The 115,343-nt window shown below is 72.3% G+C and carries 85 protein-coding genes, 1 pseudogene and 1 riboswitch (2 of these 87 cut by a window edge); of the genes and pseudogenes, 48 read left to right on the top strand and 38 right to left on the bottom strand.

Annotated features, from left to right (window positions below; translation table 11 throughout):
• Both WME79_RS32795 and WME79_RS32790 read right to left on the bottom strand, forming a co-directional pair.
• On the bottom strand, window positions 1-134 hold the start of the coding sequence (locus WME79_RS32795; RefSeq protein ID WP_437522867.1) for a cytidine deaminase. It extends 331 nt beyond the left edge of the window; 134 of the gene's 465 nt are visible here — the first part of the coding sequence; its start codon is at window positions 132-134; its stop codon lies beyond the left edge, outside the window.
• Window positions 131-982: a purine-nucleoside phosphorylase gene (locus WME79_RS32790; protein ID WP_437522866.1), complete on the bottom strand. Its 852-nt coding sequence runs from the start codon at window positions 980-982 to the stop codon at window positions 131-133. The genes WME79_RS32795 and WME79_RS32790 overlap by 4 nt, the downstream gene beginning before the upstream one ends.
• Window positions 983-1,097: 115 nt before the next feature.
• On the opposite strand from WME79_RS32790, the gene WME79_RS32785 reads away from it, so the two are divergent.
• The 3 genes from WME79_RS32785 to WME79_RS32775 all read left to right on the top strand — a co-directional run bounded on the left by WME79_RS32785 (window position 1,098) and on the right by WME79_RS32775 (window position 4,027).
• Window positions 1,098-1,478, top strand: coding sequence for a hypothetical protein (locus WME79_RS32785; protein WP_437522864.1), 381 nt, complete (start codon window positions 1,098-1,100; stop codon window positions 1,476-1,478).
• A gap of 336 nt (window positions 1,479-1,814) precedes the next feature.
• Entirely contained in the window at window positions 1,815-2,756 is a 942-nt protein-coding gene (locus tag WME79_RS32780) for an RNA polymerase sigma factor (RefSeq protein WP_437522863.1), read from the top strand.
• The gene (locus tag WME79_RS32775) at window positions 2,753-4,027 is read left to right on the top strand and encodes a FecR domain-containing protein (protein ID WP_437522861.1); all 1,275 of its coding nucleotides are present in this window, start codon (window positions 2,753-2,755) and stop codon (window positions 4,025-4,027) included. The genes WME79_RS32780 and WME79_RS32775 overlap by 4 nt, the downstream gene beginning before the upstream one ends.
• A 168-nt stretch (window positions 4,028-4,195) precedes the next feature.
• Here WME79_RS32775 and WME79_RS32770 read toward each other — a convergent pair whose 3' ends face one another.
• Window positions 4,196-4,501, bottom strand: coding sequence for a PilZ domain-containing protein (locus tag WME79_RS32770; protein ID WP_437522859.1), 306 nt, complete (start codon window positions 4,499-4,501; stop codon window positions 4,196-4,198).
• 271 nt (window positions 4,502-4,772) lie between these two features.
• Here WME79_RS32770 and WME79_RS32765 point away from each other — a divergent pair, with 271 nt between their 5' ends.
• Entirely contained in the window at window positions 4,773-5,756 is a 984-nt protein-coding gene (locus WME79_RS32765; protein WP_437522858.1) for a hypothetical protein, read from the top strand.
• Between the two features lie 61 nt (window positions 5,757-5,817).
• On the opposite strand, the gene WME79_RS32760 is transcribed toward WME79_RS32765, so the two are convergent.
• The 3 genes from WME79_RS32760 to WME79_RS32750 all read right to left on the bottom strand — a co-directional run bounded on the left by WME79_RS32760 (window position 5,818) and on the right by WME79_RS32750 (window position 9,282).
• Window positions 5,818-6,381, bottom strand: coding sequence for a hemerythrin domain-containing protein (locus WME79_RS32760; protein WP_437522857.1), 564 nt, complete (start codon window positions 6,379-6,381; stop codon window positions 5,818-5,820).
• A gap of 188 nt (window positions 6,382-6,569) precedes the next feature.
• Window positions 6,570-8,813, bottom strand: coding sequence for a hypothetical protein (locus WME79_RS32755; RefSeq protein ID WP_437522855.1), 2,244 nt, complete (start codon window positions 8,811-8,813; stop codon window positions 6,570-6,572).
• Between the two features lie 64 nt (window positions 8,814-8,877).
• On the bottom strand, window positions 8,878-9,282 hold the full coding sequence (locus WME79_RS32750) for a PilZ domain-containing protein (RefSeq protein ID WP_437522853.1): 405 nt from the start codon (window positions 9,280-9,282) through the stop codon (window positions 8,878-8,880).
• A 49-nt stretch (window positions 9,283-9,331) separates the two neighbouring features.
• Between WME79_RS32750 and WME79_RS32745 the strand changes: the two genes are divergently transcribed.
• From WME79_RS32745 to WME79_RS32735, 3 genes are all read left to right on the top strand, one after another.
• Complete coding sequence (locus WME79_RS32745; RefSeq protein WP_437522851.1) at window positions 9,332-11,080, top strand: class I adenylate-forming enzyme family protein; 1,749 nt, start codon at window positions 9,332-9,334, stop codon at window positions 11,078-11,080.
• Between the two features lie 52 nt (window positions 11,081-11,132).
• Entirely contained in the window at window positions 11,133-12,233 is a 1,101-nt protein-coding gene (dnaJ, locus tag WME79_RS32740) for a molecular chaperone DnaJ (RefSeq protein ID WP_437522850.1), read from the top strand.
• Window positions 12,234-12,334: 101 nt separating this feature from the next.
• A complete protein-coding gene (locus tag WME79_RS32735; RefSeq protein WP_437522848.1) occupies window positions 12,335-13,180 on the top strand; it encodes a pyruvate, water dikinase regulatory protein in 846 nt (281 codons plus the stop codon).
• 21 nt (window positions 13,181-13,201) lie between these two features.
• Here the strand turns inward: WME79_RS32735 and larE are convergent, their stop codons facing one another.
• On the bottom strand, window positions 13,202-14,062 hold the full coding sequence (larE, locus tag WME79_RS32730; RefSeq protein WP_437293767.1) for an ATP-dependent sacrificial sulfur transferase LarE: 861 nt from the start codon (window positions 14,060-14,062) through the stop codon (window positions 13,202-13,204).
• 103 nt (window positions 14,063-14,165) lie between these two features.
• On the opposite strand from larE, the gene WME79_RS32725 reads away from it, so the two are divergent.
• A complete protein-coding gene (locus WME79_RS32725; protein ID WP_437522846.1) occupies window positions 14,166-14,990 on the top strand; it encodes an OmpA family protein in 825 nt (274 codons plus the stop codon).
• A 6-nt stretch (window positions 14,991-14,996) separates the two neighbouring features.
• On the opposite strand, the gene WME79_RS32720 is transcribed toward WME79_RS32725, so the two are convergent.
• Window positions 14,997-17,441 carry a fused MFS/spermidine synthase gene (locus tag WME79_RS32720; protein WP_437522844.1) on the bottom strand — a complete coding sequence of 815 codons (2,445 nt, stop codon included), beginning with the start codon at window positions 17,439-17,441 and terminating at the stop codon, window positions 14,997-14,999.
• Between the two features lie 103 nt (window positions 17,442-17,544).
• On the bottom strand, window positions 17,545-18,090 hold the full coding sequence (locus WME79_RS32715) for a hypothetical protein (RefSeq protein WP_437522843.1): 546 nt from the start codon (window positions 18,088-18,090) through the stop codon (window positions 17,545-17,547).
• Window positions 18,091-18,198: 108 nt separating this feature from the next.
• Between WME79_RS32715 and WME79_RS32710 the strand changes: the two genes are divergently transcribed.
• Window positions 18,199-19,452: a M14 family metallopeptidase gene (locus tag WME79_RS32710; RefSeq protein ID WP_437522841.1), complete on the top strand. Its 1,254-nt coding sequence runs from the start codon at window positions 18,199-18,201 to the stop codon at window positions 19,450-19,452.
• Window positions 19,453-19,472: 20 nt separating this feature from the next.
• Here WME79_RS32710 and WME79_RS32705 read toward each other — a convergent pair whose 3' ends face one another.
• The 3 genes from WME79_RS32705 to WME79_RS32695 all read right to left on the bottom strand — a co-directional run bounded on the left by WME79_RS32705 (window position 19,473) and on the right by WME79_RS32695 (window position 26,767).
• Window positions 19,473-20,672: an MFS transporter gene (locus WME79_RS32705; protein WP_437522839.1), complete on the bottom strand. Its 1,200-nt coding sequence runs from the start codon at window positions 20,670-20,672 to the stop codon at window positions 19,473-19,475.
• A 201-nt stretch (window positions 20,673-20,873) separates the two neighbouring features.
• On the bottom strand, window positions 20,874-21,464 hold the full coding sequence (locus WME79_RS32700; RefSeq protein ID WP_437522837.1) for an N-acetyltransferase family protein: 591 nt from the start codon (window positions 21,462-21,464) through the stop codon (window positions 20,874-20,876).
• 332 nt (window positions 21,465-21,796) lie between these two features.
• Complete coding sequence (locus WME79_RS32695; RefSeq protein WP_437522835.1) at window positions 21,797-26,767, bottom strand: zinc-dependent metalloprotease; 4,971 nt, start codon at window positions 26,765-26,767, stop codon at window positions 21,797-21,799.
• A 518-nt stretch (window positions 26,768-27,285) separates the two neighbouring features.
• On the opposite strand from WME79_RS32695, the gene WME79_RS32690 reads away from it, so the two are divergent.
• Window positions 27,286-29,367: a protein kinase domain-containing protein gene (locus WME79_RS32690; RefSeq protein WP_437522833.1), complete on the top strand. Its 2,082-nt coding sequence runs from the start codon at window positions 27,286-27,288 to the stop codon at window positions 29,365-29,367.
• A gap of 45 nt (window positions 29,368-29,412) precedes the next feature.
• Here WME79_RS32690 and WME79_RS32685 read toward each other — a convergent pair whose 3' ends face one another.
• A complete protein-coding gene (locus WME79_RS32685; protein WP_437522831.1) occupies window positions 29,413-30,522 on the bottom strand; it encodes a THUMP domain-containing class I SAM-dependent RNA methyltransferase in 1,110 nt (369 codons plus the stop codon).
• Between the two features lie 314 nt (window positions 30,523-30,836).
• Between WME79_RS32685 and WME79_RS32680 the strand changes: the two genes are divergently transcribed.
• From WME79_RS32680 to WME79_RS32630, 11 genes and pseudogenes are all read left to right on the top strand, one after another.
• Window positions 30,837-31,166, top strand: a complete 330-nt coding sequence (locus WME79_RS32680) for an SPW repeat domain-containing protein (protein ID WP_437522829.1) — start codon at window positions 30,837-30,839, stop codon at window positions 31,164-31,166.
• A gap of 219 nt (window positions 31,167-31,385) precedes the next feature.
• Entirely contained in the window at window positions 31,386-32,123 is a 738-nt protein-coding gene (locus tag WME79_RS32675; RefSeq protein ID WP_437522828.1) for a pyridoxine 5'-phosphate synthase, read from the top strand.
• A gap of 195 nt (window positions 32,124-32,318) precedes the next feature.
• Window positions 32,319-33,767: pseudogene (locus WME79_RS32670) on the top strand (hypothetical protein); the annotation flags it as partial.
• 259 nt (window positions 33,768-34,026) lie between these two features.
• Complete coding sequence (locus tag WME79_RS32665; RefSeq protein WP_437522827.1) at window positions 34,027-35,220, top strand: hypothetical protein; 1,194 nt, start codon at window positions 34,027-34,029, stop codon at window positions 35,218-35,220.
• On the top strand, window positions 35,213-35,896 hold the full coding sequence (locus tag WME79_RS32660) for a DNA-binding protein (protein WP_437522826.1): 684 nt from the start codon (window positions 35,213-35,215) through the stop codon (window positions 35,894-35,896). Before WME79_RS32665 ends, WME79_RS32660 begins: the two co-directional genes overlap by 8 nt.
• Before the next feature lie 624 nt (window positions 35,897-36,520).
• Window positions 36,521-37,864 carry a pectate lyase family protein gene (locus WME79_RS32655; protein ID WP_437522824.1) on the top strand — a complete coding sequence of 448 codons (1,344 nt, stop codon included), beginning with the start codon at window positions 36,521-36,523 and terminating at the stop codon, window positions 37,862-37,864.
• A 163-nt stretch (window positions 37,865-38,027) separates the two neighbouring features.
• Window positions 38,028-38,096: riboswitch (guanidine-III (ykkC-III) riboswitch) on the top strand.
• Window positions 38,097-38,117: 21 nt separating this feature from the next.
• Window positions 38,118-38,435 (top strand): quaternary ammonium compound efflux SMR transporter SugE, encoded by a 318-nt coding sequence (gene sugE, locus WME79_RS32650; protein WP_437522822.1) that lies wholly within the window; start codon window positions 38,118-38,120, stop codon window positions 38,433-38,435.
• 54 nt (window positions 38,436-38,489) lie between these two features.
• Entirely contained in the window at window positions 38,490-39,515 is a 1,026-nt protein-coding gene (locus tag WME79_RS32645; protein ID WP_437522821.1) for a dipeptidase, read from the top strand.
• A gap of 80 nt (window positions 39,516-39,595) precedes the next feature.
• A complete protein-coding gene (locus WME79_RS32640) occupies window positions 39,596-40,360 on the top strand; it encodes a class I SAM-dependent methyltransferase (protein WP_437522819.1) in 765 nt (254 codons plus the stop codon).
• Window positions 40,361-40,409: 49 nt separating this feature from the next.
• Window positions 40,410-41,660 carry an NAD(P)/FAD-dependent oxidoreductase gene (locus tag WME79_RS32635; protein WP_437522817.1) on the top strand — a complete coding sequence of 417 codons (1,251 nt, stop codon included), beginning with the start codon at window positions 40,410-40,412 and terminating at the stop codon, window positions 41,658-41,660.
• A gap of 90 nt (window positions 41,661-41,750) precedes the next feature.
• On the top strand, window positions 41,751-43,484 hold the full coding sequence (locus WME79_RS32630; RefSeq protein WP_437522815.1) for a serine/threonine protein kinase: 1,734 nt from the start codon (window positions 41,751-41,753) through the stop codon (window positions 43,482-43,484).
• Between the two features lie 30 nt (window positions 43,485-43,514).
• Here WME79_RS32630 and WME79_RS32625 read toward each other — a convergent pair whose 3' ends face one another.
• From WME79_RS32625 to WME79_RS32615, 3 genes are read right to left on the bottom strand one after another with little or no spacing between them, the layout of a single operon-like run.
• A complete protein-coding gene (locus tag WME79_RS32625; protein WP_437522813.1) occupies window positions 43,515-44,387 on the bottom strand; it encodes a hypothetical protein in 873 nt (290 codons plus the stop codon).
• The gene (locus WME79_RS32620) at window positions 44,384-45,268 is read right to left on the bottom strand and encodes a hypothetical protein (protein WP_437522812.1); all 885 of its coding nucleotides are present in this window, start codon (window positions 45,266-45,268) and stop codon (window positions 44,384-44,386) included. Before WME79_RS32620 ends, WME79_RS32625 begins: the two co-directional genes overlap by 4 nt.
• A gap of 8 nt (window positions 45,269-45,276) precedes the next feature.
• Window positions 45,277-47,472, bottom strand: a complete 2,196-nt coding sequence (locus tag WME79_RS32615; protein WP_437522810.1) for a TonB-dependent receptor — start codon at window positions 47,470-47,472, stop codon at window positions 45,277-45,279.
• A 318-nt stretch (window positions 47,473-47,790) separates the two neighbouring features.
• On the opposite strand from WME79_RS32615, the gene WME79_RS32610 reads away from it, so the two are divergent.
• The 3 genes from WME79_RS32610 to WME79_RS32600 are packed head-to-tail and all read left to right on the top strand — an operon-like array spanning window position 47,791 to window position 50,719.
• Window positions 47,791-48,774 carry an MbnP family copper-binding protein gene (locus tag WME79_RS32610; RefSeq protein ID WP_437522808.1) on the top strand — a complete coding sequence of 328 codons (984 nt, stop codon included), beginning with the start codon at window positions 47,791-47,793 and terminating at the stop codon, window positions 48,772-48,774.
• A gap of 5 nt (window positions 48,775-48,779) precedes the next feature.
• The gene (locus WME79_RS32605) at window positions 48,780-50,051 is read left to right on the top strand and encodes an MbnH family di-heme enzyme (RefSeq protein ID WP_437522806.1); all 1,272 of its coding nucleotides are present in this window, start codon (window positions 48,780-48,782) and stop codon (window positions 50,049-50,051) included.
• A complete protein-coding gene (locus tag WME79_RS32600) occupies window positions 50,048-50,719 on the top strand; it encodes a hypothetical protein (RefSeq protein WP_437522804.1) in 672 nt (223 codons plus the stop codon). Before WME79_RS32605 ends, WME79_RS32600 begins: the two co-directional genes overlap by 4 nt.
• A gap of 133 nt (window positions 50,720-50,852) precedes the next feature.
• Here WME79_RS32600 and WME79_RS32595 read toward each other — a convergent pair whose 3' ends face one another.
• Window positions 50,853-51,821, bottom strand: a complete 969-nt coding sequence (locus WME79_RS32595) for a hypothetical protein (RefSeq protein ID WP_437522802.1) — start codon at window positions 51,819-51,821, stop codon at window positions 50,853-50,855.
• A 312-nt stretch (window positions 51,822-52,133) separates the two neighbouring features.
• On the opposite strand from WME79_RS32595, the gene WME79_RS32590 reads away from it, so the two are divergent.
• The 5 genes from WME79_RS32590 to WME79_RS32570 are packed head-to-tail and all read left to right on the top strand — an operon-like array spanning window position 52,134 to window position 56,981.
• On the top strand, window positions 52,134-52,724 hold the full coding sequence (locus tag WME79_RS32590) for a hypothetical protein (protein ID WP_437522801.1): 591 nt from the start codon (window positions 52,134-52,136) through the stop codon (window positions 52,722-52,724).
• A gap of 54 nt (window positions 52,725-52,778) precedes the next feature.
• Window positions 52,779-54,554 (top strand): OmpA family protein, encoded by a 1,776-nt coding sequence (locus WME79_RS32585; RefSeq protein ID WP_437522799.1) that lies wholly within the window; start codon window positions 52,779-52,781, stop codon window positions 54,552-54,554.
• Window positions 54,555-54,557: 3 nt separating this feature from the next.
• Entirely contained in the window at window positions 54,558-55,079 is a 522-nt protein-coding gene (locus WME79_RS32580) for a Rab family GTPase (RefSeq protein ID WP_437522797.1), read from the top strand.
• Window positions 55,079-56,218, top strand: a complete 1,140-nt coding sequence (locus WME79_RS32575) for an ATP-binding protein (RefSeq protein ID WP_437522795.1) — start codon at window positions 55,079-55,081, stop codon at window positions 56,216-56,218. The genes WME79_RS32580 and WME79_RS32575 overlap by 1 nt, the downstream gene beginning before the upstream one ends.
• Window positions 56,219-56,222: 4 nt before the next feature.
• The gene (locus WME79_RS32570; RefSeq protein WP_437522793.1) at window positions 56,223-56,981 is read left to right on the top strand and encodes a response regulator; all 759 of its coding nucleotides are present in this window, start codon (window positions 56,223-56,225) and stop codon (window positions 56,979-56,981) included.
• 54 nt (window positions 56,982-57,035) lie between these two features.
• Here the strand turns inward: WME79_RS32570 and WME79_RS32565 are convergent, their stop codons facing one another.
• The 3 genes from WME79_RS32565 to WME79_RS32555 form a co-directional block, all read right to left on the bottom strand.
• Window positions 57,036-57,788 carry a high-affinity nickel-transport family protein gene (locus WME79_RS32565; RefSeq protein WP_437522792.1) on the bottom strand — a complete coding sequence of 251 codons (753 nt, stop codon included), beginning with the start codon at window positions 57,786-57,788 and terminating at the stop codon, window positions 57,036-57,038.
• A gap of 322 nt (window positions 57,789-58,110) precedes the next feature.
• On the bottom strand, window positions 58,111-58,353 hold the full coding sequence (locus tag WME79_RS32560) for a hypothetical protein (RefSeq protein ID WP_231864310.1): 243 nt from the start codon (window positions 58,351-58,353) through the stop codon (window positions 58,111-58,113).
• A 154-nt stretch (window positions 58,354-58,507) separates the two neighbouring features.
• Window positions 58,508-61,216, bottom strand: a complete 2,709-nt coding sequence (locus WME79_RS32555) for a vWA domain-containing protein (RefSeq protein ID WP_437522790.1) — start codon at window positions 61,214-61,216, stop codon at window positions 58,508-58,510.
• 227 nt (window positions 61,217-61,443) lie between these two features.
• Between WME79_RS32555 and WME79_RS32550 the strand changes: the two genes are divergently transcribed.
• On the top strand, window positions 61,444-63,834 hold the full coding sequence (locus WME79_RS32550) for a protein kinase domain-containing protein (protein WP_437522788.1): 2,391 nt from the start codon (window positions 61,444-61,446) through the stop codon (window positions 63,832-63,834).
• A gap of 42 nt (window positions 63,835-63,876) precedes the next feature.
• On the opposite strand, the gene WME79_RS32545 is transcribed toward WME79_RS32550, so the two are convergent.
• From WME79_RS32545 to WME79_RS32530, 4 genes are all read right to left on the bottom strand, one after another.
• Window positions 63,877-67,512, bottom strand: a complete 3,636-nt coding sequence (locus WME79_RS32545; protein WP_437522787.1) for a S8 family serine peptidase — start codon at window positions 67,510-67,512, stop codon at window positions 63,877-63,879.
• 165 nt (window positions 67,513-67,677) lie between these two features.
• Window positions 67,678-69,204: a hypothetical protein gene (locus WME79_RS32540; protein ID WP_437522785.1), complete on the bottom strand. Its 1,527-nt coding sequence runs from the start codon at window positions 69,202-69,204 to the stop codon at window positions 67,678-67,680.
• A gap of 32 nt (window positions 69,205-69,236) precedes the next feature.
• Window positions 69,237-71,888, bottom strand: coding sequence for a TonB-dependent receptor domain-containing protein (locus tag WME79_RS32535; protein WP_437522783.1), 2,652 nt, complete (start codon window positions 71,886-71,888; stop codon window positions 69,237-69,239).
• Between the two features lie 238 nt (window positions 71,889-72,126).
• A complete protein-coding gene (locus WME79_RS32530) occupies window positions 72,127-73,911 on the bottom strand; it encodes a serine/threonine protein kinase (RefSeq protein ID WP_437522781.1) in 1,785 nt (594 codons plus the stop codon).
• 951 nt (window positions 73,912-74,862) lie between these two features.
• Between WME79_RS32530 and WME79_RS32525 the strand changes: the two genes are divergently transcribed.
• The 3 genes from WME79_RS32525 to WME79_RS32515 are packed head-to-tail and all read left to right on the top strand — an operon-like array spanning window position 74,863 to window position 79,050.
• On the top strand, window positions 74,863-76,548 hold the full coding sequence (locus WME79_RS32525) for an FHA domain-containing serine/threonine-protein kinase (protein WP_012238434.1): 1,686 nt from the start codon (window positions 74,863-74,865) through the stop codon (window positions 76,546-76,548).
• 15 nt (window positions 76,549-76,563) lie between these two features.
• On the top strand, window positions 76,564-77,208 hold the full coding sequence (locus WME79_RS32520; RefSeq protein WP_437522778.1) for a hypothetical protein: 645 nt from the start codon (window positions 76,564-76,566) through the stop codon (window positions 77,206-77,208).
• A 12-nt stretch (window positions 77,209-77,220) separates the two neighbouring features.
• Complete coding sequence (locus tag WME79_RS32515; RefSeq protein WP_437522776.1) at window positions 77,221-79,050, top strand: hypothetical protein; 1,830 nt, start codon at window positions 77,221-77,223, stop codon at window positions 79,048-79,050.
• On the opposite strand, the gene WME79_RS32510 is transcribed toward WME79_RS32515, so the two are convergent.
• The gene (locus WME79_RS32510; protein ID WP_437522774.1) at window positions 79,007-80,038 is read right to left on the bottom strand and encodes an FG-GAP repeat domain-containing protein; all 1,032 of its coding nucleotides are present in this window, start codon (window positions 80,036-80,038) and stop codon (window positions 79,007-79,009) included. The two genes, WME79_RS32515 and WME79_RS32510, sit on opposite strands and share 44 nt — an antisense overlap.
• Before the next feature lie 61 nt (window positions 80,039-80,099).
• On the opposite strand from WME79_RS32510, the gene WME79_RS32505 reads away from it, so the two are divergent.
• From WME79_RS32505 to rbfA, 7 genes are all read left to right on the top strand, one after another.
• The gene (locus WME79_RS32505) at window positions 80,100-81,284 is read left to right on the top strand and encodes a phosphoglycerate dehydrogenase (protein WP_437522772.1); all 1,185 of its coding nucleotides are present in this window, start codon (window positions 80,100-80,102) and stop codon (window positions 81,282-81,284) included.
• A gap of 343 nt (window positions 81,285-81,627) precedes the next feature.
• A complete protein-coding gene (rimP, locus tag WME79_RS32500; RefSeq protein WP_437522771.1) occupies window positions 81,628-82,260 on the top strand; it encodes a ribosome maturation factor RimP in 633 nt (210 codons plus the stop codon).
• Window positions 82,261-82,290: 30 nt separating this feature from the next.
• Window positions 82,291-83,934, top strand: a complete 1,644-nt coding sequence (gene nusA / locus WME79_RS32495) for a transcription termination factor NusA (RefSeq protein ID WP_437323811.1) — start codon at window positions 82,291-82,293, stop codon at window positions 83,932-83,934.
• Window positions 83,935-83,975: 41 nt separating this feature from the next.
• Window positions 83,976-85,130: a YlxR family protein gene (locus tag WME79_RS32490; RefSeq protein ID WP_437522769.1), complete on the top strand. Its 1,155-nt coding sequence runs from the start codon at window positions 83,976-83,978 to the stop codon at window positions 85,128-85,130.
• Between the two features lie 15 nt (window positions 85,131-85,145).
• Window positions 85,146-88,265, top strand: coding sequence for a translation initiation factor IF-2 (infB, locus tag WME79_RS32485; RefSeq protein WP_437522767.1), 3,120 nt, complete (start codon window positions 85,146-85,148; stop codon window positions 88,263-88,265).
• A gap of 10 nt (window positions 88,266-88,275) precedes the next feature.
• Window positions 88,276-88,671 carry a DUF503 domain-containing protein gene (locus tag WME79_RS32480; RefSeq protein ID WP_437522765.1) on the top strand — a complete coding sequence of 132 codons (396 nt, stop codon included), beginning with the start codon at window positions 88,276-88,278 and terminating at the stop codon, window positions 88,669-88,671.
• Window positions 88,668-89,033 (top strand): 30S ribosome-binding factor RbfA, encoded by a 366-nt coding sequence (gene rbfA, locus WME79_RS32475; RefSeq protein ID WP_437522763.1) that lies wholly within the window; start codon window positions 88,668-88,670, stop codon window positions 89,031-89,033. Before WME79_RS32480 ends, rbfA begins: the two co-directional genes overlap by 4 nt.
• A 39-nt stretch (window positions 89,034-89,072) precedes the next feature.
• Here the strand turns inward: rbfA and aat are convergent, their stop codons facing one another.
• The 4 genes from aat to WME79_RS32455 all read right to left on the bottom strand — a co-directional run bounded on the left by aat (window position 89,073) and on the right by WME79_RS32455 (window position 94,722).
• A complete protein-coding gene (gene aat, locus WME79_RS32470) occupies window positions 89,073-89,795 on the bottom strand; it encodes a leucyl/phenylalanyl-tRNA--protein transferase (RefSeq protein WP_437522761.1) in 723 nt (240 codons plus the stop codon).
• A gap of 60 nt (window positions 89,796-89,855) precedes the next feature.
• Window positions 89,856-90,857 carry a glycosyltransferase gene (locus tag WME79_RS32465; RefSeq protein ID WP_437522759.1) on the bottom strand — a complete coding sequence of 334 codons (1,002 nt, stop codon included), beginning with the start codon at window positions 90,855-90,857 and terminating at the stop codon, window positions 89,856-89,858.
• A 59-nt stretch (window positions 90,858-90,916) separates the two neighbouring features.
• Window positions 90,917-91,678, bottom strand: coding sequence for a hypothetical protein (locus WME79_RS32460; RefSeq protein ID WP_437522757.1), 762 nt, complete (start codon window positions 91,676-91,678; stop codon window positions 90,917-90,919).
• Between the two features lie 86 nt (window positions 91,679-91,764).
• Window positions 91,765-94,722: a carboxypeptidase regulatory-like domain-containing protein gene (locus WME79_RS32455; protein WP_437522755.1), complete on the bottom strand. Its 2,958-nt coding sequence runs from the start codon at window positions 94,720-94,722 to the stop codon at window positions 91,765-91,767.
• Between the two features lie 341 nt (window positions 94,723-95,063).
• On the opposite strand from WME79_RS32455, the gene WME79_RS32450 reads away from it, so the two are divergent.
• Window positions 95,064-96,491, top strand: coding sequence for a sigma-54-dependent transcriptional regulator (locus tag WME79_RS32450; RefSeq protein ID WP_437522754.1), 1,428 nt, complete (start codon window positions 95,064-95,066; stop codon window positions 96,489-96,491).
• Window positions 96,488-97,495 (top strand): ABC transporter ATP-binding protein, encoded by a 1,008-nt coding sequence (locus WME79_RS32445; RefSeq protein WP_437522752.1) that lies wholly within the window; start codon window positions 96,488-96,490, stop codon window positions 97,493-97,495. Before WME79_RS32450 ends, WME79_RS32445 begins: the two co-directional genes overlap by 4 nt.
• A 208-nt stretch (window positions 97,496-97,703) precedes the next feature.
• Here the strand turns inward: WME79_RS32445 and glmM are convergent, their stop codons facing one another.
• The 6 genes from glmM to WME79_RS32415 all read right to left on the bottom strand — a co-directional run bounded on the left by glmM (window position 97,704) and on the right by WME79_RS32415 (window position 104,148).
• Entirely contained in the window at window positions 97,704-99,146 is a 1,443-nt protein-coding gene (gene glmM / locus WME79_RS32440) for a phosphoglucosamine mutase (RefSeq protein ID WP_437522748.1), read from the bottom strand.
• A gap of 227 nt (window positions 99,147-99,373) precedes the next feature.
• Window positions 99,374-100,492 (bottom strand): SDR family NAD(P)-dependent oxidoreductase, encoded by a 1,119-nt coding sequence (locus WME79_RS32435; protein ID WP_437522746.1) that lies wholly within the window; start codon window positions 100,490-100,492, stop codon window positions 99,374-99,376.
• Between the two features lie 19 nt (window positions 100,493-100,511).
• Entirely contained in the window at window positions 100,512-101,834 is a 1,323-nt protein-coding gene (locus WME79_RS32430; RefSeq protein WP_437522744.1) for a bifunctional folylpolyglutamate synthase/dihydrofolate synthase, read from the bottom strand.
• Window positions 101,831-102,688: an acetyl-CoA carboxylase, carboxyltransferase subunit beta gene (gene accD, locus WME79_RS32425; protein WP_437522742.1), complete on the bottom strand. Its 858-nt coding sequence runs from the start codon at window positions 102,686-102,688 to the stop codon at window positions 101,831-101,833. Before accD ends, WME79_RS32430 begins: the two co-directional genes overlap by 4 nt.
• A gap of 10 nt (window positions 102,689-102,698) precedes the next feature.
• Window positions 102,699-103,364, bottom strand: a complete 666-nt coding sequence (locus WME79_RS32420; protein ID WP_437522741.1) for a CoA transferase subunit B — start codon at window positions 103,362-103,364, stop codon at window positions 102,699-102,701.
• A 25-nt stretch (window positions 103,365-103,389) separates the two neighbouring features.
• On the bottom strand, window positions 103,390-104,148 hold the full coding sequence (locus WME79_RS32415; protein ID WP_437522739.1) for a CoA transferase subunit A: 759 nt from the start codon (window positions 104,146-104,148) through the stop codon (window positions 103,390-103,392).
• A 339-nt stretch (window positions 104,149-104,487) separates the two neighbouring features.
• Between WME79_RS32415 and WME79_RS32410 the strand changes: the two genes are divergently transcribed.
• Both WME79_RS32410 and WME79_RS32405 read left to right on the top strand, forming a co-directional pair.
• Window positions 104,488-105,813 (top strand): penicillin-insensitive murein endopeptidase, encoded by a 1,326-nt coding sequence (locus WME79_RS32410; RefSeq protein ID WP_437522737.1) that lies wholly within the window; start codon window positions 104,488-104,490, stop codon window positions 105,811-105,813.
• Between the two features lie 150 nt (window positions 105,814-105,963).
• Window positions 105,964-106,590 (top strand): hypothetical protein, encoded by a 627-nt coding sequence (locus tag WME79_RS32405; protein ID WP_437522735.1) that lies wholly within the window; start codon window positions 105,964-105,966, stop codon window positions 106,588-106,590.
• Between the two features lie 16 nt (window positions 106,591-106,606).
• Here the strand turns inward: WME79_RS32405 and WME79_RS32400 are convergent, their stop codons facing one another.
• Window positions 106,607-107,758, bottom strand: coding sequence for a hypothetical protein (locus tag WME79_RS32400; protein WP_437522734.1), 1,152 nt, complete (start codon window positions 107,756-107,758; stop codon window positions 106,607-106,609).
• Between the two features lie 42 nt (window positions 107,759-107,800).
• Between WME79_RS32400 and WME79_RS32395 the strand changes: the two genes are divergently transcribed.
• Together WME79_RS32395 and WME79_RS32390 are read left to right on the top strand one after the other, a co-directional pair.
• The gene (locus WME79_RS32395) at window positions 107,801-110,650 is read left to right on the top strand and encodes an ATP-binding protein (protein WP_437522733.1); all 2,850 of its coding nucleotides are present in this window, start codon (window positions 107,801-107,803) and stop codon (window positions 110,648-110,650) included.
• A 65-nt stretch (window positions 110,651-110,715) separates the two neighbouring features.
• Entirely contained in the window at window positions 110,716-111,204 is a 489-nt protein-coding gene (locus WME79_RS32390; RefSeq protein WP_437522732.1) for an acyl-CoA thioesterase, read from the top strand.
• A gap of 16 nt (window positions 111,205-111,220) precedes the next feature.
• Here the strand turns inward: WME79_RS32390 and WME79_RS32385 are convergent, their stop codons facing one another.
• Window positions 111,221-111,958 (bottom strand): M15 family metallopeptidase, encoded by a 738-nt coding sequence (locus WME79_RS32385; RefSeq protein WP_437522730.1) that lies wholly within the window; start codon window positions 111,956-111,958, stop codon window positions 111,221-111,223.
• Window positions 111,959-112,169: 211 nt separating this feature from the next.
• The gene (locus WME79_RS32380; RefSeq protein WP_437522728.1) at window positions 112,170-112,565 is read right to left on the bottom strand and encodes a VOC family protein; all 396 of its coding nucleotides are present in this window, start codon (window positions 112,563-112,565) and stop codon (window positions 112,170-112,172) included.
• Between the two features lie 848 nt (window positions 112,566-113,413).
• On the opposite strand from WME79_RS32380, the gene WME79_RS32375 reads away from it, so the two are divergent.
• On the top strand, window positions 113,414-114,151 hold the full coding sequence (locus WME79_RS32375; protein ID WP_437522727.1) for a DUF2378 family protein: 738 nt from the start codon (window positions 113,414-113,416) through the stop codon (window positions 114,149-114,151).
• An 826-nt stretch (window positions 114,152-114,977) separates the two neighbouring features.
• Window positions 114,978-115,343, top strand: the 5' portion of a protein-coding gene (locus WME79_RS32370; RefSeq protein WP_437522725.1) for a gamma-glutamylcyclotransferase family protein. It continues 78 nt past the right edge of the window; only the first 366 of its 444 coding nucleotides appear in the window; it begins with the start codon at window positions 114,978-114,980; its stop codon lies beyond the right edge, outside the window.

Below are 115,343 nucleotides of genomic sequence, written 5' to 3'. Positions count from 1 at the left end.
CGGTAGCTGGAGTACGGCGCGTGCGCCCGCGTCCGGACGGCGAGGGCGGCCTGGTCGAGCGCGTCCCAGTCGATCGCCTGCGCCGCTTCAGCGGAGGCGGGCGCGTCGCCGGCGTCGTGCGGCGGGCGGCTCACGACGTCGAGCTCCCGGCCGCGACCTCGGCGCCGACGCGGCGGACCCACGCCGAGAGCAGCGCCGTGAACCGGGCGCGCGCCTCCCGGGCGGTCTCCTCGACCTCCTTGTGGTCGAGCTCGCGCTTGGTCAGCCCCGCGGCGAGGTTCGTGACGCACGAGATGGCCGCGGCCGGCACGCCCATGTGCCGGAGCGCGATGATCTCCGGGACCGTGCTCATCCCGACCGCATCGGCCCCGAGCGTGCGCAGCATCCGGATCTCGGCGGGCGTCTCGTACGTCGGCCCGAGCAGCGCGGCGTAGATCCCCTCGCGCAGGGCGACGCCCGCGTCGCTCGCCGCCGTCTTCGCGAGCTCGATCAGCCTGGGATCGTGCGCGTAGGTCATGTCAGGGAAGCGCTTGCCGAGCGCCTCGTCGTTCGGCCCGACCAGCGGGTTCGCTCCCATCAGGTTCAGGTGATCGGTGAGCAGCATGAGGTCGCCGGCGGCGAACCCCGGGTTGATGCCGCCGGCCGCGTTGGTCAGGAGCACGGCGCGACAGCCGAGCCGGGCGAGCACCCGCACGCCGAACACCACCTTCGCCAGCGGGTGCCCCTCGTAGAGGTGCGCGCGCCCCTGCAGGCAGGCGACCTGCACGTCCCCGACGCGGCCGGCGCAGAGGAAGCCGGCGTGCCCGGCGACGGCCGGCCGGGGCATGCCGGGGATGTCCGCGTAGGGCACCTTCACGAGCTCGGCGAGCTCGTCGCCCCAGCCGCCGAGCCCTGATCCCAGCACCACACCGACGCGCGGAGGAGCTGGAATTCGTTCACGAATAACGCGCGCGGCTTCGTCGAGCTCAGGCAGGAGGGTCACCGTGACAAGCTACCCCAGGGCGGCGCAAAGGGTAAACGTCGCAGCGTAAACGTCGCAGATGCACGGCGGCGCCGCGCGTGATAGGGTCGCCGCCCTTTCGGGGCAAGTGACGACGATGGGCACCAAGATCGAAGATTTCTTGAAGGAAAAGAAGATCGACCCCCGCCGCATCATCGCGGCGTCGGTGAAGATCGAGCGGCTGCAGCCGGAGGATCGGGCGATCCGCCTGACCAAGCGGCTGGCGCGTGGCAGCGAGGACGCTGCCAAGAAGAAGGAGGCGGCCAGCGCCAAGAAGCCGCGCAGCGGTCGTCCCGTGACCGACCGCACGCTGAGCGCCGCGCTGGAGGGCAAGCCGATCAGCGGCCCCGCGAAGACGCGCGTGCTTCGCGCGGTCAACCGGCTCCTCGAGCAGAAGAAGCAGGAGAAGGTCGAGCTGTCGGCGCTCTTCGACCTGCCCAAGAAGGGCAGCGCGGCGGGGGCCGAGGCCGCGGGCTGAAGCCGACGGGGACGACCCGGACGGCGCCGCGATCTCGTTGACTCACCCAGCTGGAGCGCTCGTTGGCCTGAGGCCGGCGCGGGCTCCAGCTGGGTTCTTTTTTGTCAGGGGCTGAAGGCGCTCGCTAGACGCGATCGCGGCGGCGGGAGCCCAGATCGAGCAGGTCAGCGGCGACGAGGGCCACGGTCAGCGATACGGCGATGAAGATCATGCGCCGGAAGGTCGCGCCGATGTGGCTCAAGGAACAACTTTTCTGCGTTCGGCATAAACGCCGCCCGGGGGAGCGGCCGTACGGCGCCATGAATGATCCGGCGCTTCGGCGCATCAGACCCCTCCGTGCATACCGTGGCGGTCGAGACGGGGGCGCTGTGGGCGCACCTCTCGCGGTCGTTCTTCCCCCCTGACACGGCTGCGCCGGACGGCCGTTGCGACGACCTGCCCGGGCGCGCTGCCGGAGACGCTCGCGCGCCGCTCGACGTCGCGTTCGCGGGCGGTGACCGCTCTCGTCGTCCAGCGCTCGTCGTCTCTCCGTCGAGCTCCATGAGCGCCGAGGGGGCGGGTAGGCTTCCGCAGGTGACCGAGCCCGACGACGTGGGCGAGTGGATCCGCCGCTTCCAGAGCGGCGACCCGACGGCGTTCGCGGAGATCTTCCGCCGCTACCGCCGCGACGTCGCGCGGCTCGTCTTCAGGATGCTCGGGCCGACCGCCGACGTCGAGGACGTCATCCAGGAGGTGTTCATCCAGGTGCACCGGAGCCTGGGCGACTTCCGGGGGCAATCGAAGTTCACGACGTGGCTCCACCGGGTGACGGTCAATGCCGTGCTGATGGCGCGGCGCGCTGCGCGCTGCCGGCCGGTGTTCGTGGGCGAGCTCGGCGTCGATATCGAGGTGGACCGCGGCATGCTCCCGGACGAGGACGCAGCTCGCGCTCGCAGGATCGACGCCTTTCGGCGGGTGCTGGAGCGCCTCCCCGAGAAGAAGCGGGTCGTCTACGTCCTGCACGAGCTCGAGGGGATCCCGCCGACCGAGATCGCGGAGATCGTCGGCGCGCCGGTCCTGACGGTGCGGACGCGCCTGTTCTATGCGCGCCGCGAGATCGAGGCGATGATGCGCGCCGAGCCCGCGCTCGCCCAGCTCGCCGCCGAGCTGGCCGAGGGCGGCGCGGACAAGGCGGATGGCGCCGGTCCGGCACCGGCGCACACGCGCGTTTCCGTGGGGGGCGCCGCCGTGGGATATCCCGCGGCGGATCCATCGGCTGTCGACGCGGAGGACGCATGAGCGGCGCAAAGCACTACGACCGGGCACGCGAGCACATGGAGCGGTTGCTCCGCGCCGAGCAGCCGCCCGAGCCGCGCTGGGAGACCATCGAGCGCGAGCTGTTCGCGCGGATCGAGCGGGCCGCTCCGGTCCACCGCGCCGCGCCGCCGCAGCGCTCGCCGCTCGGGCGCGCGCTCGGGTTCGCGGCGGCGGCGGCGGCAATCGCCTTTGCGGTCCTCGCGGCGGGGCGCTCTGCCCCGCCCGTCACGGCGACGTCGACGCCGCCGCGCGCTCGCGATCTCACCGAGGTCCCCGCGGCGGCCAGCGGCGACCGGGCGTCCGGCGATCTGGATTTCCGCGCACTCCGGCCTGGCGACTCCATCGAGACCGAAGGCCACGCGGTCTCTTTCGTCGACGTCGGCTCGGTGCGCTGGACGCTCCTGCCGGACAGCCGCGCCGTCGTGCGCGCCGTGGGCGCGGCAGGGGTCGGCCACGTGATCTCGCTCGAGCGGGGCTCGGTGCGCGCCGACGTCGTCACGCGCGCGCCCGAGGAAGGGCTCGTCGAGGCGTTCGCCGTCGAGGTGGACGGCACCCGCGTCGCGGTGCACGGCACGCTCTTCACCGTGACCCGGCTGGAGGGCCGCGTGGAGGTCGACGTGGAGCACGGCACCGTCGCGGTCGGCCCTGCGGCGTACCGCGGCGCGACCACCGCGCACCTCCTCGTCGGCCCGTCGCGCGGCACCTTCTCGCTCGATGGCGGCCGCGAGGCGCGCCTCCTCGATCGCCCCGCGCCGCAGGACGGCGCCGCCGCGGTCGCGTCGCCGGAGCCGGCGCCTGCACCCGCTCCGTCCCAGCCGGCCGTCGGCGCGCGTCCATCGGGCGGAGGCGCGCTGGCCCCGGCGGTCGTGGCTCGCGCGGAAGAGCCCGCTGCCCCGGCGGTCGCCGAGCCGACTGCGCTGCTTTCGCCGCTGGCGACCGAGCCGCCGCCTGCCGTCGCGCCGCCGGTCCCGGAGGCGCAGGAGGCGTCTGGCCCGCCAGTGCTCACGCCGGCCTCCGTGCAGTCGGCGCTGTCGAGCTGCTTCGCGCGGGAGAGCGCGGGCGGCAGGTCCTCGGTCCGCCGATCGATCATCTCGACGCTGCACGTCTCCGTGCGCCCCGACGGCAGCGTCGCCGCCCTGCGCTTCAACCCGCCGCTCCGGCCGGCGCTGCAGGCGTGCGCCGAGGGCCTCTACCGAGGGCGCTTCTCGGGAGGCTCGCAGAAGCTCGCCATCCCGCTCACCATCGACGACTGAGCCCCGCCCCTTCTGGAGCGGCGGTCACCCGCACAGGAGATAGAGCGGCGGTCTCACCCGCACAGGAGACGGGTCCAGATCGGCGTTTTCGGCGCGCAGGCGCACTCGAGTGCGCCGAGCACCGAAAACGTCGAGATGGGCCCGTATCCGAAGCGGGTGACCGCCGCTCTAGAGCGAGCCGAGGAGCTGCGTGAGCGCGTAGGTCTCTCTCGCGCCCATCATGCCGAACTGCACCCCCATCCCGTCAGGGGTGGTCCATCGCACAACCGACGGGATCACGGCGACCTGCTTCAGTCCTTGCAAGGACAGCAGCACCTCGACGGTCGCGCCGAAGGGAGCCGGCGAGCTCGTCTCGATGAACATCCCGCCGAGGCTGAGATCGCGGCATATCGCGTCGATGCGCGGGCCGTCACCGATCCGGAACGCGATCGAGAGCTCGATTTGCTTGCGCGGATGCTTCCGGTGATCTCGCACGTTCCTCGCTGGCTAGCTGCGCGGCGCTGAGGCGCGCCGCGTGGGGTATTCTGGAGCGCAGAGGAGACGATCAATGTCGCGAGCCGAGAGCGTCGCTGTCAAGCGTCGGGAGCCGCGCTCGACTTCTTCTTCGAGTCGCTCGAGTCGCTCGAGTCGCTCGAGTCAATCCAGCAGCAGCACCCCCGCGGTCCCGGTCGGGTCGTCCAAGAGGGCCGACGCGGGGGCGCGCCGCGGCTGGAAGCGGCACCTCGAGGGCTGGGAGCCGGGGCTCGTGGCCGTGTTCATCGCGGGCTCCGCGGCGATCCTCGCTGTGCCGCGGTCGGTCGAGCCGGCCGAGCTGCCGCTGCCGCTCGCCGACGTGCGAGCCCTCGCGCGCGTGCGAGACGCGGACATCACACGCGCTCGCGAGGCCGAGGAGCTCGGGCTCGACGCCGAGGTGCGCGAGCTCGGCTCCGCCGTCCGCGCGTTCGGGCTCGTGGACGCCGACGCGGATCACACCGAGGCAGAGCTCCTCGCCGCGCGCGCGCGCGTGATCGACGCCATGGGCCGCGCGCTCGCCCAGGGGGACGAGGCGGTGCTCCGGCTGCGCGCCTACCAGCTGAGAGCGTTCGTACGCGAGGTGCGCCGCTTCGAGGCGACCGGCGAGGAGTCCGACGAGCTCCGCGAGCTCGGCGGCGACTTCCTCGGGCTGCTCCGCCGAAACGCCTGGCTGGGGCAGGGAGAGGCGGCGCAGCGTGGCGGCGGGGAGGGGACTCACCGCGTCGCCATGGACGGCGTCGTGCTCGGGGTGCTCTTCAAGAAGCGCTGGAGCGCCATCGTCGGCGTCCAGCGAGAGCCGTTCGCCCCGGCGCTCGACGAGGAGCGCGCGCTGTTCAAGTTCTTGCTCGCGCACCCGATCGTCGCTGCGCGGAGCGCGCAGACCCTTCCGGCTCCTCCCGACGAGGAGACGGCGGCGCGCCTTGCGCAGGCGGGCGGATCGGGGCCGCGCTCGCCCGCGGCCGCGCTCCGCGCAGCGGAGGCGCGGCGCGCCGAGGAGCAGTATCGCCTGAAGAAGATCGACGAGCTCGCCGCGCTCGACCCCGCCTATCCCAGGCACCTCGCCCGCGGCGTCACCCTCTATCGGCTGGGGAGCTTCATGCAATCGGCGGAGGCGTTCCGCAGCCACCTGGACCAGCACCCCGACGGGGCGTACACGCTTCGAGCGCAGAACTACCTGCGCGCCGCGCTCGAGCGCGCGCGCGAGGAGCAATTCTAGGAGCGGTCTCCAGTCGACCGCGCCGAGCAGTCACGGCCGCGGCGCATCCCCCGGGGCGGTACTACGGGCCCCTGCGCATCCCGCCGGGGCGGTATGGGCGCCCGCTGATGCCCTTGGCCGGGTTGCCCTGCCCGCCGCGCCCTCGGCGCGTCTCCATCTCGTTCCAGATCCCCTGCTTGGCAGAGGCCTGCAGGAACCGCCGGGCGGCCGGAAATACCTCCTGCTCCTCGCACTCCACGTGGCGCTGGTGCGCAGCGCGCAGGTCCTCGATGAGCTGGGGGATCGTCTCCACGGCCTCGGGGCCGCCGTCTCTGTCGATCGCGGCGCGCAGCGCATCGATCGCGCGCTGTTGCGCCTTGTGCTCCTGCCGGAGGCGCTCGAGGGTCGGCGCGATCGCCTCGAGCACCGCGAGCCGCGGGTACAGCGAGCGCTCCTCGTCCTCGCGATGCCGGCTCATCGACCGCTCGAAGTAGGCCGCCACGCTGGAGAGACCCTCGAGCGCGGCGGCGCGCCCGCGGGGATCGCTGAGCGCCCGCGCGGCGCGCGCGAGATCGTTCAGGTTCTCTTCCAGGCTCCGGTGAGCGGCGGCGAGCTTCTCGAGCGGATCGATCCGGTCATCGGACATTCATCGATGATTGAACGACAAGGCGCACGCGTGGAAGCCCTTTATTCCTTCCACGCGCTGTTAGCGCGCAGCGTCGCGCGCTCCACGCCGCGCGCTGGTCATCCGACCAACTCGCCACCTGACCAGCGGAGACCCTATCGCACATCGGGCGCCGGTCATCCCGCGTGGGGTCGCTGGCGCGTCCTGTTCTACGGAAGGCCCGCGTTGCGGGGCAGATCGAGATGCAGCGCGGGCGCCAGCATCTCGCGCGCGAGGTGCACCTCGAGCAGGTCGATCACGGGGCTCTTCGACACCGCGCGGAGCCGCTCGTCCGCGCCGGCGTCACCCGCCGCCTTCCTGGCCATTGCCGTGTAAAATTGCGCCTCCACCCGCTGCGCTGCGCTCCGGGCGAGCCTGCCGAGATCGGCGTCGCTGAGCCCACCGTTCGCCCAGGCTGCGAGCTTGCCCGTCCAGGACGCGCGGCTCGTCGCGCTGTCCAGCGCGCGGCCCGCGGTGCCGTCGGTCGCGACGCCGAGGGCGCGCTCCAGCAGCAGGACCCAGAGCCCGCCGTAGATGAGATCGTCCTCGTCCACGTTCGCCTCGAGGCCGCGCTTCAGCGCCCGCCGCGCGGCGGGGAGATCGCGCTCCACGAGCGCGCGCCCCACGGCGTCGAGCATCGTGGCGCCGAGCTGCGGCGGCTCGGCCGCCACCAGGGCGAAGGCCCGATCGTACGCCCGGGTCGCGCCCTTCTCGTCGCCATAGCCGTCGAGGATGCGCCCGAGCAGCCGCTCCGTCCGCGCCTTGGCGCCGGGATCCCGGGCGCGCTGCCGGGTGTCGAGCGCCGCGGTGAGCGCCGCGTCGAGCGACTCCTTCGCCCGGTCCTGCGTGCCAGCGTCGCGGTGGAGCTCGAAGGCGAGCAGGTGCGCCTGGATGATCTCGAGCGGCGCGGTGCGCGCGTCCGGCGCTCCCAGCGCCCGCCGCACGTCCTCGAGCGCGGCCTGGGGCTCGCCGGACTGCCGCTCGGCCATCGCGAGCACCGTGAGCCCGTTGACCGTCGGCTCGGCCGCCGTCGCCGCGCGGAGCAGCGGCAGCGCGGCCACGAGGTTGCCGGCGCGCAGCTCGAGCGACGCCATGAGAGAACGGACGCGGGCGCCCGACGGATCGAGCGCGCCGCCGCCGCGCGCCGCCCGATCGGCGAGCACGAGCAGCGGCCCCGCCGCGTTGTAGGTGCGCCGGGCCGCATCGAAATCGTCGTTCGACGCCTCCTCCGAGAGCGCGCTCAGCACGAGCCCGAGCGCGGCCCCGAGCGCGCCGGGGCTCGGCCGGTCGCCGAGCGCGCCGGCGATCACGAGCGGCGTCGCCTCGGACATGCCGAGGCGGATCATCACCTGGGAGAGGAGCGTGGCGCTGTCGTAGTTCAGCGGGTCGCGCCGGTAGGCCTCGAGGGCCGCGCCCCAGATCGCCCCGTCGAGAAGATCCTGCCGCATCCCGGTCTCGGCGTCGCGCTCCTGCGCCTCGTGCTGCGCGAAGGCGGCGGCGAGCGCCTGCCACGAGACCGCGTCGTCGTCGGTGGCGGCGGCCTTGAGCCGCTGGTACAGGCCGGGCGGGATCACCCGGCGCACGCTCGTGCGGTCGATCTGGTCGATCGCGCCCTTCGCGTCCCCGAAGCGGAGGAACAGCGCCGCCAGGCTCGCGCCGCCCGACTCCAGCGCGCGCGCCGCCTCGACCGCCTCCTCGCGCTCCGGCCTCGCGCCGCCTTGCCGGTACTCGATGTTGAACTCGATCGCCCGATCGATCCACGCCACGGTGGCGGCGGCTGCGCGCTGGATCGACTCCGCGCGGCCGTCGACGAGGGCGCGCGAGACGGCCGCGCGCTGATCCGCGCCGAGCTGCTCGAGCGGCCCGCCGGTGCGCGTCTCCTTCATCCATTGCTCGAGCGCGGCGAGGTGCTCGTCGCTCTCGGCGCGGGCCCGGCTCCCGCTCGGCAGCGCGGCGGAGCGGAGCTCCATGAGGGCCCGCACCCGCCCCTCGTCGCCGCGCGGGCTCAGCCGCTCGATCGCGCCGGCGACGGCGCGCTCGCCCACGGCGTCGATCATCTCGGCGCGCCCCTCGCCGGGACGGACGAGGGAGAGCGCGCCCAGGACGCTGTCGACGGCCCGGTCGGGCTGCCCTGCGTTGAAGCGCCCCGCGGCGTGCGCGAGCTGCCTGCGGACCACGCCGATGAGCAGGCCCGTGCGCTGCGGGCTCTGCTTGCCGTCGCGCACGATCGTGAACAGGCTGGCGGAGAAATCGGCGTCGCGGACCTCGACGGCAGCGACGCGGCCCTCGGCGCCTGGCGGCCCCTTCGCCCCCGGCGAGCCAGAGGCCCCGCAGGCGACGGCAGAGAGCGCGAGGGTGAGCGCGGCGAGACCCCGCGCGAGACGGCGCCGAGGGAACAGGGGCGGCAGCGACATTGCGAGCCAGTGTACACGGGGGGAGCGTGAGCGCATCCCCTCGGGGGCCGCTCCGTCTCCGGCGCTACCGCGAGCCGTCGCCGAGCTTGCGGCCGAGCAGCTTGGAGGCGAGCGTCTCGCCGAGCTCGCTCATCATCAGCTGCTCGACCACCGCCTCGGTGGCAGAGCGCTCCGCCTCGCTCGTGTACTGGAACTCGATCCCCATCCCCGCCGGAGCCGACTCCGTCGCCTCGGCGGTCGTGACGATCCACTTCACCCGCCCGCGAAGGCGGAGCGGCTCGGCCAGGTTCCGGATCGAGAGGGCGAACACAAACTCGGTGCCGATCGCGAGCGGGCGATCCGTCCGGATGAACGTCCCGCCTTTCGAGATGTTGCGCGTGTAGTCGGCGAAGAACGTGTTGAGCCGTTTGTACTCTACGCTCAGCTCGATCGCGGCGCGCTGGGCTGAGCGGCGGTCAGCTTCCGTCACGGGACCCACCCTACCACGGCGCATGCGGGCCAGAGTAAAGTCGCCGGTCATGGGACTCGGTGGGGTCAGGGCCGCGCTGGCGAGCGGGCGAAGCACGATCGACGCGACGCTCGCGGCCGGGCGGGCGGTGACGCAGGCAGGGCTCCTCGCCGCGCTGCGTTGGCCGGGGCTCAAGGTGCTCGCGCGCGAGCTCGCGAGAGGCAAGGCGAACCCGTCGCTCTTGTTCCGGTTCCACGCCGAGAACAGCCCGCACCGGATCGCGGTGATCGAGCCGCGAAGCCTCGCGAGCCTGGCGTGCCGCGCGGCGGAGCGAGGCGCGGGGCCCCCGGCCGAGGATCGGGTCTACTCCTTCTTCGCGCTGAACGAGGCCATCGATCGGCTGGGCTACGCGCTCGACCGGCGCGGCATCGCCCCGGGCGTCACCGTGCTGCTCGCGCTCAAGAACCGCCCCGAGTTCCTGATGTGCCAGGTCGCGCTGGCCCGCGTCGGCGCGTCCGTGGTGACGGCCTCGTGGCGATCGACCCCCGCGGAGCTCGCCTACCTCGCCGGCCACTCCGGGGCGCGCCTGCTCCTGTTCGACGCCGACATCGCCGGCGTGATCCGCGAGGCCGCGCCGCTGCTCGAGGGGATCCCGCCCGAGGAGATGATCGCGATCGGCGAGCGCGCCCCGGGCTTCTCGCACCTCGACGACCTCCTCGCCGAGCGCGCCGCCGAGCGGGGCGCCTCGCCGGATCGGAGCGAGCGCGCCGCGGTGGTGATGTACACGTCCGGCACCACCGGCAAGCCGAAGGGCGCGGTGCGCGGCTTCGGCGGCGGCATCGTCCTGCCGGCGCTCGGGGCCATCGGCGCGACCCCGATGCGCGCGGGCGACGTGCACCTCGCCGTGTGCCCGCTCTACCACCTCACGGCGCTCGGCTTCGTCAACCTGTCGCTCATCGCCGGCGCCACGATCGTGATCCTCCCGGAGTTCCAGCCCGAGCTCTTCCTCGAGGCGATCCAGCGGTACCGCGTGACCACCACGGCGGTCGTCCCGACGATGCTCCACCGCGTCCTCGAGCTCGGCGAGGCGCGGCTCCGCGCCTACGACACGTCGTCGCTCACCGCGATCTTCGTGGGCGGCGCGCCGCTCGCGCCGGCGCTCGCGGCGGAGGTGATGGCGGCGTTCGGCGACCGGCTCTTCAACTTCTACGGCGCGACCGAGACGGGCATCGTGACGATCGCGGGCCCCGAGGATCTGCGCGCCTCGCCGGGCACCATCGGGCGCCCCGTCGCTGGCATCGAGCTCCTCCTCGCGCGCGAGGACGGGACGCCGTGCCAGGACGGCGAGGTGGGCGAGCTTTACGTGAGGAGCTCCTTGCTGGTCTCCGGCTACCACAGGGATCCCGGCGCCACGCGCGAGTCGACGCGTGACGGCTACTTCTCGGTCGGCGACCTCGCCCGCCGCGACGCGCGCGGCTGCTACCACCTCGAGGGCCGCAAGCGGGAGCTCATCATCTCGGGGGGCGTGAACGTGTATCCCGCCGAGGTGGAGTCGGTCCTCCACGACCACCCGGCGGTCGCCGAGGCCGCGGTGGTGGGCGTCCCGGATCGCGCCTTCGGGGAGCGCGTGCGTGCGGTCGTCGCCCTGCGCCCCGGCGCGGTTGCGAGCGAGGGCGATATCCGGGCGCACTGCCGCGCGCGGCTCGCGGGCCCGAAGGTCCCGCGCGAGGTCGTCTTCGTCGACGCGCTGCCGCGCAACCCGACGGGCAAGGTGATGAAGCGCGAACTCGCCGGGCCTGAAGGGAAATCAGCGGATTAGGTGGCCCGGTAGCCGCTGTCCCGGGAGGGCGATCGATGCTATTTCGCACGTCGTGCGGGATCCGTACGAAGTATTGGGCGTCGAGCGTTCCTCGACGCAGGATGAAATCAAAAGCGCCTTCCGGCGGCTCGCCGGCCAGCACCATCCCGACAAGAACCCGGGGGATCAGGGCGCGCACGTCCGCTTCAAGGAGCTGAACGCGGCCTACCAGATCCTGAGCGATCCGCAGAAGCGCGCGGCGTTCGATCGGTTCGGCCCCGCCGCCGTCGGCGCCTCCGCTGGCTCGGGGGTCCCGGGCGTGCCCTTCGACATGCAGGACCTCAACCTGGACGCCATCTTCGGCGATCTCCTCGGCGCCCTGGGCATCCGGGTCGGCGACCGCGGGACGCTGCAGAAGGAGGTGCGGATCACCTTCGAGGAGGCGGCGTTCGGCTGCACGAAGGAGATCACCTACGATCGCGTCGAGCCGTGCGGCGACTGCGCCGGCTCGGGCTCCGCGCCGGGCGCGTCGACCGAGCGCTGCTCGGCGTGCTCGGGCCGCGGCCGCGTCCGGATGCAGCAGGGGATGTTCCCCATCGCGATCGAGCGCCCCTGCGGGCGGTGCCGCGGCACGGGGCGGATCGTGACCGACCCGTGCAGGACGTGCCGCGGCGCCGGCCTCGCAGCGAAGCAGAAGACCATCGAGGTGACGATCCCTCCGGGCGTGGAGAACGGCGCGACCCGCCTCGTGGAGCGCGGCGGCAACGCCGTCCGCTCCGACCGGGGGCCGGGAGATCTGGAGCTCACCATCCGCGTCTCGCCGCACGAGCTCTTTCGCCGCGTCGGCGACGACGTGGTGTGCTCCGTGCCGATCTCGTTCGCGCGCGCGGCGCTCGGCGGCGAGCTGGAGATCCCGACGCTGGACGGGAAGGGCCGGCTCCGGATCCCCCCGGGCACGCAGCCCGGCGCGGTGCTCCGGATCAAGGGCAAGGGCATACCGCGCCGCGTCGTGGGCGGGCGCGGCGATCAGCTCGTCGAGGTGAGCGTCGAGGTGCCGACGCAGCTCACCGCGGCGCAGCGGGAGCTCATCACGCAGCTGGCGAAGGAGCTCGGAGAGAACGTGCAGCCTCAGCAGGCCACCTTCATGGAGAAGCTGAAGGGGCTGTTTGGTTGACCTGGCGCGCGGCCGCGCGCGATCCTCCGCGTTCTTCTGAACGCCGAGGCACGAGCTCTGCCTCGAGCGCCTGAGCCGACATGGCGACGGAGGCATCGGACATGGACAAGGCGAAGTTCATCGACGTCCTGAGCGACTCCACCGGAGAGACGGCGGAGAAGGCGGTGCGCGCCGCGCTCCTCCAGTACCCGGACGCGGGGGTGCAGATCCGCCTCCACACCCGGGTGCGCACGCCGGAGGTCGCGCGGCCGGTGCTCGAGCGCGCGGCCCGGGAGGGCGCGCTCGTCGTGTTCACCGTGGTGAGCCCCGAGCTGCGCGAGTTCGTGCACGCGTCCACCGCCGAGCTGAACATCGAGGCGATCGATCTGATCGGCTCGCTCATCGTCCGGCTCGGCACCTTCCTCGACCGGGAGCCCATCAACTTGCCGAGCGCGATGCTCCCGCTGAGCGAGGAGTACTTCCGGCGCATCGAGGCGGTGGAGTTCGCGGTGAAGAGCGACGACGGCAAGGAGCCGCGGAACTTCAAGAGGGCCGACATCGTCCTCGTCGGCGTCTCGCGCACGTCGAAGACGCCGCTGTCGACGCTGCTCGCGCAGCGCGGCCTCAAGGTCGCGAACCTGCCCCTGGTGCTCGGCGTCCCGCCGCCGCTCGAGCTGATGGAGGCCCCCCAGGATCGGGTCGTCGGGCTGACCATCGGGATCGATCAGCTCTGCGAGATCCGGCAGGCGCGGCTGCGCCAGCTCGGGATGCCCTCCGAGACCAACTACGCGATGCGCGAGCACGTCCGGCAGGAGCTGGACTTCGCGAACCGTCTCTTCGCCGCGCACCCGGAGTGGCCGGTGGTCGACGTCACCAAGCGCGCCATCGAGGAGACGGCGGTGATCATCCTCGAGCACCTGAAGGAGCGCGACGAGCGCGCCAAGGTCGCGCGCTCGTCGCTCGTGTGAGGCCGCGCGGCTCCGGCGGGATCAGCTCACGATCTTGAGGGCGCGGCCGACGAGGACCTCGTTGTGGCTTCCGGTCCTGTACCCGCCGAGATCGAGCGTCACGTACCGGAAGCCGTGCCGCTTGCCGGCGGCCACGATCTCGGCGCGCACGGGCGGCTCGGCGGCGCGCGCGAGCTCGCCCGCGTCGAGCTCGATGCGCGCGAGGTCGTCGTGGTAGCGGACGCGGACCTGGCGGAACCCGAGGCCGCGAAGCGCCGCCTCGAAGCCGCCGATCTGCGCGAGCCGCTCGCGCGTGACGCTGGTCCCGTAAGGGATCCGGCTGGAGAGGCAGGCCGCGGCCGGCTTGTCCCAGATGGGCAGGCCGACGCGCGCCGCGCCGGCGCGCACGTCGGCCTTGCTGAAGCCGAGCTCGACGAGGGGGCTCAGCACACCCGCCTCCCGCGCCGCCTCCAGCCCGGGGCGGTAGTCGCCGAGGTCGTCGGTGTTGGTGCCGTTCACGATCGCCGCGAGCGCCCACTCGGACCGCTTTCGCGCGGCGATCCGGTAGAGCTCGCTCTTGCAGTGGAAGCAGCGATCCGGGTTGTTCGCGACGTAGCGCGGATCGTCGATCTCGGACGACTCGACAAGCCGGTGGTCGGCGCCGATCAGTCGGGCGATCGAGGTGGCCTCTTCCTTCTCGGCCGGCGCGAGGCTCGGCGAGACCGCGGTCATCCCGACGGCCCTCGGGCCGAGCTCCTGGTGCGCGACCGCGAGGACGAAGGCGCTGTCGACCCCGCCGGAGTAGCAGACGAGGACCGAGCCGAGCTCCCGGAGCCGGGCGCGCAGCCCGGCGAGCTTGGGATCGATGGGCGAGCCCTCGGGCGTGGACGACAGCGCGGACATGGCGACCCTCCCTTTACCACAAGCCGCGTTCCGCGCCGGCCGGCCCGGCGTCCGCCAGGTTACTTGCGGTCCGAGCGCCGGTTCTGACACCCTGCAGGGTGAGATGGACCCGAAGAGGAAGCAGGCCGCCCGCACCTCCCTGCCGTTCGCGCTCGCGGCGGCGCTCGCGGCCGCCGCGTTTGCTGGCCAGGGGTGCAGCGACAACCGGCTGCCGCCGCGGGAGCTGCCGCGCGCTGAGGAGCAGCGCGCGCTCCCGCGATGGTACCCGGAGAAGCCCTGGTCGGAGCAGGGCGGGGAGAGCCAGGTCTACATCGAGGGCAAGATCGTCTTCGACACGAACAAGGCGACCATCCGGCCGGGCAGCGAGAAGACGCTGGCGACGCTGCTCCAGTTCATCAAGGAGCACCCCGAGGTGACGCGGCTGCGGATCGAGGGGCACACGGACGCGCAGTCGAGCGAGGAGCACAACCAGTCGCTCAGCGCGCGGCGCGCCCTCGCGGTCGCCGACTGGCTGGTCGATCACGAGGTCGAGAGCGACCGGCTGATCGCCGTGGGTTTCGGCGAGTCGCGCCCGCTCGGGCCGAACGAGATCGCGGCAGGCCGCAGCGAGAACCGCCGGGTCGAGTTCCACGTGGCCGAGGTGAACGGACGCCCCTTCCTGGGGCAGGACCCGTACAGGGGCGGCCTGGCGCTGGAGGTGCTGAGCCTCGAGCAGCGCAAGCAGCGCGCGGAGCAGGCCGCGCAGCTCAAGGCGCCCCCGCCCCGCAAGGGCTTCGTGGCGACGGGCGACGAGATCAAGCCGGTGCCGGTCAAGCCGCGGGCCACGTCGGAAGCGCAGGAGGGCGAGCCCCCCGCGCCGAGCGCGCCGGCCAAGGAGAGCGCGCCGCCACGCGACGGCGGTGGCGCGTCGCCTGCGGGCGGGGGCTGAGCGAACTCAGGGCGCGAGGTGCCGCGCGCGCGGCGCCCGCGTCCGGTAACGCTCGAGGAGCGCGAGCGTCGCGTCGAGCGACGCGCCGTACGGGAGCACATTCCCCTTTGGCGTGGCGTACTCGAGGTAGAGGTTGTCGTCCGTGGACAGGATCGGGCCGCCGTCCTCGGCCGCGTCGGCGACGAGGCGGTCGAGATCGTCGTCCGAGGCCACGAGGGCGTCGAGGAGGTCCTCCAGCCGCGCGCCGGCGAGCGTCGCCTGGAGCGACGGGCGCGCGTCGAGCCCGGCGAGGCGCGCCCCCGAGGCGACGAGCGGCGCGCCGCTCGCGACGAGGATGCCCTGCGCGCCGCCCACGAACAGCGCGACGTGCGGGAACGCGCTGCGCATCGTCCGCACCACGACGGCGAGCTCGCGCCGCCGGATGTGGTGGAGCTGCACCCATTGCTGCAGGACGCCGCCCTCGGTGAGCCGGGACCGGGCGAGCTTGTAGAACTCGTGGCTGTAGAGGCTCGCGGCGCCCGCGAACCAGACGCTGGTGAGCTCGATGGCGATGAGATCGTAGCGGGCCGGGGCGGCGACCAGCAGCTCGTTCCTGCCGTCGTTGAGCGAGAGGCGGACGCGGGGATCGTCGAGCGCGCGGAGGCTCGGGCCGGCGAAGAAGCGCCGAGAAGCCTCGACGATCGCGGGCGAGATCTCGGCGACGTCGATGCGCTCGAAGGGGTAGGCCACGATGGTGCCGGTCGTCGTGCCGGTGCCCAGGCCGATGACGAGCGCGGCGCGCGTGTCGCGGAGGAACAGCGAGGGGAAGTGCGCGAACCGCCGCTGCGCCGTCATCTCGGGGCCGTCGTCGCCCTGGAACTTGCCGTTCGTGTACATGGTCGTGACGCCGGCGAGGTGCGCGACCGTGGTGACGCCGCCGTGCACGTCCTCGCGCACGAAGTCGATGCGCTCGGGGCGCGGCCCCATGGCGAAATAGACGTTCGCGCCGCTCGTGAGGCGGGCCATGTCCCAGCGGGGCGCGAGCACGGCGAGCGCCCCTGCCGCCGCGGCCAGCGCGAGGGCGCGGGGGAGCTCCGCGCCGGTGCGCGCGGCGGCGAGGACGGCCGTGAGGGCGAAGGCGAGCGCGATCGTCAGGAGCGCGCGCTCGGAGCCGAGCGCGGGCAGGATGAGGTAGCCGGTGATGATGGAGCCGGCGATCGTGCCCAGGGTGTTCGCGGAGGTCAGCCTGCCGACGCGCGCGGCGACGTCCGCGTGCGCGGCGGCGCGCGCGAGGAGCAGGGGGAAGGTGGTGCCCATGCACAGCGTGGGCAGCGCGAGGATCGCGAGGGCGGCGAGCGCGCGGCACGCCTCGCGGCCGGCCCACCCGTCGACGTGCTTGCCCGCGAAGGCGAAGAGCCGCGGGAGCTGGTCCCAGAGCGGGACGGTGGCGGCGAGCGAGAGCGCGGCGGCGGCGAGCCCCCGGGAGAGCGCTCCCTCGCCGTGGCGGCGCGCGAGGGCAGGCGAGCGCGCGGCGCCGGCCGCGAGGCAGACGAGAAAGACGGCGAGCATCAGCCCGAAGGCGTAGGCGCTGTTGCCGATGAGCAGCGCGAGCAGGTGCGTCTGGACCACCTCGGCGGCGAAGACCAGGAAGCCCGACGCGAACGCGAGCAGGAGCAGGAACGGCGGTTCGGCCCGGCCGGCGGCCGCGGAGAGCGGGGCGTCCGCGCTGCGGGCCTCGAGGGCGCGAGCGTCGGGGGCCTCGGTGGAGCGCGCCTCGGGGGCCTCGGTGGAGCGCGCCTCGGGGGTGGCGGCAGCAGGCGCCGGGCCGCGTAGCCCGGCGGAGATCGCGACGACGCCGAGGACGAGGTTGGCGATCGCCGCGGACCAGAGAGCGCCTCGGATGCCGAGGTGCGGGAGGACCACGTAGGCGCCGGAGAGCGCGCCGGCCGCGCCGCCCGCCGTGTTGATGGCGTAGAGCGAGGCGAGGCGGCGCGCGGCGTCGTGCTCGGCGGGGGGCACGCCTCCGTCCGTCGCGGCGCCGGCGCGGAGGATGCGCGAGAGCACCGGGAGCGTGGCGCCCATCGCGACCGTGGGGACGACGACCACGAGGGCGGTCAGCGCGGCGCGCGCCGCGGTGAGCAGCGCGAGCGAGTCGGGCGCGGCGCGGGCGACGGAGACGTAGGCCGACGTCAGCGCCTCGAACAGGAACGGCGAGACGGCGCAGATCGCGCCGACGATCGCCTCGAGCGCGCCGTAGACGACGAGCGGGCGGCGCGCGGACGCGGCGTGGCGGCCGCCGAGGTGCGCGCCGAGGGCGAGGCCGCCCATGAAGGCGGCGAGGACCGTGCTCACGGCGTACGCGGTGGCGCCGAAGACGTAGGCGAGCTGCTTGGAGAAGGCGACCTCGTAGAGGAGGCCGGTCGCGCCAGAGACGAAGAACAGGGCGGCCACGAGCGGGAAGCGGGAGCGCACGGGCGCGCACGCTAGTACAGGCGCCCGACGAGCAGGCACCCCAGAGCGCCGAACGAGATCTCTCTCGCCAGGCGGCCGAGGGCGGGCGCAACGCGCCGCCCCGTCACCAGCCGAGCCGCTGCAGCCGCTCCCGGGCCCCCTTCACCCCGAAGATCGTCTCTTCGCCGGGCGGCACCACGGGCGCGAGCAGCACCGCCGCGAGCACCGCGGTGACGACCAGGGGCGCCCGCGCGTCGTCGCCGGCGATCGCCGGCTCTTGCACCTGCCAGACCCGCCGCGCCCGCGCGAGCAGCGCGTCGAACCCGCGCCCGCCGATCGCCCGCACCCCCGCCGCGGCCGCCGCTCGCACGAGCGGCGCACGATCCAGCGGCACCGTCATGACGAGCACGCGGCTCGTCGTGCGCGGCGTAGAAGAAGAGGAGGTGCGCGCGATGTCCACCTCGACGGCGTCGGCCATCGGCGTGGTCCCCGACGGGTACGCCTTCTTCTGCACGAGCGTGAGCTCCGCACCGAAGAAGACGCGCGCCTGATGCGCCCAGCGGTGCTCGTCGATCCGCGCCTCGGGCTCTGGCGACAGCAGCGACCATCCCTGGCTCGGAGGCAGCAGCTCGATACGTCCTTCCGCCCACCCGCTGCCGTCGAATTCCATACGCGTGCCCGCTGCCACGGTAATCCCTGGTTTGACCTGGTCCGGATCGCACGAAGGCGCGGCCGGTGGTCTATAGTTGGTGCCATCTAGGGTAAAGGTGAGCCCTGCATGCCGAAGTCCGATCAGGTGTCGGAAGAGCAAGGCCGGGCTGCCCTGAGGGCGGCCCTCTTTGTGCACCGACGCGCGCCGCTCTCCCGTCTGCTCGCTCGCCGCGGGCTCGGTCCCTACCGCGGGTACGGCGAGCTCCTGGAGGCGATCGAGCGGCTCGCCGACCGCGGGGCGCAGGTCACGCTGATCGGGCGCTCGATCCGGGGCGAGCCGCTGCTCGCCGTTCACCTCGGCGCAGCCAGCCTGGCCGCTGCGCGCGGTGAGAGGCAAGCCGCGGGCCTCCTGGCGCCGAGCGCTCAGGGAGGACGGAGCGTTGCGAACGGCGTCTCGCTCCACGGCGTCCCGCTCGACGGCGTCCCGAGCCATGGCACGCCTGATGCCAATGCGGATGCTGATGACAGCCGCACGCCGGGCGGCGCGGACGACCCGGCGTCGAGCGACGCCGCCCTCGCTCGGTTGGCCGAGCGCGCCGAGCGCGCCAGCCTGCGCCTCTCGACGGGAGCCGGGTCGCGTGAGCGCGTGCGGACGACGGTGATCCTGTCCGGGATCCACCCCCTCGAGTGGATCGGCATCGAGGCCCACCTGGCGCTGCTCGAGCGTCTCGCGAACCAGGATCTTGGCGGCCGGTCGATCCTCGCCGTCCCGATCGTGAACCCGGACGGGCTCCTCCGCGTCGAGATGAACCTCCGCGCCGGGAGACACCGGTACGTGCGGGGCAATGCCCGGGGCGTCGACCTGAACCGGAACTTCGACGCGGGATGGTACGAGCGCGGCCTCATCCAGCGCTTCATCGGGCTCCTCTTCTCGCCCGGCAGCCGCCCCGCCAGCGAGCCGGAGGTGGAGGCCATCGCGCACGCGCTGTCCTCGCGCCGGATCGACCGTGCCCTGTCGCTGCACAGCGCCGGCGGCGCCGTGCTGTACCCGCCGGCGCACAGCCTCTGGCCGGTGGCCGACGCCGCCGAGCACCGCGCCTTCGCGATGCGCGTCGCGCGCGCCGCGGACCGCAGGCCGTACCGCGCCATGTCCTACGTCCGCTTCGCCTGGGGCGTCCGCAAGGCGGGCCTGGAGATCGACTGGCTCCACGATCGCCACGGGGCGCTCTCGCTCCTCGTGGAGTGCTCGCGCGGCAAGCTCGGCCTCCGGCCGTCGCGCCTCGTCGAGCCGTTCGCCTGGCACAACCCCCGGCGGCTCGACGACGCCACGCCGCCGCTCGTCGACGCCCTGCTCCCCTTCGTAAAGGGCGCGCGCGCTTAGAGTGGAACCAGGCGCGCCGCTCAGAGCTCGATCGGCTCGCTGACGGGCATCTTCTGTAGGCCGAGGAGGACGCCGAGGGCGGCGAAGCTTGCCGCCATCAGGCCGTACGCCGCGAGCGCCCGGTGCTCGATCAGCCAGCCGGCGCCGATGGGGCCGATGATCTGCGAGATGCTCGCCAGCGACTGGCTCACGCCGAGCGCCGCGCCCTGCTCGTCGCGGCCGACGCTCTTCGTGAGGAGCGTGGTGACGGCCGGCCGCACCACCGCCGCGCCGAACGCCGCGAGCCCCACGAGCGCGAGCAGCACGGGCAGGGTGTACGCGACGCCGAGCAGGCCGTAGCCGACCACCATCGTGGCGAAGCCGAGCAGCGCGAGCCGCTCCTCGCCGTACCGCTTCGCCAGCCGGCCGATCAGGCCGCCCTGGATGCTGCCGCCGATGAGCCCGGAGAAGGCGTAGAGGTAGCCCGTCTCCTTGACGCCGAACGCGAAGCGCCGCTCGAGGAAGAGCGCCAGGCCGCCGATGAGCGTCGAGAAGGAGAGGGAGAAGGCGAAGAACTCGAGCAGCCGGCGGCGCGGGAGCGGCCGGTCGAAGTACCGGCGGAAGGCGTCTCCGCGGCCGAGCGACGCCGGCCGGGCGGCCGCGGCGGTCGCCCCTTCCTGGACCGCCGGCGAGGGCGGCTTCGCGGGGAGCAGCGTGGCCGTGAGGAGGACCGACAGGAGCGACAGCGCCGCCGCGCCGTACGCAGGCGCGCCGTAGCCGAAGCGGCTCGCGAGCTCCCCCGTGATGGCCGGGCCGAGGAGGAACCCGGAGCCGAAGGCGATGCCGATCAGGCCGAACGCCTTGGTGCGCTCCTCGGGCCGGGTCACGTCGCTGATGTACGCCTGCGCGATCGTCAGGTTCCCGGCCGTGAGCCCGTCGATGATCCTCCCGAGGAAGAGCATCCAGAGCGAGCCCGCCGAGCCGATCACCAGGAACCCGATGAACGTGCCGGTCTGGCTCGCGAGCAGCGTCGGTTTGCGGCCGACCCGGTCCGAGATGCGGCCGAGGATCGGCCCGGAGACGAGCTGACAGACCGCGTAGCTCGCCGCGAGCACGCCGACCACGAGCGAGCTGGCGCCGAAGTGCTCGGCGTAGAAAGGGAGGAGGGGGAGGACGAGCGTGAGGCCGAGGACGTCGACGAAGACGGTCAGGAAGATCGGCAAGAGCGGCGAGCGGCGCATGGTGGCTTTCGGTGGCGATGGACTGCGGTGGCGGCCGCCGGCGATCCGGGCCGGCGATGGCCGGGCCTCCGGACGGGCGCCTGGACGGCGCTGTCCTCATGACGCATCTGCGCCGCGGCGGGTACCCTCCAGCGCGCGTCCAGCGCTCGTGCGGGGCTCGGGCCGGGCCGCGGGCGGGCCCGGGGCCGCCCGCGCCGTGGCTCAGCGCTCCGACGGGGCGACCGCGCGCGGGTCGGGAGAGCGGAGCGCGAGGGTCATCTGGATGTCATCCAGGATGGCGCCGTCGACCCGGAACGCGTCCTCCCGGGTGCCGATCGGGACGAACCCCATCCCCGCGTAGAGCCGCCTGGCGCGCTCGTTGTTGGCGAAGACGCCGAGGTCCAGGTACTCGAGGCCCGCCTCGTCGCGGGCCCAGGCGATCGCGGTCTCGAGCAGGCGCCGGCCGTGGCCCTGCCCGGTGTGGGGGCCGAGGATGCCCATCGCGACGACGGCGCGGTGTCCCTCGGACCAGACGCGGCCGCCGCGCAGCTCGATGTGCCCGATGATGCGCGCCCGCGGCTCGCTCGACCGGAGCAGCCAGGCCCGCCCCCAGAGCGGCTCGTCGAGCGCCTTGCCCCAGCGGTCGCGAGCGCCGTGCTCGACCTCGTCGGGGGCGAGCGACGTCGCGATGGCGAAATGGGGCACTCCGCGCCGGCCGGACTCGGCGACGTGCTCGATGAGGTAGGTCGCGAAGGCCCGAGCGTCCGAGCGGTGGGCCGGGGCGATGGCGTGGAGGGCGGGGGAAGGGATCATGCCGCGGCGCTCGCAGCGCCACGGCGAGCGTAGTGCTGCCCTGGCGCCTGCGCGACCTCCAACGGCAGCAGGGGGCCGGCCAGGCGATCTCGGGCCGGAGGGGCGCGGACGGCCGGACCCCGCGCAGGGCGTCCCCAACGTGAACGTTTACGTGGTCGTGGTCGTCAACGGTAGGTCGTGAACGACCACGCAAACGCAAACGCAAACGTTCGGATGTAGGAGAACGCGGCGCGAAGCTTGGTGAACGCCTAGGAGGGGAGAGGGAGGGGGAGAGACGAAGAAGCGAGGAGCGCGGGACCCCGGCGCGGGGCCCCGGCGTAGGGAGGCGCGGATCAGTCGGGGAAGATGCCCAGCTGCTCCGGGTCGGCGAGGCCGAACTGGGCCATCATCTTGAGCAGGTAGTCAGGCACCGACTTGTAGCCCTTCAGCTCGTACGCGTAGTGGTTCTTGTAGATGGTGAGCTGGGTGCAGTTCTCGTTGATGTTCTGATCGCACGCCGGCACCTCCTTGAGCGGGCCGACCGCGGGCACGTCCTTGATCGCCTGATCCGGGATGATGATCGCGGCGCCATCCGGGTGGTACGTGATCATCGCGCGACCGTACTTGTTGAAGCCGGGGCCGTAGTCGGCGACGTACGCGGGATCCGCGGGGATGCTGTCTGCCGGGTTGCCCGGCTGCGCCTCGTGCCTCGCGTCGAGCTGGTAGCCCTTCGCGGTGAGGGCGTTGGCGTACTCGAGCACGCGGGCCGCGATGCCCTTCTGCACCCACTTGCCGCCGGAGTCCTCGCAGGCCGCCCTGTTCTTGCCGGCCCCGAAGAGGCACTCCATGCCGTACGTGCGGGCGTAGTAGACCTGCCCGGACGTCGGGTCCTGCCACTCGATGCGCTGCTCGAAGCCCGGGTCCGCGTCGCTGCCGAGCCGGTAGACGCGCATCATGTCGAGCCAGTTCGTCTTGCCGTTCGCGGGGATGTTCGCGAGCGTCCACGCGATCAGGAACTTCTGCACCTCCCAGCCGATCTGCGGATCGACCGCGATGGTCCGGTCCACGACGGCCGGGTCGAAGTCGCCGCCGATGTAGTTCGTGCAGAGGTTCTTCCCGTCGGTCGGGAAGCAGACCTTCGGCCCCTCGTTCGGCCACCAGCTGACCCAGCCCATCGGGCGCGCCGGGAACTCCTTCGCCAGCGGGTCGGGATCCTTGCTCTCCGTGTCGAGCACCGGGAAGCCGTCCTCGCCGGCCTCGAGGCGAGGCGCGAGGAGCGAACGGTCGCCGGTGAGGGCGTTGGCGAGCACGCGGCGGTAGCCCTCGGGCAGCACGTCGGCCATGCCGACCGCGCGGAAGCGGGCGTCGTAGAAGTCGCGGCGCGACTGGCTCACGAACCGGTCCTCCGACTCGGAGAGCAGGATGGCCGTGTGGATCTTGTCGTAGTAGCTGCCCGCGTTGAACGAGTAGTCGGTGTCGAAGTCGCCGTTGTCCTCCGAGTTCCTGTTCTCGAGCGGGTGACCGCCGAACCCGACGTCCTTCAGGTAGCCGGTCGAGCCGTTCGGGATCTGCACCAGCACCGGGCTGTTGGTCGTGCCGCCGAAGGAGCCGAAGTCCTCGCCAGCGCCGTAGTCGTCGCCGTCGAGGTTCGAGCGAAGGACCGGGTCGTTGAACAGCGGATCGCGCAGGTAGTGCGGCCCCTCCTCCGGGCGGGCGAGCTGCCTCGTGAAGTGATCGAACGCCACCGTCGCGGCCACGACGTTCTCCTGCAGGCTGCCCTCGACGAGGAGCGGCCACAGCGTGTCGAACGACAGGCCCTGGTTCGTCGCGAGATCCTGGTAGATCGTCCCGTAGAACCCGATGCCGCCGGCGATGCCGAGCATCTTCTCGTTGTAGCGGCTGTAGGACCGATCCGCCGCGGCGCGGACGCTGAACGTCGTGCGGTTGCGCCGGAAGTTGTCGAGGATGTGCCTGTTCTCCTGGGTGGTGATCAGGAACATCAGCTGCTCGTACGGGTCGGCGCCGTTGTCGTGACGGAAGACCGAGACGTTGCCGGTGTCGGCCCAGTTGTCGGTCGCGAACCCGTACGGCACGCGGACGCGGTTCTGGGCGTCGACCGCCGGACCGCCGCGGAAGGCGCCGATCGAGGTCTCGTTGTCCTGCGGCTTGCGCAGCTGCTTCCATCCGACGTAGTCGACCGGCTGCTGGCGGCAGCGCTTCGTCTCCTCGCCGACCGTGACGATGCCGCCGTCGAGGAGCGGGTGCCACTTGCCATCGAGCTGCTCGTTCCACGTCGCGGGCGGTGTCGCCTCCACGTCGTAGCAGTCGCGGATGACCTCGTACTGCGATTGCAGCTGGGAGTAGTGGAAGTCGCTGACGCTGGCGCTGCCCTTCGCGAACGTGCCGTACTTGATGCCGGCCAGCCCGCCGAAGTTGTCGGTCGCCGCGAGGAGCCCGCCGCCGACCCTGCCGCCGGCGAGGTAGTTGCGATCGCCGTTGTCGTAGACGCTCACGTTGTCGCCGTAGAAGAAGCGCGCGGCGGCGAAGTCGTAGACGCCCAGGCCCACCAGGTCCTGCGAGACGTCGCCCGGGTAGTCCATGACCGTGGAGTGCTGGAACATCCAGATCATGTTCTTCTGCTCTTCGTCCGTGATCTTGTCGAAGTAGCGGGGGCCGACGCACTCCTCCGGGCTCTCGTCCGCCTCACCGGTGCACGCCGCCTTGACCTTCCCGTTCTTCGTCCTGAGCTGCCAGTACTGGGGCCGGAAGAAGAGCGAGGCGTAGCTGCTCACGAAGTTGTGCCGGAGGCCGATGGAGTGCCCCATCTCGTGCGCGATGACGGCGTACTGGTAGCGGCGCTGGATGTACTTGAACATCTTCTCGTAGCGCCCCCGCTTCTCGTCGGCCGTCTCCTCGTCGCCGACGGGGAACTTCTCGCGGAGCGCCTCCGCGAGGCCCGTCATCGCCGTGGCCTCGGGGGCCTCGTGCAGGATGCAGGCGCCGCGCTCGGCGAGCGCGTTGTCGTGCATGCGGCGGAGCTGCGAGTGCATCTTCGGGTTGTTCAGCGCGAACGGCGACGCTGCGTCCGCGAGCGGGCCCTCGATGGGCAGGCCGGCGGGGATGCCCGCCCGCTTCAGCATCGCCGGGTTCAGGAGCTCCGACTCGGCGAGGCTGCCCCGGGCGGCCTTCATGCGGGCGCCCACGACCGCCTGCTGCGGGGAGGGGACGTCGCCCCGCACCGCGATGTCGGCGACCTTCGCCTTCATCGGCTCGATGAGCGCCTGGAGCTGGGGGGAGACGCCCTGCGCGACGAGGCCCGCGTACGCCTCGCCGTCGAGCTTCGTGGCGCTCGCGAGCCGCGACGTGACCTCCTGCTTCGTCATCGTGGGCCCCTGGCCGCCGCCGGACATGCGGCTCGCCTGCGCCCAATCGCGGATGTACTTGCCGTCGGTGATCTCGGAGGTCGGGATCTCGCCGTTGATGTAGCGGACGATGTCGACGAGCTGCTGCGCCGCGGAGTCGGTGACGTGGCTCCAGATGTTGATGCTGGCGGCCACCTTCTCGCCCGTGATCGGGTCGTCGGCGTCGACCATGATGCCCCAGGGCGACGGGGTCTGCGGCTTGTCGACGATGAGCACGCTGTTGTAGCGGAGGTCGCCGAGCCGCGGGGCGACGCGCTCCTCGAGGGGAACGCTCGTGTCGCCGCAGGCGGGGTGATCGCCCTCCACGATGGGGTTGTGGCAGAGCACGATCACCGAAGGCTGCGTGACGACGCTTCCGAGCGCGAGCGTCGCCTGGTCGCCGCCGCGCCGCTGAGAGAGCTGCTCCACGGCCTGCCTGGCCTGGTCGTCGCACGCCGGCGCGCCCCAGCCCTGCTCGCGGCGGCACGCGTTCAGCTCGCGCGAGAGCGCGACGGCCTCGTCGATGTCGTCCTGCTGGCCCTTCCACATCGGGAACTTCGCGTCGCAGTCCTGGCCGCCCGTCTTCCGGCACTCGACGAGGCGCGACGTCTGGATCGCGGTCTTCATCGCGAGGTCCCACTCCTCGGTGGCCCACTCGGTCGCCTCGAAGATGTCCTCCGACGTGTTGCCGCCGACGTACCAGGGGATGACGACGGCCTCGCGCGCCGTGTAAGGCAGCGTGCACTTCTGCTTGAACACGTCGCACTGCGAGCCCGCGCCGGCCGCCGCGCACACGTCCGCGGTGCCGTCCTTGTTCTCGTCGACGTTCGGATCGGCGTTCACGTCGCCGCCCGGGGCCGTCTCCCGGGTCGCGCAGGCGATCGCGCCCTCCATCGTCTCGGGGTTCGCGTAGAAGTGGCTGCGCTTCCAGAGGTTGTAGCGGGCCGCGAAGCGCCGCCAATGGTTGTCCAAGATCCCGTAGTTGCGCTCGTAGCCGTAGCGGTAATCGAAGTTGAAGATGCCGAACGCCTGGAACCTCACGCCGTCGAAGTCGACCGGCTCGTAGTCGTTGTCGACCACCTTCTTGAACGACTGCCGGATCGTGATCTCGACCGGGTTGCAGTTGCCGTACGGGTCGGTGCCGCCGGCGAAGTCGCCCGGGAGCATGCAGGCAGGGAACTTGTCGATGCCCCAGCCGAGGCTCGACAGGTCGAGCAGGGCGGGCGTGGCGAACGCCTTCGTCGTGACGTCGAAGTAGCCGTTCTTACCGTCGAACCGCGGGGCGTCGGCGGACGCCGGGTCGCTGACGTAATAGGCGAGCGGCTCGTACTCGACACCTCCGTAGAGGCCGATCTGCGACAGGGTGTCGAAGTTGTAGGCGTCGGTGGCGAGGTTGCGCGACCAGTCGACGCGGAAGTACTCCCGGTTGTACCAGGGCTTGTCGCTCGTGTTCTCGACGATGACGTTCGACTCTTCGCCGGTCGACGGGTTGTAGTCGCGGACGATGTCGAAATGCGACTCGATCGCGTAGCTCGCGACGATCTGGCCGTCGTTCGTGGTCTTCCTGGTGAGCCCGTTATAGTTGTTGCCCTTGCCGTCGGTCCCCTCGATGCGCTCGTAGGCGAGCCGAGCGTTGAGCTGGTGCTCCGTTACCTCCCACTTGATCCGGGAGACGGGCTGGGCATAGGTCGACGTGAAGAGGCCATCTTGGGCGGCGCCGTACCCGACGTCGATGACCGTACCCCGCATGTAGAACTCGGGGTCATCGACGATGTCTTTCAGGTCCCCTCCAACGAAGAAGGACTTGGCGAGCGCATCGCTCTGCACCCTTCTGATGGACGGCCGCTCCTCGGCGCAGCCCGCCCCCACGACGGTCAGCGCGACGGTGCCGAGGAGCACCGCACGCCTAAAAATTCGATTCATCAACGATCCTCCGGAAGCTGCCTGTCGAGATCGACGCACAAGCTGACCCTTCACGGCGCACAGGGCGCAGCGCGAGGCAGTCCCCTCCAGGCAAGAATGCTGCCAACGCTCGCCAACGTTCGATCGCGAGCTCTTTCGATAAGTTAAGCACCTGTCGCACATCCGCATCGGGGGTGGCGTTAAAGAGTTAACTGTTGCCGGGTGAGCCTGCGACCGGCGCCCGTCTCCGGGGTGACGGCGGTCGGGAGCGGTGCTCGGGACGGTCGATGGCGCGCGCGAGGGCGCGCGGCGGCCCCGGCAGGCGCCGCCGTGGGCCGACAAGTCGTCGGCTGTCGAGTTCTTTGGTATGGTCGCCGCGTGCACTCTCCCTCGCATCGGACGCGCGGGTCGCGCGGGAGCGCGGACAGCCATGGGCGCAGCGCTCTCCTGCGCGAGGGGCACGGCCGCCCTGGGGCGGGCATGCGGTGCGGCCGCCCGGAAGCGGGCGAGCGGGGCAGACGCCGGCAGGTGCCGGGCGCATGAGGCATGAGGCGCTCCTCGGCCGCAAGGTGGCCGGGCGGTTCACGATCACCCGCTTCCTCGGCGAGGGCGGCATGGCCAGCGTCTTCATCGCTGAGCGCGACGCCGAGCCCCGCCGGGTGGCGATCAAGATCATGAACCCGGAGTTCACCGCGGACCGCGCGTTCATCCGGCGCTTCCAGCGCGAGGCGAAGGCCGCGGCGCGGGTGAAGCACCCGAACTCCGTCAAGATCTTCGAGTACGGGGTCGAGGGCGCCCTCAGCTACATCGTGATGGAGCTGCTCTCGGGGGACGACCTCTACGTCCTCCTCGAGCGCCATGGCGCGATCGGTCAGGCGCGGGCGGTCCGCATCCTCTCGGAGGTGTGCGAGGCGCTCGCGGTCGCCCACGAGATGGGCGTCGTGCACCGCGATCTGAAGCCCGAGAACGTCATGGTGGTCCCCGACCCCATGCACCATCACGGCGAGCGGGTGAAGGTGCTCGATTTCGGGATCGCCAAGATCCTCGACACCGGCTCGTCCGGCGAAGTGCCCGAGCTCCTCGCCGACCCGCTGTCCGTCGTGACGCGCGCGGGTACGTTCGTCGGCACGCCGGCCTACATGGCTCCGGAGCAGTGCGGGCTGCTGCCGGTGGATCAGCGGGCCGACCTGTACACCTGCGGGGTCCTCCTGTTCCAGCTCATCACGGGGCGGCTGCCGTTCGAGGGCGAGACGCCGCTCCACACGGCGACGCTCCACATCCATGCGCCCGTGCCGGCGCCGAGCAGCTGCGCGCCGGGGATCCACCCGCGCCTCGAGGCGCTGATCGTGAAGGCGCTCGCCAAGCAGCCCGAGGACAGGTACCAGACGGCGCGTGAGCTCGGGTACACGCTGCACTGCCTGCTGGCCGAGCTACCCGACACGGCCGTGGGGCTCGGGCCGATCTCGCGCCGGCAGCCGAGCTCGCTGTTCTCACGGGACGCATCGCTGCAGCGAGGGCCGATGTCGCTCCCGCCGTTGACGTCGCTGCCGAGCTCGACGTCGGCGCCGATCTCCGGCGCGGCGCCGAGGGCGGAGCTCTCGATCGAATCGGCCCGGACGCTCGTCTCCGGGGGGACCGGCGCCGAGGTTGCGCTTCCGCCGCCGGTGCTGCTTCACCACGCGCCGCCCCCCTCGGAACTCCCGCAGACGCTCGATCCGCAGGCGGTTCCGCCGGGGGCGGGCGCCGAGCCGCAGCGCTGGGCCGGGGAGTCCGTGCCGGAGATCTCGCTGCAGCTTCCGTCCTGGTCCCACGGCGCCAGCGAGGCGCTGCTCTCGGGGAACGGTCTGGCCGAGCCGGGCGCATACGACGACGCGAGCGGGGACGACGACAGCACGCTCACCATGGTCCGTCGCGACGAGCTCCTCGCTCCGGCGAGGGTGCGAGTCCACACGGCGGCTTATGACGAGGGCGACGAGCTCGACATCACGCCTCCTGGCCGCGAGGTGAAGGCGACGCTCCGCTCTGCCGAGGACTTCGGGCTGGGCACACCCGAGAGGCGAGCCGAGGTCGGCCTGGTGCGCGTCGATTCCGTGCCGGTCCCGGCGACGCCGCAGAGCCCGCTTGACGGGGGCGCGGCGGGGGTGTGGGACAGGAGATCGCCGCGCGTCGCCAACACGCTCCGGCTGGTCTCGTCCCATCCCCCGGCCGAGAGCCAGATGCCCACGGTGACACCCGGCGAGCTCCAGGCGGCGAGCCCGCAGGGGTTCGGGGCGATGGGGTTCGGCGCGGCGAGCGCAGAGACCGCCGGAGACTCCGCTGCGGCGGTCGTACGGAGAGCGCCGGCCGCGGCCGACAGCGCTTCGCCGGCGACCCCGGCGGCGGTCCCGGCGTCGCTGCCGTTCGAGCTCGCCGCGACCATCGCAGAGCAGCGCACGGTGCTGGAGCGCCGCGCGACGATGCCCGATCACGTCGTCGCGCCCCAGGCGCCGCCTGCGCCTGCGCCTCCGCAGGCGCGGGAGCCGAGCTGGCTCGCCGGCAAGCGGGGGCTCATCATCGGCTTCGTCGCCGGGATGCTCCTCACGGCGCTGGCGATGTTCCTTGTGATGCGCCTGCTCTCCTGACACGCCCTCTCGCGCGGCGCGCCCTCTCCGACACCGCGCGCCGCTTCAGGGGATGTCGTACGTCAGCAGCCGGCACTCGATCGGGCCGTTGAACACGACGAGCGACCGCTCCGGCCGCCGGCGCATGGCGTGCTCGATGTCCTCGGTGCCGGCGAGGATCGCGACGCGGTGGCCCGCGAGCCGGGACAGCGCCGCCGCCATGTCGCGGTAGAGGGCCAGTGTGCCCGGGAGGCGCTCGCCGTACGGCGGGTTGGTCAGGACGTGGCCCGGCGGCGCGGTCGGGGCGAGCGCGGTGATGGACTGACAGCGGACCTCGATCTGCACGCCGGCCATCCGGGCGTTGCCGCGGGTGATCTCGGCGGCGCGAGGGTCGATGTCGGCGGCGACGATCGCGGGGCCCTCGGGGCGGATCCGCGCGCGGGCGGCGTCGCGGAGCTCGGTCGTGCGCCGCGCGGCGGACTGATCGTGGCAGGCCCACCGCTCGAAGCCGAAGCGCTGCGCGCGCAGGCCGGGGGCGATGTCCCGCGCCCAGAGCGCGGCCTCGAGGGCGATGGTGCCGGCGCCGCACATCGGGTCGACGAACGGGCGGGCGCGGTCCCAGCCGGAGAGGCGGAGCAGCGCGGCGGCGAGCGTCTCCTTGAGCGGCGCGCCGCCGATGTGCGTGCGGTAGCCGCGGCGGTGGAGCGCGGCGCCGCCGAGGTCGGCGTAGAGCGTCGCGCGGTCGCGGACGAGGTGGAGGAAGAGGGCGAGATCCGGGTCGTCGAGGTCGACCGACGGGCGCGCGCCGACGCGGCGCCGGATCTGGTCGACGATGGCGTCCTTGGTCCGCTGGGCGATGAACTGGGTGTGGGTCAGCGCGCTCGATCGGCAGGAGGCGCGGACGGCGAGCGTGTGGACCGGGCTCAGGTAAGGGGCCCAGTCGACGCGAGAGACGCCCTCGTAGAGCGCGTCTCCGCTGGGCGCGTCGAAGGCGGCGAGCTCGACGAGCACGCGCACGGCGGTGCGGAGCTCGATGCACGCGCGGAAGCCCTCGTCTGGCGCGCCGGAGAAGTGCACGCCGCCGCGGTCCGCGCGGACGCCGCGGAACCGGTGCTCGCGGAGCTCGTCGCGGAGGGCGGGCTCGGTTCCTTTGGCGGCGGTCGCGAAGAAGTCCATGGCGACGGGGCTTCTAGCCGAACCGCCGCGCGGCGGCCCTCACGAACGCGGCCTCTGGCCGCGCGTCCGCTCTCAGGGTGAGGTGCGTGGCACTGGATTCGCACGGCGTTCGCTGAGCTCTCGGGTGTGTGGACCGGGCGCAGGGACGCCGGCGCTCGGCAGGTGGGGTGAGCGGGCTCCGCGCTCGACAGGCCGAGGCCGCTCGGGGCAGGACGCCTGGCCCGAGGCCGCGGCGAGCGGGCAGAGCGAGGGCGTCGCGCGGCGGAGGCGCCGGCACGGCGATCCGTGAGGGAGGGAAGCCAATGGAGCATCGGATGGCGGCTTTGCGTGGCATCAACATCGCGCTCGGGATCTGGTTGTTGATCTCCGCGTTCCTCTGGCGCCACGGCCGGGACGAGTTCACCAACACCTGGGTGGTGGGCGCGCTGTGCGTCGCCTTCGCCCTGATCGCGCTCTGGGCGCCCAGGGCGCGTTACGCCACCGCGATCCTGGCGGTCTGGCTCTTCGTCAGCGCCTGGACGATACCGGCGCTGCTGACGGCGACGGTGTGGAACAACGCGCTCGTCGCCGTAGGCATCCTCGTCGTGTCGCTCCTTGCGACCGACGTCGCGGTGCGGGGCTCGCGGGCCGCGCGGCGCGTGTAGGCGCCGGAGGGCCGCGCCAGGCGGGGAGCACCGCCGCGGCCGGAGGCCCGGCCCCGGAGCGCCAACGGCGCTCCCCGAGTGCGCGCTGGCGGCGCGCTCCCGGCCGCGCTGGCCGCGCGCTTCCGGCTGCGCGCCAGCGCGTGGCGTGTTCGCCTCGCGGCGTCGATCGTGTATAGCGGCGTCGCGAGCGCCGCGCACGAGCCGGCGAGAGGATGTCCCATGAAGCTCAGCGTCAACGTGAACAAGATCGCGCTCCTGCGGAACTCGCGGGGACACGATGCCCCGAATGTCCTCTCCTTCGCCCGGAAGATCGTGGACTACGGAGCCCATGGCATCACCATCCATCCGCGGGCGGACCGGCGGCACATCACGCCGGACGACGCGCGGGCGGTGACTCGCCACATCACCACGGTGGAGACGAACTTCGAGGGCGATCTCCGTGAGGAGTTCCTGGACCTCACGCTCGAGCTCAGGCCGACGCAGTGCACGCTGGTCCCGGTCACGCCGGGCGAGCTCACCTCGCACCGCGGCTGGGACGTCTCGAAATGGCGCTTCGTCCTCCAGCCGGTGGTGAAGCGGCTCAAGGAGGAGGGGATCCGGACAAGCCTCTTCGTCGAGGCGGATCCGGCGGTGGTGCCGGTGGTCGCGGAGATCGGGGCCGATCGCATCGAGATCTACACGGGTCCTTACGCCCAGGCGTTCGATCGCGGCGATCACCGCGCGGAGCTCGACAAGATCGTCGCGACCGTGAGGGCCGCCGTGGCGGCCGGGGTCGGGATCAACGCGGGGCACGACCTCACCGTGGAGAACCTCGCGCCGCTCGTCCGCGAGGCGCCGCAGATTCAAGAGGTGTCGATCGGTCACCACCTCGTGGCGCATGCGCTCGAGGTCGGGATGAAGCAGTCCGTGCGCGACTACCTCGCGGCGGTCGAGGGGCGCCCCGCGCCGGCGCAGTAGCGGGGCGAGGCGCCTCGCCCATCGTCCGAAGCGCCGGCGGGCCCATCATCGGTCGTCGCCGGTGAGCGGCAGAGCGAGCGCGCCGCCGCCCATGCCCACCGGGCCTGATCGACCGGGCAGACTCGGCCCTTCGAGGCGATTGCCCGGAACCAGAAGAAACCAGAAGGAACCAGCGATCGCCGGCGGACGTCGTCCGCATGCCCCGGGCAGCGCGCGTTCATCACCGCGGCGCACCGCGGCCAGAACGTCCCGTTCGATCCGCAGCTCACCACGCCGGGCGTGGGACGCGCCGACGTCTGGGTGTTTGACGCCGGAGATCTTGGCGGCTCCCCTGGCGGCGACCCGCTCGCCATTCTCACGCTGTTCGCGGACACCCCTCGCGCGCTCGCCGTCAGCCCGGATGGCAGCCGCGTTTACGCGGCCGGCCTTCACTCGGGCAACCGCACCACCAGCAGCTTCGAGACCGTGGTCCCCGACGGCTTCGGCCCGGACGGCCTCCCTCCGCCGAGCATGAACTCCCGGGATCAGCCCGCGCCGGAGGTCGGCATCATCGTTCAGTTCAATGGAGTTCACTGGGTGGACGCGACAGGGCGCCCCTGGGATGACGCGGTGAGGCTGTCACTCCCCGACAAGGACGTCTTCGTCATCGACGCCATGGCGGCCACGCCCGCGCCGCTCCCAGGGCGCGCAGGGGTCTTCACGGGGGTCGGCACCGTCCTCTACAACATGGCGGTCAACCCGGTGAGCGGGGCCATCTATGTCTCCAACACCGACGCCAACAACCTCAACCGCTTCGAGGGCCCAGGCACCTTTGCAGGGCAGACCCTGCGAGGTCACTTTCACGAGAGCCGGATCACCGTCCTCGGCTCGAGGGGCGTGACCCCGCGGCCCCTCAACGCGCATATCGACTACGGGGTGCGCTGCGCGCCCCTCCCGAACCCCGGGCTCTATGGCACAGCGGGGCTGTCCGGCTTCGCGCTCGAGACGCAGCTCTTCAAGGTGCCGCACCTCCGCAATGCCTACCAGAAGGTGGGGAAGTTCGGCTTCCCCGCGGCCTTCGGGTTCGTCCATGGCGACGACGGCTTCACCGGGGATCAGGTCCGCGGCTTCGGCTTCATCCACGACGGGAGCGTGGATACCCTGTTTCGATTCCACCACGCGCTCGGGTTCTTGACGCAGTTTGCGCCCGGGGGCATCCCGGAGACGCCCGAGGGGGACGTGACCCGCCGCGACCTCGAGGCCTTCGTGCTGGCCTTCGACAGCAACCTGGCGCCGATCGTCGGCCAGCAGGTGACGCTGACCCGGAACAACGCCGCGGCGGTCCGCCCGCGCATCGATCTCTTGATGTCGCGCGCCGACGCCGGCGAGTGTGATCTCGTGGTGAAGGGACGCGTCGCCGATCGAGCGGTCGGTTATCTCTATGTCGGCGCGGGCCAGCTCGTGGCCGATCGTCGCGCGAGCCCGCTCGTGTCCGGCGCCGCGCTCCGGGCGCTCGTCGGGGGCGATACCGCCCGGCTGACGTTCACCTGCGCGCCGCCTGGCTCCGGGGAGCGCATCGCGCTCGATCGCGACGCCGATGGCTTCCTCGACGGCGACGAGCAGGACGCGTGCAGCGATCCCGCGGATCCTGCCAGCACGCCGTGATGGCAGCCGGCGGGGAGTGCGCTGGCGCTTTGAGCGGCCAGGAGTGCCGGAGTGTGTCAGCGCTGCGGCGAGACGCGCGACGGGAGCGCGCCGCTCCTCCCGGCGCACCGCGCGATTCACGCGAATTCTGACGTGCCGGGGCCCGGCCGGAGTGGCACTTGGCTTGCAATTCGTGTGACAGAAGCCGACATAAGGCACCATGTTCCGAGCTCCTCGCTCCGCTCATGAGGCGTCGGGGCATGGGCTGGAGGTGCACGTCATGCTGCTCGACCGATCCTTTCGACGAACATTGATCGCCCGTCTCCTGCTGAGCGCCGGCCCCTCGACGGCGGCCGCGTTGATGGCCGCCTTGCCGGGCTGCGGCGGGGAGCCCGAGGCCGCCGCCGATATCCGCTGCTTCGAGTGGTCCGAGGAGCTCGGGGCGTGCTTCGACCGCAGGCAGGCGGTGGAGGAGCTCAGGACCATCTACCCGAAATGCGAGGACTACATCGAGTCGGTGGACAGCGACGCGACCGAGCCAGACGGCGCGTGCTGCTACGAGGTGACCTCCAGACGCAATTCCCAGTACTGCGGCACGCCGGGCCGGCCCTTCACGCTGGAGGGGCACCGGCGCACGGCGGCGCCGCGGCCAGCCGAGGCAGGGTGGCTCGCGCGCGGGGAGGACACCGGCCCCGGCGGGCGACAGCCCTCGCTGGCGGATCTCACGAGCGAGGAGCGGGAGACGCTCGCGGAGAGCTGGCTCCGGAGCGCGCTCGAGGAGCACGCGTCGGTCGCCTCGTTCGCCCGCTTCGCGCTGGACCTCATGGCGCTCGGCGCGCCGTCGTCGCTCGTCGAGGCCGCGCACATCGCCGCGCTCGACGAGGTCGGTCACGCCCGCCTCGGCTTCTCGCTCGCGTCCGTTTACCGGGGCGAGCCCGTCGGCCCTGCAGCTCTCCCCATGCCGCACGGGGTCCCGGTCGCCGCGGATCTCGTGGCGCTGGCGCGCGCCGTCGCGGAGGAAGGCTGCGTCGGCGAGACCGTGGCCGCGCTGATGGCGGCAGAGCAGCGCGCCCGCGCCGAGGATCCAGCGGTGCGCGCGGCGCTCGAGGCCATCGCGGACGACGAGGCCCGGCACGCCGAGCTCGCGTGGCAGACGGTGGCGTGGGCGATCGGGGCCGGCGGCGAGCCGGTCCGCCGCGCGGTGGCCGACGTGTTCGAGGCCGCCGCGCTGTCCCTCCGGCGCCCGCCTCCGGTCGAGGGCGAGCCGCCCCGCGGCCGCGCCGCGGCGCTCGCGGCGCACGGCCACCTCGGCGGGGCCGAGCTGCGCGGGCTGCCCCGCGCCGCGCTCGCCCAGGTGGTGTTGCCGTGTGCGCGCGCTCTCGGGCTCTGGAGGTCCGCGGACGCCGGAGCGCCCGTTGCGGGGCAACCTCTTGTTTCGCTGGGCGCAGCAGCGCTGGGGAACGGCGATGCGTAAGCGCCTTCCGACCCGCAATCTCGTCTCGATCGCCGTCACCACCTGCGCCCTCGCGACGACGGCCTGCGGCGCTCCGGACCAGGAGGAGGCCGTGGTCACCATCGCCGAAGCCCGCGCCCTGGCCGAGGGCTCCACGGCGACGGTCGAGGGGCTCGTGACCGTCGCGCCCGGCACGTTCAATTCGGCGACCGGCGACCAGGGCTTCGCCCTGCAGGACGCCACCGGGGGCATCTACGTGGGCCTGCCGGACGCGATCGATCTCGAGCTCGATGTCCGGGTGCGCGTCACGGGGAGGCTCGGGCAGACGGCCCAGCAGACGGTGCTCAACGCCGAGCGGGCCTCGGTCACGGTGCTCGGTGGCATCGGACCCGTCGAACCGACGTTCGTGACGACCGGCAGCGTCAACGCCGGAGAGCGCTTCGAGGGCCTGCTGGTACACGTGAAAGGCCGCGTGACCAGCGCCGTGGAGGACGACCAGCCCCATGGCTTCAAGGTGTATGTCGATGACAGCTCGAGCAATGCCCAGGTCTTCGTGCACATCGTGGGCGGCCAGCCTGTCATCGATACGGCGTCGCTCGCGGTCGACAAGACCGTCGATGTGACCGGCCTCGTCGTGCACTACGAGGCGGCCTACGCGGTCGCGCCGCGCCGGGCAGGAGACCTCGTGGCGCGCTGAGCGAGCGCCGTTCAATCGACCGAGACAGGTTTGGCGGGGAATTGAACAGGGAGGCGGGGAGACGGGGAGATTCGTGGGATTGAATTCCCCGTCTCCCCGTCTCCCCGTCTCCCCGTCTCCCTGTGAATTTCCCGAACAATTCGGGGGGATGCTTCACGTCGCGGGGGGCGCTCCGGCGCGTCATGAGCCCGCTCGGGCGCTTCCCGTGCAGGATAACCAACATCGTTTCATCTGGCGACATGGAATTCCCGGGGCGATTTTGATGTGCCCTGTCGCACAGATTGGCAATTGGCGATTGCCGTCGACGGATCGAGTCCTGTAGGGTCATCACAGTACGGCTTGCGGTTAAGAGCGCCGGTCAAGACCTCCTGCGCCAGGCAGCCGAGGGCGGGCCCATCGCGTCGCTGCTCCGCGTCGCCCTGCTTCATCAGGGCACATCGTCGCGCCTAGCGCCGCGCCCACCCTGGGCTTCCTTGCTCGATCCGGTCTTGTTCAGCGCCTGATACGTACGAAAGGGGAACGAGACACATGGCATACCTTCCCACTTGTTCTTCCATTGGCGCACAGCGGCTTCGCCGCTTCGGCTGCGCGATCGCCGCGGTTTCTGCGCTCACTGCGATATCGATGCCAGCCAGCGCGCTCCCGTCGTTTCCGGGGGCAGAGGGCTTTGGCGCCGTCGCGACCGGCGGGCGCGGCGGGCGCGTCATCAAGGTCACCAACCTGCGCACGAGCGGGTCGGGGAGCCTCCAGGCGGCCCTCGACGCGAGCGGGCCTCGTATCATCGTCTTCGACGTGAGCGGCGTGATCGAAGGGGATGTCGTCATCCGGAACGGCGACGTGACGATCGCGGGCCAGACGGCCCCGGGCGCGGGCATCACCATCCACGGCCGTTTGACCGCCAGGTACTCCACCGCGGTCAACAACATCGTTGCACGATTCTTGCGTGTCCGGCCCGTATACAACGGCTCGGCCGGAGAGCAGTTCGACGCGACGCAGATCTCGCGGAACTCGAAGGTGATGCTCGATCACATGTCGATCTCCTGGGGCGTCGACGAGACTGTGGACCTCTATGAGGCAGATGACGTCACCGTCCAGTGGTCCACGATCGAGTCGTCGTCGACCACGGGACATCCAGAGGGGATGCATAATTACGGTCTCATCAACGGCCCTGATGGCCACCGGATCACGCTTCACCACAACCTGTTCGCCCACCACAAGGCGCGTTGTCCCGCGGTCGCGAACGGCCCGGCCGACATCCGCAACAACGTGGCCTACAACGTGAGGCACGGGTTCGTGCACCACAACCCGGCGACCGGCAAGTTCAACATCGTGGGCAACACCTACATCAAGGGGCCGAGCGATCAGCTGATCCCGTTCTACTTCGACGGCAGCGCCGGCTCGGGGCTCAAGTACTTCCTTGGCGACAACTACGTCGATGATCCCGGGAAGTTCACGGGCACCGTCGAGAACCCCTGGAAGCAGCCGTACCTCCACCCGAGCTTCAGCAAGCTCAACAAGCCCGAGTCGTACCGCTCGGCGACGCAGTTCGATTTCACGCGGGATGTCGCGGGGTACATCCCGGTGACGACCCAACGCGCGCAGGACGCGTATCGGCTCGTCGTCGCGCAGGCGGGCTCGCTGCCGCGCGACGTGGTGACGAAGGGCGTCTTCAAGAACATGGAGCGCCGCGACGGCTCGTGGGGCGCCCGCTACGTGAGCAACCTGATGGATGGGCTCAGCCCGGGGACGGCCCCCGCAGACGCCGACCGCGACGGCATGGCGGACGCGTGGGAGCAGGCGCACGGCCTCAGCTCATCGAACGCGAACGATCACACCAAGGTGATGCCGTCCGGATACACCGCGATCGAGGAGTACATCAACGAGCTCGCCGCCGCGCTGATCAGCCAGGCGGGGGGCAGCTCCTCGCTGCTCCCGGACGAGGGGGAGATCGAGGAGCAGATCGAGTAGCGAGCTCCAGGAGAGCGCGATCGAGAGGCCGCGGCGTGGTCCCCGCCTACCGCGCCGCTCCGCCCAGCGGAGCGGCAGCGGCCGCGGCGGTGCGGCCTCGCGACGCGGTGCGGCGCCGGCCGGCCTGTCTGTTGCGCAGGCCGTCGCCCCTGCTAGGTTCCCCGCGGCGCTCCTTCAGACAGGGCGTCCCGGACGAGACGCGCCGTACCCGGTCAGGATAAGACGACGCAGCCACATCACGAGGAGAGTCGTCATGTCCTGGCTGGCGTTGCTCCTGGCAGGTCTACTCGAGGTCTGCTGGGCTATCGGTCTCAAGTACACACACGGCTTCACGCGCCCGTTGCCAACGGCGCTCACGATCGGCGCGATCATCACGAGCATCGCGCTCCTCGAGACTGCCTCGCGGACCTTGCCCATCGGCACAGCGTACGCCGTCTGGGTCGGCATCGGCGCGTTCGGGGCGGCGATCGCGGGCATCCTCCTGTTCGGCGAGCCCGCCACGGCGGCGAGGCTCGGTTTCCTCGTGCTGCTCGTTGTGTCCATCGCGGGCCTCAAGCTGGCGAGCCCCTGAGCCCTCGTCGCCCGGCGCGCGACCGGCCGCCTCGGGTCGACTAGCCTTCCTTCCATGCACGGAACACCCGAAGCCCGCGCCCTGCACGCGCAGTACCCCGCCATCGATCTCCACGCCGACAGCCTCATGTGGGCGCGCTGGGTCGGTTACGATCTGCAGGAGCGGCACGAGCCGCCGCTGCCGTTCGCGGCCCTCGGCGGGCACGTCGACGTCCCGCGGCTCCGCGAGGGCGGCGTCGGCGCGCAGTTCTTCGGGCTGGTCTCGCTGCCCATCGGGCAGCGGCGCGGGCTCGCCGCCGTCATCGAGGAGCAGATCGATCTCCTGGAGCAGGCCGTCCGCGCGCGGCCCGGCCGCCTCGTGAAGGCGCTCACGGCCGAGGACATCGAGGCGGCGAGGGCCGGCGGCGCCGTCGCGGCGCTGCTCGGCGTCGAGGGGGCGCACGCGCTCGAAGGCGACCTCGACACCCTCGCTCGCTTCGCGCGGCGCGGCGTGCGCTACCTCGGGCTCTGCCACTTCAGCGCCAACGAAGCGTGTTATCCCGCGTACGGCAGCGGCCGAAGGGATGGTCAAGGCCTCACCGCCTTCGGCCGCGACGTCGTGCGCCTCGCCGAGGACCTCGGCGTCATCGTCGATCTCGCGCACATCAACCGGGCAGGCTTCCTCGACGCATGCGCGCTCGCTCGCCGCCCACCCATGGTCAGCCACACGGGTATCGCTGGCGCGTTCGATCACTGGCGCAACATCGATGACGATCAGCTCCGCGCCCTCGCCGACCGCGGCGGGTGCGCCGGGATCATCTTTTGTCCGCTCTATCTCGGCGGAAACGGGCTCGCGCCCGTCGTCAAGCACCTCGTGCACATCATCAACGTTGCCGGCGAGGACACGCCAGCGCTCGGATCCGATTGGGACGGTTTCATCATTCCCACACGTGAGCTGCGTGATGCGGCCCATCTTCCGCTCTTGACGGATGCGCTGCTGCGAGCTGGCTTGAGCGAGCGAGTGATCGCCAAGGTGCTTCGAGAGAACGTGATGCGCATTTTGAGCGACAACCCGCTTCCAACGCGGCTGCCGGTTGCGTAGCCTCTCTCGACGGGCCGTCGGGGTGGGTGGTCCCTCCGGCGCTGCGCGAGATCCTCCTTAACGCGGAGCGGATGCAGGCCATGACTCTCCATCGCCTCGCTGCACAGGGCTACGCGACTGCAGCGGATGCTTATGAGAAGGGGCGCCCGGACTACCCGCGCGGCGCGATCGAGCTCCTGCGCGACACGCTCCGCATCGACGCGACGAGCACGGTGCTCGATCTCGGCGCCGGCACCGGCAAGCTCACGCGGCTGCTCGTGCCCACGGGCGCGCGGCTGCTCGCGCTCGAGCCGGTCGAGGGGATGCGCCGCAAGCTGGGTCAGATGGTCCCGTCCGCCATCCCGCTCGATGGGGTCGCCGAGGCGATCCCCTTGCCCGAGACATCGGTCGACGCCGCGGTCGCCGCGCAGTCGTTCCACTGGTTTCACGGCGATCTCGCGCTCGCCGAGATCCACCGCGTGCTCCGGCCGAGAGGGCGCCTCTCCCTGCTCTTCAACCTGCGCGACGAGCGCGTCGACTGGGTCGCCCGCATCTCCCACATCCTCGACCGCCACGGCCGGGATGCTCCGATACACAGGTTCGGCGCCTGGCGCCGGACGTTCTCTGACTCTCGCCTCTTCGCGCCGCTCGGAGAGCACGAGTTCACCCATACGCAGGAGCTCGATCTCGATGGGCTCCTCGAGCGCGTCGCGTCGATCAGCTACATCTCGGCGCTCCCCCTGCACGAGCGTTATGCGGTCCTGAACGAGATCCGCGAGCTGGCCGCGAACCACCCGGACCTCGAGGGGAAGAGCGTGTACCTCTTCCCCTACCGGACGCTGGTGCCCCTGTACGAGCGGCGGTGAGCGTCCTGCGAGCCCGCCGACGGGGGCGCCGTGCTAGAGCGGCCCCCGCATGGCGGCGCATGAAGTCGTGATCGTCGGAGGCGGGCCGGCGGGCGTGAGCACAGCGCTCTTCCTCGCCCACCATCGCCCGGCCCTCGCCGACAGGATCGTGGTGCTCGAAAAGGAGCGCTACCCGCGGGACAAGTCCTGCGCGGGCGGCCTCGGCGAGCGAGCGGACAGGGCGCTGTCGGCGATCGGGGTGACGATCGACGTGCCCTCGGTCGTTGTGCACGGCATCAGCGCGGCCTTCCAGGCCGGCGAGGTCGCGCTCCGCGAGGGGAACATCGGCCGCGTCGTCCGGCGCGTCGAGTTCGATCGCGCGCTCGCGCTCGCCGCGCGGGCGCGGGGCGTCCGGATCGTGGAGGGGGCGCGGGTGACCGGTGCCACGCTGAGCGAGCGCGGCGCCCGCGTCGAGAGCTCGGCCGGGGTCTTCGACGGCCGCGTCGTCGTCGGCGCGGACGGCGTCGGCAGCGTCGTCCGCCGCGCGATGGGGCTGCCGTTCGGCAGGCTGCGCGCGCAGGCCGTCGAGGTCGACACCGAGCCCGTCGCGGGGGACCGGGCGCGCGACCTCCTGCACTTCGAGATGCGGGACCGATCGTTCGCCGGCTATCTGTGGGACTTCCCCACGATCGTCGACGGACGCGAGCTCGTCTGCCGGGGGGCCTACGTGCTGCACGAGGGCGCGCTCGGCATGGCGCGCCCCGCGCCCGACGCCGAGCGCGTGCTCCGGAGCAGGCTCGAGGCGCTCGGCCTCGACCCGGACCGCTACCGGCGCAAGCGCTTCGCCGAGCGAGGCCTCGACCGGCGGGCCGTGATCGCGCGGCCCGCTGCGCTGCTCGTCGGCGAGGCCGCGGGCATCGATCCGATGCTGGGAGAGGGGATCGCCCAGGCGATCGCGTACGGGGCCCTCGCGGGCGAGTACCTCGCCGAGAAGCTCGAGGCCCAGGATCTCGGGTTCCACGACTGGGGCCGGCGCGTCGAGCGATCGCTGCTGGGCCTCGACCTGCGCTTCCGGCGCCGGGTGATGCGCGCCTTCTACGGCGCGCCGCGGGAGCGCGTCGAGCGTTACCTCCTCGGCGAGCCGTCGTTCCTGCGCTTCGGCGTCCGGCACTTCGCCGGCAGAGCCCAGCCGGCGGGCGACGCGCTCCGCGCCGCGGCGACGGGCGCGCTGGTCGCGGGCCGGATCGGGATCGAGCGCCTCGTCGCGTCGCTCCCGCCGCGCGCGCGCAGCGCAGGCAGCGCCGACGGCGCGCACGCGTAACGAGGCAGCGAGGCAGCGAGGCGCGCCGTGCGCGCTGCGCCCGTGAGCCCCGACACCCCCGCGACGGCCACCATGCTAGCATCGCCCGCCATGGTCGCGCCGTTCCAGCCGGCGGTCGGGATGCTCTTCGGAGAGTTCCGGATCGTTCGGCCCCTCAGCGCTGGGGGCATGGGGGCCGTGTACATCGCCGAGCAGGCGAGCACTGGCAAGCTGCGGGCCCTCAAGCTCATGCATCCGCAGCTCTGCGCGGACGCCCGGCTGCGCGAGCGCTTCGAGCAGGAGGCGCGCGTCGGCGCGCTGGTGGAGAGCGATCACGTCGTGCAGGTGATCGGCGCCGGCGTGGACACGGCCAGCGGCGCGCCCTGGCTCGCGATGGAGCTGCTCGAGGGGGAGGACCTCTCGCAGCGGATGAGGCGCAGCGGGCTGCTCTCGGCGCAGGACGTGCACGAGATCTTCCGGCAGCTCTGCCACGCGCTCGGCGCCGCCCACCGGGCGGGCGTGGTCCACCGGGACATGAAGCCGCAGAACGTGTTCCTCGCGAAGACGCAGAGCGCGACGGCGCGCTGGTCGGTCAAGGTCCTCGACTTCGGCATCGCGAAGATCGCCGCGGAGGCGAACACGATGGCGACCGCCTCGCTCGGCACGCCCCTCTGGATGGCGCCCGAGCAGTCCGACCCGCGCGGGCAGATCTCGCCGGCGACCGACGTGTGGGCGCTCGGGCTGATCGCGTTCGCCCTGCTCACCGGGCGCATGTACTGGCGCGCCGCGAACGACCCGATGGGCACCGCGATGCCGGTGCTGCTCCGCGAGATCCTCTTCGAGGCGATCGACCCGGCGTCGGTGCGCGCGACCGCGCTCGGGCGCGCCGGCTGTATCGTGCACCCGTTCGACGCCTGGTTCGCGCGCTGCGTCGCGCGGGAGCCGTCGCAGCGCTTCCAGACGGCGCAGGAGGCCTTCGACGCGCTCGGCCCGGCGCTCTTCGTCGACCCGCGCAGCGTGCGGGCCGCCGGCGCCGGGATCTCGGTGGTGCCGTTCAGCGCCGCGGCGGCGATCACCTCGGCGGGATCTGCGTCGCGCCTGTCGATGAGCGGACCGACCGAGATGGCCTCGGACCCTCAGCGCGCGCCGTCGTGGCCCGCCGGCGCGGGCGCATCGTCGTCGCCCGTCAGCGCGCGCGCGCCGTCGACGCCCGCGCCCGTCCTGGCGAGCAGCGGGCCGGTGGAGGCCCCTCGGAAGCCCGCGCGGAGGGGGCCGCTGCTCCTCGCGTGCGGCCTGGCCGGCGGCTTCGCGATGGCGGCGATCGCCTTTTACGCCGGCCGCGCGCAGAGCGACGTCCGGCTTGTGCAGCGCCTGCCGGTGCCGGCGCACCCGACGGTGGTCAGCCCAGGCCGCGGCGGCGAGGCGCGGTCGCCGGCGCTGGCGGGCGACGCGAACGGCGCGGGTGAGCGGCAGCCGCCGCCCGGCCCTCGAGACGCTCCGGTGCCGGCGCCCGCGCCGAGGTCCCCGCGCCCCACGCGCGAAGGTACCGCGCCGGCGGCGACGGCGATCGCGGCGAGGCCGTTCGATCGCGGCGCGGCCCACGCGGCGCTGCAAGCGAAGGGCGCCACCGCGCGGATCCACTGCAAGGGCAAGGCGGGGCCGAAGGCGGTGACGGCGCGGGTGTTCTTCAACCCCGCGGGCGCCGTGCAGCGCATCTCGATCGAGCCGCAGGTCGCGATGACCCCGGCCGGGAGCTGCGTGCAGATGCTGCTCGGCTCCGCGCGGGTGCCGGCGTTCGACGGGAGTGAGCTCCAGGACGTCATGACGACGGTCGGGATCGAGTGAGCGCCGCGGGCGAGCGCGCGGCCGGCCGCGTCACGGGTCGACGGAGACGCACTCGCCCTCGCCGCGGAAGTGCCCGATCGTGCGCGAGAGCGCGGCGACGAACGCCCCGAGATCATTAATGTTTCCGGCGCTACCCGTCCCGTAGGTGCCCTCCTCGATCGCGACGAGGCGCACCGCGGCGAGCTCCTCCAGGGTGACGGCCCCGTCGTCATCGGCGTCCGCGGCGGCGATGGGCGCGAACCGGCGCGCGGCGGTCGCGGCCTGGAGGTCGTCGTAGAAGAAGTGGTCGCCGTGGATGGTGAGCTCCACGTCGTCGGTGCCGCCGTTCGTGACGAGGACGCCCTCGGTCTCCTTGCCGGCCCTCTCGCCCTTGCAGTCGGCGTAGCGCGTCGCGAGCGAGAAGGTCCAGTCGAGGCGCTTCTCGACCTCGCCGCCGTCGCCGCTCTTCCGCGCGATCGCCTCGATATGCACGGACGCTCCCGCCGCGAGCATGAGCGCCTTGTCGTCCTCCGTGGCGCCATCGAGGGCGGTGTCCGCGTCCACCGGGCCGATCTCGTAGGAGACAGCCTCCCAGGGCTTCGCCTCGAGGTCGTCGAAGGTCACCACCGGCTTCGCGCCGGCCTTCGTGTGGTCGAACAGGGTCGAGCCCTGCATGCGCGCTCCGACGTTCCCCTCGCGATCGGCGACGGTGACGTTCCGGACGACGAACAGGAACTTCTCGTACTGGATGCTCCAGCCGTCCGCGAGATCGGCGGCCGGGATCTCCTGCTCGATGTAGTCCTCTCCCCACGTCGAGAACGCCACGCTCCCGGCCCCGAGCTCGCCTTCGCCGCAGCCGGCGAGCGCCGCCGTAGCGAGCACCGCCGCCGCCACCCACAGTCCTTTCGTGGTCCTCATCGTCATTCCTTCTCCTCCGGGGAGCCGGGCGCGAACGAGAGCGCGTAGGCCGTCCCCTTCTTGAGGCCCCGCGTGAAGCCGCGCTGGGCCTGGCTCTCGGGCTCGAGGTCGACCGGCGCGCCGTCCTCGCTCGCGGCGACGGCCTCGAAGTCGACCTGATCGAGCCAGACCGTCGGCTTCACGACGAGCGTGACGACGCCGGGCCCGTCGAGGAAGACCTCCTCGAAGACGCACCCCTCCACCGACGGCTCGCCGGTCGCGTCGTCGAGGACGTCGGCGACCAGCGCGCGCGCGCGGAACACCCGCGCGAGCTCCCCCTTCTCGGCGCGTCCCTCCACGGCGACGACGTGCCCGTCGAGCGCCGCGGCGAGCGGGCCCGAGGGCGGCGCGCCGAACGTGAAGCGCGCGGATCGCACGACGCCGCTCACGGCGTCCGCGTCCGCGAGCGCCGTCGTCCCCTGCAGCAGGTCGACCGAGGTCGGCTGCGTCATCTGGCCTCTCGCCTCGCCGGCCTGGTAGTGGCCCGGGTGCGCGTGCGCCTCGGGCACGGCCCACCGGGCGAGCCGCTCGAGCAGCGAGGGGGCGCCGCCCGGCGAAGGCCGCCGCGCCGTGAACGGGGCGCCCTCGAAGTAGTGGAGCGATCCGATCGCCAGGTGCGCCTTCGACAGCGTGATGGTCCAGCCGAGCGCGTTCGTGAACGGCGCGACCGACGCTGCGTCGGGCGCGATCTGCGTCGCCAGGGTCAGGCGCTTGCCGGAGGTCGCGTCGTCGCCTCCGGCGCCGCACCCGGCGGCGAGCGCGCCCGCCGCGAGGGCCGCGGCGAGGCGCCCCGCAGCGGCGAGGGCGGCGCGCCGGCGGGATCGGGTCTGTGCGGTGGTGGATGTCATCGAGGTCCTCAGCCGATGTAGAGGGAGAGCGAAGCGAGGAAGCTGCGTGGGGCGCCGACCGTCACGTGCCGCGCGGGGAGGAGGTCGGGCGCCGCGCCGCGGGTGAAGTTCGAGGGGTAGACGAACTCGCCGTCGAACCACGCCGCGTCGAGGAGGTTGTAGACGTCGATCCCGAGCTCGACGCGGTGGTAGCGGACGTGCGCCGTCACGTCGGTGACGAGCGCGTCGTGGCCGAGCTCTCCGAACGGCAGGGGGCGGCCGTGGAGCAGCGTCACGCCCGCGCCGGCGCGGGCCTCGAGGCGCCGGCCGAAGAGCGCGCCGAGGCGCGGCGTCACCGCGAGATCGGCGCGCGCGACGACCTGGGGCACGAAGGGGAGGAGATCGCCCGCCGCGTAGCGCCCCCCGGAGGCGGTGAAGGCGGCCCGGGTGTACGTCAGGCCGACGCTCGACACGAGCCACGGCGCCGGGTGCGCCACCGCGTCGAGGGCCACGCCGGTGCGGGCCGTGGCGGGCACGGGCTCGTTGCGGGCGGTCGCCTCGTCGAAGACGAGATCCTCGTTGAGGCGGGTGTGGAACAGCGCCGCCGACGCCCGCACGCGCTCGTCGGCGTAGCGGAGCCCGGCCTCGGCGGAGAGCACCCGCGTGAAGGGGGTCCGCTCGCCGTCGCCGAGGCTGCGCGCCTGGGGCGAGCGGAACCCCTGGCCCACGCTGGCGAGCGCGCGCAGCCCAGGGAGCAGCACCACATCGACAGTGCCCTTGCCGCCCACGTGGACGCCCTGCGCGCTGCGCGCCTGCGCGCCCTGGCCGATGTCGTCGACGACCTGGTAGGCGAGGCCGTCGGCGCGCAGCCCACCGCGCAGCGTGATCCGCCGCGCCGGCCGGATCGACGCGTCGAGGTAGCCGGCGATGTCGGTCGCGCGGACCTTCGCGTCGACGAGCGTGGCGGTCGGCCTGTCGTCGACGGCCGCGAGGCGCCGCTGCGACTGCTCGATCCAGTCGGTGCGCGCGACGACGCCCGCCTCGAACGTGTCGCGGTCGGAGAGCAGCGGGAAGGTGAGCCGGTACGACGCGGTGGCGCCCGCCGTGATCGCCTCGTTGAGCTGCTGGGTGGCGTCGCCGTTCGTGGGGTCCGTGAGGTACCCAGTGAAGTTCGAGCGCAGCCGGAGCGCGCGCAGCACGACGAACGGCGTGAGCGAGAGGCCCTCCCCGCGGGCGGCGCCGTCGCCCGAGCCGCGCAGATCGACGACGAGCTGCGCGCGCGACGAGTCGCCGCCCTGATCGGGATCGTACGAGGCGAAGCGGTCGACCTTGCCCGATTCGATGTCGCAGAGGCGCAGGACGCCGGCGGAGCCGCAGCGCGAGGCGAACGCCGACGCCATCACCCGCGCGGAGACGCCGGCGAGCGGCCGGTAGACGGCCTGCGCGATGAGTGACGCCCGGCCGGCGGCGCGGGCGGGCCCGAAGCCGTCGGTCCCGTACGCCTCGAAGGCCGCGAACGTGGCGTCGTCCGCGTTCTCGGGGTGGTAAGCGAGGAAGAGCCGGCGCGCCCCGAAGGAGCCCGCGGAGGCGGTGGCGGTGATCCCCGGCTCGCCGTACGCGAGATCGAAGCGCATCGTCCCGGCGACCGCGAAGTCGCCCTGGCGCGGGTCGTACGACCCCGGCTGCGCGCGGAGCTCGCCGATCACCTCCGGCATCACGAAATGGAGGTCGGTATAGCCCTGGCCGTGGACGTTCGAGACCTCGTTGACCGGCGCGCCCGCGACCCAGACCTCGAGGTCCTGTCCATGGACCGCGTCGAAGCCGCGGAAGAAGATCTGGTGCGCCTTGCACTCGCCGCTGTGCTGGGAGGTGAACACGCCCGGCACGAGCTGCAGCACGTCGCTCGCCGTCCGGTGGGGCGCTGCCCGGATCTCCGCCTGCCCGCGCACCGACTCCGAGGCGCTGCGCGGCGGCGCCGCGCCCTGCACCACGACCGTGATGGGCGCGGCGTCGGACGCGGGCGCCGCTCCGCCCGCTGCGCCGGAGACGGGCGCCGCTGCGCCGGCGCCGCCGGAGGCGTAGCCGCCCACCGACGTTGCCGCTTCGGCCGCGGGCGGAGGCGCGGCACCGTCGCTGGCGCGCGCAGGCGCGGCGGACGTGATGACAAGAAGCAGCGTGAACGCCGTGCTCAGGGAACGCACCACAGGTGGGCCGGTCAGTAGCACGATTTTCTCGGTTCGTGTTATCATGCGGACGCGTACGCTCGCTCGGCGGGCGCGCCAGCCGCTGGGTCGAATCGCAGGCGGTGAGCGCGGTCGTGCGGTCGTGCGGTCGTGCGGTCGTGCGGTCGTGCGGTCGTGCGGTTGTCGGTGGCGTCGCTGTCTGCTGGCCGCTGAAGGCTGCTCCGGGGCCTTCCGCGAGCCCTCTTTCGACGCTGGATCGACTCGCGCTCTCGGGCGGATCGCGATAGCGACAACATGTCGCATTCAGGCGAGGGGCGACGCGGCCTATCGTGGCGCGCATCGTTTCTCGGGAGGACGCTCATGGAATCCGGTCTTCGTGCATCACGGCTCTGGTTCCCGCTGGTCGGGGCGGTGCTCGCGCTCATGGCGTGCGGCGACGATGATGGGGTGAACCCTGTCGATGGCGCGTCGACCTCGACGGGCGTCGGCGGCGGCGGCGGGAGCGGCGGTGACGGCGGGGCTGGCGGTGGCGGGGGCGGGAGCGGCGGGGCTGACGGCGGCGGGGGGAGCGGCGCTGAGACGATCGCTGTCGAGCTGCAGTTCGAAGGCCGCGTCCGCGACGAGGTGTTCTCCTGCAGCGAGACGTACGCTGTCGGCAGCGCCGCGACGGACGTGGGGCTGAACGATTTCCGCCTCTACATCCACGACGTGCGCCTGCGCCGCGCGGACGGCGAGGAGGTGCCGCTCTCGCTCGATCAGGACGGGCTGTGGCAGTACCAGGACGTCGCGCTCCTCGATTTCGAGGACAGATCGGGCACCTGCGCCAATGGGACCGAGGAGACGAACGGCGTGGTGCGCGGGACGGTCCCGGTCGGGGACTACGACGGGCTGTCGTTCAAGCTGGGCGTGCCGTTCGAGCTCAACCACGGCGACGCGTCGGTCGCGCCGTCGCCGCTCAACTTGACGGGGCTGTTCTGGAGCTGGAACGACGGGTACAAGTTCCTGCGCCTCGACAGCGTCTCCACGGCAGATGACAAGCCGTTCCTCGTGCACATCGGGAGCACTGGCTGCGTCGCCAGCGCGGGCGGCGAGGTGACCGCGTGCGATCACCCCAACATCGCCGAGATCGTCTTCGAGGACATCGACCCGCTCGCAACGAAGGTGCTCGTCGACTATGCGGCGCTCGTCTCGGACAGCGACCTGTCGGCGAGCGCCGACGACATCCCCGGCTGTATGTCGGATCCGTCGGATTCCGAGTGTCTGCCGCTCTTCACCCATCTCGGCATCGACAGCACCGACGGCTCGCCGCACGCCGACCGGCAGTCGTTCTTCAGGATAGAATAGGCGCCATGGCGATGTTCGCTCCGATGACCGCTCTCCGCCGCTCGGCGATCTCCTCTGCCCTCGCCGCGCTCGCGGCCCTCTGCTGTGCCTGCGGCGACGGCGACGGGCTGCAAGGCGGCGGCGGGTCGACAGGGGAGGGCGGCGGCGGGTCGGCGGGAGAGGGCGCCGGCGGCCAGGGCGGCGGTGGCGCTGGGGGAGGCGACGCGGTCGCCTATGCGTGGGGGCTGCCGACGGGCTTTCCGGTGCCCAAGGTCCCCGAGGACAACCCGATGTCGTCGGCGAAGGTCGAGCTCGGCAGGCGGCTGTTCTACGACGTGCGCCTGTCCGGCAACGGCACGTACTCGTGCGGCTCGTGCCATCGCCAGGAGCTCGCGTTCACCGACGGCCTCGCGAACGCCGAGGGCTCGACCGGCCAGTTCCACTCGCGCAGCTCGATGAGCCTGGCCAACGTCGCTTACCTCACGACGTTGACCTGGGCGAATCCGCTCGTCGAAGCGCTCGAGGAGCAAGCGCTCCTGCCCATGTTCGGCGAGACGCCGGTCGAGCTCGGGCTCGCCGGCATGGAGGACGAGCTGCTGGAGCGGCTACAGGGCGAGCCGCTGTACCAGGATCTCTTTCCCGAGGCCTTCCCCGGCGACGACGAGCCCATCCGCCTCGCGAACATCACGAAGGCGATCGCGGCGTTCGAGCGGTCGCTGCTCTCCTACCGCGCGCCCTACGACCGTTACCGTTACGGCGGCGACCCCTCCGGGATGTCCGATGCGGCGCTGCGCGGGATGGATCTCTTCTTCTCCGAGAAGCTGGAGTGCTTCCATTGCCACGGTGGCTTCAACCTGTCGGACTCGGTGGAGCACGACGGCACCACCTTCACGGAGGTGATGTTCCACAACACGGGGCTCTACAACATCGACGGCAACGGCGCTTACCCGGAGGGCAACGGGGGAGTCTATGAGATCTCCCACAAAGAGCCGGACATGGGCCGGTTCCGCGCGCCCACGCTGCGGAACATTGCCGTCACGGCGCCGTACATGCATGACGGCAGCATCGAGACGCTCGAGGGGGTGCTCGACCATTACGCCGCGGGAGGGCGTACGATCGAGGCTGGCCTCCCCAACGCCGGTGTGGGCAGCGAGAACAAGTTCAAGAGCGAGCTCATCAGCGGGTTCGATCTCACAGAAGAGGAGAGAGCGGACGTGATCGCCTTCTTGCAAACCCTGACGGACGACGAGTTTCTGAAGGACCCGCGCTTCGCGGATCCCTGGGCGGAGGCGCCATGAGCCGAAGGCCCTTCCTGAGCCGGGCGCTCCTCGTGCCCGCGCTGGCGGTGCTGGCGTCCGCCGCGATGTACACCGGGGCGTGCGGTCACAGCGACGACCACACATCGAGCGGGACGTCGTCCGACCCGAGCCTGGCCGACGTCATCTTCGAGGGCGGCGCGACCGACGAGGCCCTGGAGGAGCTGCTCGCGGTGGACGCGAAGGACGAGCCCGCGCAGGGCACGGTGTTCGACGCACCCGAGGACGGCGCGATGGTCCCCGGCGAAGCTGCGCTGGAGCTGACCTTCCATGTCGCGGGCGCGGCCCAGCGGACGGCGCCCCGGGCGGCGCCGGAGCTGCGGCTCGCGACCGCTGCTGCCCCGGGGGCGTCGATCGTCGCGGAGCTCGGGGCGCTCCTTGGGCCGGCGCGCGCCGCCTGGGCTCACGGGACGCCCATCAACGGGCGCGCTTACTTCCTGGTCTTCACGACGGCGGAGCGCGAGCTGCTGCTCCGGGTGTTCACGACCAAGCTGAGCTACACGCCGGACGCGGCGGCCTGGGACAAGCTCCGCGCTGCCGGCGTGCCGATCACGGTGAGCGTGATCAGCGCGCTGTTCGAGAACAACCGCATCGTGCAAGGCGGCGGTCCCTTCACGGGCGAGCCGGTCACGTTCACCATCCTGCCCTGAAGCCGTCGCGCGGCGCGCGACGGTCGATCTCGACCGCTCCCTCCTGGCGGGGGAGCGGTTCTCGCCGCTGAGGCAGCCGCTGCTCCAGGCGAGCGCGCGCAGTCAGCACGGCGCTCGGCGCGGCGATGCCGGCTCAGGACGAGCGGGGAAAGATGAGCGTGTACGAGCCTGGCGCAGGGTTGAAGAGCACCGCCTTGTCCGGGTGCTTCTCCCTGTCGAAATGGGGATACCACGGCAGCGCCCGCCAGGACTCCGACTCCTTGATGAACTCGCGGACGATGAGATCGAGCTCCACGTACTTCCCGCCGGTGATCGCCGAGAGCTCCGGTCCGAAGCTCCAGCGCTCGCGCCCAGGGCGCGGGGCGACGTCGTTGTGCAGCGCCCCGCCGTAGGCGATCACCATCTTTCCCGCGGCGTCCTCGCGGCCGAGCAGCGCCTTCGCCTCGGCGGCCGTCAGGCGCGCGATCATCTCGAGCATGGCCGTCACCGCGTCCGGCCCCGCGCGCACGATGGCGTCGTACTCCTGGCAGGAGGGCGTGAGCTGGTGGGGCCGGATGCCGAGCCGCTTCGCCGCGTGGCCGAGCGCGAGGAACTCGCTCTGGTTCTGCGCCGCCTGGCCCTGCGTGACCGTCCGCTGCTCCGTCTCGACCCGCGCCACCTGCTCCTTCTTGCAGCGCGGGTCCACGGCCCAGAGCTCGACGATCAGATCGGAGGCTCGGCCGGCGAGCGCCGGCAGGAAGAGCTCCGTGAAGCGCTGGGTCGTCGAGGGGATGCCCTCCGAGCCTTGCTGTGCGTGCGCCTCGCCCACCGCGAGCACGCGCGGGCCGCTCTCCAGGATGTGGGCGAAGGCCTGGGCCGGCGTATCGAAGGCGAGGCAGCCCAGCGCGCCGCAGGGGGCCGGCGCAGGGGAGGCCGCGGCGGCAGGGGCGGCGGCCTGCGCGGCGGGCGGCGGGGCAGCCGGGGGCGCGCTGGAACCCGAGGCGGCGGCGCTCGCAGAAGGAGCGCCGCCGGCTGGCGCGCTCGCGGAGGGAGCGCCGCCGGCCGGAGCGCCGCAGGCCGCGAGGAAGGCCGCGGCCACCAGGGAGGTTCGCGGAGTTCGCATGGGAGCATCTTACCGGGCTCCGAGAGCTCCTGTTCAGCGCGGCGCCTCGGAGCAGCCGAGCGGCTCCCCGGCCGAGCCGCGGCCGCCCCGGCGCCCTCCCGAGGGCTACCCGCACCCAGGGTGCTGACCCATGTTGCGCAGCGCGTGACGTGGTGAGCGAGGGGCATCGTGTCCAGACGGAAGAGGAAACCTGGGGGGGCGAGCTCGGTGAGGCGTCGCGAGCGCGACGAAGCGATACGGGAGCGCGATGACGAGCGAGCTCGGCTCGCCGAGCGCGACACGCGCGGCACGCACGGAGAGGGGGCCTTGATCATGACCATGAGGACGAGCGGGCGGGCGGAGCACGAAGCCCCCGCAGGACACGCAGAGTCCGCGATCACCAACAGCCTGGAGCAGGTGCGCGACATCCTGTGCGGCGCCCAGTTCCGCGAGTTCGCTCGCCGGCTCTCGCACACCGACGCTCAGGTCGCCGCCCAGGCGGAGGAGCTGCGGAGCGAAGCGTGGCGGCGTCTGGACACGCTGGAGGCGCACATGCGCAGGGAGATCGAGGCGCTCAGCGCGTCGATCGAGGCCCAGCGCGCGGCCGCCGACGGCGCGCTCGGCAGCGTCGCGCGCGAGTCGCGGGAGGCGCTCGAGCTGATCGCGCAGCGGGTCCAGCGGCTGGAGGAGCTCGTGGCGCGCACGCAGCGCGAGCTCCGGCAGCAGATGCTCGATCAGTCCAAAGCGTTCGCCGACGAGACGCGGCGTACGCGGAGCGAGCTGAGCGCGATGCTCGAGCGCGAGCTGGCCGCCGTGTGGGCCGACGGCTCCGACGCGACCGCGCCGGACGCGCCGGTGCGCGAGGCGGCCGCGCAGTCGGAGCGGTACCAGAAGACGGAGCGCCGCTCGGACGAGGCGGCGTGAGGCGGCCGCGCCGCTCCGCCCAGCGGAGCGGGCGCGGCGGTCCGGAGAAGAACGATGCGAGAGCCGAGAGCGCGCCGCGGGGCGCCTCCGCCGAGAAAGACGCTCGAAGATCTCCGCCCCCTGCTCGTGGGCCCCGAGCAGCACAGGATCCAGCGGATCGAGGAGCGGCTGGACCAGTCCATGGTCGAGATGGTCGCGGGGGCGCTGCCCGAGGCGGTGATCGAGAGCCGCAAGAAGGGCGAGGCGCTCTCGTGGGCGCTGGAGCCGCTCCTCACCAGCGCGATCCAGGAGCGCGTGCGCCGGGACCCGGGTTCGTTCGCGGACGCGATCTCCCCCGCCATGGGGCCGGCCATCCGCAAGGCCGTGCGCTGCGCTCTCCGGGCGATGATCCAGCGCCTCAACGAGGCGGTCGCCCTCGGCATGTCCTGGCGGAGCATGCGCTGGCGCGTCGAGGCGCGCCGCACGGGGCGTCCCTTCGCGGAGGTGGTGCTGCTCCGCTCGATGGTCTACCGGACCGAGCAGCTCTTCCTGGTCCACCGCGGGACGGGGCTCGTCCTCGAGCACCTCAGCGCCGACGAGATCCCCTACAGGGATCCCGATCAGGTCACGGCGATGCTCACGGCCATCGACGCGTTCGCCCACGACGCGTTCCGGACCGACGCGCGGCTGGAGCGCTTCCGCGTCGGCGATCTGACAGGGTGGGTCGAGCACGGCCCGTCGGCGCTCCTCGTGTCCATCGTGCGCGGCGTGGCGCCGCCCGCGTACGGGCTCGTCCTGTCCGAGACGCTGGAGCACGTCCACCTCGCGTACGGCGGTGAGCTCGTCGGCTTCCGCGGCGATCGGACGCCGTTCTCGGGCGCCCGCGAGCTGCTCTCGCGCTGCCTCCAGCAGCAACGCCAGCCGGTCCCGCGCCGAGCTCGGGCCGTGCTCGCGGTGGCCGCCGTGCTGGCCGCGGTCGTCGCGACCGCGCTCGTCTTCTCGGTGCGCGCCTCGCGGGAGGCTCAGCGCCGCTTCGAGGCCTGGGGCGAGGCGCTGCAGCGCGAACCCGGCCTGCTGGTCACCGCGGCGGAGCGGCGCGCCGGCCAGGTCGTGTTCACGGGCCTTCGCGATCCGCTCGCCGCGGACCCGAGGGCCGTGCTCGAGCGCGGCGGCCCCGTGCGCCAGGAGGTCATCCTGCGCTTCGAGCCCTTCTATTCGCTCCATCCGCAGATCGTCGAGCGCCGGGTGGCGCGCGCGCTGGAGCCGCCGCCCGGGGTCACCCTGGCGCTGCGCGGCGGCGCCGTCGTGGCCAGCGGGGTCGCGCCCGAGCGCTGGATCGAGCGCGCGCGCTGGTCGGCGGCGGTGCTCCCGGGCGTCTCGGGGTTCGACGGCGAGGGCCTGACGGCGCAGGAGTCGATCGACCGCGCGCGCGCGGCGGCGCGATCGCTCGAGGCGATGGAGCTCTTCTTCCGCCGCGGCGCCGCGCGGCTCTCCGGCGAGCAGGCCGCGCGCCTCGACGAGGTCGCGGCCGCTGCCGACCGGCTGATCGCGCGCGCGCGCGACGCCGGCATGACCGCCGAGATCCGCGAGATCGGCTACGCGGATTCCGTTGGATCGGAGGCGTCGAATCGAGCGCTCAGCCAGGCCCGCGCGGAGCACGTCGCGGCCGAGCTCGTTGCGCGGGGGATCCCGGCCGATCGCCTGCGAGCGAGCGGCGGGGGACTGCGGCGTGAGATCCTGCCCCCGTCCTGCTCCGGGGGCGCGGCGGCCAACTGCGTTGCCAGCGCGGACGAGCGCCGCGCGCGCAGCGTGATCTTCCTTGTGGACCTGCACGCGGGGAGCAAGGACTGAGTCATGGCGGAGAAACGCAAGGTCTGCGTGCTGGGCGCGACGGGGGTCGGCAAGACAAGCCTCGTCGCCCGCTTTGTGCGCAGCATCTTCTCCGAGTCTTACCGGACGACCATCGGCGTGACGATCGAGACACGGCGCGTGAGGTGCGATGAAGGCGAGCTCGACCTCATCCTCTGGGACCTGAGCGGAGAGGACGAGTTCCAGGCCGTCCAGACATCGTACCTGCGCGGCTCCGCGGGCTGGCTCCTCGTCATCGACGGCACGCGGCGCCTCACGGCAGAGACCGGGCTCCGCCTCTACACCGCTGCGCGGACGATCGTCGGAGAGGTCCCGGCCGTCGTCGTCCTGAACAAGGCCGATCTCACCGCGGCGTGGGACATCGACGACGCCACCGAGGCCAGGCTGAGGAGGGCGGGCCTCTGGATCACGAGGACAAGCGCCAAGACCGGAGCCGGGGTCGAAGGCGCGTTCAACGCGCTGACGCGCGCCATGCTGGCGAGCGAAGCGCCTTTGTTGCGGGGTTGATGGACGTGGACACGTGGCTCCTCGCGGCGCTGGACAAGCTCGTCCTCGAGCGGTTGCACGACGGGACTTTCGTCATCCGCGGCGAGCCGCCGCCGTGGTTCCGCCGGCTCGGGTTCGCGCCGCCGTGGCGCGACGCGCCGCTCCCGATCGATCGCGCGCTGCCCTTTCTGGAGGTGTTCCTCCCCGAGGCGGAGCGGGCCTGGTCCGCGGAAGGAGCGCCGAGCGTGCAATCCGACTTCTGGACGCAGATGATCGGCGACGAGGCGCTTCACCTCGAGGCGACGGCGCTCCGCGTGGGCTCGTCGCGGCTGCTCGTGATCACCCGGAACGACGCGCTGTTCCAGGAGCGCCGCCGCGTCCTCCAGCGGGCGCGCGAGCTTCGCCTCGTGCACGAGGCGCTGTCGCGCGAGGTCGAGCGGAAGGATGTCCTCGTCCACTGCATCGTTCACGACCTCTCGGGCCCGCTGAACAGCCTCCTCGGCGCGCTGTCCCTGCTGGGAGAGCAGCCGCTCCCGGAGAAGAGCGGCGCGCTCGCCGCGGTCGCGTTGAAGGCCGCCCTGCGGCAGCGCGAGCTGATCCGGGAGATCCTCGACGTGTTCACCGCCGAGGGCATGGCGTCCGACGTCTCCAGCGGCGACCTCGCGGCGGTGGTCGACGTGTGCGGCACCGTCGCTCGGGTCGTCGAGGCGCTCCTGCCCATGGCGCGCAGCCGGGGGGTGCGCCTGGAGGCGCCGCCGGAGATCGGCTGCGCGCGGCCGTGCACCGTCGTCGGTGAGGAGCGCAGGCTCGCGCGCGTGGTCTCCAACCTCGTCGAGAACGCGCTCCGGTTCACGCCTCCGCGCAGGTCGGTGCGGGTCGCTGTGCACGATGAGCCCCGGTGGGCTCGCGTGACGGTGGAGGACGACGGGCCTGGCGTCTCCCCTGCCATCGCGCCGCGCCTGTTCCAGAAGTTCGCGCACGGCCACGACGCTGGCGCGGGCAGCGGCCTCGGGCTCTATGGCGCCCGGATCGCCGTGGAGCGGTGGGGCGGGGCGATCGGGTACGAGGCGCGGCCGGAAGGAGGGGCGAGGTTCTGGCTCCGGTTGCGGCGAGTCGGCGCGGCGGGCGAGGCGGGTGGCAGCGGGGCGCAAGGGGGGTGATGCCATGGCCAAGCTCTTGCTGGTCGACGATGATTCGGGGACGCTCGCGTGGATGGCCGAGGCGCTGCAAGGCGCGGCGTACGACGTCCGGACCGTGCGCGGCGGGAGCGAGGCGCTGGAGCTCCTCCGGACGTGGACGCCGGACCTCATCCTGGCCGACTTCCTGATGCCCGAGATGGATGGCTTCGCCTTCAACCGGCTGGTGCAGTCGCGCGAGCGGGTGCCCGTGATGCTCGTCTCCGTCGTGAACAAGCCGGCAGAGGCGATCCTGCGAGGGATCGCCGGCTACGTGCGCAAGCCCGTCACCGCGGCGGAGCTCCGCGCCGCTGTCGAGCGCGTGCTCGGCGCTGTCGAGGGGGTAGCCATCCTCGTCGTGGACGACGACGCGGACATCCGAGAGTGCTACCGGCTGATCCTCGAGCCGCGCTTCAGCGTGCTCGAGGCCGAGAACGGGCGCGACGCCCTCGATCTGCTCGCGCGCGAGCCCGTGGCGCTGGCCATCGTGGACGTCCACATGCCCGTCATGAACGGGGTGGAGTTCATCCGCGCGATGCGCGACGACGCGAGGTTCTGCACGATCCCGGTCGTGGTGCAGACGAGCGACCGGGCGGCCGCGCGCGCGCCCGTCTGGACTGATCTGCACGTGGCGCAGACGATCCTGAAGGACGAGTTCCTCGACTGGCTCATGACCCAGATCGACGCGCACCTCGCGCCGGCGTCGCCGCGCGAGGCCGAGCGCGCCTGGTCGACCGCGAGCCGGTGAGCGCCGAGCGTCGCTCCGTCCGCGAGCGCGCGAGCGCGGCCCGCCCGGGCGCCGTCAGCCAGGCGTCCACTGCGGGTTCGCAGTGAACAGCCCGGATCCGAAGCTGATATCGTAGGCCAGGAACAGGCCGAAGCCCACGCTGAGGAGGCTGGCGACGGTGCCGAAGGCGTAGTGTATCCCGCCGGTGCGAGCGCGCGCATACGCGAACGGCAGCGCGAGCACCCCGGTGATGAGCGTCATCCCGGCGATCGTGCCCACGCCGAACAGCGCGATGTAACCGATGCCCCACCGCGGGTCGCGCACCGTGGTGAGCACGAGGAGCGCCACAGCGGCCGAGCCCGCGAGGCCGTGGACCACGCCGATGAGCAGCGGCCGGAGGCTCGCATAGACGCGCGAACCGCCGAACACGCGGTCCGCCCAGCCGAGGTCGTGCCGGTGGCCGTCGTGGTGAGCAACCTGCTTTACCGGAGCAACGTCGGGCGCCGGCGGCTCGCCCCGCCGGACCGCCCGGTAGAGCCGCGCCAGGTGGTACACCCCGAGGCCGATCAGCATCAGGGCGACCGCGAGCTCCATGGCCAGGCCGACGTGCGGCGGCACCACGAACCCGAAGAGCAGGATGGCGCCGCCGATCAACATCAGCGTGAGCGTGTGGCCGACGCCCCACATCGCGCCGATCAGCAGCGCCGTCCCGAGGCTCCGCACCCGACTCACGACGGTCGCCACCGCGATCACATGGTCCGCGTCGGTCGCGTGGCGCATTCCGAGAGAGAAGCCGAGGAGCAGCAGCGGAAACGCCGAGGCGAACATGTCCCGTCTCGTAGCACGGACGGCGCGCGTCGTGTCACGCTGTGCGCGGCCGCCTGCTCCCGCCTCCCGGCCGGGTCGCTTCGGCCTGTCGCGGCGAGCCGTCGTCTGCGCGGGCTCGGCCACCAGCACGCTTCGGCGAGCTCGGAAGCCGGGCCCGCGACACCCGGTCGGCGCGGCCTCGAAGCGCGATCTCAACCATGACAGCGATCGCCCTTCGGTGCGCGCGCGGCTCGTGCTCTCCTTCCGTGTGGCTCGGGCACTCCTGACCGCCAGGAGAGGCCCTAAGGCCACGGGGCGACGAGCGCTGTTTCAGCCCAGCATGTCAGTTCGCGCGGTCTCGACTGAGCGCGTCGATGGCCTGCTGCATCCAGACCGCGTCTTCTTCAGCCTGCTTCAGGCCGTGCATCATCTGCTGGCGCAGCACACCCGTGGTCTGACGGATACCCCTTCGAAAGACGTCGGCTGCGCGCTCGTGGACGACCTTGAGCCATGGGGCAAGGTCGCGCTTGTCGAGCGGCCCTGGAGCGTCCAGGACGGTGATGCAGGCATCGATGGCCTCGCGCATGGAGCGGGACTCGAGCGCGTCGGCGAAAGCGGAGAACTGGAGCAGCGACTCTCGCAGCGCAGCGCGTCCGGTCGATGAGACTCTGTCTGTCATGGCCGCGCTCAGCCTACCACCTGGGGGACGCCTCCGCCCGTGCGCGCGCTGCGATTGCGCGTCAACGCAGGCGGGATCGCCCCGCCGTCTCCAGCAACATCGCGAGCACGAGCGGATCACCGAGGCCTTGCTCTGCGCCCATGTGCGCGCGGAGGCGCGACAGGCGCGCCTCGTCCTCCAGGAACAGCGGCTCGTTCAGCCGGGCCGCGGCCTCGTGCAGGATGCCCTCGCGCTCGGAGAGGAGCGCGGCGGCGCCGGCGCGATCGCCGCGCGCCACGCGGGCAGCGGCCTCCGCGAGCGACTCGCCCGCGGCGAAGCCCTGAAGCGTGCGCGTCATCGACGCATCGACGGACGCCGCGCTGGCGGCGTCGCTGTCCGCATAGCGCACCTCGATGGGGATCTCCTCGATCACGTTCTTCCTGGAGAGTCGATCTTTGTACTTGAGCTCGACGGTCGCGACGGTTCGCCTCCCCGCGCCGGGGCCGGCGCTCAGCTTGAGCAGCAGGGCGTGCCGATCATCGCGGGCGAACACAGGCATGAAGAAGCGCATGCCGCCCTCGGCGTCGTCGCGTCGATCGGCCGCGATCCGGTCCCGCGACAGGGCGGCGACGTCGGCCGCGATCTCCTGGGCGCGGACGCGGGAGGCCTCGGCGTCGTCCAGCCGGCGTGAACCGTAGACGCGGAGCAGATCGACGCCCGCCTTCAGGCGCACGCGCACCTCGACCGCTGTCGCGACTGGGTCGAGGCGCTTGTCGAGCTCGGTCGACAGCGCGGGCGCGATCTGCTCCGGGTGTCGCAGGTAGTAGTAGCCGCCGGCCCCGTCGCTCGCGATCGAGCTCATGAGCTGGCCGTCGAAGTCGTCGCCGAGCCCGAGCGCGCTCGTCTGGATGCCGCGCTGGAAGGCGTCGAGGGCGAGCCACGCCAGGCGTCCGCTGTGGGTGAGGCCGCTCGTCGCTCGGCCGTCGGAGACGAGCAGCACCACGCGCACGGCGTCCTCGGGGATGCCAGGCCGGCTCGCCTGCGCGTAGCCCAGCGAGAGCCCCGCGCCGATGTTGGTGCCGCCGCCCTCGCGGAGCCCCTCGATGGCGCGGCGGATCGCCGCGCGGCGCGGGCCGACCGGGCCGTCCTCGATCACGACCTCGGCGTCGCTGGAGAAGGCGGTGAGCGAGAAGTCGTCGGCCGGCGCCAGCCTATCGACGAGCGCCTGCGCGGCGTGGCGGGCGCTGTCGATCGGCGCGCCGGCCATCGAGCCGCTCGTGTCGAGGACGAGGTGCACCGAGAGGTGCGGCCGCGCGGGCGCCGCCGCCGCCGCGGAGCGGAGCGCGAGGCGCAGGTGGAAGGCGCCGCCGCCCGGGCCGAGCGCGGCGCGCTCCAGGTCGGTGCGCAGGCCGAGCGCCTTGTCGGGAGCGAGCGGGACCTCCGGGGCGTAGCGGGCGGCGACGTCGCCGACGAGCTCGCGCTCCGCCGCGGGCACGACGCCGCGCGCGAGGGCGGCCTCGAACGCGGCGAGGTGACCGCCCCCGGGCCGGTACGTGGTGGCGAAGCGGCCGTTCGGATCGAGGGCGACCTCGGGCTCCGGAGCGTAGGCGGCCGCGCTCCGCGCCGAGACCGGCGGCGAGGAGGCGCCGGCGCGCCCGTGGCCGTTCCCGAACCCCTGGCCCGACCCGGCGCCCGCGCCGTGCCCGATCGTCCCGATGGATCCGAGCCCGAGCGCCGTGCTCTCGCTGGCGAGGCCCCCGTAGCCAGCGAGGGGGAGGCCCGCGCCGTCTGCGGACGGCGCGGCGCCGTCGAGCCCCCACGGCGCCGTGGGGGCGCCCGGATCGCCGCCGCCCCCGGCGTTAAGCAGCCCGATCATCCCGAACTCGGCCGCGTCGCGCAGCGCCTGCTGCCGCGCCACGTGGGGATCGGGGCTGTCGCTCGGGCCCTTGACCCCCCAGGCGTTCCCCGTCGCCAGCGCGCGTGACGCGGAAGGGTGGCCCATCGACCCTTCCTCGCCCTTGGCTCTCGTCCCTGCGCCGCCCTCCTTCGCGTCGGCGGCGGGTTCGCCCTCGCGCTCGATCGCCCCGCGCATCTCGCGCTCGTCGGCGGACGCGAGGTACTGCTGCACGAGCGCGATCCGATCCGCGCTCATGCCCGTGGACGGGTCGACGAGGGGCGGCGCCCAGCGAGCGAGGGCGCCGAGGAGCCCGAGGTGCAGGGCCGCCGAGACGGCGTGGAGGGCGAGGCTCTTCCGGCTCACGAACGAGCGGCCCACGCGCTCGCCCGCGGCGGCATCGGCGCGGATCTGGATCCGCACGCCCGCGATCTCGACGTCCACGCGGCCTTGCGCGGGGAGGGGGACGAGCGTGGCCCCGGGGATCGCCGCGCGCTCCGCGCCCGCGTGCAGCTCCCGCGCCGCGGCCGCGGACAGCGGCGCGCCGCCGGGGGTGAGCGTGAGCGTCCCCGTCGCGGCGCCCAGCAGGACGAAGCCGACGCGCCCGGCGCCGTCGACCTCGAGGAGCGGCGCGCGGCGCGCGCCGAGCACGCGCCCGGGGAGGAAGCAGTCACACGGGCGACCGTCGCTGCGCCCCTCGCCGACGTCGAACGCGCGCGGCGGCGTCAGGTGCTGGACGAAGAGCACGGTCGTGCCCCAGGAGATGACGATCTCCACGGAGCGCACCGGGGCGGGGGCCTCGCCGGTGCTCGCCGCGTCGGGCTGCCTCGCGGCGGTGAGGTTCGGATCGGTGGCGGCGCCGCCATCCCCGGCGTCCGTCGTGTTCGCGCTGGGCATAGATCTCCCCTGTGCGCCGCGCGGAGCGGCGCGCTCACGTCATCAGGAACCGCGCGGAAGACGCGCGGATCCGCGTCCTTCAGGCGGGCGCTCGGCCGCGCTGGCCGGCTGTCCGTCGTGCCTGCGGAATGACAGCGGCGGCGCGGGGAGGTTCCGGGGCTTGAACCTCACGCGCCGCAGCAGCGGCGGTGCTCCTCCCCTCTCCGGCGAGGTACTCTCGCCGTTCGATGACGCGCAATGTCCTGCTGCTGGAGCCTATCGCCACGGAGCGCGACTACATGGCCGAGGTGCTGCGTGCAGCCGGATGGTCCGTCTTCACGCCCCCCGCCGCGCGCCCCACGCCCGAGGAGTGCGCGGCCGCCGATGCCATCGTCGCGGATCTGGACCGCGCCGCGGTCGAGGGCTGGGTCCGCGCGGTCGATCGGACGCCGCCGCCTGCACGGTTGATCGTCACGTCGCGGTTCCGCGGCTTCCTCGAGCGGATCCGCGGATACGAGCAGATCGCGGCGGTCGTCCACAAGCCGGTCACCGCGGAGGCGCTCCTCGGGGCGCTGCTCCCGTCGCCGAGCGACGGTCCCACCCTGAGCCACCCGGCGGCGGGCCGCGCCGCCGACCCCCTGGACGACCCCGCGCGCGACGCCGAGCTCGAGCGGCGAGGCCTGCGCAGCACGACGCCCGACCCCGAGCTCGTCGTCGTTGCCGAGCTCGTCGCGCGGGGCGTGGGCACGTCGGCCAGCGTCGTGACGATCATCGACTCGTCGCGGCAGATCTTCATCGGCGCGACCGGCCTCCCCCGCGACCTGTCGATCGCCGGAGGGACGCTGCGCTCGTGGTCGTTCTGCCAGCACGTCGCGCGCGACAACGCCCCGCTCATCGTCGAGGACGCCCGCGCGCACCCCGTGCTGTCCGAGAACCCGCTCGTGGCCATGAACCTGGTCCGCGCGTACGCGGGGTTCCCCGTCGTCCTCGAGGGGGTCGGGGCTGTCGGGAGCGTGTGCGCGGTGTCCGGCGAGCCCCGGGAGTTCGACGCGGGGAGCATCGCGACCCTCCAGCTCGCGGCCAGGCTGGTGAGCGAGCAGCTCGCGCGGCGCTCCGGCCTCTCGCCCCACGTGACCGAGTCGAACGAGCGGCCCACGTCACAGCCTGCACCGGAGAGCGCCGGGGCACCCGCGCCGCTCGCCCGGGGCGAGGCGAACGAGCTGCCCGTGCGGCTCGCCCCTGGCGATCTCGTGGACGACAAGTACTGGATCACCGCGATCCTGGGCGAGGGGGGCCAGTCGCAGGTCTACCTGGCGCGCGAGAAGCTCCTCGGCCAGCTCGTCGCGCTCAAGGTGGTCACGGAGCCGGACGACAGCGCGCTGCTCCGCGAGGCCGAGGCGCTCGTGCGGCTGAGGCACCCGAGCATCGTCCAGCTGTACGGCTGGGGGCGGCTCGACGGCGCGCGCATGTACCTGATCCTCGAGTACGTCGAGGGAGAGACGATCCACCGCCACATCGTCGACCGCGCGCCGCAGGGCGGGTTCATGCCCCTCCACCAGGTCCTCTCCGTCGTCCGCCAGATCGCGGGCGCGCTCGCGAGCATGCACGCCGAGGGGTACGTGCACGCGGACGTCAAGCCGGGCAACATCCTGCTCGACACGCGGATCGAGCGGGCGGTGCTCATCGACTTCGGGCTCGGGGCGCGGCTGGGCAGCGAGCGGCCCCACCTCGTCGGCGGGACGCGCGGCTTCGCGGCGCCGGAGCAGCTGATCCCCGGGGCCGCCGACCCGCAGCCGGCGCTCGACACCTACGCCCTCGCGGCGGTCACCTACGCCATGCTGACGGGCAGGGCCCCGTTCGAGGCCGCGGGCACCTACGGCATCGTCGCCATGCAGCAGCGCGGGGACATCACGCCCCCCTCGCGCGCGCGCCCGGGGCTCTCCCCGAGCGTGGACGCCCTCTTTGCGCGGGCGCTCGAGCCGGAGCCGTCCAGGCGCATCGCTTCGCCGGTCGTGTTCGCCGACGCGCTCGCGGCCGCGCTCCTCTCGAGCCCAGGCGAGCCCACGCAGGCCTCGATCCCGGCGCCGCACGACGGCGCGCCGCTGAGCCGCGGCCTGGCCTTCCGGCTCTGCAGGGCCGAGGCGGCGCGGCGGCTCGGCGAAGGGGGCGAGGCGCGCGTGTGGAGCGGCCTCGATCCGGCGGACCGCGACGCCATCGTCGCGGCGACCGACGACGCCGCGCTCTACCCGGTGGCGCCCCTCGTGGCCTACCTGCGCGCGCTCGGCGGCGAGGCCCCCGGGAGCGTGGAGGCGGTCGGCGGCGCGCTCGCGAGCGCGGCGCTGCCCGAGATGCTGCGCAGGCTCCGGGTCGCGCGGACGCCGGAGGCGCTGCTGGAGGTGGCGGGGCCGCTGCTCCGCCGGTTCCACGCGTGGGGGCGCGTCCAGGTCGAGCGAACGTCGACCCACAGCGCCAAGGTCGATCTCTGGCTGCCCGACGGGCTCGCGCCGGTGATGTGCCGCTACGTGAGCGGCTTCCTGCGGGCGCTGCTGGCCACGTCAGGGTCCACAGCGCGCCTCCTCGAGCTGCGCTGCGGGGGCGGCAGCACGGGGGCATGCGTGCTGCAGGTCGGGTGGCGCTGAGCGGCGCTGAGCCGCGCGGCGGTGCGCGGCCCCTTCACGGGCCTACGCCCTCCGCCGCCTCCCCCACAGCGCCATCGCCCCGATCAGCGCCGCACCCAGCGCCGCGCCCGCGCCGCGAGCGCCGGACCCGCGCCGCGGCTCGGCGCCCGCGGCCTCGCACGCGCAGCCTCCGCCCAGCTGGAGGATCAGCGGGGCCTGCTGCGGGCCTTCGCACAGGTCCACCGTGAGCGGCCGCGGCGCCATCCGCGCGACCCCTTGCCTGAGCGGCGTGTCGAGGTTGCCCGTGTTCTGGTTGTCGTGATGGAGGCTCTCCCAGGCGATGAGCGCGCCTGTCGTCGCCTCGGTGTGCCAGGCGAAGAGCCAGCCGTCGCGCGTGCCCACCGCGATCTCGAGCGTGCCGTCGCCGTCGAGGTCGCCCACGGCGGGCGTGTTGGTGATCGACTGGCCGGTGAACTTGGGGAACCCGCGCGGCTCCCGGCCGCACCCGTCGAAGGCATGAAGGAAGTAGCCGCTCGATCCGCTCAGCACCTCGGGATAGTCGTCGCCGTTCAGATCGACGACCGCCTGGCTGCCCGAGATCGCGTAGTCCTCGAGCACGAACGGGGCGCGAGGCAGCATCGCGCCCGACCTGCCGCTCCAGACGGCGAGCAGGTGAGGCCCCGGCTGCGTCGCCCCCTGCGCGCCCGCGAGGGCGAGCGCGGCCGCCCTCGAGGCGCCCGCGGCGATGACGTCGGGGGTGCCGTCCTGATCGATGTCGCCGAGCGCAGGTTGCGACAGCAGCGGGATCATCGTCCGGGCGCCGGCGGCGGGCGACAGGGGGCCGAACGCCGGGTCGAGCCCGGCCGGCGAGCCGCCGCCCGCCCGCGGCAGCGCGCCCGCCGGCGTCGCCAGGAGCTCGCGCTGCTCGCCGGGCGAGGCCGGGAGGACGAGCGGCGGCGCGCCGTTGCCCTGGACGACGCCCGCCAGCGCGCCACCGAACCGCCCGACGACGCCCGAGGCCATGATTCCCTCCGCGGCGAGCGGGTCGAACGAGAGCGACGGCACCGTGATGGGCCACCCCGCGAGCACGGGCCCGGAGGGCGCGGTCGTGCCCCGCCCATCGATCACGTAGACCGCCCCGGCCTCGCCGTCCTCGCCGAGCCGCTCGCTCGACGCGACCAGCAGATCCGGCAGCGCGTCGCCGTTGAAGTCGGCCACGGCGGGCGTCGCGAGGAGGCGGCTCCGCGCCGGCTCCTCGGCGAGCGGACCCGCGTAGTGCACCTCGACGGGAAAGCCGCGCAGCGCGCTGCCATCCCTGTCGAACGCGTGGATCGTGCCGTCGAACGCCGCCTGGATCACGTCGAGGTGCCCGTCGCCGTCGAGATCCGCGAGGACCGGCGAGGCGAGGGCCCCGCGCGCGATCCGCGCGGCCGCCGACATGCACGGCGCGCTCGCCGGAGCGCCGGGATCGAGGGGGCAGGAGGGGATCTCGGGCAGGCGCTTCGGCCACCCGTCCCGGTCGTCTCCGTCCGCGCCGATGACGTAGATCGTGCCCGGCCAGGTGGAGATCGCGATCTCCTGCCTGCCGTCGCCGTCGAGGTCCGCGATGGCGGGCGCGCTCAGGATCGGCTCGCGACCGAGCCCTTCGTCCACCTTGCTGTACGCGGGTGCGCCGAGGTACGTGGGCGTGGCCGGGGACGCCGGCCGATCGAGCAGGCCGTCGGTGGGGTCGGTCATGAACGGGAACCCCGGCAGCGGCACCGGCCCCTTCGGCGTCATCTTCAGCACGTGCAGCGCGCCGCCGGCCGTCGGGTAGACGAGCTCGCGGACGCCGTCGCCGTCGATGTCGGCCATCTTCGGGCTGCCCTCGCCGCTGTCGCCGACGTGGACGGGGAAGCCCTGGACCAGCGTCGGATCGCTGTCGACGTGGATCGTGCGCCGCGCCTCGCTCTCCACCTTGCCGGTCGCGTAGTGGGCGACCGCGCGGACGCGCACCGTGATCGCGCGATCGTCCTCGCCGTGGGGGCTGTCGGGGTCGCGGAGGTGAGACGTGCCGATCGTGCGCACGTCGAGCGAGGCGATCGGGCCCTCGACGCCGATGACGACCGTCGGCGTGACGTTCGTCTCCTTGTGGATCACCTTGAAATCCGCCGCGAGCGGCTGCGCGCCTGCCGCCCACTCGACCCAGTAGTCGTAGGCCATCGCCCGCTTCGCCGAGATGGTGCCCTCGATCGGCACCGGGCCCTGGACCTGATCCTTGTAAACGACCTCGAACCAGCGCGGCGACGTGATGTCGACGGCGGGCGGCACGCGCCCCTCGCGGAGCGCCTCCACGGCGCGGTTCGCGTTGACGCGGCCGTGGCCGAACCGCTGATCGAACCCTTCCTGCGAGAAGCGGTACAGCGATCCGGGCTCCAGCGACTCCGGCACGGCGATGTCGTCGGCGGTCGCGATGAGCAGGCCCTGCACCTCCCCTGGGGACAGGGACACGCCGCGGTCGAGCGCGACGGAGTAGAGCAGCCCCGCGATGCCGGCGAGCTCGGCGGTCGCGTCGCTGGCGCAGCCGGGGCTCGACACGGCGAGCACGTTGTTGCCGCCGAAGCTCGAGCACGGGGACGCGTCGACGAACGTGGTCGACGTCGCGACGCTCTGGCCGTCGTAGCGGACGGCGCTCACGGGCAGCGCGTGGTTGCTCGTCGCGGGCACGCTGTGGTGGCGCGAGCCCTCGTTGCCCATCGACGCGACGACGAGCGTCCCCTGGGTGTGGGCGTAGTCGAGCGCCGCCTGGACGAAGCCGGTGTTGTCGACCGCGGTCACCGGGCACTGCACGACGTTGATCCGGCTGTCGGCCGCGTAGAGGAGCGCCTTCGCGAGGTCCTGCGCGTCGGCGACGTGGCTCTCGCCGACGCGCAGCGGGATGACCCGGCACTGCGGGCAGACGCCCGCGCCGCCCAGCTGGTTGTTCGTCTGCGCCGCCGAGGTCTTCGCGCCCTCGGTGCCGTGGCCGTTGCGGGCGTCGTCGAACGGATCGTTGTCGTTCTTGAAGAAGTCCCAGCCCGCGATGTCGTCGACGTAGCCGTTCTGATCGTCGTCGATCCCGTCCGAGAAGTGGAGGATGAGGTCGCCGGCGTCGAGCTGGCCGTTCCCGTTCCGATCGCCCTGCACCCGCCCCTCCGAAGCCGCGGGCGTGAGCTCCGGCGTGTCCCTGTAGTCCGCGATGGAGAGGACCCCATCGCCGTTGCAGTCGAAGCCCGCGAGCGCGCCGTTGCCGCCGCACGCCACGCCGTCCGCGCGCCGCGGCTTGTGGGCCGCGAGCTCGCCCTGGTTGAGCCACACCTTCTCCAGGAGATCCGCCTCTCCCCAGAGGATCCCGGAGTCGGCGACGGCGATCCGGACGCGCGTGTCCCCCTGGGTGAAGCGCCAGGCGAGATCGATCGCCATGCCGGCGGCGGACTCCTCCGGCCGGACGTACCCGCTCGGGGCCGGGATGAACGAGTAGAAGCCCCACTGTCCGCTCTGCGTGACCGACGTGCCGTAGTCGGGGTCGCTCGGCCAGTGCTCAGGCTCGGCCATGGCTGCTGCGCTGGCCCACTCGGGCGGCGGCCAGCCGCCCGACGCGTCGGATGGAACAAGCGCGCCCGCCGCGGCGCCGCCGAGCGCCCCCAGAAGAGCGAGCGAGGGAAAGCAAGTGCAGCGCATGCCGAGACCCTACCATCGGTTCGCGCGCGCGGAGGCAACCGCCGCCTCCAGCAGGAAACCGGCGCTTTCACCGCGCCCGCGCGCGGATCGCGGCGGCCTTCGCGCCGCGTGCGACCGGACGCCGCCGCGGCGTTGTGGCGTTGCGGCGTTGCGGCGTTGCGGCGTTCACTGCGCGCAGGCCGCCGGCGTCGGGTGCTCGGCGCAGTACGCGCTGTCGTCCGGCGGGCCGATGCGCAGCACGACGCTCTGCGACGCGAGGCGCGGCCGCGCGCCGCAGACGTCAGCGGTCTCGGCCTCCGACGGCGCGCACACGCCGGCCTCGTTGGGCACGGTCCAGGCCTGACCGGTGCCGTAGATGAGGCTGAGCGCGTAGCTCCCCTCGGGTAGGCAGCCGAACGCGACCTTGATCGTGCGCTCGAACTGCCGGCTCAGCGCCTCCTCGACCTGGGCCACGTCCCGCTCCGCGATGATGTCGTTGCCTTCCTTGTCGGTCTTGTGGCTGAGCACGAGCACGCCCCCCCGCTCCGGCTCGGTCGGGTGCATGCACAGCGCTGCGGGCCGGACGCCGATGAGCGCGCTGTCTCGCGGCTCGTTCAGCGGCTCCGGGCCGAGCGTGGCTGTGGTCACGAGATCGTCGTAGATCGTGAGCCCCTGGAGGAGCACCGCGGGCGCGGCCTGGCTGGTCAGCGGCTCTTTCTCGTCCTGCTTCGCGAACACCGAGATCGGGAAGAGCGCCGGGATCAGGGCCGAGTCGGGGACATGGTCGTCGCTGTCGATCGCCCCGTCGCCGTTCACGTCCTGCCGCGCGTAGGTGAGGGTCGGCGCGGGCTCGCCGCCCACCGGCAGCGAGAGCGGGGGCTTCGCCGCGCGCGCGACCTCGCTGTTCGGCACCCCCGCGGCGAGCCGCAGGCGCAGGAGCGACGCCTCGGTGCCGGGGGGATCGGCCGGGCTGAACGTCGCCAGCTGGAAGTCGGAGGCCATGACCACCTCGCTCGGGCTCTGCGTGACGCCGGACGCCGGCGCGAGCACCTCGGCGAGGTGGAAGAGCGGCCGCTCCAGCGGGAGCGGGAGGCCGAGGGTGACGGCGATGCCGCTGACCCGCGTGCCCGTCTCGGGGATGGGGGCGGCGATCGTGATCGCGCGGTACCGCGGGGCGGCGCCCTCGAGCACCTCGGTCGCGTTCTCGATCGCGCCGCCGGCCACGTCGCCCCGGGTCGGCAGGTTGGCGATGCTGAAGGTGGGGTCAAAATTGCCGTCGTAGTCGTAAAAGCCGCGGATCTGGTAGGTGCCAGCGACCAGCGGCGCCAGCCGCCAGGTGGCGCTCACGGTGACGGGCGGCTCGCCTGGCTCGGGGCAGTGGAGCGCGCCGTCCTTGGAGCGATCGAGCGCGGCGCCCAGGCCTCCGAAGAGCTCGTCGCCGGGGATCACATCGATGCTCGCGGCCGAGGTGCCGAGCCCCTCGGGCGGCGGCAGCAGGCGCGTGTCGAAGCCGAGCACGATCGCGGCGCCGACGACGTGGCCGTCCTTCGTGCAGGGCCGGGGTCCGGCGTACGTCACCGTGCCATCGAGCACCCCGGCGGGGCCGCTCTGGTCCGGCAGCGGGACGAAGACCTCCACGTCGTCGCAGCCCGGGAGGGCCGCGAGGAGTGCGCCGAGCAGGAGGAGACCGGTGCGGGGGCTGGGTCGGAGCATGGCGGTGGCTAGAGCGAGTGCGAGAGCGAGGACTAGAGCGAGTAGCTGAAGAATCCCATGAAGCGCCGGCCGATGCGGTTGCCGAACGGGTGCATCTGCAGCGCGTTGTCGCCGAGCCCGTCGAGCGCGTTGAACACGGTCGCGGAGATCTCGGCGCGGTCCAGGAAGCGGTAGCCGACGCGCGCGTTGAGCAGCGTGTATGCGGGCAGCTCGTACTGCTTCGTGGCGATGACCGTCCCCGTCGGGACCTGCTCGGTCCACACCTGCGAGGACTGGTAGTGAAGCGTGACCTCGCCGTCGACGCCGATCGGCGTGCGGACCTGGACCCCTGCGTTCACCTTGTGCCGGCTGGTGCGCGCGTCCTCGAGCGCGTCGCGCCCGTCCGGGCGCTGGTGCACCGAGCGGTTGAGCGCGTAGTTGGCGAAGATGTCGAGCCCCTCGGCGGGGTAGACGCGGCCGCCGAGCTCGCCGCCGAAGACGTGGTAGACGTCGCTCTGGTTCTCGAAGCCGCCGAAGCCCGAGGTGTATCTCCCCGTCTCCGGGTTCAGCCCCCCGGACCCGTGGGCGCGCTGCGAGAGGGTCGTGCGCTGTGGCTCGGCGAGCACGATGAGATCGCTCACGCGGTTGTAATACGCGGTGACCTCGAACTCGAAGTAATCGCTCTGCTGGTTCAGGTAGCTCGCCTCGGCGGTGATGATCTGCTCGGGGTCGATGGGGCGCTCGGTGCTGTCCGGCGTCCTCGAGGTCGAGAGCAGCTCGAGGCCGGGCAGCGCGAGCTGGATGGGCAGGTCGACGTAGGCCTCGAGCGACGTGGGAGAGCGGAACGCCGTCGAGCCGGAGACGCGGATCGCCTGGCGCTCGGTCGGCTTGAAGATGACAGAGCCGCGCGGCGACGGGATGAGCCGCTCCAGGTAGGGCACGTAGTCGAGCCTCCCGGACGCGACCACCGTGACGCGCTCGCCGAGCTTCATCGAGTCCTGGAGGAACACCGAGCCCTGGTGCTCGAGCGGCATATCGTCCTCGAGGTAGCTCCACGATGTCGCCTTGAGCCGGTAGCCGAGGCCGATGTGGAAGTCGTGCACGACGGGGCTGGGCGCGCGGAGCGTCTTCACGAACTCGAGCTCTGCGTTCACGACGTGCTGCTGCGGCCGCCCTGCGAACAGGGTGTGCCCGAGGTAGGCGGCGTTGAGCAGCGAGTACCCGTCGAGGTTCGAGTAGTACGTCCGCGCATTGACGTTCTCGCTGCGGTACGCGACAGCGACGTCCGCGTTGGCGACTTCCAGGTTGTAGTCGTTGAAGGGGCCGATGCCGTAGATGTCGAGCTCGCTCCGGGAGTAGCCGGCGCCCACCGTGAGCTCGCGCTGCGGCCCGAGCCGCTGCGAGGTCCGGAGGTCGATGCGGACGTTCTGTGCGCCGAGATCCTGGCTCTGGCCGCTCGTCTCGAGGTCGATGCGGTCGTCCGCGACCTCGCGCGACCACCGGGGGTAGCGGGTGTAACCCGCGGAGAGGCGGTACGCGAAATCGCCCTCGCGCGCGGAGGCCCACACCGAGGCGTAGCCCTGCCGGTGATCGCCGTAGCCCGCGCGGAAGCCGCTCTTCCCGACGCCGGGCTCGATCGTGATGATGTTGACGATGCCGGCGAACGCGTCGGCGCCGTAGAGCGCGGAGCCCGGGCCGCGCACCACCTCGATGCGCTCGATCTGATCCACGTCGATCGAGAGCGCCTCCCAGAAGGTCGAGCCGAGCACGTCGTTCTTGACCGTGCGCCCGTTCACGAGGACGAGGATCTTGTTGGCGAGGCGGCTGTTGAAGCCGCGCATCGACACGTTCTCGTCGCCACCCGTGATTTGCATGACGTCCATGCCGGCGATGCGCCGGAGCAGCTCGGGGATGCGTGTGATCCCGGAGAGCCGGATGTCCTGCCGGGTCACGATGGTCGTCGAGTTCGGGGAGTCGAGCGGGCTCTGGGCGCCGCGCGAGGCGGTGACGACCGTCTCCTGGTAGACGTCCTCGGTCCGGGCCGCGCCGACGATCCCCGCGGCGTCGCCGGATGCCGCCTTCGATCCCGGCCCTGGCGCCGGCGCTGGCGTCTTCGTCGTGGCCGTCGCGGGCGCGCCCTGCGCGGCGGGCTCCCCGGCGGGGGGCGGCGGGGCGGGCGCCTCGCCTGGGGCGGGCTGCTGCGGCGCCTGCTGCTGAGGCGCGGGCGCCGGCGGCTGCTTCGGCTCCGGGATCGCCGGGGCGCGCTGCGCGGCGAGGCGCTGCTCCAGCTGCTCCACGATCCGCGTCACCTGCTCACGGTCCGCGGGATCGCTCGCGATGTACTCGCGGTAGGCGGCGAGCGCCTGCTCGATGTGGCCGGCCTCGGCGTGTGCGCGCGCGATGTTGAAGATGACGTTCGGGTGGGGGAGGATCTCGTTGGCCTTCTGGAGCTGCCGGATGCCCTCGTCGAACTGCTTCTGGGCGATGAGATCCATGCCTGCCCGGAAGTGGAGGCGCGCCTCGGTGCGGGCATCGGCGAGCGCGCCGCGCGCGGCGGTCATCGCGCCGAAGGCGACGGCGCAGGCGAGGAGCTTCCGCTGGACCGCCGTCGCGCGGCGCGGCCGCGCTGGGTGGGCGTCGTGGGTCGGGTCGAGCGCCGGGACGTCGTCGCGGCGGCGGTGCGAGCAGGAATCGGAAGACGACATGAGTTCGCCCTGTCCTCAGCGGGGCCGGGGAGCGACGGCGATCCCGGCGAGAGCTCGGGAGCGCTGACGGCGCTGCTCCCCACATCACACCGAACAACTTCATCGACGGGTCGACGTGAGGAGCGTCCGGTGAGCTCCTCGCGCGAACGCGAAGCCACTGCGGCCATGGTAAGAGGTTGCAGCTGCGAAAGCGCCGCGACTCTACCAGAAGAGCGGCCGGGGCGCGTCCGCGCCCTCGTCAGTAGGGGTTGCTCTTGTACGGCTCGGGCTTCTGGATGTTCGCCCTGGGCTTGCTCGGGGTCGCCGGCGCCGGGATCGCGGCCGGGTCGAGCTTCGCGCGCACCCTCTCCTCGGCGCCGGAGACGCGCACGGTCGCGGGCTTGTAGCCCAGCTTCTCGAACACGAGCTCGTGCTCCAGCGCGAGCGCGGCCGCGGCCCCTCGCCAGACGATCTCGCACGGCGTCTCGGCGCAGAGCTCCTTGTTGCCTTCCCGGACGGCCGCGCCGGCCGGCGTGCTCTCGATCTGCAGCCCCCGCGCCGCGGGCGCCGGCGCTGCCGGGGCCGTCGCTGCGAGCGGAGGAGGGCTCACCGCGCCCTGCTCGCGTGCCGCCGCGCTCGTCTGGGCGACCGGCACGCGCGCCAGCAGGGCGGCGGTGACGCCGACACCGACCGCGAGGACCGCGGTGAGCGCCCAGGGGATGAGCTTTCGACCTGGGCCCGCGCCGGTCTGGGCGGAGGAGAGCCCCTCCGCGGGCGGCGCTGGGCGCGACCCCATCGCGTCGGTGATCGACGGAGGGACGAAGACAGGCGCCGCCGGCGGCTTGAGGGCGCTGTCCGTGGCGAGGGGGCCTGTATAGGTGGCGGTTGAGCTCGTGGGGGGCGACGAGTACGGCGTGGAGAGGCCCGGAAAATCGCTCGTCGTCGAGAGCGGAGCGGTCGATGGGTACGGCGTGGCCGACGGATACGAAGGCGCCGACGGGTACGAAGGCGCCGGGTACGAAGGCGCCGACGGATACGGAGTGGCCGACGGATACGAGGGCAACGACGCGCGGTAGCCCGTCGCGCCGGACAGCATGGGCGGGTTCTCGCCCGTGTCTCGCGTGGAGATGCCGCCTGCGGTGAACTTGAGCGCGTTGACGAGCTCGTTCATCGACGAGAAGCGATGCGCCGGGTCCTTCTCCAGGCAGCGATAGACGATCCCCTCCATCGTCTGCGAGATGGAGAGCTGCGGGTTGTGGGCCTGCATCGGCGGGATCTGATCGTGGACGTGCGACATGAGCGTCCCGACGCCCGCGCCCTTGTCGAAGGGCACCTGGCCCGACAGCATCTCGTACATCATCACGCCGAGCGCGTAGATATCGGTGCGCGCCGAGACCTCGCTGCCGGTGATCTGCTCGGGCGCCATGTACTTGGGCGAGCCCATGAACAGGCCTTGTTGGGTCAGGTCCTCGCCGCTCTGGGTGTCCTTGACGAGCCCGAAATCGAGCACCTTCACGTGGTCGTGCTCGTCCTCGTGATCGACGAGCAGCACGTTGCCCGGCTTGAGATCGCGGTGCACGACGCCGAGCCCGTGCGCCTCGCGGAGCGACCGGCAGATCTGGCGCGCGACGTGGGCCGCGCGCGCCTCGGAGAACGGCCCTTCCTCGCGGAGCACGCGGTGCAGGGTCTTCCCCTCGATGTACTCCATCGCGATGTAGTAGATATCGTCGTCGCTCTGGCCGTAGTCGAACACGGTGACCGTGTTCGGGTGCGTGAGCTTCGCCGCGGTCGACGCTTCGAGGAAGAAGCGCCTGTGGAACTCGGGATCGTGGTCGCCCTCGTACTTGGGGCTCAGCACCTTGAGCGCGCAGATGCGGCCGAGCGGCGCCTGCTCGGCCCTGTACACCTTCCCCATGCCGCCGCGGGCGATGACGCTGACGATCTTGAAGCGGCCGTTGATGACACGCCCCAGCAGCGGGTCTGTCGCGGCAGCCCTCGAGACCTTCGAGCTGCCGGTTACCTCTCGCTGTCGGCTATCAGGCATGTCGCGCCTCTCCTCGGGCAGCGGGAGGAGGTGAAGATTGGACACACAGCAGCCGCCTCGGGAGCAGTGTGACTGAGGCGACTCTGAGGTGTCAATCTGCAGTGCCACGATACAAGCAGGAAATGCGCGGAGCGTGGTGTGCTGCCGTCCGTACGGTCGGTGAGGCGTGGCGAGGTGCGCGAGGCGCAACGTTGGTGACCCCGGGGCGTCGCTGTGCGGTGAAGAACGTAGACGGATCGCGCTCAGGAGCGGGACGTTTGCACGGCCTGCGCATCGCCTCGGTCTGCGCGCATCGCGGGCGGATCGCTCCGTCGCAGAGCGCTGCGCGGCGCGCGGTTGGAAGGGTGTCGATCTGCGGCGCACCGCGACCACGAAAAAAGGAAGCCGCGTTCAGCGCGAGGCCGCCCATCCAGCGGCGGTTCACGTCGTCGGCGAAGCGAGAGAGAGCGACGTGCCTGCGATCGCGAGGCCCATGCGCGGAGCCAGGGAGCTGTCGGCGCGCACGCGACCGCCGTCGTCGCTGAAGGCGTCAGCCGGACGATTTCCGCCGCGCCCTCTGCATCGTCCCGGACGAACATCGGTCCGCTGGGCCGCCCCAGGCCATCGCGGAGAAGCCAATCTTCTCGCCCGTCCGGCACCCGTCCGGCAGATGAGGCGTGGCTTCAACGGCTCGCTGGCCCGGCGCACGTCACGAAAGCGCGCGCGCGGCGGTCGCGCCGGGCTGGCCGAGCCGCGTAAACAAATCAGCCGTCATCGTCAAGAGATCCCGGCGGCCGGGACGTTCGGAGGGGCGATCTCGGCCCAAATCAGCGGGGAAGCGGCCGCCGCCGCGATGCGTTTGGCCTCTCCCTCCGAACGACCGTTGCGCTCGACGTTCAGATGGACGACGCTGTGCGCCGCAGCCGGTGTCGGGCACGCTCCGGTTCGCGCTCCTTTTATCCACCGCGGGCCGTGACCAAGACACCCCCTCCTCCCATCACTGCCGGAACGGTCATCAATGACCGTTACGACATCCGTCAGAGCCTCGGTAAGGGCGGCATGGGCGAGGTCTTCCTAGCCTTCGATCGCTCGACGCAGCAGACCGTGGCCCTCAAGGTCGTCCGCGAAGAGTCGCGCATGCCGGGCGACGACGAGGCGCTTCGCCAGGAGCTCCTCCTCGCGCGCTCGGTGGGCCATCCGAACGTCTGTCGCGTGCACGACCTCGCGCCGAGCCCGTGGGGCCCCATCCTCGTGATGGAGCAGATCCCCGGGCAGACGCTCCACACGCACATCCGCAAGCGCAAGGCTCAGGGCGGCTACTCGGCGGACGAGTTCCGCAAGATCGCGAGCGAGGTCTGCAACGGGCTCGCGGCCATCCACGCGCAGGGCCTCGTGCACGGCGACCTGAAGCCCGGCAACGTGATGGTCTCCGAGGGCCGCGCGGTGATCCTCGACTTCGGCTTCGCCCAGGAGCGCGCGCGCGCCTCGGCGCGCCGTCCTGGCGCCCCGCCCGACGGCGGCACGCCGAACTACATGTCTCCCGAGCGGCTGCGCAACGGCGGAGCGAGCCCCGAGGACGACGTGTACGCCATGGCCTTGACCCTCTGGGAGATGTGGACCTGCCGCGTCCCGGAGCCCGGCTACAAGCCGCGGGTCAAGACGATGAAGCAGCAGATCATGTTCGACGTGCCGGCGGGCCTGTCGATCGACGAGGTGCGGCAGATCTTCCGCGGCCTCAACGAGGACCCGTCGATGCGGCCGCAGGCGCGGCACATGCGCTTCTTCAACCCGTCGCAGCTCACGACGAGCCCGATCCAGCTGCCGCGCGAGCGCCTCGATCCGGGCCCGCCGCCGGGCGGCGCGCTCAAGCTGAACTTCACCCCCGGGGCGCAGTCGCTGCTCGTGACGTACGCGACGAACGCGCCCGAGATCGTGGGCTCTCTGCTGCCGCTGCACGACACGAAGCTCGCGCTCGGCCGCCGCAGCGATCAGAGCCTGTGCGTGCCCGAGGCCACCGTCTCGGGGGCGCACGCGATCCTGAAGTGGCAGACGGGGTCGTGGTTCATCGAGGACCAGGGCAGCACGAACGGCAGCTACGCGGACTTCAACTACGAGCGCAAGTCGCAGGTCTCGCTGCTGCACGGCGGCGAGGTGCAGGTCGGCGAGTGCCGGATGAAGCTCGTGACGTTCGGCCCGGACTCGCCGCAGCACCGGCGCGCGAAGCAGTACCTCGCGAAGCGCGACGGCCTCACCGGCCTGCTCGTGCGCGAGCACCTGATGAAGGCGATCGACGAGGACGGCCTGTTCGCCGACTGGGCCGAGGTGCCGATGCAGGTCGCGCGGTACGAGCTGCGCGGGCCGAACCGCCAGGTCAGCGAGCGCCCGACCATCCTGGAGATGCTCGCCCTGCGGAAGGCGGCGCAGCGGGTGATCGATCTGACCGAGATGCTCCTGCTCAGCCTCACGCCGGCTGTCGCGGGCCGGACGGGGCCGCTCAAGTTCGTGGTCTCGATCGTGGGTCCGAGCATTGACGAGGCTCGTCACGTGGTCGAGCAGGTGGTCGCGCAGGTCCAGGGGATGCTCCCGGAGACGCTGGAGCTCGGCGCGACGCTGGTGAAGGGCGAGCCCGGGCGCCCTGCGCGGACGCTCATCGATTGACCCTGAGCGCGTCCGATGAACAGCCGGCCTCCGTTTCCCTCCACCTCCAGTCCGCCGTCTCAGCCCTCGCCGTACCGCTACCTCGGTCGCGGCGGCAGCGAGCGCCCCGTGCGGCTCCAGATCATCATCGCGCTCGTCGCGGGCCTCATCGTGGTGGCGGTGCCGCTCTACCTGTGGCGGCGCCCGAAGCCCGAGTCGATCCCCTCCGCGGACGCCGCGACGGCTGATGCCGGCACCTACGCCTGGGACGCGGGCGCGCTCGCCGACGCGGGCGCCGAGCTGTCGGAGGGCGTCACGCTCTCGCCGTTCACCACGATCAAGTGTGAGAACCCCGGCCCGGGCACCACCCCGCCCGAGCGCTGCGATCACGTCACCTTCTTTGAGGACGGCCTGTCGCGCGCGATCCGCGACAACGTCCAGTGCGCCCCTTCCGGCAAGGCGGGCGTCACGGTGAGCTTCGTCCTCGAGACGGACTTCCGGCGCAAGCGGACCAACCTCTACGTGGGCAAGTCGACGACGGTGAGCCGCGCGAAGACGAAGGAGCTGCTCCGCTGCGTGAAGCGGGCCATGCCGACGCCCGACTGGGGGACGATCCCGCACCAGTACGTGAAGTACAAGATCAACGTCATGGCGACGTACCCTGCCAACGAGTCCTTCTGAGGCGAGCGGCTCGTGCGTAGCGCATCGATCGTGCTGGTGCGCTTCGCTCTCCCGGCCCTCGGGGCGCTCCTCTCGATCGAGGCGCAGGCTCAGCAGGGGGTGACGGCAGCGCCCGCCGCGAAGCAGGGCGCGCCGGCTCGGCGCGAGGGCTATTCGAGCTACGAGAGCGCCACCATCGAGCGCGTCCTGTCGCGCCTCGGCGCGACCCTCGAGCCAGCCCCCGAGGGCAAGATCGTCGAGGGGATCGACGTCGTCCCGCTCGAGGTGATCGAGGACCGCGATCCTGCGCCGGCCTTCCTGAACTGGTTCCACGCCCTCTCGCGGCCGTACGTCATCCGGCGCGAGGTGCTGCTCGCGGTCGGGCGCCCTTACGAGCAGGCGCTCGCCGACGAGTCGGCGCGCAACCTGCGCGACCTGAGCCAGCTGTCGCTCGTCCTCGTCTTCGCCGTGCGAGGCGGCGCTCCGGATCGGGTGCGGGTCGCCGTCGTCACCAAGGACGTCTGGAGCCTGCGCCTCAACTCGGATTACCGCATCGCCGGCGGGCAGCTCGAGTACCTGTTCCTGCAGCCCAGCGAGCAGAACCTGCTCGGTGTCCACCATTCCGTGGCGGCGCAGCTCGCGCTCGACCCCGGCGCGCTCTCGCTCGGCGTCACCTACGCGATGCCGCGCATCGGGGGCAGCCACGTGCGGCTGCGGACCCAGGCGAACGCGATCATCGACCGGGAGACCGGCGACTTCGAGGGCACGAGCGGCGAGTTCGTCTACGGGCAGCCGCTCTACGCGACGCAGGCGGAGTGGGCCTGGGACGCCGAGATCACCTGGCGGGACGAGGTGACCCGCCGCTTCGTCGGCACGAAGCTCGCCACCTTCGACGCGGCGGTCACGCCGGGGGACGATCGGGTCCCGTACCGCTACCGGAGCGACCTCCTGGTGGGCAGCTACGCCGTCACGCGCAGCTTCGGCGACGGCGCGTCGAGGTCCTCGGCTGTGAAGCACGACTTCTCGGTGGGCATCGAGGCGAGCCGCAAGGTCTATCGCCTCGACGCGCCCGAGGGCATCGCCCCGGCCGCGATCGCCGAGTTCGAGGAGCGCGTGATGCCGGTGAGCGACACCCGCGTCGCGCCGACGTTCAAGTACGCGACGTACTCGACCCGCTTCTTGCGCGTCCTCGACTTCAACACGCTCGCGCTGCAGGAGGACTACCGGCTGGGGCACGAGCTCGCCATCCTGGTGTATCCGGTCACGACCGCGCTCAACTCCAGCCGGAACTTCCTCGGGATCTCCGCCGCGGCCGCGTACACCGTCGCGCTCGGCGACGGCCTCGCGCGCGCGGTGGTCGAGACCGTCACCGAGCTCGACGGCTCGCAGATCTTCGACGCCTCCATCGAGGCGCGCGCGCGGGTTCATACGCCGAGCTTCGGCGTGGGGCGGCTCGTGTTCGACGTGCGCCTGTTCGACCGATACAGGAACTACCTGAACAGGAAGTCGGTCCTCGGCGGCGACACCCGGCTCCGCGGGTACCCGACGGCGGCGTTCATCGGCGAGGACGTGCTCTCCGCGAACCTGGAGCTCCGCACGCGGCCCCTCGAGATCTGGTCGTGCCAGGTCGCTGGCGCAGCCTTCTTCGACGCCGGCGACGCCTTCGACGGCTTCGATGATCTGCGCCTCAAGCAGTCGGCTGGCTTCGGGGTACGGGCCCTCTTCCCGCAGCTCAACCGCGTCGTCATGCGCGCCGACTGGGGGGTGCCGCTGACGCGCGGCTACAAGGAGCCCGACGCGCTCCCTGGCGACATCCTCGTCACCTTCGAGCAGGCGTTTCCAATGCTCCCTGCGGACGAGTAGGGGCGCCGCCGGGGCCGGGCGGTCCTTCCCTGGTCGGGGCGCCGCTCGGGGCCGCCGCGATCGCGTCCGCCACGCGCGCGCGGTGTGCCGAGAACGCGCCCCGGAGCGCTGGCGTCACCGGCTCTCGGTCGAGCGCCGCGAGCGTCTCGGCGGCCGGCCTGCCCGCGAGCCGCGCGTGCCAGGCCCGCTCGAGCGCTCCGCGCAGGCGCGCGGCGTCGTCCTTCGGCGGCTCCTGCCGCTTGCCCTGGCTGGCCGTCTCCGCGCCGGGGCCTTCCGCGCGCGCTGCATGGAACGCCTGAGCGACGCTGCCGCGGTGCGTGTAGCGATCTCCCTCGAACCCCGCGACGTCGAGGAGATCCGGCGCGATGGAATCCCCCTCGTCCAGCGGCATCCGGCCGGCGAGCTCCAGGGTGCCGTCCTGATCGACGTCGAGCGCGAACCGCGGCGGCGCCGCGAGCTCGACGGCGTACCGGGTCGCGCCGAGCGGCTGCACGGCCCAGATCTCCAGCTCGCCGTCCTCGTTTCTGAGCACGACGTCCGGAGCGCCGTCTCGGTTGAGATCGGTCCCGGAGCGGAACATCCCGAGCTGCTCCGTCGTCTCCGGCTCGGAGCCGGGGAGGAGCGACGGTATCAGCTGGGTCGCCTGGCTGCGGTCCACGCGTCCGCTGTCGAGGGGCCCTGCGGCGATGACCACGCCGTGCGGCGTCGCCACGCGGACCGCCGAGGTGCGGCGCCCGAGCGCGTCGGTCCCGCTGTAACCGCGCACCACCACCTCGCCGCCGCGCCGTAGCGCGCCGCGGAGCTCGACCTCGAGCTTCAGCCCGAGCTCGGCGGCCTCCACGTCGATGGCGTGCAGCCGAGCGTCGAGGTCCGGCGGCGCGACGAACGCGCCGAGCGTCGGTCTGCCCGCTGAACCCCAGGGAGAAACCTGATGATCGCTGGCGCAGGAGCTGGCGCAACTGACGCAGACGAGGCGCAGAACGCCCATCGTCAGCGAGAGCTTTTCTGTTAGGGTTCCCGTCCGCATGCGCCTGCTAGTAGCCGACAAAATGGACCTCTCGGCTCTGGAAGAGCTCAAGGTGCTCGGGATCGAGATCGAGTCCCGGCCGGAGCTCACCAGAGACACGCTGCCGGCGGCCCTCGACGGGATCGGGATTCTGGTCGTTCGTTCCACCGAGGTCACGGCGAAGGCGATCGCGTCCGGGCGGCAGCTCAACTTGATCGTGAGGGCGGGGGTCGGCGTGGGGACGATCGACGTCGCGGCCGCGAGCGCGCGCGGGATCTACGTGGCGAACTGTCCCGGCAAGAACGCGACCGCGGTGGCAGAGCTGACGATGGCGTTCATCCTCGCGCTGGACCGCCGCCTGGTCGATGCGACGTCGGAGCTCCGGGCTGGCCGCTGGGAGAAGGCGAAGTACTCGGTGGCCCGGGGCCTGTTCGGTCGGCGGATCGGGATCGCGGGCCTCGGCGCGATCGGCCGTGAGGTGCTCCTGCGCGCCCGCGCGTTCGGGCTCGAGCCGCACGCCTGGTCGCGCTCGTTGACGCCGGGCCGCGCCGCCAAGCTGGACGTCAGCTATGCGCGGACCTTGGAGGATCTGGCTGCCCGCTCTGACATCTTCACCGTCCACCTGACGGCCACCCCGCAGACGCGCGGTATCGTCAGCCGGAGCGTCCTCGAGGCGCTCCCCGACGGCGCCATCGTCGTGAACGCCGCGCGCCCCGAGGTGATGGATTACGCCGCGCTCGAGGAGCTCATCCCGCGCAAGGGGCTGCGGGTCGGCCTTGACGTGTTCTCCACCGAGCCTGACAAGAGCTCGGCGCCGTTCGAGTCGCACCTCCTCGGGCGAGGGCTCGTCTACGGCACCCCGCACATCGGCGCGCAGACGGAGCAGGCTCAGCGCGCGGTCGCCCTCGAGACGGCCCGGATCATCCGTGCCTTCATGACAGAGGAGGAGCTGCCCAACGTGGTCAACATCTGCGCTACGTCGCCCGCCCGCTACGCGGTCGTCGTCCGGATGATGGACAAGGTCGGCGTCCTCGCGAACACCCTCAGCGTCATGAAACGCCACGGGATCAACATCGAGGAGATTTCAAACACCGTCTTCGAGGGGGCCACTGCGACCTGCACGAAGATGCGCGTCTCCGGCCGGCCGAGCGAGGCCTGTCTGAAGGAAATCGCGGCGTTCGAGGAGGTCCTGCACGTCGATATCGTCGCGCTGCCGAATCTGGCGTAACTCTGACGGACCCGGCGGACGCGACGCGGGACTGTCGCAACTGTCGCAACAGCCGCGCGGCGGGGAGCGCCCCGGCGCTGACGCGCCGCAGGCCGTCGCGAGGATGAACCGGCGGGAGATCCCCGGCCGCGCAGGGGCGGTTTGCCCGTATCCCCCCTTGCATGAAGGCCCGCATTCGACTAGGTTGTCCGCCGACAACTAGGCGGATCCGCGAGCCGGGTTCCCAGTTCGGGGAATCGGCTCTTTTTTTTTGGCGCAGAGGCACCGGGCACGCTCGCTCGGGGCTGATCGCGCTGGGAGGACCCGGATCCGCCGAAGTGACGTCTCTCACATGCAGCAACCCATGGACCCTTCGACCAGAGCCGTGTTCGATCTCGGGCGCGTCCGCGACGCCGTCGCGCCGGTGCTGGCCTCGCACGGGATCACGCTCGTCGATGTGGAGTGGACCACGGAGCGGGCGGGCTGGACGCTGCGGTTCACGATCGAGCGCGAGGGGGCGGACGACGCGGGCGGCGGGGTCACGCTCGAGGACTGCGCGGACGTGTCGCGCGACGTCTCATCGGTCCTCGACGTCGAGGATCTCATACCCAACCATTACAACCTCGAGGTCAGCTCTCCTGGCCTCGATCGGCGGCTGCGTACAGCGGCCGAGTTCGCTCGTTTCCTCGGCAGGACAGCGAAGGTGAAGCTGTCGCGCCCCGCGCCGGACGGCCAGCGGCTGCTCCGGGGCGAGCTCCTCGAGGCTCCGGAGGGGCAGGTCGCGGTGCTGGTCGATGGCAAGCGGATCGCGGTCCCGTTCGCGGATGTCGTGGAGGCGCGCCTCGTCTTCGAGCTCACGTCGCAGTCCAAACCCAAGAAGGGGCAGCGGCAGGGCAAGGAGCCCGCTAAGGAGTCGGGGCAGACCAGGCAGCTCGCGGAGGCGGCTCCGCGGTCGGGCTCAAAGCGGAGCGAGCGCGGCTCCGAGAAGCGCAAGTAGAGAGAAGAAAGATCAGGAGACAGGGACGTCATGGCAACGATGGCAGCGATGCCGACCTCGGAAACGAGCCTCGGCAGCATCCTCGATCAGGTCGCGAAGGAGAAGGGGATCGACAAGAAGATCCTTGTCGAGACGATCGAGGCCGCGATCTTGAAGGCCGCGCAGAGCGTCTTCGGCCCCACCCGCGAGCTCGAGGCGCGCTTCAACGAGGACACCGGGCAGATCGACCTCTTCCAGTACATGACCGTGGTCGAGGCCGTGACGGAGCCGGAGCGCGAGATCTCCATCACTGACGTGGACAAGCTGAAGCTGGACGCGACGCTGGGCGAGGAGCTCGGCTTCCAGGTCTTCTGGCGGCCCGAGGACGCGGAGAAGGCGCGCGATCAGGACAAGGAATACGGCGACATCCTGAAGCTCAAGCACGGCCGCACGACCTTCGGGCGCATCGCCGCCCAGACGGCGAAGCAGGTCCTGCTGCAGCGCGTGCGCGACGCCGAGCGCGATCTCATCTTCAACGAGTACAAGGATCGCAAGGGCGAGCTCATCCGCGGCATCGTGCGGCGGTTCGAGAAGGGCAACAACATCATCGTCGACATCGGCCGCACCGAGGGCGTGCTCACGTTCCGCGAGCAGACGCCGCGCGAGACGTACCGGCCCGGGGACCGCATCGTTGCGTACGTGAAGGACATCGATCGCGAGGCCCGCGGCCCGCAGGTCATCCTCTCTCGCTCCGATCCCCGGCTCGTCGAGAAGCTCTTCGAGGCCGAGGTCCCCGAGATCTACGAGGGCATCGTGCGGATCGTGTCGGTCGCCCGCGAGCCGGGCGCCCGCTCGAAGATCGCGGTGACCAGCCGCGACGCGGACGTCGACCCGGTGGGCGCGTGCGTGGGCATGAAGGGCTCGCGCGTGCAGGCGGTCGTCCAGGAGCTCCGCGGCGAGAAGATCGACATCGTGCCGTTCGACCGGGATCCGGCGCGCTACGTCATCGCCGCGATCCAGCCGGCCGAGGTGCACAAGGTGATCGTCGACGAGGCCGACGGGCGCATGGAGCTCGTGGTCCCGGACGAGAAGCTGTCGCTCGCGATCGGGCGCAAGGGCCAGAACGTGCGGCTCGCCGCGCAGCTGACGAACTGGAAGCTCGACATCATCAGCGAGACCAAGTTCAAGCAGATGGAAGAAGAGGCGATCTCCGCCTTGCAGCAGATGGACGTGGTGACAGAGCAGATTGCCAAGTCCATGTATCGGCTCGGCTTCCGCGCGCTCGAGGAGGTGAGCGAGGCGTCGCTCGAGGAGCTCGCGGCGATCCCGGGCCTCGGTGGCGTCGAGGCCGCCGAGCGCATCAAGTCGCAGGCGGACACGACGATGGAGCGGCTGCGGCAGGAGCGGATCCGCTCCGCGAGCTCGCGCACCGAGCCGCTCACCGACCGAGAGCGGCTGATGTTCATCCGTGGCGTCGGCGATCGGACGGTGGTGTTGCTGGAGGAGGCCGGGTACCGCAGCGTCGAGGACGTGCTGCGAGAGGACGAGGATCGGCTGGCGATCCGCACCGGCCTCGGCATCAAGAAGGCGCGCGCCATCAAGCAGGGGGCGCGGGATTTTGTTGAAAGCGAGCAGAAGGTGCTCGATGCGGCGCGGGCGGACGTTCGTCGCGCCGCAGAGGCAAGGCACGCGTAGGCTGCGAGGGGAGAAGCAGAGGGCCGAGGATGGGATCAACGGTGAGCAGACAGAGCGACGCGGGTGAGCGCGAGCCCTTCGAGAAGGGGCGAGTGCGCACGTGCGTCGGCTGCGGGGAGCGCGTCGGCGTCGATGACGTCCGCGGCGCTCGTCCGCTCGTCCGGCTCATCCTGGGTCCTGGCGGTGTGATCGCGGTCGATCCTGGCGACGGCGGGTTCGGGCGGGGCGCACACGTCCACCCGCAGAAGGACTGCCTCGCGGCGGCGGTCGCCCGGGGGCTCGCCCGCGCCGCGAAGGGACGTGTCCACGCGATCGTCGGGGCCGCTGGAGCAGGCGCCGAGGGCGCCGGCGATCAGGCCGGCGAGCAGGCCACGCCGCGCGTCGAGCCGCTCACAACCGTCTCGCTCGCGCGGGCGATCCGAGAGGCTACCGAGCGCCGGCTCCAGGGGCTCGTCCGTGCCGCCGTCCGCTCCCAGAGCGTGGCGATCGGCGCCGATGCGGTCGTGGGGTCGTGCGTGCGGGGTGAGGCCGCGCTCGTCCTGGTCGCGTGCGACGCGGCGGCAGGCGCGGATCTGCCGGAGGTCCACCGGGCCATCGCCGAAGGGCGCGCCGTCGCGTGGGGCAGCAAGCAGGGGCTCGGCGCCCTGGCGGGCGGCCCGCGCGAGCGCGGCGTTGCCGTGATGGCGATCTCATCGGCGTCGATCGCCGCTGCCGTCGCGAACGCAGCGCACGTCGTGGACACGTGCGCGCGCGTCGAGCGGGGCGAGGACGCCGCGGAGGGTGGGCGCCGCGGCGCCGGTCGCAGGGGGCGGCCTTCGCGCAGCGCGGCCGCCCGATCGGAGGAGGGCGGGAGCCCCGAGCAACGGAAGGCGCCGCCTGGCCATGCTGGCCTCTCGCGTCGCCGCGGGCCGGGGACGTCAGGCGTGGAGCGCGAGGACCCCGGGGACGGGGTTCGCTCGGCGTCCGAGGATGTCGGGGGAAGACCTGGCAGCCCGGAGGGCGTGCTTTCCGGCCGCGAGGAGCGGCGGGTGCCGGAGAATGGGTCCGGTCGGCTTCTTGCTACTGCGCTGGGCATGGGGGGAGGCGGCGCGGTCGGGGGCAGGGCGGCGGTGTCCGGTCCTACCGGACGCGCCTCGACGGTGGACAGAGTGGCCGCAAATCGTCGCCCGCGCGGATGGGTGAGGCGGATTGGTTAACGTGGAGCGAGGTGCATGAGCAAAGTCCGGGTCTACGAGGTCGCCAAGCAGCTGAACATGGACCAGAAGACGCTGGTCGCGCTCTTCCAGTCCATGGGTATAGGCGACGTGCGCAATCACATGAGCGCCGTCGAGTCCGACGTCGTCGAGCGGGTTAAGCGGCACCTCGAGCGGCAGAAGTCGCCTGAGGTGGTGGAGGAGAGGATCCGCCCCACGGTCGTGAAGCGCCGCGCTCGGCCCGGCGCCGAGCCCGAGCCGTCCTCGCCGGGCCGCGGGCCTGACCTGGAGGCGCCCGTTCGCGCTGCTCCGGAGCCTGCGCCCTCTCGGCCTGCGGCTGAGTCCGCTCCGGCTTCGCCGCTGCCCGAGCGCGCCGCTCAGGAAGAAGCGCCGCCCCGCCGCCCCGTTCCGCCGCCGCCCGCCGCTCCCGTCGCAGCGCCCTCGGCGCCGGCCCCCGAGCCGGTCGTCGCCGCGAGCCCGCGCGAGCCTGCTCCCGCACCCGCGCCCACTGCGCCTGCCCCGGCGATGCCGCCTGTTGCGGCTGCGCCCCCAGCGCCGCCGCCCCCGGCGGCTCCCGCTCCCGCAGCAACCGCGCCTGCCGCGGCGTCCGCGGCCGCGGAGGAGACGAAGGTGACCTCGCCCGAGCCGAAGCCTGCGCCGCCTGTCGCGGCGCCGCCTGCCACCGCCGCCGCGCCGGCGCCCGCCCCCGCTGCGGCTGCGCCCGAGGCGCCAGCTGCCGCCCCCGCGCAGGCGGCTGCGCCCGCGCCGATCCCTGCGCCTGCCGCAGCGCCCGCAGCAGCGGCGCCTGCCGCAGCGCCCGCGCCGACCCCTGCGCCTGCCGCAGCGCCCGCAGCAGCGGCGCCTGCCGCAGCAGCCGCGGCGCAGGCGCCGAGCCGGCCGCAAGCCGCGCCCTCGGCGCCCGCGCCTGCTCCGGCGCAGGGGACGTCGCGGCCGACGTCGGCGCCGCCCGCGCCGCAGCGGTCCGGGGCTCCGGCCGCGGCCCGCCCCGGCACGCGGCCGACCACGCCGCCCGCTTCGGCACCCGCGGCCAAGCCGGAAGAGCCGGCCGGCACGCCGGGACAGGCGCCACGCCGCCCGTCCTCGCCGCCGAAGACCGGCATCGAGGTGTGGCAGGGGCGTCCCGGTGTCACGATGCCGGCTGCTCGCACCGGCACGCCGCCGGCGCGGCGCACGACCTACGATCCGCGCGCCAACGCCCAGCAGCCGCGCCCTGGTGGTCCTAGCTTCGGTCCCGGCGGCCGGCCCATGGGCGGCCGGAACACTCGCCCGGGGATGTTCGGGCGGCAGCGCCCGGGAGGCGGCGGGCTCCCGCGCAAGCCGGTCCAGGTCTCCACGCAGGAGATGGCCTCGCACAAGAAGGTCATCAAGATCGAGGAGCAGGTCACGCTTCAGCAGCTCGCCGCGAAGATGAGCCTGAAGGCGACGGACGTGCTCATGCGGCTCCTGTCGATGGGCATGACGGGCGTGAACATCAACAGCACGCTCGACGCCGAAACCGCGAAGATCCTCGCCAGCGAGTTCGGCTGGAGCGTCGAGGACGTGGCCGTCAGCGAGCAGGACACGCTGACCGCGGCCATGCAGGCCGGGGCCGACACCGACGAGGAGGTCGAGATCCGGCCGCCCATCGTCACCGTCATGGGCCACGTCGACCACGGCAAGACCTCGCTCCTCGACAGGATCAGGAAGGCCACGGTCGCCGAGGGAGAGGCCGGCGGGATCACCCAGCACATCGGCGCTTACCGCGTCGAGACGCCGCGCGGAACGATCGCTTTCCTCGACACGCCGGGCCACGAGGCGTTCACGGCGATGCGCGCCCGCGGCGCCTCGCTCACCGACATCGTGATCCTGGTGGTCGCTGCCGACGACGGCGTGATGCCTCAGACCAAGGAGGCGATCTCGCACGCCCAGGCCGCGAAGGTGCCGATCCTCGTCGCCGTGAACAAGATCGACAAGCCGGGCGCCGACGCCGACAAGATCAAGCGCGACCTCGCCGCGCTCGGGTTGCAGCCCGAGGAGTGGGGCGGCGAGACGATGTTCTGCAGCGTGTCGGCGAAGATGGGGCAGGGCATCGACCAGCTCCTCGAGTCGGTCCTGCTGCTCGCCGAGGTCCAGGACCTCCGCGCCAACCCGAAGAAGCGCGCCAGCGGCACCGTCATCGAGGCGCTGCTCGATCGTGGCCGCGGCCCGGTCGCGCGCGTCATGGTCCAGGACGGCACGCTCCGCACGGGCGACATCCTCCTGGCCGGCGCCGCGTGGGGCAAGGTCCGGGCGATGACCGACGAGCTCGGGCGCTCCGTCGCCGAGGCCGGCCCCGCCACGCCCGTCGAGGTCCTCGGCCTCAACGAGGTGCCGAGCGCGGGTGATCCCGTCCACGCCGTCAAGGACGGGAAGACCGCGGAGGAGATCGCCGAGACCCGGCGCAAGAAGGCGTCGAAGACGCTGATCCCGCAGGACTCGCGCGTCTCGCTCGAGTCCATCACGAAGAACCTGCAGGAGGCCGATCAGCTCGAGCTCAAGCTGATCATCAAGGGCGACGTGCAGGGCTCGGTCGAGGCGATCATCCACGCGCTGGCGAAGCTCTCGACCCAGAAGGTGAAGGTCACGATCGTGAACGGCGCCGTCGGTGGCATCACCGAGGGCGACGTCAACCTGGCGGTCGCGTCGAAGGCGATCATCGTCGGCTTCAACGTCCGGCCGGCCGGCAAGGCGGGCGCTCTCGCGGAGAACGAGGGCGTCGAGATCCGGCTCTACAACATCATCTACAACGCCGTCGACGACATCCGGAGCGCGATGGAGGGACTCCTCCCCGCGACGAAGGTGGAGAAGGTCCTCGGCCGCGCCGAGGTCCGCCAGGTCTTCAAGATCACGAAGGCGGGCACGGTCGCCGGCTGCATGGCCATCAGCGGCTCGGTCAAGCGCACCGGCGAGGCGCGCCTCATCCGGGACAACGCGGTGGTCTGGACGGGTCGCCTGTCCGGGTTGCGCCGGTTCAAGGATGACGTGAAAGAGGTGGTCGAGGGGTTCGAGTGCGGTATCTCGCTCGAGGGCTACTCGGACATCAAGGAGCGCGACATCATCGAGAGCTTCGAGATCGAAGAGGTCAAGACGAAGCTCTGAGCCTCATCCGATGTTCGTGGGTGTACTCCGTCTCCGTCTCGATATCGTCGGGGCCCGCTCCCTCAAGGACAAGCGCAGCGTCGTGCGCTCCTTGAAGGAGCGGGCGCAGAGCCGGATGCGCGTGTCGATCGCCGAGGTCGGTGTGCTCGACGATCCGAGGCGGGCGACGCTCGGCGTCGCGGTCGTCTCGAACTCGGCGGTCATGTGCGACAAGGTCCTCGCGGACGTGGCCTCGATGGCGGGGTCGCTGTCGCACGCCGTCCTCACGGATCGGGCGACCGAGATCGTGCCGTTCGGCGATGGAGGCGCTGGGGTGCAGGGCGGCATCGAGCAGGCGCTCGGCCGTGACGATGGAGATCTGGGAGCGTCCTCGGACATGTTCGAGGACGCAGAGGACGACGAATGAGCGGCGTGGTGAAGCGGGCGACGCGCGTCGCCGAGCGGCTCCGTGAGGACCTGTCCAACCTGCTCCGGGATCTGCGCGACCCGCGGATCGCCGGCGTGCTCGTGTCGCGCGTGGAGATCACCGACGACCTGCAGAGCGCGAAGGTCCACGTGCGGCACGAGTTCGGGGCGGAGGACGCCACGGCGCGCCGCGCCCTGCTCAAGGGGCTGGAGGCGGCGTCGGGCCGGCTGCGCAGGGACGTCGCCCGCACGATGGGGCTGCGCGTGGTGCCGACGCTGCGCTTCTTTTACGACGAGGGGCCCGACGCCGAGCGGCGGATCGAGGAGCTGCTCCGAGAGATCAAGGACGGCGAGCGCTCCTAGCGCGGGGTCGAGCGGGGCGCGGCCGGAGCTCGGGCGCGATCACCGCGAGATGAGCCGCTCGATCGACTGCGCGGGGTCGAGGTCGAAGCGCCACGGTCCCATCTTCGTCGGGGCGTCGAGGGCCACCTTCAGCGCGCTGAGGAACTCGCGCCGCGGCCACTCCACGGCGCCGAACCGCTCCAGGTGGTCCGTGTACACCTGGCAGTCCACCAGCGCGAAGTCCCAGGCAACGAGGTTCCCGAGGAGCGTCGCGAACGCGACCTTCGAGGCGTCGGGCGCGCGCGTGAACATCGACTCGCCGAAGAACATCCGCCCCAGCGACACGCCGTAGAGGCCGCCGACGAGCTCGCCGTTCGACCACGCCTCGATGCTGTGGGCGACCCCGGCGGCGTGCAGCGCCGTGTAGCCGGCGATGAGCTCCTCGGTGATCCATGTGCCGTTCTGCCCAGGTCGCGGCGCGGCGCCGCAGCCCCGCATCACCTGTTCGAACGCCGTATCGGTCCGCACCTCGATCTCGCCCCGGCGCACCCGCTTGCGCAGCGAGTGCGGGACGTGCGCCTCGCGCGGCGGCAGGACGAAGCGCGGATCCGGGGAGAACCAGAGCAGCGGCAGCCCCTCGTGAGGCCAGGGGAAGATGCCCCGGCGGTAGCCGGCCAGCAGCCGCTCCGGCGAGGCCTCGCCGCCCACGGCCACGATCCCCTCCGGGGTCGCGCGCTCTGGCGGAGGGAAGTCGAGCTTGCTCGTGAGCACCGGGACCCGCATCGCTGTGGGATCGAATCCTCCCAAAAGAGCGCGCGGTTGCAAAGCGTCGCCCGGCGCGGCTCAGGAGGCGCACACATAGTCGGAGCCCTCGACGAAGCCGCGCGCCGCGAGGTGGCCGCGGATGAGCGCGCGCGCCCCCCGCGCCCCCACGGCGACGACGAGGGTCTCTGCGCCGCGCTCCAGCCGCGACGGGTCGACGATGGGCGCCCCCTGCGCGATCCGGCCGATCTTGCGCGGATCGATGTCCACGAACCGCGCGGGCGTCACGCCGTTCCGGGCGAGCGCCCTCGCCAGCCGCCGGCCTGTCTTTCCCGCGCCCCACACGGCCACCGGGCGCGCTGGGCCCAGCTTCCTCGCGAGGTAGTGCGCCTTTGCCTCGAGGAACCTCGCGATCGCGTACCGCGGATCGGCGAACGTGGCGCGCCCCTCGCGGTGCCGCCAGCGGAGGCCGAGCTCCGGGAGCTTCGCCATCCGCGCGCCCGCGGCGTCGAGGCGCAGCCACAGGTCGTAGTCCTCCGCCCACGGGACCTCCCGGAACCCGCCCACCTGCTCGAGCGCGCTCCGCCGCAGCATCACCGACGGGTGGCACAGCGGGGACTCCACGAACATCTCCCGCGCGTGGTCCTCCGGGGTGACGATCGAGTTCAGCCAGTCGACGTAGCGCAGCATGCCCTCGCCGATCGGCCCCGCGGCGAACGTCTCGACGCGGGCCCCGACGACGCCGAGCCCCGGATCCCGGAGGAGCGCCTCCGCTTGTCGCGCGAGCCGCTCGCCGACCGAGATGTCGTCTCCGTCCATGCGGGCGAGGAGCTCGCCGCGCGCCGCCTCCGCCGCGCGCGAGAGCGCCCGCGCGATCCCCACGCCGCCCGTCGCGACCTGGAGGACGCGGCGATCGCGCTGCGCGATGCGCGCGACCCTGGCCGGGCCGCCGTCCGTCGAGCCGTCGTCCACGGCGATCACTTCCAGGTCGACCGCGCGCTCGACGAGCACGCTCTCCAGCGCCTCCTCGATCGTCGCTTCCGCCTGCCGGTACGGGAGCAAGACAGAGACGAGCGGCGCCACGCGGAGACCATGGCGGCGCGCCCGCGCAGCGTCCACAACACAAGAAGGGGCGCGGACGCCTAGTGCTTCTTGAAGTCGCCGAGGTGCGTGATGTACCAGCGGCCCTGCCACGAGATGATCGTGTGGACGTCCAGGCTCGCCGGCTTCCCGTCGATCTCGTACTTCAGCTTGCCGTGAAAGGAGCGGTAATAGCCGATCTTGTTGACCTCGTCCCCCGGAGGCACCCACTTCGGCTTGGAGCCCACCACGAAGCTGACGAACCGCGCCCCCTCCCAGCTCTTGCGCTTCCGATGCATCGACTTCACGTCGTTCACGTAAGCGGCGTGGAGGTTGTCCCAGTACTTGCCGGGGTCCTTCACGTCCTTGAGGGGGATGAACGGCTCCTTGGGGAACCAGAAGGGCTCGGCCAGCGCCGGCTCCTTCTTCACGATGGCGTCGAACAACGCCCTGGCGCGCGCCGTGAGCTCCTCGCTCTCGAGCGCCGGCAGGATCTTGTTGTCCGCGCGGGCGGAGGTCGCGGCGCTGGGGTCGGCTCCGGCGCTGGCCTCCGCTCCTGGGCCGGGCGACGCGTCGGCCGCGGGCGCCTCGGCGGCCGCGCGACCGCCCCCGTCCTGCGGCGGCTCCGGCGCACCTGCGTCCTCGGGGCGCGGCGCTGACGCCACCTCAGCCGCGCTGGCGCCTGCCGTCGCTGCCGCCGCCGTGGGCGCGGCGACGACCGAGGAGGGCCGGGCGCTCTCGGCTGGCCGGGCATCGGGCGCCGGGGTGGGCGCCGCGCAACCCGCCACCACCGCCAGCGCGGTCGCGACGACCTGCTTGATCATGCGCGTGCCCTATCGCAGCACCCCGGCGCCGACAAGCGATGCCGAGGCACGGTCGGATGCGGCGCCCGCCCGGCGGCGGACCTGGCTCACTTCTCCACGATGATGAACTGAACGCGCCTGTTCTTGGCCTTGTTCGCGGGCGTCACGTTCGGCGCGACGGGGCGGTCCTGTCCATAACCCTTCGCGAGCAGCCGCGAGCCGTCCACGCCGGCCCGGATCAGCCAGGCGCGCACCGCGTTCGCCCGGGCCTCGCTGAGCGTCTGGTTGTGCTCACGCCCGCCCGTGTTGTCGGTGTGCCCCTGGATCTCGACCTTGCGGATGTTGGGATTGCGCTGGAGCACGTCCGCGATCTCCTCCATCAGCGCGTTCGAGTCGCCGAGGATTTTCGCAGAGTCGGTCTCGAAGTGGATCTGCCGCGAGATCTTGATCTCGTTGCCCAGCACCTTCACGAGCGAGATCTTCGGCCGCTTGTTCACCGTGAGGGCGGCGCGCGTGTCCTCGCTCGTCCGGACGTCGGCCTCGTTGACGTGGTTCATGTAGCCCTGCGCCTCGACCTTGAGCGTCACCGCGCCGGCCGGCAGGTCGGGGAAACGGAAGGCGCCGCTTCCATCGGCCGTCGCCGTCTGCTCGCGGCCAGCAGCGTCGACAAGCCGGATCGTCGCGCCAGCGACGGCGTCTCCGCTCTCCGCGTCCTTCACCGTCCCGACGATGTTGCCCGTCTTGGGCAGCGCCTCGAGGGAGCAGTCGACGTCCACGAACGTTGGCCCCTGCGGCTGTGCCGGGCTCGGCGCAGCGCCGGGCCCTCCCGGCTGCGGACCGAAGGGAGCCGGCTGACCGGGCTGCGGGCCGAACGGCCCAGGCTGTCCAGGCTGCGGACCGAAGGCGCCGGGCTGTCCGGGCTGCGGACCGAAGGCGCCGGGCTGCCCGGGCTGCGGACCGAAGGGCCCGGGCTGCGGACCGAAGGCGCCGGGCTGTCCGGGCTGCGGACCGAAAGGCCCAGGCTGCCCGGGCTGCGGACCGAAAGGCCCAGGTTGCCCGGGCTGCGGACCGAAGGCGCCAGGCTGTCCGGGCTGCGGACCGAAGGCGCCAGGCTGCCCGGGCTGCGGACCGAAAGGTCCAGGCTGCGGGCCAAACATCCCGGGTTGCGCCGGCGCTGCCCCGCCAGGGAGGATCGTCGCCTGGCAGGTGCCAGGCTTGTACCCGTTCGCCCGGATGTTGAAGGTGTACGTCCCCGGCTCGAGGTGCCGTGTGAGGAAGCGGCCGTCCGGCCCCGTCGCGTACGGCGGCTGAGCCGCGCCCTCGATCGTCACGATGGCGTCTGCCACGGCCGCGTCGGGCTTGTTCTGCTCGTGCACGAAGCCGCGCGCGAAGGTCTGCGGCGCCGGCACGAGCTGCGGCGGCTCCTTGATGATCTGCGGCGCAGGGGCCGGCGGCGGCTCCTTCTGCTTCGTATCGTACGCATAGCCGATGCCGAGATAGAGCGTCCACGGCGCCTGCGGCGCGACCTCCTCGATGAACACGGAGGTCGCCGACAGGCCGAGATCGAACGCCGCGTGTCCGGAGAGCCCGCGGAACGCCTTCTCGAACGGCGTCACCCGCACGCCGAGCGACAGCCGCGACGGCGCCGCGGCATAACCCGGTCCGCCCTGGCTCTGCGGGTCAGGAGCCGCGAAGTCATCGAGCCCGAGGCAGACGTCGCCGCGCGACACGGTCTTCGTGTGGCACTCGTAACCCTGCCGGTTCACCGGGATGTCGAGGGTGTACTCGAGGTAAGGCTGCACCTTCGGCAGCGGCACCTCGACGCCGAGGTGGGTCTGGAAGAAGTCGACGCGGTTGATGCCGAGCCCGAACCGCTCGATCCGCGAGATCGGCTGCCGCTCGCGATCGTCGGTGAACGCCTTCGCGCGCGCCTTTTCGACCTCCTCCACGAGGACGCCGGAGTTGTCGAGCTTGTAGCCGAGGTTCACGTTCACCCGCAGCGGGAACCCCTTGCCCTGCGGCTTGCGCAGATCGAGCGACGCGAGCCCGCGGAAGACCGCGCTCGTGCCGCCGCCGGCGAGGCCGACGTTGCCGGTCCCGTTCAGCAGGAGCAGCTGCGCCTCGCCGCCGAAGGAGAACGGCTTGCCGATCTTCGTGGGGGTGAACGCCTTCACGCCGAACGTCGTGTCGCCGAGCACCTGCAGCAGCCGCGGACGACCCTGGTCGTTCGCGTTCGCGAACGTGCGGATCGACGCGTACCCCTCGAGGAAGGGCAGGGGGGTCGCGTTCAGCGCGAAGAACGCTCCCACGTGGCTCGCCGAGTCCTCCTTCGCGTCAGGACCGCACGTGATCGGGTGACCAGCGAGCGTCGACTCCGCCGGATCGCAGAGGAAGCCGCTCGTGGAGAACCAGTCGAGCAGGAACGACACCCGGAAGGTGCCCGGCGCGCCCGAGCCCGCATACGACGTCCTGAGGAGGCCGGTCGAGCCCCACAGGTTCGGCTGTGCGGTGAGGGAGAGCGCACGCTCCTCCTCGTCCCACGCGGTGGATGTTGGCGCCGTCGCGCTGGTCTGGACGCCCTGCTCACCGACCGACGCCTGCGCGCCGAAAGAGAAGCTCGCGTCCGGCGGCGGCGGTTGGCCCGGCTGCGGCCCGAACTGCGGCGGAGCGTCGCCCGGAAAGCCCGGCTGCGGCCCGAAAGGACCGGGCTGGGCGGGCTGCGGTCCGAAGGGGCCGGGCTGGGCGGGCTGCGGCCCGAAAGGACCGGGCTGGGTGGGCTGCGGCCCGAAGGGGCCGGGCTGACCGGGCTGCGGCCCGAAGGGACCGGGTTGCGCGGGAGGTTGCTCGGGCCCGAAAGCGCCGGGCGGCTGCGCGGGCTGGCCCGGAAGCGGCTGCGGTCCGAAGGGCGGCTGCGCGGGCTGGCCCGGAAGCGGCTGCGGTCCGAAGGGCGGCTGCGGCTGCTGCGCCTCGGCAGCGCCCGCGAGCGTGAGCGAGCCGACGAGCGGCAGCGCCGTGAGCGCAGCGCGCCGGAGCCTGTCGGCAAACACCTTCCGAAGCGTATGCATCGAGCCTCATCCGCGAGGTCGAACAAGGAAACGCCCGCCAATCGGGACGGTGGAGACCTCGCGCGCGGCCCGTTGTATCACTCCGAGCGGCGCGTGAAACAGCGGTTTTCGCTGGCAGCAGCTCCGCGACAGGCGCGCCGCACGGCTCGATAAGTACGGCATCACCGCGCGGTGATGCCGAGCCTTCCGGCCTTCTCTGCGCGGGGCACGGCGCCGCGCCGCCGCGCCGGCGCCTAGGTCGCAAACGTGCTCGACCAGAGCGCCCGTGGTCCCACTGCCGCTCGGCCGGGGCCGAGCAGCCGTCCAATTCCGCGGACGCGCATGCTAGGAAAGCCATCACCATGGCATCCCGGGGGCGCATCCTGATCGTCGACGACGAGGCCAACGCGCGCGCGGCGCTCTCCGAGATCCTCCGCGAGGAGGGGTACACGACCGAGACCGCGGCCGACGGCTTCAAGGCGCTCGGCAAGCTCGAGGAGTTCGCGCCCGACGTGGTGCTGACCGATCTGAAGATGCCTGGGCTCGACGGCATCCGGATGATGGAGAAGGCGCAGCTCGCGCTGCCGGACGCGACCTTCGTCGTGATGACGGCGTTCGGCACCATCTCGAGCGCGGTCGAGGCGGTGAAGAAGGGCGCGTACAACTACCTCACGAAGCCGCTCGATTTCTCGGTGCTCGCGGTCGTGGTCGAGCGCGCGGTGGAGCGGGCGCGGCTGCTCCAGGAGAACTCGCGGCTGCGCGAGCGGCTGCGCGAGCGCAACGCGTTCGGGCACGTGATCGCGAGCCACCCGAGCATGGCGAAGGTCCTCCGGCTGGTCGAGCAGGTGGCGCCGAGCCGCGCGAGCGTGCTGATCGTGGGCGAGACGGGCACGGGCAAGGAGCTCATCGCCGAGATGATCCACCGCGCCAGCCCGCGGGCGAAGGCGCCGCTCGTCCGGCTGAACTGCGCCGCGCTGAGCGAGTCGCTCCTTGAGAGCGAGCTGTTCGGCCACGAGCGCGGCGCGTTCACCGGCGCCATCGGACGCCGCGAGGGCCGCTTCGAGCAGGCGAGCGGCGGCACCCTGTTCCTGGACGAGGTGAGCGAGATCCCGCTCGCCACGCAGGTGAAGCTCCTGCGCTTCCTGCAGGAGCGGACGTTCGAGCGGGTGGGCGGCAACGAGACGCTCAAGATCGACGTGCGGATCCTCGCCGCGTCGAACCGCGATCTGCGCCAGCGCATCGCCGAGGGGCTGTTCCGCGAGGACCTCTACTACCGCCTCAACGTGGTCACCCTGGAGATCCCGCCGCTCCGCGAGCGCCGGAGCGATATCCCCGAGCTCGCGACGTTCTTCCTCGGCCGCTATGCGCAGGAGAACGGCAAGCGGATCGAGGGCTTCACCGACGAGGCGCTGTCGGCGCTGACGTCGTACTCGTTCCCCGGCAACGTGCGCGAGCTGGAGAACGCGATCGAGCGGGCGGCGGTGCTCTGCGACGGCGCGCGCATCGAGCTCCGGCACCTGCCGGCGCAGATGTCGTCCGAGCCGGCCGAGTCCGTCGACGCGATGCCGCGCGTCCCCGGGAGCACCATCTACGACCTGGAGCGCTACGCCATCCTGCGCACGCTCGAGGCGTGCAAGGGCTCGACCTCGAAGGCGGCGACGATCCTCGGGATCAGTCCGCGCAAGATCCAGTACAAGCTGCACGAGTACAGCGCGGCCAACGCGCGCGGCCGGGCGCGGCCGGGAGACGGCGCGCCGGGCGAGGGCCCCGAGGGGGAGGAGGGCGTATGAGCAACGCAGCCGAGCGCATCGTCGAGCCGCGCGACCTGGGTGCCGCGCCGGCCAGCTCCGCCGAGGAAGGGGCGCCGGAGGGCGAGCTGCTGATCGACGTCCGCGGCCTCCTGAAGACGTTCCGGGTGGGGTTCTTGCGCCGGAAGGCGGTCGAGGCGGTCAAGGGGGTGAGCTTCGGCGTGCGGCGCGGCGAGATCTTCGGCTTCCTCGGGCCGAACGGGGCCGGCAAGACGACGACGATCAAGATGTTGACGGGCCTCATCGCCCCGACCGGCGGCGAGGCGTACCTGTTCGGCGCGCGCGTGCCGTCGCCCGAGGCGCGCCGGAAGATCGGCTTTCTGCCGGAGAACCCGTACGTCTACCCCTACCTCACCCCGCGCGAGTTCGTGGAGCTCTGCGGCCGCCTCTCCGGGATGCGCGGCGCGGCGCTGCGCAAGCGGGCGATGGAGGTGCTCGATCAGGTGAAGATCGCGTACGCGGCGGATCGGCAGGTGCGCCGGCTGTCGAAGGGGATGCTGCAGCGCACGGGGCTGGCGGCCGCGCTGGTCGCCGATCCGGAGATGCTGATCCTGGATGAGCCGATGAGCGGCCTCGATCCGGTGGGCCGCAAGGAGGTGCGCGATCTCATCTTCGCGGAGCGCGATCAGGGCCGGACGATCTTCTTCTCGACGCACATCCTGAGCGACGTCGAGGCGATGTGCGATCGCGTGGCGATCCTGCGCGAGGGCCAGGTCGTGGTGAGCGGCGCGATCCGCCAGCTGCTGCGGGGCGACGTGCTGCGCACCGAGGTCACGCTGGCGGGCGCGAGCGACGCCCTCCTGGCCGATCTCGGCGCGAAGGGCTTCGCGACCACGCGCCGTGGCGACGTCGTGGTGGTCGACGTGGAGGGCGAGGCGCGCGTGCGCGACGCGCTGCGGGCGTCGCTCGCCGCGGGCGCGCAGGTCGTCGAGGTCGCGCCGCGCCGCGAGACGCTAGAGGACCTCTTCATGCGCCGCGCGCTGTAGCCAGCGCCCAGGCGTCCCTAGCGGTACGCCCCCGGACAGCGGTAGGCCCCCGGAGAGGGTGTCCTCTGCGCGGGGTGGGGGATGGGCCGATGTTTGAGGCGCGCCCATGGATCATCCGGCATCGCCGGATGATCCATGGGCGCGCCGAGTTCGGCGGGGCCCCCACCCCGCGCAGAGGACACCCTCTCCGGGGGCCGGGCAGCCCGAGCTACGCCGATGCCCCAGCGACGTCCTGCTTGGCAGCCTCGATGATCTCGAGCGCGTATGCGCCGATGGTCGATGCGTCCTCGCCCTCGACCATGACGCGGAGCTTCGGCTCCGTCCCGCTCCAGCGCACGAGGATGCGCCCCTTGTCGCCCAGCGTCTTCTCGATGCGATCCACGGTGACCCGCGTCCGCTGCATGCTGTCGAGCGGCAGCCGCGTCGCGAACGTCGCGTTCTCCAGGACCTGAGGCACCCGCTGCATCGCCTTCGAGGCGAGCTCGCTCAGCGGCTTGTCCTCTTCCATCATGATGGCGAGCACCTGCAGCGCCGCCACGATGCCGTCGCCCGTCGTCGCGTGGTCCAGGAAGATGAGGTGCCCCGACTGCTCGCCGCCGAACGAGTAGCCGCCGTTCCGCATCGCCTCGACCACGTAGCGATCCCCGACCGCCGTGCGGACGACGTGCCCGCTCTGGGCCTTGAGCGCCCGCTCGAGCCCGAGGTTCGACATCACCGTCGTCACGATCGTGTTCCGCGGCAGCTTGCCGGTGCGCAGCATCCGGAGCGCGCAGAGCGCCATGATCGCGTCGCCGTCCACGACCTCGCCGCGCTCGTCGACCATGATCACCCGGTCCGCGTCGCCGTCGAGCGCGATGCCGATGGCCGCGCCGCGCTTGAGCACCTCGGCCTTCACGTGCTCCGGGTGCAGGGCCCCCGTCTCGCGGTTGATGTTGCGACCGTTCGGCTTCACGCCGAGCGAGGTCACGTTCGCGCCGAGCTCGGTGAACACCGAGGGCGCCACGCGGTACGCCGCCCCGTGCGCCGCGTCGACGACGACCTTCACGCCGTCGAGCGAGAGCGCCGCGGGGAACGTGTTCTTACAGAACACGACGTACCGCCCGCGCGCGTCGTCAAGCTTCACCGCGCTGCCGATCGCCGCGCCGACCACGCGCGCCTCGTCGAGCTCGTGGCTCTCCATGAGCCGCTCGATCTCCTCCTCCGCGGTGTCGGGCAGCTTGTAGCCGTCGGGCCCGAAGATCTTGATGCCGTTGTCCTGATACGGGTTGTGGCTTGCGCTGATCACGACCCCTGCGTCGGCCCGCATGCTCTGCGTGAGCTGCGCGACCGCCGGCGTGGGGATCGGCCCGCTCAGCATCACGCGCCCGCCCATGGCGCACACGCCGGACGCGATCGCGGTCTCGAGCATGTAGCCGGACAGGCGCGTGTCCTTCCCGATCACCACCCGCACCTGCCGCGACTTCCCGTGGCTCGCGACGAACGCGATCGCGCGCCCGAGCCGCAGCGCCATCTCGGGTGTCATCGGCGGCTGGTTCGCCACGCCGCGCACCCCGTCGGTGCCGAAGAGCTTGCGGCCTGCGGCCTGCTTCTGCGGTTCGCCCGTCGCCGACGGAGCGCCCTCCCTAGGATCCTTCTTGGTGTGCTTCGGCACGGTCCCTCTCTGTGGTGTGGGGCTGAGGAGACCACCCTTAGCAACCTTTGCCAAGACGGCCTACGGCCAATCGCCGCCGCGGCGACGGTGACGCGGGATCCATCTCGCCGCTTTTGTGGCGTGGCCGCTATCGTGCCGCGTCTGCGCCGTTTTGCAGCGCGGCAGCGATCGCGCAGTGTTTACAGCGCGGTCGCTACCGCACCGTGGTTACAGCGCGGTCGCCATCGCTATCGCGCCGCTGCCGGCGGCGCCTCGTTGTTGCGCCGAGCTGCCTCGTTGCTCAGGCGCAGCAAGACCGACCCCTGCGCCGGCGTGCGCAGGTCTCGGCCCTTCGTCGTGCCCTCGCCGCCGCCGGGCGCCGGCAGGAGCGCGTTGATGAGGCCCATCAGCCTCACCGTCGCCTGGGGCGCGATGCCGTGCGCCCAGCTCAGCAGGTGCGACGACAGCCCGAGCTTCACCTCAGCGCGCCCCTCGCGCGCCGCCGCCACCACCCGCCGCGCCGCGCGCCGCGCGTCGATCGTCGCGATCGGGAGGGACGAGGCGAGGCCGAACCAGCCGAACTCGTGCTGCGGGCTGCCGCCGAACGCGGCGTTGTAGATCGACCCCGTGCGCATGGGCCCCGGGATCACCGTCGTGACGCGCGGGCCCCTCGCGCCGCCGTGCGTGAGCTCCGCCTGCACGCTCTCCGAGAAGCCCATCATCGCGAACTTCGACGCGTTGTACCCGAGCAGGTGCGGCACGGCGACGCGCCCGCCGATGGACACCACGTTCACGATGCGCGCCGCGCGCCCATGCCGCCTCAGGTGCGGCAGCGCGCGCAGCGTCGTGTAGACCGCGCTCCAGAAGTTCGAGCGCATCGCCTCGTCGAGCTCCTCCACCCGGAGGTCCTGCATCGGGGCGACCTGGATCACCCCGGCGTTGTTGACGAGCACGTCGATCCGGCCGAACGCCCTCGCCACGCCGTCGATGAACGCCTCGGCCGCGGCGCGGTCGCCGAGATCGCACGCCGCCGCGTGCACCTCGACGCCGAGCGCCTGCAGCCGCTGCTCCGCCCGGTAGAGCGCCTCCGCGTCGCGGCCGGCGATCGCCACCCGGGCGCCGTGCCGGCCGAACTCCTCGGCCAGCAGCAGCCCCAGGCCGCGAGAGCCGCCCGTGATGACCACGACCCGGCCGCGCAGATCGAGCTGCCGCAGGGCGCGGAACGCCGTCCGCGCGAGCGCGGCCGCCACGAAAGCCGCCGCAGAGAAGAGCACCGGAGAACGCCGCTTCCTGAACGCCATGCCGCGGAGGACGGCATCGCCCGTGCCACGCGCCGCGCGCCGGCGGGCAGCGACGCGCCTGCACATCGCGCTGCTCGCGCCCGCTTCAGAGCGTGACGACCGGATCCGCCGCGATGCCGAGCAGCGCCGACCGCACCTCGCCGACCAGGTAGATCGAGCCGGCCACGACGACGAGCTCGCCCGGCGCGGCGGCCTCGATCGCGCGCGCCACAGCGGCGCGCGGATCGCCGATCGCCTCGCCTGGCGCGACCTCGCGCAGCGCATCGAGCGGGGCGGCCGCGCGGCCCTTCGGCGTCACATAGAGCCGACGGTGCGCTCGTGGCGCGAGCATCTGTAGCATTTCGCCCCACCCCTTGTCGGCCATCGCCCCGAACACGAGCGTGGTGAGCGCTGCCCCCGGACCCTCCTCATCGAGCCACGCCGCGAGCGCCTGCGCGCCGTGCGGGTTGTGCGCACAGTCGAGCAGGACACGGGCGCCGCCCGCGTCGATCCGCTCCAGGCGACCGGGCCAGCGGGCCGCGGCGAGCCCACCCGCGAGCGCCCGCTCGACCTCGGGCCACCGCCCGGCGAGCTGCCACGCGATGCCGCACGCCACGCCCGCGTTCTCGGCCTGGTGCGCGCCGCGGAGGCCGAGCTCCACCTCGAGCTCGCGGCGCCCCGGCCCGGCGACGCGCGCCGCGCGCGCCCCGCGACCGCCGCGCCCCACCGCGATCTCGCCCGCGCTCCCGCCGCGCTCCGCCCGCGCGACGCGGAGGCGAGGCCCGGCGCCGATCGCCTGCGCTGCCGCCTCGATCGCGGCGTCGGCCTCCGGATCGAGGGGGCCGAGCACCGCGGGCGCGCCCGGCTTGAGGATGCCCGCCTTCTCCCGGGCGATGTCTGTCACCGTCGGGCCGAGCACGGCCTGGTGGTCCAGCGCGATCGACGTGATCGCCGTGCAGAGCGGCGCCGAGATCACGTTCGTCGCGTCGAGCCGCCCGCCGAGGCCCACCTCGAGGATCGCGAGGTCGACGTCCGCCTCGCGGAAGGCCACGAACGCGGCCACCGTCAGCGCCTCGAAGAACGTGAGCGGCGAGGGGACACGCTCGAGCGCGGCGGCGAGCGCGCGCTCGAGCGCCGCGTCGCCGATCATCTCTCCCCCGACGCGGATGCGCTCGGCGAAGCGAGACAGGTGCGGCGACGTGTAGAGGCCGGTCCGGAGCCCGGCCTCGCGCGCGATCGACTCGACCATCGCGCACACGCTGCCCTTGCCGTTCGTGCCGGCGACGTGCACCGCCGGGAGGCCTTCGTGGGGATCGCCGAGCGCGGAGAGCGCCTCGCGGACCCGGCCGAGCCCGAGCTCCATCCCCCGCGGCGCCCGCTGCCCGAGCGCCTCGAGCAGCGCGGGCAGCCGCGGCGCCGCCGAGGTCATCGCCGCGCCCGGCGGTTGGCCGTGAGGTGCTGGAGCAGCGTCCCGATGTACGCCTTCATCTCGGGGCGCGGGACGATGGCGTCGACCATCCCGTGGTCGAGCAGGAACTCGGATCGCTGGAAGCCCGCCGGCAGCGTCTGCCGGATCGTGTTCTCGATGACCCGCGGGCCGGCGAAGCCGATGAGCGCCTTGGGCTCGGCGATGTTCGCGTCGCCCAGGAAGGCGAAGCTCGCCGCGACGCCGCCCGTCGTCGGGTGGAGCAGCACCGACAGGAACGGCAGCCGCGCCTTGCGGTACCGCTCGAGCGCCGCCACGCTCTTCGCCATCTGCATCAGCGAGAGGATGCCCTCCTGCATCCGCGCGCCGCCCGACGCCTGGAGGAGCACCACCGGGAGCTCCTCGCGCGTCGCGCGCTCGAACAGGCGGGTGATCTTCTCGCCGACGACCGAGCCCATGCTCCCGCCCATGAAGGCGAAGACGAACGCGCCGTAGGCGATGTCGCGGCCGCCCAGCCTGCCGCGGCCGATCTCGATCGCCTCCTTCGCGCGGCCCTTCTTGTGGAGCGCCGCGACGCGGTCCCGGTAGCTCTTGCCGTCGCTGAACCGGAGCGGGTCGTTCGGGACGAGGTGCTCGTCCCACGGGGCGAGCTCGCCGTCGTCGAGCAGGAGCCTCCGCCACCCGTCGGCGTCGAGCTTGTGGTGGTGGCCGCACTGCGAGCACACCTCGAAGGTGCGCGCGAGCTCGGCGGCGTCGTGCGTGTGCGAGCAGCCGTCGCAGCGACGGAACACGCCCGCTCCCAGCGAGCGCTTCTCGCTCGCGTCGGTCGTCGGCAGGGTCTTTTCAGGCCAGGTCATCGGCGAGCCCTCAGGCGCTCCGCAGGTCCATCTCGTTCACGTCGGAGGGGACCCGGAGCGTTGGTTGTGTCTTCTCCTGCACCTCTCGGGCGCTCACGCCGGGCGCGAGCTCGCGCAGCACGAGCCCCTCGGGCGTCACATCGAGCACGGCGAGATCGGTGATGATCCGGTGGACGACGCCCCGCCCGGTGAGGGGCAGCGAGCACTCGTTCAGGATCTTCGGCGCGCCGTTCTTCGCCGCGTGATCCATGATCACGACGACGCGCTTCGCGCTCACCACGAGATCCATCGCCCCGCCCATCCCCTTCACCATCTTGCCGGGGATCATCCAGTTGGCGAGATCGCCCTTCTCGGAGACCTCCATGGCCCCGAGGATCGCGAGATCGATGTGGCCGCCCCGGATCTGCGCGAACGACTCGGCGCTCGAGAAGATCGCGGAGCCGGCGAGCATCGTCACGGTCTCCTTGCCGGCGTTGATGAGATCCGGGTCCTCCGAGCCCTCGGCCGGGTAGGGTCCGATGCCGAGCAGCCCGTTCTCGCTCTGGAGCACCACCTCGACCCCGGCGGGGATGTAGTTGGCGACGAGCGTCGGCATCCCGATGCCGAGGTTGACGTAGTAGCCGTCCTTGAGCTCCAGCGCGGCGCGCTGCGCGATCTGTTCCCGCGTGAGTCCCATCGTGTCCCCTGTCCCCGCGCCGCGCCTAGGCGGCCGACGCCTTGCGCACCGTTCGCCGCTCGATCCGCTTCTCGAAGCGCTCGCCCTGGAAGATCCGGTGCACGAAGATCCCGGGCGTGTGGATGTGGTCCGGGTCGAGCGAGCCGACGTCGACGAGCTCCTCCACCTCGGCGATCGTCACCTTCGCGGCCATCGCCATCATCGGGTTGAAGTTCATGGCGGTGTGGCGGTAGACGAGGTTACCGAACCGGTCGCCCTTCCAGGCCTTCACGAGCGCGTAGTCGCCGCGGATGGCGGGCTCGAGCACGTAGTCGCGGCCGTCGAACTGCCGCACTTCCTTCTTCTCGGAGTACTTCTCCACCGCGCCGCCCGGGCCATAGAGCACCGGCAGGCCGCCCTCGCTGATGGCCGTGCCCGCCCCGGTCGGCGTGAAGAACGCAGGGATCCCGGCGCCTCCGGCGCGGATGCGCTCGGCGAGCGTGCCCTGCGGCGTGAGCTCGACCTCGAGCTCGCCGCTCAGGTACTGGCGCTCGAACTCCTTGTTCTCGCCGACGTACGACGAGATCATCTTCCGGATCTGCCGGTTCTGAAGGAGGATCCCGAGGCCGAAGGCGTCGACTCCGCAGTTGTTGGACACGACCACGAGATCCTTCGTGCCGAGCTCCCGGAGCGCCGCGATGCAGTTCTCCGGGATGCCGCAGAGGCCGAAGCCACCCGAGAGGATCGTGGCGCCGCCAGGGATGTCCCTCACGGCATCCAGCGCGCTCTTGTAGACCTTGTCCATGGCCGACCGAGAGGTAGCCCAACTGGCCGCGAGGCAAAAGCCTCCGCTGCCGCCGCGACATGCCGTGGCGCCGGCGCCGCGGCGCGGCACAGGGGCCGGGCGGCGCCGGCCGCGGCGCGGCGTCACGAGGTGATCCGCGCTTCTCGGCCGCGCTTCAGGCGGGTGGCGGGAACCTCGCGTGTGTCCGGGGTGCATGAGGCGCTCGTCGCGTCCGCCAGCGCTCGTTCAGCGCACATTCGGCGCACGCTCAGCGCAGGTCTCAGGAGCGGCCCTCGGAGGGCGCGGCCAGGCGGCGCCGGCTTCTTGGCCCGGCCCACCGAAACCCCGTAACGCACCGGTGTGCCTCGACCGCTCTCCGTGCTGTTCACGATCCTGGCGCTCTCCCTGTCCGGCTCCCGGGTGGCCGCCGCTGCGCCGGATGCGCCGGCGCGCTCGCATGCGCGCCCCACCGCGGAATCAAAGCCGCGGGACGGCGCCGCTGCCGCCAGGGCGCGCGGGGCGACGAAGCGCGCGCCGCGCGCGCGGCTCGCGAAGGACGACAGCAAGGGCCACCGCCCCCGCGCCGGCGACGCGGGCCCGCGATCGTCCGAGCCGGCCAGGGAGAAGGCCGCGCCCAAGGCGCCCGCCTCGTCGGTCGGCCATCCCAACGAAGGGCGCCTCGAGGGCGGCGTGCGGCTCGACACCTCCCGCAAGGACATCCGCGTCGTGCCCGCCTACGCCGGCGCCGACGTCCGCTGGGGGCTGCCGGCGCTCGTCGGCATGATCGAGCGCGCGGCGCGCGGCGTGGCCAAGCGCTTCCCGGGCGCCGTGCTCGACGTCGGCGACCTGTCGCGCCAGCGCGGCGGCGAGGTCCACCGCCACAACTCCCACGAGAGCGGCCGCGACGTCGACCTCGGCTTCTACGCGCTCGACGCGCGCGGCAAGCAGGTCCACGCGCCGATCTTCCTCCGGTTCGACGCCCGGCTCGTCTCGACCAACGTGCCCGGGGCGCGCTTCGACCTGCCGCGCAACTGGCTGCTCGTCCAGCACCTGCTCACCGATCCCCGCGCCCGCGTGAGCCACATCTTCATCGCCGATCCGCTCCGGTCCGCGCTGATCGCCCACGCCAAGCGGATCGGCGTCTCCCGCGCGCTGCTCGTCCGCGCGCAGCTCGCGATGATGCAGCCCACGGGCGCCGAGGCGCACGACGACCACATGCACGTGCGCATCTCGTGCCCCGCGGCCATGCGCGGCAGCTGCATCGAGCTCGCGAAGAACGCCCCTTCCCGCGCGCGAGCGCGCATGGCGAGGAAGACGGACAGGGCGCTCCGGACACCGTCACCGTCCGCGCGCGCGGAGGCCGCGCGCCCCCCGAAGGCCGCCGCGGCGCCCGCGCCGGAGCGGCCCCGCGAGGCCGGCGCCGGCCGGCGCGACCCGGCGCAGCCCTCGCGCCGCGACGACAAGCGACCTGAACGGGAAGCGCGCCGCACCGCCCCGCACGCCGCCGCTGACGCCGAGGCGCTGCCGCTCGCTGCCGCGCGCGCGGCGGCGCAGCAGCCGATGGGCGGTCTCGATCTGTCGTTCCTGCGTCCTGCAGCGCCCGAGGTGGAGATCGAGGCAGACTCGGACGGCGCCGCCGCGAGCGGCGCGCTCGACGACAGCGGGGTGCTCAAGATCACGGACTGAGATCCGCCGCGTGCCGTTCACCACAAAAGCGGCAAAGAGCCGGTAACGCGACGCATTGCAGGAAGTTCCGCAATCTCTGACCGGGGCGCCATCGCGCCTGGACCCCGAGAGAAGTCCTCGGGCAGACTTGGACGGAGCAAGGGGGTGTTCATGCCGCAAGAGGACTCCCACACCTCGATTCCCACGCTGCCGTCCGCGGCATCGCTCGTCGCCAGCGATCACGATCGCCGCGCGCTGCTCGCGGCGCTCACGTTCGTCGGCAGGCCTCCCCGGAGCGCGGCGGCGCTCGCGATCTGGTTCGAGAAGCACGTCGTGGCAGCCGGGAGGATGCAGCGACCGGCCTACGTGACCGAGGGCTTCTCCAAGCAGGTGGCGCTCGGCCCTCAGGTCCCGGCGGCCCCGGATGCGTCCGAGATCGAGCAGCTCGTCGACGCGGCGCGGCTCCGGGTGCTCGCCTCGCTTCGCGCCTTCATGCCGCCCGCCGCGGACGATCGCTTCCTCGCCGCGGCCATCGACAGCGGGCGCGTGCGCCGCGCCGGAGGCCCCGGGCCGTGGGAGCCGTGCCCGCGCGAGGAAGACCTGCTCAGCGACATCGTCCTCAGCCTCTTCGCCGCGGACATCCTCAACTTCCGCGAGTTCCACGACGCCTATCTCTGCGTCTGCAAGACCTGCTTTCGCATCGACTTCGACCCGAGCCAGTCCGGTCGCACCGGCTGCCCCGAGCACGTGCCGACCGTCACGGTCAACGTGATGCGCCGCAGCCGTCCGTCGCTCTGACGCGTCGCCATGAGGCTCAGAGGCAGCCGAGGCGGCACTTGGACGCCTGCTCCAGGCAATCCGACAGGCAGCCCTGGTAACGCTGGTACTGCGTGCTCTGGGTGGGCTCTTTACCGCACTGCGTCGCCCTGCACGCCTGGTGTCGCCGCTCGCACGCCCCCACGCACCCGGTATTGCCGCCAGCGGGCGCAAGGCCACCCGCGGCCGCCGCACGGGGCCCCGCGCCTGGAGACGCCGGCGGCGCGCCCGGCGCCTGCGCGGCAGGCGGATCGCTCCGCTGCGCCGGGGTGGTCCGGTACCCCGCCGAGGTGGGCGACGGCCCGCAGCGCTCGAAGGCGCGGCGCATCACGTCCTCCGCCGAGCCGGGCTGGATCTCGCACGCCCGCGCCAGGCTCTCGATCCTGTGGTCGATCGCGGCGGCCGCGCGCGACGCGACCCCGTCCAGCCGCGCCGCTGGCGGTGGGGCGCCCTTCTGCGCGGCGCTCGCGGACGCGGCGCTCGCGGAGGTGGTGAGCCCGCGCACCGCGTCGTCACCCGGCGCGCTCGACGCCCTTCCGATAAGGAAGGCCACGACAAGGCTGATCGCCACGAGCCCCAGGGCGGAGAGCGCGACCCGCGAATCGATGCGGCGCGGGGCGCGCGCCGGCCCCGCGGCGCCGGGCGGTCGCGCCTTTGCTGGCTGCGGCCCGGTGACGTTTGGTGTCCGGGGGGTAGGCGCGATCGCAGGCGGCGCCAGCGTCGCGACCTCCAGGGGAGGTGATGGGGCCACCATCGGCGAGAGGTTGGGCAGCGGCGCCGGCCGGGGGATGTCGGTGTGCGCCGGTTCGCTCGACGCGGCGGACGGCACCGTCGGCGTGTCGGGCCACTCCACGAGCGGCCTCGTCGCGCGGAGGCGCTCGACGAGCGGCCCGAGCTCGCGCCGCTGCTCGAAGCGCCGGACGAGCTCGTACGCCGCTCCCTGGATCCCCCGCTCCCAGGGGATGTCCGGCACACCGAGCTCCTCCGCGAAGCGGCGCAGCTCGGCCAGGCTGAAGCAAGCCGTGATGCGCCCGCGGATCTCCGCGGCGCTGCGCGCCGTGCTCCCCGACGTCCCCGTGCCCTCGCCGTCCACGCCCGGCAGCTTACCGCACACGCCACCGAAGCCGAACCTGGTATAGGCTCCGGACATCGTGTCCGGCGCTGCGGCACCCGGGGACGTGGAGGCCAGGAGATGAGCCGAGAGGACAGTGCAATTGGCGCGGCGCCGCCCGCCCTCGCGCCGCTGATCGGGCGCGAGGCGGAGCTGTCGGCCCTGGCCCGCGCGCTCGACGCGGTGGAGCGGGAGCGCTCCACGCGGACCGTGACGCTCGTCGGCCCGCCGGGCATCGGCAAGAGCAGGCTCGTGCGCGAGTTCCTCGAGCGGCGGCGCCAGGGCCAGGGCCCCGCCGCGCTGCGCGTCACCTCGGGCAGCGCCGGCGACATGGTGTCCGCGTACGGCGTCTTCACGCGGCTCCTGCGCGCCCGCTTCGGCCTCACCGACGGCATGGACAAGGACGCGGCCCGCGCCGAGGTCCGCTCGCAGGTCGCGCACGTGATGGGCGACCGCAAGGTCGGCGACGTCATCTACTTCCTCGGCCAGTTCATCGGGCTCGCGTTCGGCGACAGCCCGCTCACCCGCGCGGTGCAGGACGATCCCGCGCAGGCCGACCTCATCCGCCGCGCCGTCCTGAAGGCGTTCCTCGAGGCGGACGCCGTCCACGGCCCCCTGTGCCTCATCTTCGAGGACCTCCACGCGGCCCACGACGACTCCCTCGCGCTCCTGCGCTACCTCATCGAGTACCTCACGGGCCCGGTCCTGATCGTCTGCGCCGCCCGCCCGGAGCTGCTCACGCGCCAGGACGACTGGGGCAAGGTCGGCGACCGGCGCCACGCGCTCCTGGAGCTCACGCCGCTCAGCGAGGCCGCCGCGGCGGAGATGGCGAGGGCGCTGCTCGCGCCCTGCGCGCCGCGCGGGAGCGACGACGTCGTCATCATCGACGTGGTCGATGCTCGCGGCGCTGAGTCGCAGTCCCAGCCGGGCGTTCCGTCGGAGCTCGTCGAGGCGGCCTGCTCCTTCGCGAACGGCAACCCGGCGCTGCTCGAGCAGATGGTCCGCATCTGCCATGAACAGGGCGTGATCGAGGAGCTCTCGCCCGACTCCGCGGGCGGGCCGCGCTGGCGCGTGCACCTCGGGAAGCTGTCGACGGCGCGCCTGCCGATGACGGTCGAGGACGCCGTGAACGTCCGCCTCGCCGCGCTCGATCACGAGGGCCGGCAGCTGCTCGAGCAGGCCGCGACGATCGGCCCGGTGTTCTGGAGCGGCGCCCTGTTCGTCCTCGGCAGGGCCGGCAGCCAGGCCCCCGAGCTGTGGGGGGAGGAGCAGAGCGACAAGGATCTCGACCGGATCAACGCCGCGCTGCGCTCGCTGTGCGACCGCGGCTACCTGCGCAAGCAGAGCGAGTCGAGCTTCGCGGGCTCGGACGAGTACGTGTTCGTGCACGCCAAGGAGCGCGAGGCGCTCCAGAAGCGGATGAGCGCCGCGGCCCAGCGGCGGTACCACCACGCGATCGCCGAGTGGCTGGAGCAGCAGGTGGCGGTGCGCGCGAGCGAGGAGTTCCTCGCCGAGCTCGCGACGCACCGCGAGCGCATCGGCGACGCGGTGCGGGCGGGGCTCTCGCTGCTCGACGCCGGGGACGTCGCGCGCGGGCGCTACTCGAACGCGAAGGCGGCGGAGTACTACGCGCGCGGGCTCTCGCTGCTCGGCGACGCGCACGTCGCGCGGCGCATCGACGCGCTCCACGACTACGGCGACGTCCTCCAGCTCGCCGGGCGCATCGACGACGCGCTCGCCGCGTTCCGCGAGATGCTGACGCTCGCCTACCGGCTCGACAACCGGCGCAAGGGCGGCGCCGCGCACAACCGCATCGGGCGGCTCTACCGCGACAGCGGCTCGCTCGACGAGGCCGGCAAGCACCTCACGACCGCGCTCCGCCTCTTCGAGGGCGCGCGGGACGAGCGGGGGATCGCCTCGACGATCGACGACATCGGCAAGCTGCACTGGCTCCGGGGCGAGTACCAGGAGGCGCTGAAGTGGCTGCGCGACGCGCTCGCCCGCCGCGAGCGGATGGGGGATCGCCGCTCGATCGCGCTGTCGCTGAACAACCTCGGCCTCGCCCTGCAGGACTCGGGCGAGTTCAAGCAGGCGCTCAACACGTTCGAGCGGTCGCTCGCGATCCGGCGCGAGATCTCGGACCTGCTCGGCGTGGTGATGAGCCTGAACAACCTCGGCATGATCGCGCAGGATCAGCGCGATCACCGCCACGCGCTCGAGCTCTTCGAGGAGGCGCTGGAGGTGGCGCGGCAGGTCGGCGATCGCAACCGGACGGCGCTGATCCTGACGAACATCGGCGGGACGCTCTACCGGAGCGGAGATCCCGACGAGGCGGTGCGCGTGCTGCAGCAGGCCGAGGAGCTCTGCGATGGGCTCGGCGACCGGCTCGGCCTGGCCGAGGCGCGGCGCGCCCTCGGGAAGGCCTACATGCTCCGGGGCGATCTGGAGAAGGCGCGCGACTCGATCAGCCGGGCGGTGGACCTGTTCGCCTCGGTCCGGAGCAAGGTGCACCTCGGCATCGCGCTCCGGACGCTCGGCGAGATCACGGCGGCGGGCGGCTGGGGCAGCGCGCACACGAAGAGCGCGCGCGCCTATTTCGCGCGCTCGGTGAGCATCTTCGAGGAGACGGGGAACGAGCTCGAGCTCGCGCGCACGTTCCAGGCCTACGCGCGGTTCCTGACGACCGATCGCAGCTTCGTGGCGAACATGGCGGCGCGGCGCGAGGCGGTGGCGATGAACGAGAAGGCCGAGGCGATCTTCGCGCGGCTGAAGGTCACGTCGGTGCGCCTGGAGGACGAGCCCACGCTCCCGACGGGCCCGCCGGGCCAGTCGGTCCCCACGAAGTCGTCGGTCAGCGCGAGCCCTGGCCGCTCGCCCACCCCCGAAGAGCCGTCGTTCCCGAGCCCGGGTAGGGCCTCGACCTCCAGCTGAGGCCGGGCGACCCGGGCGGGCCGGCGTGCTCTGGCGCGGGGGGGCGCCCGTGATACGCATGCCGGGTGAAGGCCCTGCACGAGAAGCGCGTCTCCGAGTCGGTCACGAGGATGACCGAGTACGTCCTGCCGACGCACGCGAACGCGCTCGGCTCGATCTTCGGCGGGCAGGTGCTCGCGTGGATCGACCTGTGCGCTGCCATCTGCGCGCAGCGGCACACCGGCAGCGCGGTCGTCACCGCAGGCATCGACGACCTGTCGTTCGATCATGGGATCAAGGTCGGTCAGGTCGTCCGCCTGGCCGCGCGGGTGACGGCGACCTTCCGCACGTCGCTCGAGATCCTGGTGTCGGTCGAGGGTGAGGACGCGATGACGGGCGCCATCTGGCCCATGGTCACGGCCTTCGTGACGTTCGTGGCCGTCGACGCGTCGCTCAGGCCGACCTCGGTGCCGCCGATCGTCCTCGAGACGGACGACGATCGCCGCCTCGCCGAGGCCGCGGCGGAGCGGCGCGCCCGGCGGCTCTCGCGGCGCGGGGGCGGCCGCGGCGCGTGATCGTCATCGCCGCGCGCTACTTCTTCTTGATCCGGTCGGGATCCCCGAGGAACTCGAAGTGCATCGTGTCCTCGAGGTCGTCGTGGCCGAGCCAGTCGAAGCCGTAGCGCTCGAACGCCTTGATCCAGCAGCGGGACAGGGCCGTGCGCTCGTAGGCAGTTCGCTTCTTCTCCTGGCACAGCGGGCTCGTGGGCCACGGGTCGACGCAGCCGCAGCACGGGTTCCGGTCGGGATCGATGTCGATGGCGATGCCGAAGAGGTGGTTCGAGATCTCGGCGCCGCGGTAGCTGTTCGCCGTGCGGAACCCGCCGACCGCGCGCGGCGTGTAGCGGCGGGATTTGCGGGTGCACGTCGAGCGGATCCGCTTCTCGACGCAGTGGAGCGCGGGCGCGATCTTCTCGTGGACGGAGACCGGGAGGCCCATGAACTGCACGGTCGTCGCCTGGGAGTGGGCGCTCTCGGAGTTGTGTCGCCGCGTCTCCTCGGTCTCGACGTGGCCGTAGTGCTCGGCGAGGTAGCGGACCGCCTTGGCGTGCTTCTTCGGGTTGAGCATCCCCTTCTGGACGAAGGTGCGCCGCTTCAGGAACTTCTGCGGGCTCTGCACGCGGCACTCGTAGCTCTTCGCCTTCTTTGCCCGGGCCGGCTCCTTGGCCTCCGCGACGGGCCCGCCGCCGAGCCCCGAGGGGCCGGCCGCGAGCAGGGCGATCGCTGCTGCCACGAGCAGGTGCACCCGTGTCCGTCCGTTCGCGTTCACGGCCGGAGGTTAAGCAGGCCGTGTCAGGCGCGGCAAGGACTTGCCGTAAAAGCCTGTCAGGAGAACCACCGTCAGGGGGACGAGCGCATTCTTGCGGCGGACGGCGCGCTGCATCGCTCGCGGTCGCGCGGTCGGTGTGAGCTCATGAGGTGAGCTGCGGCGAGCTCATGGGGTGAGCTGCGGCGAGCTCATGAAGTGAGCTGCGGCGAGCTCATGGAGAGGTCCATGGCGAGCAGATCTCCACGAGGACGCCGTTCAGGTCGCGCACGTAGGAGACGCGCTGGCCCCACGGCTTGTCGTGAGGTTCCGATACGGGTGCTGCGCCGGCCTTTACGGCGCGCGCGAACGCCGCGTCGACGTCCTCGCTGGTGACGATGATCTCGAGCCCGGCGGGGCGCTCCCCTGGCCGGTTCTTCGCGAGCTCCGGGAGGCCCTTCTGGGCGAAGTCCTCCTGTACGAACCCGAGCGGCACCCTGCCCTTCAGCTCGCAGTATTCTTTGCCGCTGGAGACGAAGCTGCGCTCGAAGCCGAACGCGCGCTCGTAGAACGCCGCGGCTTCCACCGCGTCGGGCACATAGACGATCACGCCACCCAGTCCTGTGTTCATGAGGTCCTCCTTCGGGGGTCCTGCCCCAAGCGCCGGCATCTTATGGCGGCGCTGCTGACAGCGTCCGGTCAGCAGCCTCGCTCGATGGACGGGCGCGAGCGAGGCGCGAAACTCTCGCGCATAACCCCCTCACCACGCGTCGATCCATGGCAGAGCACGACGTCTGGTCGAACCAGAGGCTCCCCACGCTCGACGCCGAAGTGCGGCTTCTGCGCGGCGAAGTGCGGCTTCTGCGCGGCCGAAGTGCGGCTTCTGCACGCGCACCACGTCCAGGTCGAGCGCGTGGGGGAGCGCGCAGGTCCACGTCGTCGCCCACCAAATTCATCGTGGGCAGGCGCACGCGATGCTCGCCGGCGCTCGCGTGAAACCGTCGCCGCTCGACGGTTCTTCAGGGCCAAGGAGCTTCCGCGGCGCGAGAGGAGCTACGCGAGCTCGGCACTCCCGGTGCGTCAAGGCGACGCCTCACTGCACGTCGAGGCGAGTTGTGGGGCGTAATCATGCGAACTTCAAGGCACATCGAGGCGAGTCTCGAGGCATATTGACGCGGGCCTCACGGCGCGTTGACGCGGTGTTCCTTCGGCTCGGGACGCTGGCGGGTGTGGGCCACCGCAGACGCGTGGGCCGGCCTGAGCGGAGATGAACACCGTCCCGGTCATCACCGCGCGGTTGCACCGCTGAACCAGCGTTTCATCCATGCAAGGGAAATCTGGCATGAACCCCGTGTTCACGCGGTGACTCGTTCATTGAGCGGGCGGCATGGCCGTTGCTAGGTGGGTCGTGTGCCCTTCGCTGCGGTGGTTGCCGCAAGCGGCCTTTGTGTTGAGTCTTTTTTTTGCGGCGAGCTCCATATGAAAGAGGTCCGCAGCGACCAGCGCCGGCAAGCGAACGAGACGCCCATCCCCAAGAGCGGTGTCATGCGCGCCGTGCCCCGAAGCGTCGCGCCGCCGAGCGCACCGTCCACAGAGGGGCTGCTTGTCGGGCCGAACGGAGCTTCGTTCGAGGTGCGTCCTTCCGATCCGCTCCTCGGCAACATCGACATCGACGCCGTGGTGGCGGGGGTCCCCGAGTCCTACGCGATGAAGGGGATGTTCTTCAACGCGCTGGCGGCGACGCTCGGGGAGCGTTTCGCGCAGGTGGTGTCGACGTTGTCGAGCCCGCCGAGGGGTGGGCTCTACCTGCCGTTCTCGGACTATCCGACGCGCGACTTCCTGCGCCTGTACGACGCGGCCGCGCGGCTCTCGCACCCGAACCGGAGCTCGCGGGAGGGCTACCGTCGCCTTGCGCGGCAGCAGGTCGGGGCGTTCAGGGAAAGCGCGCTCGGCCGGATCACGATGCACCTGGCGACCGACCCGGGCGCCGCGCTGATGCGCTACACGGGCAGCCTCGGCGCGCTTGTGAAGGGGCCGTTGGCCAGGGCGCGGCAGCTGGGGCCGTCGGAGGTGCAGATCGACATCAGCTGCCACCGCGGTACGCTGGAGTACCCGCTGGGGAACTTCGAGGCGCTCGTCATGGGGTACGGGGCCAAGCCGACCATCTCGGTTGAGGTGCGAGGGCCGGAGACGCTTCAGTTCCTCGTTAGCTGGTAGGCCGCAAGCTGGTCGCCCGCGCCGGCGGGAGGGTCCACGCGGCGGGGGCGGGTGGGCGCTCGGCCATCCGCCAAGACGGGGACCGAGGCGCTTGCGCTGAGGACACCACCCGGCATGTCTCCATTCGGGCCATGCCTGCTGGGACGTTATGTTGCGCGCCACACAAGGCGCGCCTGAGACGTAGAGCCCCCTGCGGCCTTATGGCACCTCGGTCGGTGCTCGCCGCGCCCACCCGCCCCCGCCGCGTGGACCCTCCCGCCGGCGCTATGGGGGTAGGGGGCTCCGGTGGCGGGGCGAGGGAGCGCCGACGTCAATGCGCGTCTTCCGAGCGGGCTTGCGGTAAGGCCGATGCAGGCTCACGGCGGGCAATTCAAGACATATAGAATTGCGACGATTTGAGTCGGCTTGTGGCCGCCTGATCGAACCTGGCGACCATAGATATCCTCGTTCAGCACGAGTTGATCTTGAATCGATGCTGTTGAGGGATCGATGTCGCCTCCCCAGAAGGTGAATGCTCGGTTGGATGAAAGCCGCATTCGCGCCGGGCAGGAGAGCATCGGGCGGCTGCGCACGACTGCGCTCGAATTCCTATCGAACGCGAGCGTCAAGCGAGCATGAGGCGCCGTGGGAACCGGTGGATGGGCCCTGGAATTGGCGAGTCCCTCGCAGGAACCGCAGCTCGCCACAGGTACGCAGGTGCAACATTCCTCTGGAGCTACAGCTCGCCCACGGCCTCGCCAGCGTCGCTGCGACCAGCCTTGCGCTCGCGCCCTCCCTTTGCGAGCGTCTGAGCCGGGCCGAAGAGCCCGTCCCGAGGACCACGCCAATGACTACCCACGAGATCGTCCTCTTTGTCTACGACAACCTCATGAAGGGCGAGGACCAACACGAATGGCTCGCGACGGCTCGCCCGCTCGGTGGGGCGACCACGACACCGCAGTACGCGCTCGTCGACCTCGGCACCAGTGGCGCCCTCGTTCAGGGAGGGCTCATCGCCGTGACCGGCGAGCTTTATGCCATCGCTCCGGCTGCGCTGGCCGCGCTCGACGTGCACCGCGGACACCCGGTCTTGCACCGGAGAGCAGCCATCCGCCTCGCCGACGGCCGCGAAGCCCAGGCCTACCTCCTCTCCATGGAGCAGGCCGCTGGCTGCCGACGCGTCCGCGAGGGCGACTGGCGGAAACGCCGCGGC

The organism is Sorangium sp. So ce726 (genome assembly GCF_051521405.1).
Classification (GTDB): Bacteria; Myxococcota_A; Polyangia; order Polyangiales; family Polyangiaceae; genus Sorangium.
Note: the sequence above shows the minus strand (reverse complement) of the source record. Positions and strands in the feature narration are given on the sequence as shown.

Excerpts from the sequence above, each read along its gene's own strand:
- WME79_RS32785 (WP_437522864.1), top strand. The coding sequence starts at position 1,098 with ATGGGCACCAAGATCGAAGATTTCTTGAAGGAAAAGAAGATCGACCCC.
- WME79_RS32775 (WP_437522861.1), top strand. The coding sequence starts at position 2,753 with ATGAGCGGCGCAAAGCACTACGACCGGGCACGCGAGCACATGGAGCGG.
- WME79_RS32760 (WP_437522857.1), bottom strand. The coding sequence starts at position 6,381 with ATGTCCGATGACCGGATCGATCCGCTCGAGAAGCTCGCCGCCGCTCAC.
- WME79_RS32755 (WP_437522855.1), bottom strand. The coding sequence starts at position 8,813 with ATGTCGCTGCCGCCCCTGTTCCCTCGGCGCCGTCTCGCGCGGGGTCTC.
- WME79_RS32745 (WP_437522851.1), top strand. The coding sequence starts at position 9,332 with ATGGGACTCGGTGGGGTCAGGGCCGCGCTGGCGAGCGGGCGAAGCACG.
- WME79_RS32735 (WP_437522848.1), top strand. The coding sequence starts at position 12,335 with ATGGACAAGGCGAAGTTCATCGACGTCCTGAGCGACTCCACCGGAGAG.
- larE (WP_437293767.1), bottom strand. The coding sequence starts at position 14,062 with ATGTCCGCGCTGTCGTCCACGCCCGAGGGCTCGCCCATCGATCCCAAG.
- WME79_RS32725 (WP_437522846.1), top strand. The coding sequence starts at position 14,166 with ATGGACCCGAAGAGGAAGCAGGCCGCCCGCACCTCCCTGCCGTTCGCG.
- WME79_RS32715 (WP_437522843.1), bottom strand. The coding sequence starts at position 18,090 with ATGGAATTCGACGGCAGCGGGTGGGCGGAAGGACGTATCGAGCTGCTG.
- WME79_RS32710 (WP_437522841.1), top strand. The coding sequence starts at position 18,199 with ATGCCGAAGTCCGATCAGGTGTCGGAAGAGCAAGGCCGGGCTGCCCTG.
- WME79_RS32705 (WP_437522839.1), bottom strand. The coding sequence starts at position 20,672 with ATGCGCCGCTCGCCGCTCTTGCCGATCTTCCTGACCGTCTTCGTCGAC.
- WME79_RS32700 (WP_437522837.1), bottom strand. The coding sequence starts at position 21,464 with ATGATCCCTTCCCCCGCCCTCCACGCCATCGCCCCGGCCCACCGCTCG.
- WME79_RS32695 (WP_437522835.1), bottom strand. The coding sequence starts at position 26,767 with ATGAATCGAATTTTTAGGCGTGCGGTGCTCCTCGGCACCGTCGCGCTG.
- WME79_RS32690 (WP_437522833.1), top strand. The coding sequence starts at position 27,286 with ATGAGGCATGAGGCGCTCCTCGGCCGCAAGGTGGCCGGGCGGTTCACG.
- WME79_RS32685 (WP_437522831.1), bottom strand. The coding sequence starts at position 30,522 with ATGGACTTCTTCGCGACCGCCGCCAAAGGAACCGAGCCCGCCCTCCGC.
- WME79_RS32680 (WP_437522829.1), top strand. The coding sequence starts at position 30,837 with ATGGCGGCTTTGCGTGGCATCAACATCGCGCTCGGGATCTGGTTGTTG.
- WME79_RS32675 (WP_437522828.1), top strand. The coding sequence starts at position 31,386 with ATGAAGCTCAGCGTCAACGTGAACAAGATCGCGCTCCTGCGGAACTCG.
- WME79_RS32665 (WP_437522827.1), top strand. The coding sequence starts at position 34,027 with ATGCTGCTCGACCGATCCTTTCGACGAACATTGATCGCCCGTCTCCTG.
- WME79_RS32660 (WP_437522826.1), top strand. The coding sequence starts at position 35,213 with ATGCGTAAGCGCCTTCCGACCCGCAATCTCGTCTCGATCGCCGTCACC.
- WME79_RS32655 (WP_437522824.1), top strand. The coding sequence starts at position 36,521 with ATGCCAGCCAGCGCGCTCCCGTCGTTTCCGGGGGCAGAGGGCTTTGGC.
- sugE (WP_437522822.1), top strand. The coding sequence starts at position 38,118 with ATGTCCTGGCTGGCGTTGCTCCTGGCAGGTCTACTCGAGGTCTGCTGG.
- WME79_RS32645 (WP_437522821.1), top strand. The coding sequence starts at position 38,490 with ATGCACGGAACACCCGAAGCCCGCGCCCTGCACGCGCAGTACCCCGCC.
- WME79_RS32640 (WP_437522819.1), top strand. The coding sequence starts at position 39,596 with ATGACTCTCCATCGCCTCGCTGCACAGGGCTACGCGACTGCAGCGGAT.
- WME79_RS32635 (WP_437522817.1), top strand. The coding sequence starts at position 40,410 with ATGGCGGCGCATGAAGTCGTGATCGTCGGAGGCGGGCCGGCGGGCGTG.
- WME79_RS32630 (WP_437522815.1), top strand. The coding sequence starts at position 41,751 with ATGGTCGCGCCGTTCCAGCCGGCGGTCGGGATGCTCTTCGGAGAGTTC.
- WME79_RS32625 (WP_437522813.1), bottom strand. The coding sequence starts at position 44,387 with ATGACGATGAGGACCACGAAAGGACTGTGGGTGGCGGCGGCGGTGCTC.
- WME79_RS32620 (WP_437522812.1), bottom strand. The coding sequence starts at position 45,268 with ATGACATCCACCACCGCACAGACCCGATCCCGCCGGCGCGCCGCCCTC.
- WME79_RS32610 (WP_437522808.1), top strand. The coding sequence starts at position 47,791 with ATGGAATCCGGTCTTCGTGCATCACGGCTCTGGTTCCCGCTGGTCGGG.
- WME79_RS32605 (WP_437522806.1), top strand. The coding sequence starts at position 48,780 with ATGGCGATGTTCGCTCCGATGACCGCTCTCCGCCGCTCGGCGATCTCC.
- WME79_RS32600 (WP_437522804.1), top strand. The coding sequence starts at position 50,048 with ATGAGCCGAAGGCCCTTCCTGAGCCGGGCGCTCCTCGTGCCCGCGCTG.
- WME79_RS32595 (WP_437522802.1), bottom strand. The coding sequence starts at position 51,821 with ATGCGAACTCCGCGAACCTCCCTGGTGGCCGCGGCCTTCCTCGCGGCC.
- WME79_RS32590 (WP_437522801.1), top strand. The coding sequence starts at position 52,134 with ATGACCATGAGGACGAGCGGGCGGGCGGAGCACGAAGCCCCCGCAGGA.
- WME79_RS32585 (WP_437522799.1), top strand. The coding sequence starts at position 52,779 with ATGCGAGAGCCGAGAGCGCGCCGCGGGGCGCCTCCGCCGAGAAAGACG.
- WME79_RS32580 (WP_437522797.1), top strand. The coding sequence starts at position 54,558 with ATGGCGGAGAAACGCAAGGTCTGCGTGCTGGGCGCGACGGGGGTCGGC.
- WME79_RS32575 (WP_437522795.1), top strand. The coding sequence starts at position 55,079 with ATGGACGTGGACACGTGGCTCCTCGCGGCGCTGGACAAGCTCGTCCTC.
- WME79_RS32570 (WP_437522793.1), top strand. The coding sequence starts at position 56,223 with ATGGCCAAGCTCTTGCTGGTCGACGATGATTCGGGGACGCTCGCGTGG.
- WME79_RS32565 (WP_437522792.1), bottom strand. The coding sequence starts at position 57,788 with ATGTTCGCCTCGGCGTTTCCGCTGCTGCTCCTCGGCTTCTCTCTCGGA.
- WME79_RS32560 (WP_231864310.1), bottom strand. The coding sequence starts at position 58,353 with ATGCGCGAGGCCATCGATGCCTGCATCACCGTCCTGGACGCTCCAGGG.
- WME79_RS32555 (WP_437522790.1), bottom strand. The coding sequence starts at position 61,216 with ATGCCCAGCGCGAACACGACGGACGCCGGGGATGGCGGCGCCGCCACC.
- WME79_RS32550 (WP_437522788.1), top strand. The coding sequence starts at position 61,444 with ATGACGCGCAATGTCCTGCTGCTGGAGCCTATCGCCACGGAGCGCGAC.
- WME79_RS32545 (WP_437522787.1), bottom strand. The coding sequence starts at position 67,512 with ATGCGCTGCACTTGCTTTCCCTCGCTCGCTCTTCTGGGGGCGCTCGGC.
- WME79_RS32540 (WP_437522785.1), bottom strand. The coding sequence starts at position 69,204 with ATGCTCCGACCCAGCCCCCGCACCGGTCTCCTCCTGCTCGGCGCACTC.
- WME79_RS32535 (WP_437522783.1), bottom strand. The coding sequence starts at position 71,888 with ATGTCGTCTTCCGATTCCTGCTCGCACCGCCGCCGCGACGACGTCCCG.
- WME79_RS32530 (WP_437522781.1), bottom strand. The coding sequence starts at position 73,911 with ATGCCTGATAGCCGACAGCGAGAGGTAACCGGCAGCTCGAAGGTCTCG.
- WME79_RS32520 (WP_437522778.1), top strand. The coding sequence starts at position 76,564 with ATGAACAGCCGGCCTCCGTTTCCCTCCACCTCCAGTCCGCCGTCTCAG.
- WME79_RS32510 (WP_437522774.1), bottom strand. The coding sequence starts at position 80,038 with ATGGGCGTTCTGCGCCTCGTCTGCGTCAGTTGCGCCAGCTCCTGCGCC.
- WME79_RS32505 (WP_437522772.1), top strand. The coding sequence starts at position 80,100 with ATGGACCTCTCGGCTCTGGAAGAGCTCAAGGTGCTCGGGATCGAGATC.
- rimP (WP_437522771.1), top strand. The coding sequence starts at position 81,628 with ATGGACCCTTCGACCAGAGCCGTGTTCGATCTCGGGCGCGTCCGCGAC.
- nusA (WP_437323811.1), top strand. The coding sequence starts at position 82,291 with ATGGCAACGATGGCAGCGATGCCGACCTCGGAAACGAGCCTCGGCAGC.
- infB (WP_437522767.1), top strand. The coding sequence starts at position 85,146 with ATGAGCAAAGTCCGGGTCTACGAGGTCGCCAAGCAGCTGAACATGGAC.
- WME79_RS32480 (WP_437522765.1), top strand. The coding sequence starts at position 88,276 with ATGTTCGTGGGTGTACTCCGTCTCCGTCTCGATATCGTCGGGGCCCGC.
- rbfA (WP_437522763.1), top strand. The coding sequence starts at position 88,668 with ATGAGCGGCGTGGTGAAGCGGGCGACGCGCGTCGCCGAGCGGCTCCGT.
- aat (WP_437522761.1), bottom strand. The coding sequence starts at position 89,795 with ATGCGGGTCCCGGTGCTCACGAGCAAGCTCGACTTCCCTCCGCCAGAG.
- WME79_RS32460 (WP_437522757.1), bottom strand. The coding sequence starts at position 91,678 with ATGATCAAGCAGGTCGTCGCGACCGCGCTGGCGGTGGTGGCGGGTTGC.
- WME79_RS32455 (WP_437522755.1), bottom strand. The coding sequence starts at position 94,722 with ATGCATACGCTTCGGAAGGTGTTTGCCGACAGGCTCCGGCGCGCTGCG.
- WME79_RS32450 (WP_437522754.1), top strand. The coding sequence starts at position 95,064 with ATGGCATCCCGGGGGCGCATCCTGATCGTCGACGACGAGGCCAACGCG.
- WME79_RS32445 (WP_437522752.1), top strand. The coding sequence starts at position 96,488 with ATGAGCAACGCAGCCGAGCGCATCGTCGAGCCGCGCGACCTGGGTGCC.
- WME79_RS32435 (WP_437522746.1), bottom strand. The coding sequence starts at position 100,492 with ATGTGCAGGCGCGTCGCTGCCCGCCGGCGCGCGGCGCGTGGCACGGGC.
- WME79_RS32430 (WP_437522744.1), bottom strand. The coding sequence starts at position 101,834 with ATGACCTCGGCGGCGCCGCGGCTGCCCGCGCTGCTCGAGGCGCTCGGG.
- accD (WP_437522742.1), bottom strand. The coding sequence starts at position 102,688 with ATGACCTGGCCTGAAAAGACCCTGCCGACGACCGACGCGAGCGAGAAG.
- WME79_RS32420 (WP_437522741.1), bottom strand. The coding sequence starts at position 103,364 with ATGGGACTCACGCGGGAACAGATCGCGCAGCGCGCCGCGCTGGAGCTC.
- WME79_RS32415 (WP_437522739.1), bottom strand. The coding sequence starts at position 104,148 with ATGGACAAGGTCTACAAGAGCGCGCTGGATGCCGTGAGGGACATCCCT.
- WME79_RS32405 (WP_437522735.1), top strand. The coding sequence starts at position 105,964 with ATGCCGCAAGAGGACTCCCACACCTCGATTCCCACGCTGCCGTCCGCG.
- WME79_RS32400 (WP_437522734.1), bottom strand. The coding sequence starts at position 107,758 with ATGTCCGGAGCCTATACCAGGTTCGGCTTCGGTGGCGTGTGCGGTAAG.
- WME79_RS32395 (WP_437522733.1), top strand. The coding sequence starts at position 107,801 with ATGAGCCGAGAGGACAGTGCAATTGGCGCGGCGCCGCCCGCCCTCGCG.
- WME79_RS32380 (WP_437522728.1), bottom strand. The coding sequence starts at position 112,565 with ATGAACACAGGACTGGGTGGCGTGATCGTCTATGTGCCCGACGCGGTG.
- WME79_RS32375 (WP_437522727.1), top strand. The coding sequence starts at position 113,414 with ATGAAAGAGGTCCGCAGCGACCAGCGCCGGCAAGCGAACGAGACGCCC.